This window comes from Streptomyces sp. WMMB 322, from assembly GCF_900090145.1.
In the GTDB taxonomy this organism is placed as follows: Bacteria; Actinomycetota; Actinomycetes; order Streptomycetales; family Streptomycetaceae; genus Streptomyces.
The window spans coordinates 110708-225700 of the sequence record NZ_FMHI01000004.1 but is presented as its reverse complement, the minus strand read 5'-3'; the positions used below and the strand labels follow the sequence as shown (position 1 = coordinate 225700).

Sequence of the window (114993 nt, the reverse complement as noted above, 5' to 3'; positions counted from 1 at the left end):
GGACGGGAATCCTGCGGTTACGGAGAGGGGGCGTCAACCCCGCGCTCGCGGTCCGCTCGGAACAAGGCTTCTCACCAGGTAAGTTCGGCCTTCCTTGCTGGCGGCCCCTGTGATTCGGCGCATACCTTCGAAGGGCTGGAGGTGGCGCCCGACGGCTCCACCGCGTCAGGAGGAAGCGGACATGGCGGTCATGGAGCGGAACACAGCACGCGGTGAGGACGGCACCCACACCCACAGGGACATCAACGGCGGCTGGCTGCGGCCGGCCGTCTTCGGCGCCATGGACGGACTCGTCTCCAACCTCGGAATCGTGGCGGGCGTCGCCGGCAGCTCCGCATCGAGCCGGTTCATCGCCATCTCCGGCCTCGTGGGCCTCGTGGCCGGTGCCTCCTCGATGGCCGCCGGCGAGTACACCTCCGTCGCCTCGCAGCGTGAGCTGGTCCAGGCGGAACTGGAGGTCGAGCGGCGCGAGCTGAAGCGGCACCCCGAGGACGAGCTGAAGGAACTGGCCGCCGTCTACGTCTCGCGCGGGGTGGAGACCGAGCTGGCCATGGAGGTGGCCCGCCAGCTCCACGAGGATCCGGAGCAGGCCCTGGAGACGCACGCACGCGAGGAGCTGGGGGTCGACCCCGGTGATCTGCCCTCGCCGAGGACGGCCGCGATCTCCTCGTTCCTGTCGTTCTGCGCCGGGGCCGCCGTGCCCGTCCTCCCGTATCTGCTGGGGGCGACCTCGCTGTGGTTCGCGGTGGTGCTGGCGCTGGCCGGACTCTTCGCATGCGGGGCGATGGTGGCCCGTGTCACGGCGCGGACGTGGTGGTTCAGCGGGCTGCGGCAGCTGGCGCTGGGCGCCGGGGCGGCGGCGGTGACGTACGGGCTGGGCGCCGCCTTCGGGGTGGCCCTGGGATGAGCGCCAGGCCGGTGAGGCGGCGTCCTCGGTACGATCTTCTTGTTACCCGGCGGTTTCAGGACGTCTGAACGGGGCAAGAGCCCGAAGGCCCGCGGGCAATGAAGCTCGCGAGGGGGCCGCACACCGTGCTGCTGCGCAGGGGCCATCCGCACCTCCGGCGCAGGTCCTGGGGGCCGAACCTCCCGGTATCGCCATGTGGTCGTCCTGTCCACAACCCGAGACGACACAGCTTTTTTCCGAGGTCTGGTCCACCATGTAACCTTCATGGAAATTTGTTCTGCAGAGGGCCAGCGTCGTCCCTCGGCACCCCCTCCGGTCACTCCGGGGGATCTGTAGCCCCCCAGGCGCCACCGCTTCCTGGCTCCTCCCCACGCTTCGCGGGGAGGTGTCCCCAGGAGGTGTCCCCGGGGGAGCCCGGCCACGACGACGACGGGAGAGCCGATGCGTGCATCGTTTCAGGCGGCCCACCCTGCCAAGCAGGGCATGTACGACCCCCGGTATGAGCACGACGCGTGCGGCGTCGGCTTCGTGGCGACCCTGACCGGTGAACCCAGCCACGACCTCGTGCAGCAGGGGCTGACCGTACTGCGCAACCTGGAGCACCGCGGCGCGACCGGCGCGGACCCGGAGACCGGCGACGGTGCGGGCCTGCTGGTCCAGGTTCCCGACGCCTTCCTCCGTGAGACGGTCGGCTTCTCCCTGCCGGCGGCCGGCAGCTACGCCGTCGGCATCGCCTTCCTGCCCGCCGACGAGACCGAGGCGGCCGAGGCCGTCTCACAAATCGAGACGCTGGCGTCCGAGGAGGGGCTGAGCGTCCTCGGCTGGCGCGAGGTGCCGGTGGCACCCGAACTGCTCGGCCCGGGCGCCCGCGCGACGATGCCGTCCTTCCGTCAGCTGTTCGTGAAGGACGCCACCGCGGACAAGGACACCGGCGCTCCCCGCTCGGGCATCGTGCTCGACCGGCTCGCCTTCGTGCTGCGCAAGCGCGCCGAGCGCGAGAGCGGGATCTACTTCCCCTCGCTCTCCTCCCGCACCCTCGTCTACAAGGGGATGCTCACCACCGGGCAGCTGGAGCCCTTCTTCCCGGACCTGTCCGACCGCCGCTTCGCCAGCGCCATCGCGCTCGTCCACTCCCGCTTCTCGACCAACACCTTCCCGAGCTGGCCGCTGGCGCACCCGTACCGCTTCGTCGCGCACAACGGCGAGATCAACACGGTGCAGGGCAACCGGAACTGGATGCGCGCCCGCGAGTCGCAGCTGTCCTCGGAGCTCTTCGGACGCGGCGCCGAGGAAGGCGAGCAGCGCAGGGCGATGGAGCGGATCTTCCCCGTCAACACCCCCGGGGCCTCCGACTCCGCCACCTTCGACGAGGTGCTCGAACTGCTGCACCTGGGCGGACGCTCGCTGCCGCACTCGGTGCTGATGATGGTGCCCGAGGCGTGGGAGAACCACGACTCGATGAGCCCCGCACGCAGGGCCTTCTACCAGTACCACTCCACGATGATGGAGCCCTGGGACGGACCCGCCTGCGTCACGTTCACCGACGGCACCCAGGTGGGCGCCGTCCTCGACCGCAACGGTCTGCGCCCGGGCCGCTACTGGGTCACCGACGACGGGCTCGTCGTCCTCGGCTCCGAGGTCGGCGTCCTCGACATCGACCCCTCCCGCGTCGTGCGCAAGGGTCGGCTCCAGCCCGGCCGCATGTTCCTCGTCGACACGGCCGAGCACCGCATCATCGAGGACGACGAGATCAAGGAGCAGCTCGCCTCCGAGCACCCGTACGAGGAGTGGCTGGACGCCGGGCTCATCGACCTGGCCGACCTGCCCGAGCGTGAGCACATCGTGCACACGCACGCCTCCGTCACCCGCCGCCAGCAGACCTTCGGCTACACCGAGGAGGAGCTGCGCGTCCTGCTCGCGCCGATGGCCAGGACCGCGGCGGAGCCCATCGGTTCCATGGGCACCGACTCGCCGATCGCCGCGCTCTCCGACCGTCCGCGGCTGATCTTCGACTACTTCACGCAGCTGTTCGCGCAGGTCACCAACCCGCCGCTGGACGCCATCCGCGAGGAGCTGGTCACCTCGCTGCACTCGTCGCTCGGACCGCAGGGCAACCTGCTGGAGCCGACCGCCGCGTCCTGCCGCAGCGTGACCCTGCCCTTCCCGGTGATCGACAACGACGAGCTGGCCAAGCTCATCCACATCAACGCCGACGGCGACCTGCCCGGCTTCAAGTCCACGACGCTCTCCGGCCTCTACCGCGTGCACACCGGCGGCAGGGGCCTGGCCGAGCGCCTCAAGGAGATCTGCGACGAGGCGGACGCCGCCATCGAGGCCGGTGCCCGGCTGATCGTCCTCTCCGACCGGCACTCCGACGCCGAGCAGGCACCCATCCCGTCGCTGCTGCTGACCTCCGCGGTGCACCACCACCTGATCCGCACCAAGCAGCGCACCCAGGTCGGCCTGCTCATCGAGGCCGGTGACGTGCGCGAGGTGCACCACGTCGCGCTGCTCATCGGCTACGGCGCGGCCGCGGTCAACCCGTACCTGGCGATGGAGTCCGTCGAGGACCTCGTGCGGGCCGGCACCTTCCTGCCCGCCGACACGGATGCCGAGCAGGCCATCCGCAACCTCATCAAGGCCCTCGGCAAGGGCGTGCTGAAGGTGATGTCGAAGATGGGCATCTCCACCGTCGCCTCCTACCGCGGTGCGCAGGTCTTCGAGGCCGTCGGCCTCGACGAGTCCTTCGTCGACACCTACTTCCACGGCACCACGACGAAGATCGGCGGCGCCGACCTGGACGTCATCGCCAAGGAGGTCGCCGCACGGCACGCCAAGGCCTACCCGGTGAGCGGCATCGCACCGGCGCACCGGGCCCTGGACATCGGCGGCGAGTACCAGTGGCGCCGCGAGGGCGAGCCGCACCTGTTCGACCCGGACACGGTCTTCCGCCTCCAGCACTCCACGCGGGCACGGCGCTACGACATCTTCAAGCAGTACACGCAGCGCGTCGACGAGCAGTCCGAGCGCCTGATGACCCTGCGCGGACTCTTCCAGCTCAAGGACGAGCGCCCCTCCGTCCCCATCGAGGAGGTCGAGCCCGTCAGCGAGATCGTCAAGCGCTTCTCGACGGGAGCGATGTCCTACGGCTCCATCTCCCAGGAGGCGCACGAGACTCTCGCCATCGCCATGAACCAGCTGGGCGGCAAGTCCAACACCGGTGAGGGCGGCGAGGACGCGGTGCGGCTGTACGACCCGGCGCGGCGCTCGGCGATCAAGCAGGTCGCCTCGGGCCGCTTCGGCGTCACCAGCGAATACCTCGTCAACTCCGACGACATCCAGATCAAGATGGCGCAGGGAGCCAAGCCCGGCGAGGGCGGTCAGCTGCCCGGCCCCAAGGTCTACCCGTGGATCGCCAAGACCCGGCACTCCACCCCGGGCGTCGGCCTGATCTCGCCGCCGCCGCACCACGACATCTACTCCATCGAGGACCTCGCCCAGCTCATCCACGACCTGAAGAACGCCAACCCCCGGGCCCGCATCCACGTCAAGCTCGTCTCCGAGGTCGGCGTCGGAACGGTGGCCGCCGGCGTCTCCAAGGCACACGCCGACGTGGTGCTCATCTCCGGGCACGACGGCGGCACCGGCGCCTCGCCGCTCACGTCGCTCAAGCACGCGGGCGGCCCCTGGGAGCTGGGCCTGGCCGAGACGCAGCAGACGCTGCTGCTCAACGGGCTGCGCGACCGCATCGTCGTGCAGACCGACGGGCAGCTGAAGACCGGCCGTGACGTGGTCGTCGCCGCGCTGCTCGGCGCCGAGGAGTTCGGCTTCGCCACGGCACCGCTGGTCGTCTCCGGCTGCGTCATGATGCGGGTGTGCCACCTGGACACCTGCCCGGTCGGCATCGCCACCCAGAACCCGGTGCTGCGCGAGCGCTACAACGGCAAGGCCGAATTCGTCGTGAACTACTTCCAGTTCATCGCCGAGGAGGTCCGCGAGCTCCTCGCCGAGCTGGGCTTCCGCAGCCTCGACGAAGCCATCGGGCACGCCGAACTCCTCGACGTCTCCCGCGCCGTGGACCACTGGAAGGCGCAGGGCCTGGACCTCGAGCCGCTGCTGCACGTCCCCGAACTGCCCGACGGCGCCGTGCGCCACCAGGTCGTCGAGCAGGACCACGGCCTCGCCAAGGCCCTGGACGTGGAGCTGATCAAGCTGTCCGCGGACGCGCTGTCCGCCGACTCCGCGCAGGAGGCGCAGCCCGTGCGCGGCCGCATCGCGATCCGCAACATCAACCGGACCGTCGGCACGATGCTCGGTCACGAGGTGACGAAGAAGTTCGGCGGCGCCGGACTGCCCGACGACACCATCGACATCACCTTCACCGGTTCCGCCGGACAGTCCTTCGGCGCGTTCCTTCCGCGCGGCGTCACGCTGCGCCTGGAGGGCGACGCCAACGACTACGTCGGCAAGGGGCTTTCGGGAGGCCGCGTCGTCGTCCGCCCGGAGCGCGACGCCGACCACCTCGCCGAGTTCTCCACGATCGCCGGCAACACCCTCGCCTACGGGGCGACGGGCGGCGAGATGTTCCTGCGCGGACGCGTGGGCGAGCGCTTCTGCGTCCGCAACTCCGGTGCGCTCGTCGTCTCCGAAGGCGTGGGCGACCACGGGTGCGAGTACATGACGGGCGGCGCGGCCGTCGTACTGGGGGAGACGGGACGCAACTTCGGCGCCGGCATGTCGGGCGGCGTCGCCTACGTCATCGACCTCGACCCGGCCAACGTCAACGCGGGCCTGCGGGACGCCGTCTTCGGCCACGAGGACTTCGACGACACCGACAGGCAGTGGCTGCACGACGCCGTGCGCCGCCACCACGAGGAGACCGGCTCGACCGTCGCCGAGGCCCTGCTGGCCGACTGGGACACGGCGCTCACGCGCTTCGGCAAGGTCATCCCCGCCACGTACCAGGCAGTGCTCGCCGCCAAGGACGCCGCCGAGCGAGCCGGACTCAGCGAGTCCGAGACCCACGAGAAGATGATGGAGGCGGCGAGCAATGGCTGACCCCAAGGGCTTCCTGCACACCGACCGTGAGGTCGCGCAGTCCCGTCCCGTCGAGGAGCGGGTCAAGGACTGGAACGAGGTGTACGTTCCGGGCTCGCTGCTGCCCATCGTCAGCAAGCAGGCCGGACGCTGCATGGACTGCGGCATCCCCTTCTGCCACCAGGGCTGTCCGCTGGGCAACCTGATCCCGGAGTGGAACGACTACGCCTACCGCGAGGACTGGAGCGCCGCGATCGAGCGGCTCCACGCGACGAACAACTTCCCCGAGTTCACCGGGCGGCTGTGTCCCGCGCCGTGCGAGTCGGCGTGCGTGCTGGGCATCAACCAGCCGCCGGTGACCATCAAGAACGTCGAGGTCACCATCATCGACAAGGCGTGGGACAACGGTCACGTCACGCCGCAGCCCCCGGAGCGGCTCTCGGGCAAGACCGTCGCCGTCATCGGCTCCGGCCCAGCCGGCCTGGCGGCGGCGCAGCAGCTGACGCGCGCCGGCCACACCGTCGTCGTCTACGAGCGTGCCGACCGGCTCGGCGGGCTGCTGCGCTACGGCATCCCCGAGTTCAAGATGGAGAAGCGGCACATCAACCGCCGCGTGGAGCAGATGCGCGCGGAGGGCACCAAGTTCCGCACGGAGGTGGAGGTCGGCCGCGACATCGACGCGAAGAAGCTGCGCAAGCGGCACGACGCGGTCGTCATCGCGGCGGGGGCCACCACTGCCCGCGACCTGCCGGTGCCCGGGCGTGAACTGGGCGGCATCCACCAGGCGATGGAGTACCTGCCGCTGTCCAACAAGGTGCAGGAGGGCGACCTGACGGTCTCCCCGATCAGCGCCGAGGGCAAGCACGTCGTCGTCATCGGCGGCGGTGACACCGGCGCCGACTGCGTCGGTACGGCCCACCGGCAGGGCGCGGCCTCCGTCACCCAGCTGGAGATCATGCCCAAGCCGGGGGAGGAGCGCGGCCCGGACCAGCCGTGGCCGACGTTCCCGATGCTCTACAAGGTCAGTTCCGCGCACGAGGAGGGCGGCGAGCGGGTCTACTCCGTCAGCACCACCCACTTCGAGGGCGACGAGGACGGCAACGTCCAGTGGCTGCACCTGGTCGAGGTGGAGATGAAGGACGGCAAGATGGAGCAGAAGGCCGGAACCGAGCGGAAGATCCCGGCCCAGCTGGTCACTCTCGCCATGGGGTTCACCGGAGTCGACCGCGAGAACGGGCTGGTCGAGCAGTTCGGCGTCGAGCTGGACGAGCGCGGCAACGTCGCGCGCGACAGCAACTACGCCACCAGCGTCGACGGTGTCTTCGTCGCGGGTGACGCGGGCCGCGGCCAGTCCCTCATCGTCTGGGCGATCGCCGAGGGCCGCTCGGCGGCCAAGGGGGTCGACCGCCACCTCATGGGCGCCAGCGCCCTTCCGTCGCCCATCGGCCCCAACGACCGCGCCATGGCGGTCTGACGGCCGGACCGGATCCGTCCGGCACGCGAGGCCGGACCGGATCCGTCCGGCACGCGACAGCACCCAGGCGGCCGCGGTGCCCGTCCCTCCCGACCGGGGCGGGCACCGCGGTGTGCGGGCACGGGGCGTCCGCCGCCTCACCGCGGTGTGGGGGCATGGGCCGCCGCGGCCGTCACCGCGGGCGGGAGACGCGGGGCACTCGCCTCACTCCCCGGCTCCCCGGATGCGGCGCCGCGGCACCGTTCCCAACTCCTCCAGGGGTTCGGCGACTTCATCGGCGTACTGCGGCATGCCCGCTCCTTCGTGAGCCGGGCGGCGGCAGCCGGCAACCGCCGCCTCCCGGTGCCGCGCCGCCTCCCGGTGCGCGCGGGCCGTCTCCGGCCGTCCCATCGCTGCGGCCACCCGGCCGAGATGCTGCTGCGTCCGGCCTTGGCCCTGCGTACCGCCTCGGCCCGCCGCATCGCCCAGGTCTCCGTGGAACTCCAGGGCCCGCTCGGTCGCCGGTTTCCGGGAAGCGGGACGACCGGGGGCCCTGCCCGGCCCGGAGAACTGATCGGAACGCGGCGGAACCTCTCACGCGCCTCGTCCGTCAGAGCGGTGAAGCAGGAGGTAGATCGAAGATGCGACACAGCACGATTGGTACCGCCCGACGCAAGGCCGCGCTCGTCCTGGCCCCGGCGATGGTCGCCGTGGCCCTCACGGCCACCGCGTGCGGCGGCAGCGGCCAGACCGTGAGCAGCGAGGCGCCGAAGAAGCAGACCCGCTTCGAGAAGCGCGCGGCCGAGATCGAGCAGAGCTGGCCGAAGGTCGACAAGACCAAGGGCAGGCACCGGGACATGCTGCCGATCGAGGCTGCTCAGCCGCCGGTCAAGGGCGAGAACGACTCGCTGACCGTGACCGTCGGACACGGGGGCTGCGAGACGAAGTACGGCGCACGCGTGCACGAGACGAGCAAGCTCGTGATCGTCTCGGGCTGGTCGAAGAAGGACGAGAAGGCCGACTTCTGCACCAAGCAGATCGTGACCGACAAGACGAAGGTCGAGCTGAAGAGCGCACTGGGCAAGCGCACCGTCGTCGACGCGGCGACGGGGAAGACACTGATGACCGGATGACACATCGGTCAGGGAGCCGCGGCGCGCGGAACGCGTTGCGCAGGCCCTGACGCCCCGACGCCGGTGCCTCCCGGCCGAGGTCCCGCACCACTTCCACGTGGTGCGGGGCTGCCGCGTGCGCGGACAGCTCTGATAGCTTCGTGCGACCTCGTCCTTTTCTTTCGTCACCATCACAACGACGCGGCAGCCAGGGCAAGTTGAGACGCATGCTCTTCCGTGGCCGGCCGCGGACAGGAGCCTGTGCGTGAGCGAGGCACTGCCGAGCGGCCAGAGTGCGCCCACGGTGCTGCGTATCATCCTCGGCAAGCGGCTGAAGGAACTGCGGGAGAGCAGGAACGCCCAGCTGGAGGAGGCGGCCAGAGCCCTGGGCGTCAGCCATCTGACCATCCGCCGCATCGAGAACGCTCAAGTGAGCCTGAAACTCCCCTATGTGCGGGAGCTGCTGCGCTTCTACGAGGTCTCCGACGAGGAGGCGCGCGACTTCACGGACATGGCCGAGCAGGCGAACGAGCCCGGCTGGTGGCACAACTACAAGACGGCGCTGCCCGACTGGTTCCGTGCGTACGTCTCCCTGGAGACCGCCGCCGAGGTCATCCGCGTATACGAACCGCACTACGTCACTGGTCTGTTGCAGACCCGCGACTATGCGCGTGCCGTGATCCGCGCAGGATTCCCGTACGAGGCGGCGGACGCCCTGGAACACCGTGTGGACCTGCGCCTGCGCAGGCAGGCGCTGTTGGGCCGGGAGGGTGCACCGACGCTGTGGGTGGTCCTGGAGGAGGCCGCGCTGCGGCGTGAGGTCGGCGGGCCCGATGTGATGCGTGCGCAGATCGAGCACGTGATGGAGGCGGCCGAGGACCCCCGCATCACCTTGCGCGTCCTTCCACTGGCCGCCGGTGCGCACTCCGGTGCGAGCGGCCACATCACCTATTTCCGTTTCCAGGAACGGGAGTTGCAGGACATCGTCTACACGGAGGTCGGCCTCACCAGCGCCGTGTACCTGGACCAGCGGCCGGACGTCGTGGCCCATCTGGAGGCCTACACCCGCGTCTCCCGCCTCGCCGCCGAACTGCTGCCGGACCCCCGGACGTATCTGGACCGGCTGCGCAACGAGTTCAAGCGGTGACCTCTTCCGGCGTTCCCGCGTTCCCGCGTTCCCGCGACGCCCGCACCGGCACCGGCGGTCCGTGAGCGGCCGACCGTAAGGCCGCTGCCCCGGGCGGCACGCTCCACGCCGGCCGCCGGGCGATGCCGCGCCGGTGGCTGTCAGGCGATGCCGAGCCGGTGGCCGTGAGAATCCGCCGGGAGCGCCGCCGGAACGCCGGCGTCAGGGCGGGCCGCTCCCCGTTCCTCCTTGTTCCGCGGGAGAACACCGCGGGCCCTGGTCCGCAGACGCTGAATTGACGGGAGCCCAGGCGGGGCACGCCCCGGCCCGCACGTGGGGCCGGGCGACGACGCCAGGCCCCACGTGCGGGCCGCCTCAGTCGATCCCCCGCCAGATGTTGGGTTCGAAGCTGGTCTCTTCCTCGTCCTCGACACCCGCCAGCAGCCACAGCGGCGCCTCCAGCCACACCCCCGGTGGCAGGGGCAGCTCGTTGCCCTCCGTCGTCATGCGGTCACTCAGCGACCGTGACGGCGCAACTGCGATCGTGGGCACTGTCGTGGTCATTTCTGCGTCAACTCCCCTGTACGACTCGGGCGCAGCGGTCATCGGGCACAGCCCGCTCAGGGATGCAACCACCAGGGATGCAACCGCCTCCGCAAGGCCCCGCTCACTCGATTCTGAACCCCGTGAGCGCACTCCGCAGCCCGACGGAACAGACCGGCACGGGGTGCCGACGCACGTCAGAGGCCCAGACGCGTGGTCACCCTCCGCATACGCCCTGGCAGGGCGCGGGGACGGCGGGCTCAGGGGGCAAGCCGCGCGGGGAAGCCTCCCGTCGCAATCGGCCCCCAGTGCCGCGGCGTCACACGGATCAGGGACTTGCCCTGCTTGAGCATCGCGGACCGGTACTCGTCCCAGTCGGGGTGCTCTCCCGAGATGTTGCGGAAGTACTCGACGAGCGGCTCCACCGAGTCGGGGGCGTCGATGACTTCGGCGTCGCCGTCGACCTGCACCCACGGGCCGTTCCACTCGTCGGAGAGCACCAGGACGCTCACGCGCGGATCGCGGCGCGCGTTGACGGTCTTGGCCCGCTCGGGATACGTGGAGACGATGATCCGGCCGGAGTCGTCCACGCCGCACGTCAGCGGCGACGCCTGGGGCGCGCCGTCGGAGCGGCGGGTGATGAGGACGGCGCGGTGGCGGGGGCGTACGAACTCGAGCAGTCCTGCCAGCTCGACGCGGGTGTTGGTGGCGATGGAAGGGCTCATACCGCGAACGTACGGCATCGGCCCCCGTCCGCGCGCCGGGCGGTCGGCAAGCGGTTGCCCCGGCCGGCTCCGCCACGGCGCCGGCACATGCTCAGGGCCGGGACGTCAACAGGCCCGTGCTCCACCGGAGTTGACACGCGTCGTCACGGCTGCCCAGCGCGTGAGGCGAGCGGCACCGGCTCTCACGTGTCGCAGTCGAGGACCGCGCGGCACAGCCCGCACCGCGCCCGCAGCTTCCCGCGCACGGGCACGCGGATGCGCTGCTGGCACGTCGGGCAGGGAAAGGAGACCCGCAGCGGCGAACGTTCCTCGAAGCAGTACGAGTAGGCGTCCGCGTCCGGCGGGTACGGGACGCTGCGCGGGTGGCCCAGCACGTACCGCCGGTCCCGGGTGTAGCGGCGCCGTCCCGCCCAGCCGGAGGCCGCCAGCGGCGGCCGCGTCTCGTCGGACCGGGCGAGGCCGCTGCCCTTGAGATAGGCCTCGTACGCCTGCGGGCTGGTGAACCACACCTCGGGACCCTCGCCGAAGACGGCGGCCCGCTTCGCCAGGACGTAACCGAACTCCTCCGGCGTGAGGTAACCCAGCTTCTGCGACGAGAGCTGGTCCTGGCGGAAGGCGTCCAGAAGCAGCCAGCCCGCGCCGAAATAGGTGGTGGCGGTGTCCGTGAGGATCTCGTTGTCCCGCGTGCCGTGGAAGGCGAGACCGAGGCGGTGCAGATACACGTGCATCACCTCGTGCGCGAGGGCTGCCCCGATGTCGCGGCGGTGATGCTTGAAGCGGGCGTTCAGTTCGATGAAGTACTCGGGGCCCGCGGCGAGTTCGACGTGCGCCGCGTGCTCCATCTCGCGGAAGCTGACGATCATGCGGGCGTCGGGCAGCCGGAACTGCTGCACCATGACGCGGGCCACGCGCTGCACCCCGGCGTAGAGGTCCTCGGAGTCGGAGAACGCCACGTCGGCGGGCGGCACACTCACGTCGAAGATCCGCAAGGTGTCCCACGAGAGGCGCTTGTAGAGCGCGGTGATGGAGGCGCGCACGGTCGCCAGGTGCGGGAAGCCCCGCTCGACGGGGTCCTCGGCAGGCCCCGTCGGCGCCCCCCGTGCCGTCATCGACACCACCCCCGGAGTTTTCTCGGTCACTGTCACTGTACGGGCGCGGACCCGTCCGCGAGGTCGGCATAGGGTCGTAGCAGGCCACCATCCCCGCGACCTGGAACGGCAGGCATGGCGAAGATCCACGGCGAGACCAGCGGCACCGGCACGGGCTCCGGCGGGAGTCCCGCGAGGGGCACGGGCTCATCGACCGGCTCCGGCGAGGACACCACCGCAGACGTCGACGAGTCGGTGCGCAACGAGCTGATCGAACTGCGCGACAGCATCGACAACATCGACGCGGCGGTGGTGCACATGCTCGCCGAGCGCTTCAAGTGCACACAGCGCGTCGGCCGCCTCAAGGCCGACCACGATCTGCCCCCCGCCGATCCGGCCCGCGAGGCCAGACAGATCGCGCGGCTCAGGGAGCTGGCCGTCTCCGCGAAGCTCGACCCGGCCTTCGCCGAGAAACTGCTCAACTTCGTCATCGCCGAGGTGATCCGCCACCACGAGACGATCGCCCGCGCCTGAAACCGGCCACGGGGCCGGACCCCCCGCGGGGCCGGAACTCTGCCGCGGGCGCCGGCTGCGCGCCGCCCGCCCGCGGCGGGCAAGAGCCCCGGCGCCCGTACCTGCCCGCGTTCAGCGGCGCGGAGCGTCGTCCTCGCCGATGTGGTGGACGCGGACGAGGTTCGTGGAGCCGGGAACGCCGGGCGGGGAGCCCGCGGTGATGACCACGAGGTCGCCCTTCTCGCAGCGCCCCAGCTTCAGCAGCTGCTCGTCGACCTGCCTGACCATCTCGTCCGTGGTCCGCGCCGTCGGGCCCGTGAACGCCTCGACGCCCCACGTCAGGCTGAGCTGTGCCGCCGTGGCGGGCTCCGGCGTGAACGCCAGGACCGGCACCGGCGAGCGGTAACGGGAGAGGCGCCGCACCGTGTCCCCGGACTGCGTGAAGGCAACCAGGTACCTCGCGCCGAGGAAGTCGCCCATCTCCGCCGCGGCCCGCGCGACCGCACCACCCTGGGTGCGCGGCTTGCCCTGCTGCGTGAGCGGCGGCAGCCCCTTGGCGAGTTCCTCCTCCTCGGCCGCCTCGACGATGCGTCCCATCGTCCTGACCGTCCCGGAGGGGTGCTTGCCGACGCTCGTCTCACCCGAGAGCATCACGGCGTCCGTCCCGTCCATCACGGCGTTCGCGACGTCGGAGACCTCCGCGCGCGTCGGCCGCGAGGAGTCGATCATCGAATCCAGCATCTGCGTGGCGACGATGACGGGTTTGGCGTTCCGCCTGCACAGTTTGATCGCGCGCTTCTGCACCAGCGGCACCGACTCCAGCGGCATCTCGACGCCGAGGTCGCCGCGGGCCACCATCACCCCGTCGAACGCGTCGACGACCGACTCCAGGTTCGTCACGCCCTGCGGCTTCTCCAGCTTCGCGATCACGGGGAGGTACCGGCCCTCCTCCGCCATGATCCGGTGGACCTCCTTCACGTCGTCGCCGCTGCGCACGAAGGACAGGGCGATGACGTCGGCACCCGTGCGCAGCGCCCAGCGCAGGTCCGCCACGTCCTTCTCCGACAGGGCCGGCACGGAGACCGCGACGCCGGGAAGGTTGAGGCCCTTGTGGTCGGAGACCATTCCGCCCTCGATGACGACGGTCCGCACGACGGGACCGTCGACCTCCGTCACCTCCAGCGTGACCCGGCCGTCGTCGACCAGGATGCGCTCGCCGCGGGAGACGTCCGCGGCCAGCCCGGAGTAGGTGGTGCCGCAGCGGGAGCGGTCGCCCTCGACCTCTTCGACGGTGATGGAGAACTCGTCGCCGCGTTCGAGCAGTACGGGCCCCTCACGGAAGCACCCGAGGCGAATCTTCGGACCTTGAAGATCAGCGAGAACCCCGACGGCGCGGCCCGCCTCCTCGGAGGCCTTGCGCACCCGGTGATAACGCTCCTCGTGCTCGGCGTGCGAGCCATGGCTCATGTTGAATCTGGCCACGTCCATGCCGGCGTCGACGAGCGCCTTGATCTGCTCGTACGAGTTGCCGGCGGGGCCAAGTGTGCAGACGATCCTTGCGCGGCGCATGCCACGAGCCTACGGCTTACCCACAGGTAGAGACCTGCTTGCGGCGGATTCGTCAACCCCTTTGACGGCAGCGGCCGTTGACAACTTCCAAAGTGAGAGGGTGACCGCTCCGATGAGCGGCATTCAGTTCTTCACGTGACCCGTGAGTGCGCGGCGCTCAGGACCTCACAGCGCGGGCCTGCTCATCACGAACCGGGCGTTGACCTGAGCCTGCACCCGCTGCCGCTGCGGTTCCAGGTCCAGGACGGGAACCGTCTCCTGCGGCGCGCCACGGTACCCGGCGGCGCGCGCCCCGGGCGGCGGAGGCGGGGACGCGGCACTGCTCTCCGCTCCCAGGTCGGCCAGCTCCAGCAATGCAACCAGTTCCGCATCCAGTGCCGCCGCGTACTCCCGCGCCCGCGTCACCGCCTCACGCACCGCCTGCTGCCGGGCCTCCCGGTGCGCGGGGGAGTCCTCACGCAGCGCCCACCACGGACCTTCCACCCGGGTCAGCTCCAGGTCGGCCAGGCGCGTGCTCATCTCGCCCAGAGCCGTGAAATCGCCGACGGTGACCGTGACCTGCACCCGGCCGTTGTAGGTGCGCACCTTCTCCCTGCGGCCCTTCTCCGTCAGTTCGGGCGTGACCGAGAAAGTGCCGGTGGCGAGCTTCTCCACGGCCTCCCCGTACTCCTTGACCAGCTCCAGCACCTCAGCGTTCCGGCGCGTGAGCGACGCCAGGGCCTCCTTGCGGTCGGTGCCGCGGGCGCTGACCGTCACCGTGACGCGGGCGACCTCGGGGTCGAACTCGAGGGTCGCCTCGCCCCGCACGGCGACCCTCGGTTCGTCCGGCGTGCCGTAGGGGAGGGGGCCGGAAGCAGCGGAGTGACCGGGTGTGTTCGTCATACGGTCACTCTCGCAGAACGGCACCGGCCCCCGCCGGGCATCATGGATCATTCCGGCCCGTCAGGCCGATGGCAGACGGCCTCCACGTTGTTGCCGTCGGGGTCGCGCACGAAGGCGCCGTAGTACGACCCGTGGTACTCGGGCCACAGCCGCGGCGCGTGCAGCACCTGCGCTCCGGCCTCGACCGCGGCCTCGTGAAAGGCGTCGACCGTGGCACGGTCCGCCGCAGCGAACGCGATGTGCATCTCCCGTGCCTCGCCGCCGGTCGTCGGGCCCAGCCAGAAGGCAGGCCCGGTGCTGCCGTAGCCGATGACCTCCCCGAAGTCGAGGACGCGGCCGGCGCCCAGGGGTGCCAGGACGGCGTCGTAGAAGGCGGCCGCGGCCGAAGGGTCCTGCGTCTGAATCGAAATGTGATCGAACATCCCGGCAGTCTTCCACCCCGGAGGTGCGCTGTCAGCGGCTCTCACGAATCGGCGTCACGACCCTGGAATCCCGGAACGGGTGACCTGTGACCCTGCCGAAGATCACTGCGCCAGGTGTCATGTCATGCGCAGCGGACGGAACTGCGCATGCTGCCGGTCCGCCCGCTCGGCCACACCGGGCGAGCCGTTGGCGAGCGCACCCTCCGGACGCAGCCCGAACGTCGTGAACGCCGTGCGCCGCGGGAGGCGGTAACGCTCCTCGCCCGTCAGCGAGTTGAGGATCACCGCGCTGCGGTGCGCAGCCAGACCCAGATCGGGCGCCCCCACGCCGTGCGTGTGCCGCTCCGCGTTCTGCACATACACCACGCCCGACACCGACGGGTCCGTCACCAGCCGGTACTGCTCGTCGACCCGGATGCGCTCCGAAGCGTCCCGCCGCAGCCACGGCTCCAGCGACGCCAGCACGCCCCCCAGCGGACGTTCGCGGTACCCCGTCGCCAGAACCACCGCATCCGTCGCCAGCCGGGTGCGGACCTCCTGCTCGGTGTGCTCCAGATGCAGCTCCACCCGCGTCGCACCGATCCGCCCCGCCGTGCGGACCGCCACCCCAGGCGTGAGCACCGCATCCGGCCAGCCCCCGCCCAGCGTGCGGCGGTACAGCTCGTCGTGGATCGCGGCCAGAGTGCCGTGATCCACGGCCTTGTGCAGCTGCCACTGCCGGGGGACCAGACCGTCCCGCACCGATTCGGGAAGGCCGTGGAAGTAACTCGTGTAGTCCGGCGTGAAGTGCTCCAGGCCCAACTTGCTGTACTCCATGGGCGCGAACGCCGCGCTGCGCGTGATCCAGTGCAGTCCCTCCCGGCCCGCGGGGCGCCGCCGCAGCAGATCGAGGAAGACCTCCGCCCCCGACTGGCCCGACCCGACCACCGTGACGTGCCCGGCCTCCAGCAGCCGCTCACGATGCTCGAGATACGCCGAGGAGTGGATGACCGGCGCGCCGGCACCCACCGACGACGCCAGCGAGCGCAGCGGCTCCGGCACATGCGGCGCCGTACCGACGCCCAGCACCAGATTGCGCGCATACGAACGGCCCTGCGCCACGGCGCCGTCGGCCTGCCGGCGGGTGAAGTCGACCTCGAACAGGCCCGCTTCGGGATGCCACCGCACGGCGTCCACGCGGTGGCCGAAGTGGAGGCCGTCCAGCCCTTCGCACACCCAGCGGCAGTACGCGTCGTACTCCGCGCGCTCGATGTGGAACCGCTCCGCGAAGTAGAACGGGAACAGCCGCTCCTGCGCCTTGAGGAAGCTGAGGAAGGACCACGGGCTCGCCGGGTCCGCGAGAGTGACCAGATCGGCCAGGAAGGGGACTTGGAGCGTGGCGCCCTCGATGAGCATGCCCGGATGCCAGTGGAAGCCCTCCCGCTGCTCGTAGAACGCGGTGCGCAGCCCCGGAACGCCGTGGGCGAGCGCGGCGAGGGAGAGGTTGAACGGGCCGACCCCGATGCCCACGAGATCGAGCGGCGGCGACACGGGCCCCTCGGCGGGCCCCTCCGCGTCGGGCCGCCGCTGCCCCGGCACCGCGGACGTCAGCTTGGCCGCAGCGGGAGGCCGGGCCGTGCGCGGTTCGTCGGCTGTCGTCATGAACGATGGCTCCTCGCGGTACTGGTGCTGGTGCTGCTGTCGACGGACGCGGGCCGACGCGGCGGCCACAGCGAAGCCGAACCGGCCGCCGTGGCAGGCGAAGCCGGACCGGCCTCGGCAAGGGCCGGAGCCACAACGGCCTCGGAGGGTGCGGAGGCCGGCACCGCCCCGGGTCCTGCGGGAGACCGGCCCGTCGGTCCTGCGGGAGACCGGCCCGTCGGTCCTGCGGAGGACCGGCCCGTCGCGGGGAGGGCGTCGCGCACCAGCTTCAGCAACGACTCCAGATCGCTGCTGCGCGCGTACGGATTGAGCAGCGTCGCCTTCAGCCACAGGCCCTCACGGCCGGTTCCGCCCCCGTCTCCGGACGAGCACGCGCCGATGCCGGCCCGGCCCAGCAGGGCGGTGCCCTCCGACATCAGGCGTCGCCTGACCGAAGCCACCGTCGCACCGTCCGCCCCCACCGGACGGAACAGCACCGTCGACAGTTCCGGCCTGGTGAACAGCTCCAGCCCCGGGTCGGCGTCGATGAGTTGCGCCAGCGAATCCGCCACTGCGCACGTCCGTTCCACGAGCTCTCCCAGCCCGCTGCGGCCGAGGGCGCGCAGCGTGACCGCCACCTTCAGCACATCGGCGCGGCGCGTCGTACGCAGCGAACGCCCCAGCAGATCCGGAAGCCCGGCGTCGCAGTCGTCGTCCGCGTTGAGATAGTCGGCGCGGTGGCCCAGAGGCGACAGGTCCCGCCCGTCCGGCACCACGAAAATCCCCGCCGCCACCGGCTGCCACCCCAGCTTGTGCAGATCGAGCGTGACACTGTCGGCCCGCTCCAGCCCCGCCAGAAGCGGACGCAGCCGCCGGCTGAAGAGCAGCATTCCGCCGTACGCCGCGTCCACATGCAGTCGCGCGCCGAACTCCCGGGCCGCTTCCGCCAGTTCCCCGAGAGGGTCGACGGCTCCCGCATCCGTCGTGCCGGCGGTGGCGACCACCAGGACGGGAGTATCCCGTCCCTGCGCGGCGAGCGTCGCACGCAGCGCACCAGGGTCGAGTGCCCCGCCCGGCGCCGGCACACGCACCGGCTCCGGCAGACCCAGCAGCCACGCCGCGCGGTGCACGCTGTGGTGCGCGTTCGCACCGCACAGGACCCGGACGTCCGGGCCGAGCCGCTCACGGGCCAGCAGCAGACCCAGCTGGTTCGACTCCGTGCCACCCGTCGTGACCAGCGCGTCCGGTCCCGCGTCCCGGCCGCCGGCTGCCCCGTCGCCGCACGGGCCGCCGTCGCCCCCGGACCCGTCGTGGTAGACGAGCCGCGCCAGCGCCCTGCACGTCCACGCCTCCAACTCCGAAGCCGCAGGCGCCTGATCCCACGAGTCCAGCGAGGGGTTCAGCGCACTCGCCCCGAGCTCCGCGGCCGCCGCGACCGCGAGCGGAGGACAGTGCAGATGCGCCGCGCACAGCGGATCGGCCGGATCGGCGGCCCCCTCCGCGAGCAGCCTCACGAGCGACCCCAGTGCCTCCCGCGCGCCGGTGCCCCGCTCCGGGATCACACCACTGCGCAGCACCTCGGCGACACCGGCGGCCACCCGCCGCGGACCTCCGCCCGGCAGCGGACCGCAACGCCGCAGCGCACCCTCCTCCAGGGCGTCGATCACCGCACCGGCCAGCGGACGCAGCGCGGCGGCTCCTTCGGTGCCGCCGGCGAGCGGCGGAGCGATGGCACCGTCGGTGGGCCCGGAGGAGGGCGGGAGCGGCATGAGCGGTAGTCCTTCGCCGACGCGGACCAGCAACTCCCGGCCCGGCGAGACACACAGGCGCGTGCCCGCCGACCGGGAGGAGTTGGTGAGGTGGCCCTAACTTACGTGCGCACGAAGCCCGTTGATCTCGATCCGGGCCCGGTTCGCCCGAAGGGGTGATCCTCACGGCGGAGGCTCCCCGGGACCCGCTCGCCCCGGGGAGCCTCCCGACTCGTCAGGCGGCCGACGCGGTCCCGCGCGGCTCGCCCGTCACGGATACGCCGTGACCGTGGCCACGTTGCTGTCGGCGTTCGCCGGCCCCCCGGTGCCGTTCACGACGTGCTCGATCGTGCCCGTCCCGCCGAGCGAGACCGACGTCATGTGATGCATCTTCACACCGTCCGCCCGCGGCACCTCGAAGGAACGCTCCGCGACGACCGACTCGTCGACGTTGAAGAAGCAGTAACTCCCCAGCCCGAAAGCCTGGTGGTCGGTGACCGACTCGCCGACCTTGTAGGCGGCGAAGCCCCGCGTGTCACCGTTCATCCACGCGTCCTGGTTCGGCGGGTCGTAGGGCATCTCGTTCTGGAAGAAGTAGGTGCGGCCGCGCTCGCCGTTCCAGATGACCTGGTACTTCTTGTAGTGCTCGGCGAACAGCCCGTACGCGCTCACGTCGTCGCCGTTGACGATCAGGCCCGTGTCGGCCGGATTGGTGTCCCAGCCGACGCCGTCGCCGTGGTCGGCGCGCCACAGCCACAGGTGGTCGGCCATCACGTGCGAGCTGTTGATGACGAGACTCGTCTCCGACTTCGCCGCGCCGATGCCGCCGATGCGGATGAACACGTCGTGCAGCGACGTCGGGTTGGAGGAGTGGTCCGCGTCGGCCCCCTTCGGACCGACCTCGACCAGCGTCGGAGAGTTCTCCTTCCCCGCATCGACGAGGAACCCGGCGAGCTTGACCCCGTCCACGTCCGCGACCCTCAGTACCGCGTTGCCGCTCGTCGGGATGAGCGTCGCCAGGCCCAGACCCAGCACCACCGTGTTCTTCTTCGTCACCGCCAGCGGCTCGTCCAGCTCGTACACGCCCGGCGTCAGCAGCAGATGCTTCCCGTCCGCCAGCGCCGAGTTGAGCTTGCCGGCCGATTCGCCGGGCTGCGCGATGTGGAAGTCGCCGACCGGCAGGGACTCGCCCTCCGGAGCACCGCCGGACCAGCTCGTGCCGGCGGAGTCCTCACGCAGCGCCGGCACGAACACCTGGTACCCGCCGTCCTCACCGACGTACAGGTAGGGCTTCTCACGCAACCTCGGCGTCGCCTCGACGGTGGTGTACGGGGGAGAGGGAAAGCCATCGCCGCTCGGGGCGTTCTTCGCACCCACGAAGACTATGTTCCAGTTCGAACCCGACCAGCTGCCCCACTCGGTGTTGCGTGAGAGCCACTGCTGCTGCGAACCGGAGCGCACCTGCCCGTCCACGACGGTGTCGGCCATCAGGCCGCCGCTGGACCAGCCGCCGTCGTCCAGCTCCAGGTCGCCCCTCACGTGCATGCGGCGGTACGGAGCCGCCTGGGAGACCGCCCAGCGGTCCTTCCCGCCCGACGGGGTAACCGAGAGGCCCTCGGCGCAACGCCAGAAGTTCTGCGTGGCGTTCCCGTCGAACCAGTCCGCCTCGGCGTGGACCGCGCCGGAGATCTTCACATCGTCGGGAGTCAGCCCCAGCCCCGCGACCTGCGTGAAGAAGCCGACGTTCACATCGGCCTCGTACGAGCCCGGCTTGAAGAGGAAGGCGTGGCGGCCCTCGCCGAACTGGGCCTCCTCCTGCTTCTTGAAGACCGAGTCGACCTTTGCCTGGATGTCCTCGGCGGAGGTGTCCGGGCCGAAGACGGAGACGTTCGGACCGAAGTCCGGCTCTGCGGCGGAGGTGCCCTGGCCGGAGAGGGCGCTGACGGCGGAGGCCGTCCTGGGAGCGGCGACTGCACCGAGGCCGCCGAGCCCTGCAGCGGCCAGCGTCGCCAGCACCGTACGGCGGCGGACGGCGGGGCGGGACGGTGAGGCCTGGGCGCCCGGCACTTCGCCGGGCCCCTCGATGCCGTGGGGCGAGTGGGGTGTGGGGGACATACGGGTCCAACTCCTCGACGGTGTCAGGATGGTGAGAGGACCGTAGGTCTGGACTAATATATGGTCAAGGCTAAAATTAAGACCTGAGAAAAGTGAAGCACACAACGACCGGACCCGGCAGGGCCCAGCCACAAGCCCCAACAGGGAGGCCCCCCACCACCGTTCCGCCGATCCCACCGCCCGGCCCGGCGACACTCGCGGCCCCAGGAACAGGCGACACCCGCCGCACCAGGAACAGTCGCCCCCGCGGCGGCACCGCAGCCCCGGCCCACCCCGTCACCGCAGCTCAGCGCACTCCCGCACCCGCAACGCCCGCCGCAGGTCATCCAGCTGATCGGCCAACTCCCGCCGCAGCGTCGGCGTCACATCCTCACCCGCCGCACAATCCGCCCCACGCCGCAGCACCCCCTCCTCGACGACCGTACGAGGAAACGCCAACCGCCCCACGATCGCCGCCACAGCAGCACCACGCCGCGCCGCCACCGGAACCGCATCCGCGAAATACCGCTCCGCGAACCCGCCTTCCTCCAGCAACTCCCGCTGCTCCGCCTGCCAGAAACCCTGCGCCGTCGCCCGCAGCAGATAGTTCGACAACTCGTCCGAGGCGAACATCGCCTCCCACGCCGCCTCCTTCTCCGCCGCGTCCGGCAACGCCGCCCGGCAACGCGCCGCGCCCTCCCGGCCCGTGGCACTCGGATCAGCCGCCAGCTCCGCGTCGATCTCCGCCCCACCCACCGCACCCAGCACCGACAGCCGCAGCAGCAGCCGCCACCGCAACTCCGCGTCCAGCACCGGCCCCCCGGGCACCGAACCCGCCTCCCACCAGCCGTACAACTCCCCGGCATCCACAGCACAGTCGATGAACTGACGCGCCGCCGTCAGACGCATCCCGGCCGCCGCCCCCTCACCGGACCCGCCCCCGTCCGTACGGGCCAGCACCTCCCGGCACACACCCGTCAGCAACTCCAGCGCCCCACCGCGCCGTTCCGCCGGCAGAAAGCGGTCCGCGACCGTGCCGCGCGCGAACGACAGCACGCTCTCCAGGACCGACACCTCCGGCTCCGACGGAGCGTGGTCCCGCACCGCCTCCAGGAACTCCCCCGGCGGCAGCTCCGCGTCCCGCACCATGTCCCGCGCCGCACTCCACGTCACCGCACGCGACAGAGCATCCGGAAGCCCCGACAGCGCCTCGCGCACCGTCCGCCACGAGACCTCGTCCAGCCGCACCTTCGCGTACGTCAGATCCCCGTCGTTCAACAGCAGCAGATCAGGACGCGGCCCCTCGGCGACCACCACCGACTCCGCCTCGTCCGCCGCCACTTCACGCTCGAGACGCTCCCGCAGCACCAGACGGCCCGGCTCCGCCGGAGCCACGTCGTACAGCCCCAGCCGCAGCAGATGCGGACGGCTCCCCTCACGGCGCAGCGCCACCGACCACCGCCCCCCGTCCTCACCGACCCGCGGCGAGAACGTGTCCACACCGGTCGTGCGCAGCCAGCGCTCCGCCCACCCCGGCACATCACGGCTCGACGCCCCGGCAAGCGAGTCGATGAAATCCGACAGCGTCGCATTCCCGAAACGATGCCGCGTCAAATGCGTGTTGACGCCCATCAGGAAGTCCTTCTCACCCAGCCACGCCACCAGCTGGCGCAGCGCCGACGCCCCCTTCGCATACGAGATGCCGTCGAAATTCAGCAACGCCGAAGCCGTGTCCGGCACCGCCCCCGGCTCCGGCGCCACCGGATGCGTCGACGGACGCTGATCCGCGTCATAACCCCAGCCCTTGCGCGCGACCGCGAAATCCGTCCACAAACCCGTGAATCGCGTCGCCTCGTGCACAATCTGATAACCCATGTACTCGGCGAACGACTCGTTCAGCCAGATGTCCTCCCACCAGCGCAGCGTCACCAGATCCCCGAACCACATGTGCGCCATCTCGTGCGCCACCGTCACAGCACGAGTGCACCGCTCCAGCTCCGTCACCGCCGACCGGAACACGTACTCGTCCCGCAGCGTCACCAGGCCGGGATTCTCCATCGCCCCCGCGTTGAACTCCGGCACGAACGCCTGGTCGTAGGAGTCGAAGGGATACGGCTCGTCGAAGACCTCGTGATACCGGTCGAAACACCGCCGCGTGATCTCCAGCAGTTCCCCGGCATCCGCATCCAGGAACTCCGCCAGCGAACGCCGCACATGAAGCCCGAACGGCAACCCCGCATGCTCCGTACGCACCGAGTGGTACGGCCCCGCCACCACCCCCACCAGATACGTACTCAGCCGCGGCGTCGGCGCACACTCCCAGCGGCCCTCGGAGACCCTGCGTGCGACACCGTTGCCCAGCACCGTCCAGTCCTCCGGCGCCGTCACCGCCACCTCGAAGACCGCCTTCAGATCCGGCTGGTCGAAACACGCGAACACCAGCGGCGCATCGTCCAGGAAGCACTGCGTGTACAGATACACGAGCCCGTCCGCCGGGTCCGTGAACCGGTGCATGCCCTCCCCGACCCGCGAATACGGCATCCGCGCCTCCACGCGCAGCTCGTGGGCCCCCTCCGCGAGACCCCGCAGCCACAGCCGGCCGTCCGCGAACGCACTCGCCGCATCCAGCGCCACTCCGTCCAGCTCCGCACGCAGCAGCTCGACGGGACGCACCTCCAGGAACGTGTCCGCCCCGCCCCGGCCCTCCTTCACCGAGAAGTGACCGGTCGTCGCCGACCCGAACACCTCCTCGCCGCACGTCAGATCGAGATCGACGGCATACCGCTCGACATCGAGGAGCCCGGCCCGCGTACGCGCCTCGTCGCGCGTCAGTGATGACATGCGGGCCATGCTGCCGCAGTGCGGGTGCGGACGCACCGCAGTAAACCGCCTCCGCCGATCAGTACTTGGGGCCGACGTGTGCGTCCATCAACGCGACGGAGGCGCGGCGTGCGACGGAGATGTTGAGCGGGTCGCCGCGCCGGGTCAGGACAGTCCACTCCACACCGAGCCGGTCCAGGGTGTCGGTGTAGATCTTCCTGATGCCGTCGGACTTGTTGGTGAAGAAGTAGCGAGGGTATTCGTAGCGCTTGCGTTTCCCCGCAGTTGTTCGCGTCGTCCAGTTCGTGATGCGGCAGCCGTCCGAGTGGATCAGCCCCCGTACGAGACTCCACGGGTGCGCCTCGACGATCTGCTGCTGCCACGGCTCGAGTTCGATGCACCGTTCGTGCTTCCTGCCCGGGCCGTGCTGAGGGAACAGGCATGGCCAGTGCGGGTTGTACGCCGTGACCGCGACGCAGCCCTGCCGCTGGACCCGGAAGACGTTGTTTCCAGGACGGACTGTCTTGACCGCCCGGGCACATTCGTCGATGAGTCCCGGCCAGGCGTCGGCGCATGCGATGCGCAACGAGTACGTCCTCGCGAGCCGGCTGACACATCCGTCACCGAGGTAAAGGCCGAGGAGATAGGCATAGCCGGGTCCGTCGGCGGGAGGAACGGGAGGGTTGGCGCACCGGCAGCACTGGGCCGCACCGGGACGCAGCGGCAGCAGCCGCCCCTGCCAAGTCCGAAGCGCCCACCGGGAGATGCCGGTCTGCTTGCTCACGGAGTTGAGGCTGCGCCCCTGCGCGACGAGAGCCAGGGCCTGCTTACGGATTGTGACGTCGTACATGCACGCGAGCATGTCGAGCTGATGTACGACGTGCAGGAATTCGAGGCCGGATGCCTTCGTGCGAAGGAAGATCAGCGATATCGCTTGCAGTCTTGGAATCGAAGGTGAAGTGCCCCGGGTCGGATTCGAACCGACACTGAATGGGTTTTGAATCCATCGCCTCTGCCGTTGGGCTACCGGGGCGAGCAGGAAATTGAAGGTTCATGCCCTCCTGCTGTGTGGCCACCTTACAGGACCCCGGTACCCTCGTACCTCCCACCTGTGCGGAAACGAGGAGCCCAGTGAGCACCGCGGACATCCCCGAGCCTGACAACTCCGTCGCCGACGCCTCCGCTGCCGGTGAACAGAGTGCCCATGTGCCGCCGCTGACCACGCGGGTGGTGATCGCCGAGGACGAGGCGCTGATCCGGATGGATCTGAAGGAGATGCTGGAGGAGGAGGGCTACTCCGTCGTCGGTGAGGCGGGTGACGGGCAGCGCGCGGTTGAGCTGGCGCGGGAGCACCGTCCGGATCTGTGCATCTTCGATGTGAAGATGCCGGTGCTGGACGGGATCTCGGCGGCGGAGCAGGTCGCGGAGGAGAGCATTGCGCCGGTGCTGATGCTGACGGCTTTCTCGCAGCGGGAGTTGGTGGAGCGTGCTCGTGACGCGGGTGCGATGGCGTACTTGGTGAAGCCGTTCAGCAAGAGCGATGTGGTGCCGGCGATCGAGATGGCGGTGTCGCGGTTCACGGAGTTGCGGACGCTGGAGAAGGAGGTCGCGGATCTCTCCCAGCGTCTGGAGACGCGGAAGCTGGTGGACCGGGCGAAGAGTGTGCTGCAGACGCAGTACGGGCTGACGGAGCCGGCCGCGTTCCGCTGGATACAGAAGACGTCGATGGACCGGCGGCTGTCGATGCAGCAGGTCGCCGAGGCTGTGATCGCGGACGGCGAGGAGCGCAAGCGGCGGGAGCGGTGAGCCCAGGAGCGGTGAGCCGGGTCTGAGCCCGGCCGGGTCCGGGCCGGGCCCGCCGTGCGGCAGGGTGCCGGTCTCACCACAAGGTCGAGCGGGCCGCCCCCGGAATCCGGGGGCGGCCCGCTCGCGTGTGCCTGTGCGGGGCCGGGGTTCAGTCCTCGCCGAGGTAGGCCTTGCGCACGGATTCGTCGTGCATGAGTTCCTCGCCGGTGCCGGAGAGGGCGATGGTGCCGATCTCCATGACGTGGCCGTGGTCGGCGAGGGACAGTGCGGCCTGGGCGTTCTGTTCGACGAGGAGGATCGTCGTGCCCTGTGCCTTGAGCTCGGTGATGGTCTCCATGATCTTCTGCATCATGATCGGGGAGAGGCCCATGGAGGGCTCGTCGAGCATGAGCAGCTTGGGCTGTGACATCAGGGCGCGGCCCATGGCGAGCATCTGCTGCTCGCCTCCTGAGAGGGTGCCGGCGGCTTGGCCGCGGCGTTCTCCGAGGATGGGGAAGAGGCTGTAGGCGCGTTCGATGTCCCGCTGGATTCCTGCCGTGTCCTTGCGCAGGAAGGCGCCGAGCTGGAGGTTCTCGGCGATGGTGAGGCGGGGGAAGATGCGGCGGCCTTCGGGGGAGTGTGCGAGTCCCTTGGCGACGATCTTGTGTGCGCCCATGTCGTTGATCACTTCACCGTCGAAGGTGATCTTTCCGGCGAGGGGCTTGAGGAGGCCGGAGAGGGTGCGCAGGGTCGTCGTCTTGCCGGCTCCGTTGGTGCCGATGAGGGTGACGACCTGGCCGGCTTCGACGCTGAAGGAGATGCCTTTGACGGCTTCGATCTTGCCGTAGGCGACGCGGAGGTCGTCGACTTCGAGGAGTGGCATCAGGACCGCTCTCCCTTCGGGTTCTCGTCGCTCCCGGCGGGGGTGGCCGTGGCCGTTCCGGTTGCGGCTGCGTCGCCGCCGCGGGTTTCCGCTTCGCGGACTTCCGCGGCTTCTGCTTCGCCGGGTTCCCCTTCGAAGGGTGTGCCGAGGTAGGCGGCGACGACTCGTTCGTCGGCCTGGACCGACTCGGGTGAGCCTTCGACGAGTTTCTCGCCCTGAACGAGGACGGCGACGCGGTCGCAGAGGTTGAAGATGAAGCGCATGTCGTGCTCGATGACGAGTACGGCGGTGCCGCCTTCCCGTACGGCGAGGACGAGGTCGCGTGTCGCGCTGGTCTCGCCTGCGGTCATGCCTGCGGTGGGCTCGTCGAGGAGGAGCAGGCCGGGTTCGCTGGCGAGGGCGCGGGCGATTTCGAGCTTGCGCTGTTCGCCGTAGGGGAGGTTGCGTGCGAGGTGATCGCGCTTGTCGGCGAGGCCGGTGAACTCGAGGAGCTCCATGGCTTTTTCCTCGGAGGTGCGTTCGGCCTTGCGGAAGCCGGGGCCGCGCAGCAGTGCGGAGAGCAGGCCTTCCTTGGTGCGTGTGTGGCGGCCGACGAGGACGTTCTCCAGGACCGTCATGTTGGCGAAGAGCCGGATGTTCTGGAAGGTGCGGGCGATGCCTGCCTTGGTGACCAGGTGGGAGCGGTGCGGCAGCACTTTCCCTTTGTAGGCGACCTGGCCTTCGGTCGGTATGTACAGGCCGGTGAGGCAGTTGAAGAAGGTGGTCTTGCCGGCGCCGTTGGGGCCGATGAGGCCGACGATCTCGCCGCTGTCGACGTTGAGGTCGACGTTGCGCACGGCGGTGAGGCCGCCGAAGCGCATGGTGACTCCGGTGGCCCGCAGCACGTCGGTGCGTCCTGCGGGCGCGGCGTCGTGTACGCCGGTTGTCGTGGTGGTGGTCATCGTGATGCCTCCGTCTTGCTGAGGCCGGGGCCGCCGGTCGGTACGTCGAGCTGGCCGGTCTCGTGGAATTCGAGCTTCTTGCGGCGGTCCGCGAGGAGGCCTTCGGGGCGGTAGCGCATCAGGAGTACCAGCGCCAGTCCGAAGAGGAGGAGTTGGTATTCGCCGATGAACTGGAGTTTGGCCGGGATCAGGTAGAGCAGTGAGGCGCCGACGAGGGGTCCGCTGACGGTTCCCATGCCGCCGAGGATGACGGCGGCGAGCAGGAACGCCGAGTTGGGCGGTACGACTTCGACGAACTGGTACTGCTCGGGCGTCACGGACGAGGTGACGTGTGCCTGCACGGTGCCGGCCATGCCGGCGAGGGTGGCGCCGAGCGCGAAGGCGATGAGCTTGACGCGGAAGCCGTTGATGCCCATGGCGCGTGCGGCGGTCTCGTCCTCGCGTACGGCTACCCATGCGCGGCCGATGCGGGAGCGGTCGGCGCGGCGGAAGATCGTCACGATGATGATCGTGAAGAGGAGCATGAGCAGGTAGTAGTTGGCGAACGGGCCGAGTTCGACGCCGAGGACCGTGTGGTCCTCGCCGAGGTCGAAGCCGAGGATCACCAGGTCGGGGATGTTGGCGATGCCGTTGGCGCCGTTGGTGACGGAGGGGCCGGAGGAGCCGTCGAGGTTCTCCATTCCGATGCGGAAGATCTCGCCGAAGCCGAGGGTGACGATGGCGAGGTAGTCGCCGTGCAGCCGCAGTGTCGGGGCGCCGATGACGACGCCGAAGACGAGTGAGGCTCCGGCGCCGGTGAGGACGGCGGCCCAGAAGGGGAATTCGACGCCCAGCACGGAGGTGTTCGATCCGGAGACGAGTGCTGCCGCGTAGGCGCCGACGCCGAGGAAGGCCACGTATCCGAGGTCGAGGAGCCCGGCGAGGCCGACGACGACGTTGAGGCCGAGTGCGACGGTGGCGAAGATCAGGATGTTGGCGGCGACGGAGGTGTACTGGTCGCTGCTCTGGGTGAAGGGGAAGCAGGCCGCGGCGACGAATGCGGCGGCGAAGGTGACGTTGCGGTGCTTGCCGGTGATCTTCGCCAGTCGCTGTGTGAGGCCTGTGCGTGCGAGTGCGGTGGCGGCGAAGCCGACGAGGATCAGGAAGCCGATGAACAGTTCGCCGTACGGGGTGTCGATGCCGTAGGTGAAGGCGAACAGGGCGATCCCGAACGTGACGGCGATGATGAGGAGTTCGGCCCAGGCGGGCAGTTCCCGTGCGGGTTGCGGCGCGGGTGCCTTGAGGGTGTGGCGGAAACGCTGCCAGGCGCCGGGGTCGCGGAGTGCGGGGTCCGCGGGGTCGAAGGGCTGGTCGGCTCGTAGGCCGAGGGCGCCGACGAGGGTGACGAGGCTGGCGAGTACGGCGACCCACATGCCTGGTTCGAAGTTGACGAGTCCGCCGAGTACGACGGCGATGGCGCCGGCGGTGAACCAGGCGACTCCGAGGGTTCCGGCGGCCAGCAGCACCACGGGTGCGGTCCTGCCGCCGGGTGTGAGCCAGCGCAGTCCGCGTACGCCGTTGCCGGCGAGCAGCACGGCGAGGGTGAGGACCGACCCGATGAGGGTGAGGGTCTGCAGGTCGACGGGTGAGCCGTAGTAGGTGAGGTCGCCGGGGAATTCGGCGGTCCAGGTCCAGGCGAGCATGGTGCTCGCGAGGGTTCCGAGGGCTCCGGCGGCGGTGATGATGCGGGCCGCCTTGGGGGGCAGCGGGAGGGTGCCGGGGGCGCCGGTGGGGTCGAGGGGTTCGGCCGGTGTGGTGGCGGGGTCGGTGGTGCCCGCTTCGGGGTTGGTGGTTGCCATCGCTATCACGCCCTGTCCGCGATGCGTTCGCCGAGCAGGCCCTGGGGGCGTACGAGGAGCACCAGGATCAGCAGGACGAATGCCCATACGTTCTTCCAGGCGCCGCCGCCGAAGAGTTCCATGCCGGGGATGAGTTCGATGTACGCGGTGGCCAGCGATTCGGCGAGGCCGAGGACGACGCCGCCGACCATGGCGCCGTAGATGTTGCCGATGCCGCCGAGCACGGCTGCGGTGAAGGCCTTCAGGCCGAGGATGAAGCCGATCTTGAAGTCGATCTGCCCGTACTTGAGGCCGTAGGCGATGGCCGCGACTCCGCCGAACGCGGCGCCGATGGCGAACGCGGTGACGATGATGCGGTCGGTGTTGATGCCCATCAGCTTCGCGGTGTCGGGGTCCTGCGAGGTGGCCTGCATGGCGCGGCCGGTGCGGGTCTTGGCGACGAAGAAGCCCAGGGCGATCATGCAGACGGGTGCGGCGATGAGCAGGAAGAGTTCGCCGCGCTGGACGTTGGCGCCGAGGAGTTCGACGCTGTCGCCGCTGAACTGCGGGAAGGTGCGGGCCTTCTTGGCGTTGGGATAGAAGCTCCAGATCAGCTGCTGGAGCATGATCGACAGGCCGATGGCGGTGATGAGCGGTGCGAGCCTGGGGGCGTTGCGCAGTGGCCGGTAGGCGAAGCGTTCTGCCCCGATGCCGACGAGTACGGATACTCCCACTGCCATGACCAGCATGATCGGCAGGGCGAGCATGAGGGCTGTGCCCTGGGGGAGGAGCAGCCATGCGGTGAGGCCGCCGAAGGCCCCGAACATGACGATCTCGCCGTGGGCGAAGTTGATGAGCTGAACTATGCCGTAGACCATCGTGTATCCGATCGCGATGAGCCCGTACATCGCGCCGAGGATGAGTCCACTGGCCAGTTGCTGCGGCAGGTCGTTCACCGCGGGGCCTCCGAGTGGTGTCTGGATACGGCCGCGCGGGGGCGCTGTTCGCGTCCCCGCGCGGCGTAGTGGTGTGGTTGGACGGGGTGGTCGCCCGGCTCAGTCCTCTTCGAACGTGCCGGTCTTGACGGGCTTGTGCTCTCCGTCCTTGACCTCGTACAGCGAGAGCTGCTTGTTGGTCGTGTCGCCGTACTTGTCGAAGCCGACCTTGCCGCTGACGCCGTCGAAGGTCACGTCCTGCATGGCTTCGGTGACCTGCTCGCGGGTGTCGTTCATGTCCTCGGGCAGCTTGCCGTCGTTCTTCTCGGCGACGGCCTTGACGGCCTGGATGATGGCCCAGGTGGCGTCGTAGGCGTAGCCGCCGTAGGCCTCGTGGGGCAGCTTGTAGCCGGCGGCCTCGTAGTTCTTGCGGAACTCCTTGGCGCTGTCGAGGGTCTCCAGCGGCGCGCCGACGGAGGAGGCGATGTCGCCTTCGGAGTTCTTCTTGGCCAGCTTCACGTACTCGGCGCTGAAGAGCGCGTCGCCACCGACGACGGGGCCGTCGAGGCCGGCCCTCTTGGCCTGGTCGGCGAGCGGGGCACCGGCGGGGTATTCGCCGCCGTAGTAGACGAAGTCGGGCTTGGCCTTGGCGACCTTGTTGGCCACCGCGGTGAAGTCCTTCTCCTTGGGGTCGACGTGGTCGGTGCCCACGACTTCGCCGCCGAGGTCCTCGAATTCGCTCTTGAAGGTGGCGGCGAGGCCCTTGCCGTAGGTCTTCTTGTCGTCGATGACGTAGACCTTCTTGAGCTTCTTCTCGTTGTACATGTACTGCGCCGCGTACGGGCCCTGGATGGCGTCCGTCGTGGAGGTGCGGAAGTACGTCTCGAAGGGTCGTTCCTTCTTGCCGCTGCGCCAGTCGACGCCCTGCGTCAGTTCGGGCGCGGTGTTGGCGGGAGAGACCTCGACCATGCCGGCCTTGTCGAAGACCTTCTGCATGGACTGGCCGACGTTGGAGTTGAGGGGGCCGACAGCGCCGACGACCTTGTCGTTCGCGACGAACTTGTTGGCGTTCTGCTGGCCGGCGGAGGGCTGGGCGGCGTCGTCGAGTGCCTGCAGCTTGAAGGTGACGCCGTCCACCTCCTTGTTCTTGTTGGCGGTCTTGACGGCGAGGTCGGCCGAGTTCTTGATGCCCTGGCCGAGCGCGGAGAGATCACCTGTGAGCGGGGCGTCGAGACCGATGGTCAAGGTGGTGTCCCCGCCACTCTTGCCGCCACTGTCCTCGCCGCGTGAGCCGCACGCGGACAGCGTGAGAGATCCCGCGGCGACCGCGGTGGTGATGATGAGCAATGAACGGTGGCGCACGATCAGTCCTTTCCCCTGGCGCGGCCTTCGGAGATGAAGGGCCGTGTCGCGCGCCGGGCACCCTGAGCGTGATGCGGGTCAGGGTTCGCACTGCACACCCGGCTGCGCGGTGACTGGCGGTGACTCTATGGCCGTCGGATCGCGGGTGGCAGAGGGCCAGGGCAAGGTGTGACGTTCTTGTTATTGAGACCCGACCGCTGCGTGTCCGTAGGGAAGCGTCCGGGAACTTCCGCTCTGTGACGTGCGTGCAGCGGACACATTTCGGGAGTGCGAATCAGCAGATCGCCTCAGGGTTCCGGCGGCGTCCCGGAGATGCCCCGCTCACACACCGTCCGGAATGCGTGCGTGAGCGCGGCCGCGTAGCGCTCGCCTGGGATGACGCTCAGCTCCTGGCGCGCACGGTCGTTGCGGAGCGTGACATTGAGGAACGGTGAGCGGGCACGGAGCGGAACGCGGTCACAGTTGGTGACTCTCGCTTCGAGGAGCAGAGTGCGCGGGCTGCCGGGGGAGACGGAGACGGCCTGCCCTCCGGCGAGGTTCAGCCGGAGTGCTTCGTAGCCCTGGCCGACGTCCAGGACCGTCAGCGGTGACGTGGCGGCCGCGTGCATCTCGACGGTGAAGGTGCGGCGCGCGCGGTCGGTGACGGCCAGGCGGTCGAAGGTGATGCGCGCGGTCTGCGCGGGGTAGGGCAGGCGCCGGGAGGTGGGCGAGGGCGGCGCGTCGTCCGGCTCCGGGCGGGGCTTGTCGTGCCCTTCCTGCTTGTGCTGTGGCTGCGGCGGTGCTGCGGGCGGCTGCGTGGCGATGGCGTAGCCGCCGCCGGCGAGCAGGAGGAGACCGAGCGCGCCGGCCGCGGCGCGGCGGGTGGCGGGGGAGAGGCGGTACCAGCGTTCGGCGATGCCGGCGCTGTCGCGTCCCGAGACCAGCACGTCCCGCTGAGGGGGCTCCGGCCGCGGCGGGTGAGCACCGCGGCTGCCCGTGGGGGCCGGGGGTCTTCGAGGGGGGTCCGGTCTTCCGCCCCCTCGTGGTCCGGTGCCTGCCATGTGCGGGAAGCTAGCGGCCTTCCGGCGGGGCGGCCAGAGAGTCCGCAGCGGGAGCGGCCTCGCGCAGCAGGCAGGTGAGGCGGGCGGTGCACACGCGCTTGCCGTCGTCGTCGGTGATGACGGTCTCGTACGTCGCGGTGGTGCGTCCCCGGTGCACGGGTGTGGCGGTGCCGGTGATCAGGCCGGAGCGGACGCCGCGGTGGTGCGTGCAGTTGAGGTCGACGCCGACGGCGATCCTGCCGGGGCCGCCGTGCAGCATCGCGCCGACCGAGCCGAGGGTCTCGGCCAGTACGGCGGAGGCGCCGCCGTGGAGCAGCCCGTAGGGCTGGGTGTTGCCCTCGACGGGGAGCGTGCCGGTGACCTTCTCGGGTGAGGCGTGCAGAATCTGCAGGTCCATGCGTGCGCCGAGATGTCCCGCGGAGAAGAGCGCCGGCAGGTCGACTCCGAGTCCTTCCCACTGGTCGAGGATCTCCTGCGGGAACGTGGTTCTGGCGTGCTCGCCCATGGGCAGCGGCTCCGATCAGCGTGTGGGGGCGGCCTGCCGGGTCCGGGCCCGTCGGGCGGTCGTGGGCTTCGGCGGGCCTGCGCGGTCAGTTGTCGGGCACTGTCATATCAGGTTGCTGAGCGTGCGCTCAGGTCCGGGTGACGGGGATCACCGGCGGCGTGCCCGCCGGGTGCCGCACACCCGTCGGCGGCGTTCAGCGATGCGGCGGTGTTCCGTCCCCGGCGCGGGCCGCGGCGCATGGCCTCCCCGGCCGCTCCGTGTGCGTCCGGACGGGGCTGTCGGTGGGGCGTGGGAGGATCGGGGACGTGACTGAGAAGGCATCGAAGAAGACCGCACCGCGCCTGCTCCTGATGGACGGGCACTCGCTCGCCTACCGCGCGTTCTACGCCCTGCCCGCGGAGAACTTCTCCACTTCCACGGGCCAGACGACGAACGCGATCTACGGCTTCACCTCGATGCTGTCCAACACTTTGCGCGACGAGCAGCCCACGCATTTCGCGGTCGCCTTCGACGTCTCCCGCAAGACCTGGCGCTCGGCGGAGTTCCCGGAGTACAAGGCGAACCGTTCGAAGGCCCCGGACGAGTTCAAGGGCCAGGTGGAGCTGATCGGGGAGCTGCTGGACGCGATGCGGGTGCGCCGTTTCGCCGTGGAGGGCTTCGAGGCGGACGACGTCATCGCGACGCTGACCGGGCAGGCGACGGCCGAGGGCTTCAAGGTCTCCATCGTCACCGGCGACCGGGACGCCCTGCAGCTCGTCAGCGACGACGTGACAGTGCTGTATCCGACGAAGGGCGTGTCGGAGCTGACGCGCTTCACCCCCGAGAAGGTCTTCGAGAAGTACGGGCTCACTCCCGAGCAGTACCCGGACTTCGCGGCGCTGCGCGGCGACCCGTCCGACAACCTCCCCGGCATCCCCGGCGTCGGCGAGAAGACGGCCACCAAGTGGATCAGCCAGTTCGGCTCGTTCGCGGAGCTGTCGCGCCGGGCGGACGAGGTGAAGGGCAAGGCGGGGGAGAACCTGCGGGCGCATCTGGAGTCGGTCACGCTCAACCGCCACCTCACGCAGCTCGTCGACGACGTCGAGCTGAGCTGCCGTCCGGAGGACCTGGAGCGCGTCGCCTACGACCGGGACACGCTGAACGTCGTGCTGGACGCCCTGGAGTTCCGTCATCTCAACTTCCGTGAGCGGCTGTTCGCGGTGGATCCGGGTGCGCAGGAGGAAGAGACCGCCCCGTCGGCGGAGGGCGTGGAGATCGACGGCAGCGTGCTGGGTCCCGGCGAGCTGGTGGCCTGGCTCGACGAGCACGCGGGCGGCACTCTCGGCCTGGCCACCGTCGACGTGTGGAAGCTGGGCGCCGGCAGCGTCAGCGAGATCGCTCTTGCCGCCGCCGCAGGGCCCGCGGCCTGGTTCGACCCGGCGCAGCTGGACGAGGCGGAGGAGAAGGCGTTCTCCTCGTGGATCGCCGATGCCGCCCGCCCGAAGGTCGTCCACGACGCGAAGGCGCTCATGCGGGTCTTCGCCGAGCACGGCTGGAGCGTCGGCGGAGTCACCATGGACACGGCCCTCGCCGCGTATCTCGACAAGCCGGGGCGCCGCTCCTTCGACATGGACGCGCTGTCGGTGGAGTACCTGGGGCGCGAGCTCGGTCCCGCCGACGCCGGCGGCGGGCAGCTGGCCTTCGGCGTGGACGAACAGGCCGAGGCGCAGGCGCTGATGGTCAAGGCCCGCACGATCCTCGACCTCGGCGACATCTTCGAGGACCGGCTCGCGCAGGTGGGCGCCGCCGAGCTGCTGCGCGACGTGGAGCTGCCGACCTCAGCCGTGCTGGCGCGGATGGAGCGCGCCGGCATCTGCGCGGACCGCGAGTGGCTCACGGGCCTGGAGCAGCAGTTCGCGGACGCCGCGCAGCAGGCGGTGAAAGACGCGCACGCCGCCGTCGGGCACGAGTTCAACCTCGGTTCGCCCAAGCAGCTCCAGGAGGTGCTCTTCGGAGAACTGGGCCTGCCGAAGACGAAGAAGACGAAGACGGGCTGGACGACGGACGCCGACGCGCTGACGTGGCTCGCATCGCAGACGGAGCACGAACTGCCGGTGCTGATGCTGCGCTACCGCGAACAGCAGAAGCTGCGCACCACCGTCGAGGGCCTGATCAAGACGATCGCACCCGACGGCCGTATCCACACCAGCTTCAGCCAGACCGTCGCCGCCACCGGCCGTCTCTCCTCCACCGACCCCAACTTGCAGAACGTGCCCATCCGTACGGACGAGGGCCGCGCCATCCGCCGCGGCTTCCGCGTCGGTGAGGGCTACGAGAGCCTGATGACGGCGGACTACAGCCAGATCGAACTGCGCGTCATGGCCCACATGTCGGAGGACGAGAAGCTGATCGAGGCGATCACTTCCGGCGAGGATCTGCACAGCACCGTCGCCTCGCAGGTCTTCGACGTCGCCGAGAACCAGGTCGACGCCGAGATGCGCCGCAAGATCAAGGCCATGTCCTACGGCCTGGCCTACGGTCTGTCGGCCTTCGGCCTCTCCCAGCAGCTGGGCATCACCCCGGACGAGGCGCGCAAGTTGATGGACGACTACTTCGAACGCTTCGGCGGAGTACGGGACTTCCTCCACCGGGCCGTCTCGGAGGCACGCGCGACCGGCTACACCGAGACGATCATGGGTCGCCGCCGCTACCTGCCCGACCTCAACAGCGACAACCGCCAACGCCGTGACATGGCGGAGCGGATGGCGCTCAACGCACCGATCCAGGGCACGGCGGCCGACATCGTCAAGCTGGCGATGCTGCGCGTGGACGCCGCGCTGCGCGAGGAGAAGCTCCGCTCACGGATGCTTCTTCAGGTGCACGACGAGATCCTGCTCGAAGTGGCCCCCGGCGAACGCGACGCGGTCGAGGAACTGGTGTGCAGGGAGATGGCCGGTGCGGTCCAGCTGCGTGCGCCGCTGGATGTGTCGGTCGGCGTCGGCAACGACTGGGAGTCGGCAGCGCACTGAGCCCGAGTCATGCTCCTGTCCTGAGCCTGAGCCTGAGCCTGAGCCTGAGCCTGAGCCTGAGCCTGAGCCTGAGCCTGAGCCCTGCTCCTGCCCTGAGCGGCGAATGCCCCCGACCTGCAGACGCGGCAAGGGAGTTGCCGTAGTGTCGCCGTGTTGGCGACCACAGCGGAGAGCAGGGGAGTCCGGCACATGGCCCTGAACGGCGGTATTCGCGGCGGCAGAAAGCTCCGCCGAGGGGTGACCGGTACGGCCATCGCCGCCGCGACGATGGCGGCGCTGACCGCATCGCAGGCCCCGGGCACGGAGATGGCCCACGGCGCGGAGACGGGCAAGGAGCGTGCGGACGACGTCCAGCCCGACCGCACGCCGGGCGACGACTCGTACCACACGGAACTGCCGCCCCTCGAATCGCCCGCCCCGCCGCGCAGTTCACCCGACAAGCCCTCGGACTCCGGCATACCGGCGACGCTGCTCGCCGCGTACAAGAACGCCGTCCGCTCCGTCAACGCCTCCGACCCGGCCTGCGGACTGCGCTGGGAACTGCTCGCGGCGATCGGCAAGGTCGAGTCCGGACAGGCCCGCGGGGGAGCGGTCGACAAGGACGGCACCACCCTCCGCCCGATCCTGGGCCCGGTGCTGAACGGATCGGGTTTCGCCCGTATCCACGACACCGACCGCGGCCGCTTCGACGGCGACCGGCGCTTCGACCGTGCGGTCGGGCCCATGCAGTTCATACCGTCGACGTGGGCGCGCTGGGGGACCGACGGCAACGGCGACGGCAGCCGCGACCCGGACAACATCCACGACGCGGCGCTGGCTGCCGCCGGATATCTCTGCGCGGGCGAACGGGACCTGACCTCCAAGGCGGGCCTGAACCGCTCGATCCTCAGCTACAACCACTCCCAGGACTACCTGCGCACAGTGCTGGCCTGGTACGAGTTCTACCGCAACGGCACGCACAAGGTCCCCGACGGGTCCGGGGTCCTGCCCACCTCACCCGGCGCCGGCGGCACGGCCGATGCCGGCAAGGGGAAGGGCAACGGCAAGGAGAACGGCGAGGGTTCGCACGACGGACCCGGGTCGCACAAGCCCGGCAAGCCCGGAAAGCCCGGCAACGACGACGGCGGAGGCGACTCACCCGCCCCCGACCCGGAAACGCCCACGGCCCTGAAGCCGGTCCTCGCAGGCGAACTGTCCGCCTACACCGGCGAGAACTTCGACGATCGAGCCCGCGTACGGGCCGTCAACTCGTCGGGCAAGGCTGTCGAAGGCGTCCGCATCGAGTACACGATCAAGGGCGATACCGGCGCTCGCTTCGCCGGCGGCTCACGCGAGGCCACGGCCACCACCGCCGCGGACGGCCTCTCCACCGCGCCCCTCATCGACGCCGGCGAGCGGGAAGGCAGCTTCACCGTCACCGCCAAGGCGGAGGGCCTGGGCCTGCGTGCCGCGAAGATGGAGGCCACCGTCGAGCCGAAGTACACCTTCGCCCGCACCCCCGGCGGCCCGCTCAAGGCCCCTGTGAACTCGAAGTTCACCGGCATCAAGATCGACCTCGCGCACGAGAAGGAAGCGGCCGGCGGCGTGCCCGTCACCGCCACCATGATCGGCAAGGACGGCGAGGAGAACACCGAGGGCCCCTTCTTCAAGGACCTCTTCGGCAACGAGGACCGTTCCGTCACCAAGTCGACGGGCATCCTCGGGGCGGCGGGAGTGCTCGAACTCCCCGCCGTCCACACCGACGGCAGTGCGGGCACCTTCACGCTCCGCCTCGCCACCGAGGACGGATCCACGTTCGACATCGAGCTGACGGTCACCAAGTAGCCCCGGACGCAGGGGCGCACGGCCCGCCCCCGGTCCAAGGACCGATACGACGCGGACCGCGGTTCCGGCACGAACGCGACCGCGCGTCCGCAACGGCGGCGGTGAGGGCGCGCGTCCGCTGCGTCATCGAACGCGGCCGCGCGGTGTGTTGAACGCCTGGCACGGCCGAAGGGGAGGGCCGAGAAGGTCGAGAAGCTTCCGCACCGGCCCGCCGCCGCATCCACCGCCCCGCAGAGCCGTCTCAGGGCCCCTCGTCGCGCTCGCACACGAAGATCGCCGTCCCGGGAATCAGCCGCCCGCGCAGCGGTGACCAGCCGCCCCACTCCTGCGTGTTCCACTCGGGCCACTCCGGCTCGACGAGGTCCAGCAGCCGGAAACCCGCTCCCACCAGGTCCCGCACCCGGTCGCCGACGGTGCGGTGATGCTCGACGTAGACCGCGCGGCCCGTTTCGTCCTGCTCGACGTAGGGCGTCCGGTCGAAGTAGGAGCTGATGACCGTCAGCCCGTCCGGACCCGGCTCGTCCTGCAGTGCCCAGCGCAGCGGATGCGTCACCGAGAACACCCACCGTCCGCCCGGCTTCAGCACCCGGTGCACCTCCTGCAGCACCCGCGCCGGGTCCGCGACGAAGGGCAGCGCACCGTAGGCGGAGCAGGCCGCGTCGAAGGAGCCGTCGGCGAAGGGCAACGCCCGGGCGTCCGCCTCCACGAGCGGGAAGCCGGCACCCGGTCCCTCCCCGCCGCCGATGCGCAGCGCGTGCTGGAGCTGACGGTGCGAGAGGTCCAGCGCTACGGGACGGGCGCCCTGTGCGGCGAGCCACCGCGAACACTGTGCGGCGCCGGCCCCTACCTCCAGTACACGCCGGCCCCGCAGGGCGCCGGCCGGCCCGAGCAGCCGGGCCTTCGCCTCGTCCAGGCCTTCGGGGCACCACACGAAGCGGGCGTCGCCGAGGAAGGCGCCGTGGTCGTCCTGGTATTCGTCGGCGTTGCGGTTCCACCACCCGCGGTTCGCGCGGCTGCTCTCCGTGTCTCCGGCCTGTCTGCGTACGGCTTCCGGTTCGGCGTACTGCGCTGTGCTTTTCCTGCCGCCGTCTTCTTGGATCATCGCGCCCCGCCGTCGTACTCTCACCGATATGACTTGTCGCCGCGGGGGCTGCGGTGACACCGCTCAGTGCCTCAAGGGGTGCACGCTGTGACGGGCGCGCCGGTTATGGGACGTTCCACCCCAGCTGTGCTCTTTCGCGCATTGACCATGCCCAGCGGCCCCCGTATGCTACAAGTTGCGCTGCGGGCCTGCGCGCCTCGGACGGAGCAGGCCGCGCTCGCATCGGTGGTGTATTCCCCTCGGGTTTGTGGCTCTCAAGGCTGTGTCCGGCTGGCTTGCATGCGCGGTGCGATAACGGGCTCTCGGCGTAGCAGGACCTACGACTTTCATGTCCGTACCCGGAGACCCTTTCACACATGACGAGCAGCACCGAGACCACCGCCACCACTCCGCAGGTTGCGGTAAACGACATCGGTTCCGAGGAAGCCTTCCTCGCCGCGATCGACGAGACGATCAAGTACTTCAACGACGGCGACATCGTCGACGGCGTCATCGTGAAGGTCGACCGGGACGAGGTCCTGCTCGACATCGGCTACAAGACCGAAGGCGTCATCCCGTCCCGCGAACTCTCGATCAAGCACGACGTCGACCCCAACGAGGTCGTCGCCGTCGGTGACGAGATCGAAGCCCTTGTCCTCCAGAAGGAAGACAAGGAGGGACGCCTGATCCTCTCGAAGAAGCGCGCTCAGTACGAGCGTGCCTGGGGCACGATCGAGAAGATCAAGGAAGAGGACGGCATCGTCACCGGCACCGTCATCGAGGTCGTCAAGGGCGGCCTCATCCTCGACATCGGTCTGCGGGGCTTCCTGCCCGCGTCCCTGGTCGAGATGCGCCGCGTCCGTGACCTGCAGCCCTACGTGGGCAAGGAGCTCGAAGCCAAGATCATCGAGCTCGACAAGAACCGGAACAACGTGGTCCTCTCCCGCCGTGCCTGGCTGGAGCAGACGCAGAGCGAGGTCCGCCAGACCTTCCTCACCACCCTCCAGAAGGGCCAGGTGCGCTCCGGCGTCGTCTCCTCCATCGTCAACTTCGGCGCCTTCGTCGACCTCGGCGGAGTCGACGGACTCGTCCACGTCTCCGAGCTGTCCTGGAAGCACATCGACCACCCCTCCGAGGTCGTCGAGGTCGGCCAGGAGGTCACCGTCGAGGTCCTGGACGTCGACATGGACCGCGAGCGCGTCTCCCTGTCGCTCAAGGCCACGCAGGAAGACCCGTGGCAGCAGTTCGCCCGCACGCACCAGATCGGGCAGGTCGTGCCCGGCAAGGTCACCAAGCTGGTGCCGTTCGGTGCGTTCGTCCGCGTGGACGAGGGCATCGAGGGCCTGGTCCACATCTCCGAGCTGGCCGAGCGCCACGTGGAGATCCCGGAGCAGGTCGTCCAGGTCAACGACGAGATCTTCGTCAAGGTCATCGACATCGACCTGGAGCGCCGCCGCATCAGCCTCTCGCTGAAGCAGGCCAACGAGTCCTTCGGTGCGGACCCGACCACGGTCGACTTCGACCCGACGCTCTACGGCATGGCCGCGTCGTACGACGACCAGGGCAACTACATCTACCCCGAGGGCTTCGACCCCGAGGCCAACGACTGGCTGGAGGGGTACGAGAAGCAGCGCGAGGAGTGGGAGCGCCAGTACGCCGAGGCGCAGCAGCGCTTCGAGCAGCACCAGGCGCAGGTCATCAAGTCCCGCGAGGCCGACGAGCAGGCGGCGGCCGAGGGCGCCGGCGCAGGCGGCGGCAGCCCGCAGCCCCAGCAGGGCGGCAACAGTGGCGGTGGCCAGGCCGGCGGTTCCGGCGGTTCGTACTCCTCGGAGTCGAACGAGGACTCCGGCGCACTCGCCTCGGACGAGGCGCTGGCGGCGCTGCGCGAGAAGCTCGCCGGCGGCCAGAGCTGAGGCGCTGAAGCCGAAGGTCCACCGCTGAACGGCGGCATCGGCCGACAGTACGGAAAGTGGGGCCTGCTCCTTCGGGGGGCGGGCCCCACTTCGCTGTCCGCGTGCCGCCGCAGGAATGCTTGCCGCCCGCGCACCGTTGTCACGTGGGAACACGACTAGTTAGGGGCGCCAGCAGTGCTTGAACCGCACAGTGGGCAAAGCGTGTACATGTGGGACGAGAGCGGCCTCGAGGCCGTCGACGCGGTCATCGCGGAGTCCGACAGCGCCGGTCTGGTGATGCTGTATCACTTCGAGGGATACATGGACGCCGGCGAGGCCGGAGAGCAGATCGTCGAGCGTCTGAAGGACACTCAGCCCAGCACCGTCGTCGCGCGTTTCGACGCCGACCGCCTTGTCGACTACCGGGCGCGCCGCCCCACGATGACGTTCCGCCGCGACCGCTGGGTCTCGTACGAGACGCCCCGGCTCGACCTGAGGCTGGTACGGGACGCGACGGGTGCACCGTTCCTGCTGCTGTCCGGGCCCGAACCGGATGTGCAGTGGGAGGCGTTCACCGCTGCGGTCCGCGAGATCACCGAACGTCTGGCCGTACGGATGTCGGTCAATTTCCACGGCATTCCGATGGGCGTCCCCCACACCCGTCCCGTGGGACTCACCCCGCACGGCACGCGTACGGATCTTGTGCCGGGCCACCGGCCCCTCTTCGAGGAGGCCGAGGTCCCCGGCAGCGCGGCCGGGCTGATCGAGCTGCGGCTCGCGGAGGCCGGGCACGACGTGCTCGGCGTCGTCGCGCACGTACCTCACTATGTGGCGCGGTCGCCCTACCCGGACGCTTCCCTCGTCATCGTCGAGGTCATCACCTCGGCGACAGGCCTCGTGCTGCCGGACGTCGCGCACGCCCTGCGCAACGAGGCGCTGAAGACACAGAGCGAGATCGAGCGGCAGCTCGCCGAGGGGGACGAGGACCTTGTCGCCGTCGTCCGGGGCCTCGAGCAGCAGTACGACGCACTCGCCGGGGCGGAGTCCCGTGGCAGCCTCGTGGCCGAGCCCGGCGAGCTGCCTTCGGCCGACGAGCTCGGAGCCGTCTTCGAGCGCTTCCTTGCCGAACGTGAGGGCGAGGGCGACGGGAAAGATCCAGGTCGCGGGCGTGGCGGCTCCGAGGGCGGCGGTGACAGCGCGAGCTGAGGGACAGGGGCGGGCCGCCCGGCCTGCGCGCTGCCCGCTCCCGCGCACCGTATAGCGTGGCCGCCATGCTGAAGGTCGGACTGACGGGTGGTATCGGCGCCGGGAAGAGCGAGGTCTCGCGGCTGCTCGACGGGTACGGCGCGGTGATCGTCGACGCCGACAAGATCGCCAGGGAGGTCGTGGCGCCGGGCACGCCGGGGCTCGCGGCCGTCGTCGAGGAGTTCGGGGAGGAGATCCTCGCGCCCGACGGCAGCCTGGACCGGCCCAGGCTCGGTTCCGTCGTCTTCGCCGACACCGAGAAGCTGGCGGCGCTCAACGCGATCATTCACCCGCTCGTGGGGGAGCGGTCCGCCGAGCTGGAGCGTCAGGCAGAGGAGGCGGAGCAGACGGGGACGGCAGGAGCTTCCGGGATGTCCGGGGCGGGAGATGCGCGCGAGGGTGGCGGTGGGGCCGTACTCGTCCACGATGTGCCGCTCCTCGCCGAGAACGGCCTCGCCCCGCTCTACGACCTGGTTCTCGTCGTCGACGCATCGCCCGCAACGCAGCTCGACCGGCTCGTGCAGCAGCGCGGAATGGAGGAGGACGAAGCCACCGCCCGCATGGCGGCGCAGGCCACTCGGGAAGAGAGGCTGGCGCTGGCCGACATCGTGATCCGCAACGACGGCTCGCGGCGGGAGCTGGAGGCGCGGGTGCGCGAGGTGTGGGAGGAGCTGCGCCGGCGGGCGTAGGGGCGCCCGGCCGCCCAGGCGGCTCGGACAGGTCCCTCCTCCGGTTGCCGGTGGGCGGTGCCCCGGCGGGCTCTCGCCCTCTGGGCCTGGTCGGTCCCGAGGAGGACGATCCCGTTGTCAGACACCCCTAGCCCGCTTCAGTGGGAGCGGAGTGCCGGTGGTTGCGAGTGGGAATAGCTACAGGGGATGAGGCGTTCCGCGCCTGTGCACCGACATTTTTTGTCACGCCGGCCCCGGTGAGGAGGCAGCCACCGTGTCCGAGGCCACTCCCGAAACCCTGGTCATCGAGTTCCGCGCTGCCGAGCAGCTGATCAACGCGCGGGACCCGCGCGGCGCTCTGAAACTGCTCGACACGGTCATCGCAGCACACCCGGAGAACACGGCGGCGCGGCTGCTGCGCGCTCGTGCGTTCTTTCTCGGAGCGCAACTACGCCCGGCGGAGATGGAGTTCCAGACCGTACTGGAACGGGAGCCGGACAACGCGTTCGCGCATTTCGCTCTCGCCCGGACCCTGCAGCGCGCCGACCGAAAGGACGAGGCGCGGCGCCACTTCCGGCTGGCAGCGGCGCTGGACCCGCGTCCGGACTTCGTCGAGGCCGCGGACTTCGACCCTCCACGCTCGTCCTGACCCCGCCCCTGCCGGGGTGTCCTGCCCGAGGTGGGGCCGATTCGGCGGGACTCACGTGAGAACAGCCTCAGTTGAGGCCTGAGGCCTGAGGCCTGAGGCCTGAGGCCTTGGACCCGAGACCTGAGACCTGGGCCACAGGAGGGACATCAGGCCCGTGTCGGCCCTCGGGCCCTGCGCGCAGTGATCTGACGTCCTCGCCGAGAGGCGATGATCGCGGCGTGGCCCGTCACTCCTGCCCGCCGTCCCGCCCCCGGATCATTCCGCCGCGGGCGCCGTGACCTGCTGTGCGTCCGAAGCGCCGTACCAGCGCCACGACGTGCGGCGGGGACGGCCCGGGAGAGCGGTGCGGCCGGTGGCCCACAGCAGAGCCTGCCAGGGCTGGGCATCGAGGCCCTGTACGTCGGGGAAGAGCCGGGCGAGCGTGCGGCGGCACAGGTCCTGCGGCGGGCTCCACGCGAGGCCGAGGCCCTCGGCGACGTCGTAGCCGTGCACCAGGGTCTCCACCACGCCCATCGCGGCGAAGCCGCCGGCGTCCGCGACCCCGTACACATGCCACGCGCGCAGATCCGGCGGGGCCGTGCGCACCGTCGCGGTCAGCAGCGCGCCGCAGGACTCCAGGACCCGCAGCAGTCCCGCAGGGCCGGCGTCGCGGTTCGCGCTGATCGCGGTGGCGGGGCCGTTCGGGGTCCGGGGGGTGGCGCCGAAGGGGACGTTGCCGGTCAACGGAGGGTTGTCCGGGGTGAGTTGAGTGGCGTACACGAACAGGGCGTTGCACAGGTGCTCGACGGTCGTCCAGCAGTCCCACTCCAGCGACCCTGCCGCGCCGCTCCAGTCCGCCCCGCTCCCCTCGCGGAGGGCCGCGGCCGCCAGCCGCACGGCGTCACGCACGTCGTCGGCGGTCACTTCGGCATCGGCCCCTGTCAGATCGCTGTCCGTCATGGCGTGAACGTAGCAACACAGAGTGTGCGGCCGCGCGCCGATTTCCCTGCGGACCGTGCCGGACGGGCGGCCAAGGGGCGTTGTCAGTGGTGCGCCATAGACTCGTGTGCGTCCGAGTGGGGGCCGTGCGTCACCGGGGAGCGCACGGTCCCCGCAGCACGAGAAGCGGAAGAAGTGGTGGCCCGGATGGAGGTGCTGCCGAGGGAGGGGCTCGCGCGGTGCGCCGCGGTCTTCCTGCCGGGGGAGCCGTCGCGGACGGGCCGGGTCGCCTTCTGGCGTCCGGACGGCGGGGAGCTGCCGCCGCCCGGCGAGTGCGAAGTTTCCGGCGCGGAGCTGACGGAGCTGACCGTCGCGCGGCGGCACGGCAGGGGTGCCCGCGCCCGTACGGTCGGTGCCCTGAGCGTGAGCGTCGGCGACGCGCTGCCGTCGCTGGTGAACGCACGCCGGCAGCAGGGAGCGCACCCGGCGGCCGCCTGCTGGGGCGCCGCCGCGCTGCACGCCCTGCATCTGGTCGCGCGGGGTCGTCTGCTGCCCGGCCTCGGCGGCGGGGACTGCGACGAATGGCGGGCCGGTCCGCTGGAGGCCCGCGACGTCGGGCATCTGCGGGCGATCGCCGCCGCGATGCCGGCCGAGGCGCACGCCGTGGCCGTGCCCGGCAACGGCGGACCGCTGCGGGTGCCCTCCGCGGAGCCCCTGCTGCGGTCCTTTCTCGACGCCGTCGCGGACACCCTCCCGCGCACCCCGGCGGCGCCGTACGCCGCGGGTGCGCCCTTCGCCGCGTGGGCGCCGCAACGGCTGCCGGGAGCGCGTGAATGGGCCGCGGAGGTCGCGGCAGGGACGGACGTGGGCGTGCGGATCTCTCTGCGTCTCGACCTCGCGGCCGGCGATCTGTTCGACACGGGCCCCGATGACGAGGCCGCCGCCGGTGAGAACGGTGGCGACCGGGTTCGGCGGGGTTCGGCGGCCGTGGTGCAGGTGCACAGTCTCGCCGATCCCGCGCTCGTCGCCGACGCCGCTCAACTCTGGGCGGGAGCCGAACACTTCGGCCCGCGAGCCCGCATCGACACCCTCCTCGGGCTGCGCCGGGCTTCCCGCGTGTGGCCGCCGCTGGGGCGATTGCTGGAGCGTCCCGTCCCGGACGTGCTGCCGCTGTCGGAGGAGGAGCTGAGCGATCTGCTCGGCAGGGCCGCCACCGCGCTCGCGTCCGCCGGCGTCGCCGTGCACTGGCCACGCGAAGTCGCCCGTGAACTGACCGCGACCGCCGTGATCCGTCCCGCTCCGGGCAGTGCCTCGGACGGGTTCGGCTTCTTCGAGGCCGACGAACTGCTCGAGTTCCGCTGGCAGTTGGCGCTCGGCGGCGAACAGCTCACCGAGGCCGAGATGGACGCGCTGGCCGAGGCCCACCTTCCGGTGGTACAGCTGCGCGGCCAGTGGGTCCTGGTCGATCCCGGGCTCGTACGCAAGGCCCGCAAACGCAACCTGGGCATGCTGGAGCCGGCCGACGCGCTGTCCGCCGCGCTCACCGGCGCAGCGGAGGTCGACGGGGAGACCGTCGAGGCCGTCCCCGTCGGCGCACTGGAGAAGCTGCGCGCACGCCTGCGCTCCGAACCGCCCCCGCTCGCCCAGCCGGAGGGGCTCCAAGCCACCCTCCGCGACTACCAGTTGCAGGGTCTGGCCTGGCTCGACCTGATGACGTCCCTCGGCCTGGGCGGCTGCCTCGCCGACGACATGGGGCTCGGCAAGACCGTCACCCTCATCGCGCTCCATCTGCACCGTGCGCGGTCGGGTTCGCGGGAGCCCACCCTCGTCGTCTGTCCCGCCTCGCTCCTGGGCAACTGGCAGCGGGAGATCGAACGCTTCGCCCCGGGCGTGCCGGTGCGCCGGTTCCACGGCTCCGACCGCAGCCTGCCCGGCGCCGTCCCGGACGACTCCGCCGGCGGCTTCGTCCTGACCACATACGGCACGATGCGCTCCAGCGCCCCCGAACTGGCCGCGCAGCGCTGGGGGCTGGTCGTCGCCGACGAGGCGCAGCACGTGAAGAACCCGCACTCGGCCACGGCCAAGGCCCTGCGTACCGTCCCCGCACCCGCGCGCGTTGCCCTCACCGGCACACCCGTCGAGAACAACCTCTCCGAACTGTGGGCCGTTCTCGACTGGACGACACCGGGTCTGCTCGGCCCGCTGAAGTCCTTCCGTGCACGCCACGCCCGCGCCGTCGAGGGCGGTGAGGACGAGGAGGCGACCCAGCGGCTGGCGCGTCTGGTGGCTCCGTTCCTGCTGCGTCGCAGGAAGTCGGATCCGGGCATTGCCCCCGAGCTGCCGCCGAAGACCGTCACGGACCATCCCGTCGGGCTCGTACGTGAACAGGCCGGGCTCTACGGGGCCGTCGTCCGCGAGACCATGGCCGGGATCGAGGCGGCGGAGGGCATGGCGCGCCGCGGCCTGGTGATGAAGCTGCTCACTGCCCTCAAGCAGATCTGCAACCACCCGGCGCAGTATCTGAAGGAGGCCGTCGCCGCACCGGGAGGGGAGGCCGGCGCCGTGCTCGCCGGGCGCTCGGGGAAGCTGGAGCTGCTCGACGAGCTGCTGGAGGTCATCCTCGCCGAGGACGCAGCGGTGCTGGTCTTCACGCAGTACGTGGAGATGGCCCGGCTCCTCGGGCACCATCTTCATCAGCGGGGCGTGCAGGCGCAGTTGCTGCACGGCGGTACACCCGTCGCGCGGCGCGAGGAGATGGTCCGCCGCTTCCAGAGCGGCGAAGTCCCGGTGTTCCTGCTCTCGTTGAAGGCCGCGGGCACCGGTCTCAACCTCACGCGCGCCGCGCACGTAGTGCACTACGACCGCTGGTGGAATCCCGCCGTGGAGGAGCAGGCCACCGACCGCGCCTACCGCATCGGGCAGACGCAGCCCGTGCAGGTGCACCGCATCGTCACCGAGGGGACGGTCGAGGAGCGGATCGCTCTGCTGCTCGACGCCAAACGGGAGTTGGCCGACGCGGTGCTCGACGGCGGTGAGGCGGCGGCCCTGTCCGAGCTGAGCGACGAGGAGCTCGCCGATCTCGTCGCTCTGCGGAGGACGGCATGAGCCGGTCCGGTGCGCGGGGCGCATTCGGTGAGGTCCCTGGCCGCGGCGCCCGTCCCGCTGCTGCACGGACGCGAAGCCTCCCGCCCGTGCCTCCGACGCCGGGCGCGCGGAAGTCCTTCGCGACGTCGTGGTGGGGCGACGCGTGGGTGCGGGCCCTGGAGGAGACCTCGCTGGACGCGGGGCGGCTCTCGCGGGGCCGTACGTACGCGCGCGGCGGACACGTCGGCACGATCACGGTCACGCCCGGCCGGATCGCTGCGCCGGTCACCGGCAGCCGGTCCCGTCCGTACCGCACGGTGATCCGTTCGCGGGTGCTGACCGGGCCGCAATGGGACGGCTTCCTGGACGCCGTCTGCGCGCAACCCGCGTTCATCGCCGCCCTGTTGGACAAGGACATGCCGCACGCGCTGGTGGACGCGGCCACCGCTTCAGGGGTGCGGCTCCTGCCGGGGCCCGGAGACCTGGAGCCGGACTGCTCGTGCCCCGACGACGGGTACCCGTGCAAGCACGCGGCCGCGCTGTGCTATCAGACGGCGCGTTTCCTGGACTCCGACCCGTTCGTGCTGCTGCTTCTGCGCGGCCGGGACGAGGAGGAGCTGCTGGGCGAACTCGCCCGGCGCAACGCGAGATCGAGCGCGCGCGACGCCCGTGAGGCCCGCCGCGCCCGTGAGGCGCGCAGCGTTCATGAGGCGCGCGGCGTCCATGATCCGGAGGCCGGGCAGGACCGGCCCGGGGAAGCGGCCGCAGGCGAGGGGGCGGCTTCCGGCGTGCCTGCCCGTGAGGTGCCTGCCCGCGAGGTGCTGGCCACGTCCGTACGTCCGCCCCTGCCGGCACCCCTCGAACCGCCGTCCGCAGCAGGGGAACCGCCCCCGCTGCCCGAACTCCCCGGCGCACCCGACCCGTCGGACCTCGCCTTCCTCGCCGCCCACGCGGCGCAGCGGGCACATACGGCCCTGACGGCCGATCGCGCCGACCACGCCGATCGCGCCGACCACGCCGGGCTCGCACCGCTCCCACCGCGGCACGACGCGATCAGGCTGGCGGCCACCCACCCCGAACTCACGGGGCGTGGCACTCTCTCCGCCCGCTTCGCCCGTCTCGCCCGCGAGAGCGGCCAGACGGCGCCGGGCCTCGCACGGGCGGCGGCGGCCTGGCGGCAGGGCAGTGAAGGAGTGGCCGTACTGGAGTCCGCCTGGGATCCGCCTGCGGGCAACTTCGACCGGGCACGCGGCGCGCTCGCCGCCGCCGGGCTGCCGCGGATGTCGATACACCGCAACCGCCTCACAGACCCCACCGGGACCTTCCAGATCCGCTTCGGCCGGGACAGCCGCTGGTACCCGTACCGCAGCGAGGCCTCCAGGGGTGCGGAGGGGGAAGAATGGTGGCCGGAGGGCCCCTCGGCCGGTGACCCGGTGGCCGCGCTCACTGCGCTGCTGGCGGGATGACGTTCCGCCCGGCCGCCCCTCCCCGTCGGCGTGCGGTCCGCCGCTACCATCAAAAGCCGTGCGCGGATGCGGACTTCGGAGGGGGACCGGCATGGACACTGCTTCAGCGGGAGCGATCGCCGCGGCCGTCGGCGCGGCCGCCGCCTCGGCCGGTACGGAGGCTGGCCGGCACGCGTGGGAGTCGCTGCTCGACCTGTGCCGCCGCATCGGCAGGGGGCGGCCGGGAGACGAGATCGCGCTGCCCGACGACGCCGGTGACGAGGAGCAGGTCCGTCTGCTGACCACCGCCGTGATCGAGGCGAGCGAGGAGGACGAAACCTTCGCCGACGACCTGGAGACATGGGCCGGGCGGCACGGATTCACCCTCCGGATCGCCCCCGGCAGCGTCCACAACACCGTTTCCGGCGACACCCGCATCAGCGGCTCCCTCATTCAGGGCCGCGACTTCTCGGGGCCGATCAGCTTCGGCGGTTAGGTCCTGTCGTTCGGATTCGTGCAGGCATGCCCGCACCGGCCCGGCCCGGCTCGCCGAGGCGACGGAAGCACATCGAGCGCCCGGTTCCGCACGAGACGCCCGGCCCGTGGAAGTCCCCTACTCAGGACGTGGGAACGCCGGCTTCGGCGAACAGCCGGCGGTAGAAGGGGACGAGACCGCCGGGGACCGTGAGGGAGCGGAATGCCTGCCGGGCCGGCAGCAGACGGCGGTGGGACATCTCGAACTGCGGCTCCCACGGCTCCAGTTGCACCTCTGCACGCCACATCGACCGGACGAGCACCAGACCCTCCTGGGAGCCCCGGACGCAGACACCGCGGCTGAAGCCGAGGAGCCGGCAGCCCGTGACCGCCGCGCAGGCCTCCTCACGTACTTCGCGGCGCATCGTCCCCGCCCACTGCTCATGCTGCTCGGGGCGGCCCGCGGGCAGACCCCAGTGCCGGCCGTCGCCGCTGACCACGACGACGCGGTCGTCTGCGAGGCACAGCGCCTCCGCACCGTGCGGAGTGCCCGGCGGCGGCTCAGGGGGCGGATGCCACGCGACGTGCCATGTCTGGCCGTTGATGACGGCGGCGACGGCGGCACCGTCCCGGGCGGACTCTCGTTGCTCGTTCATGCTCTTCTCCAGCGCCTCGGGGGGCGGGCCCGTGCGGGGTGCTGTGCGTCCGCTTCCGCAAGCTGTGCGTCAGCCTCCGGGAACGGTCGGCTCACTGCCACGTCATCCGCATCGCTGTCGTGACCTCCAGCGGCGAGCCGCCCGCCTGAGCGGCGAGGACGCCCGCTCCTTCGGGGGAGCGCGTGTAGAGCGGCGCGCCCGTGCTGACGTAGGTGTTCCAGGCGGCGGCGAAGACGTCCGCGAGACGGCGGTTCTCCGCGAGCGGCGCGGGCACCGCGTGGTGGACGACCGCGTTGACGCGTGGCCTGCGGCACAGGGCGCGGAAGGCGGAGCCCGCCGTGGGAGGCGGCAGGAGATGGCGCGGCACGACGTAACGGGGCGAGGTCAGGGGGGAGACGGCCTCGTCGAAGGCCGAGGCGAAGAGAGCGGAGGCCTCCTGGGGCACCCCGTCCAGCTCCACGCGGTAGGCACCCGTCTCGTCGGGCTCGACGCAGACGCCCTCCGGACCGCGCGGGACCAGCCCCGCCTTGTGCAGGGCCTGCGCCGTGGCCCACGCGATGTGCACGAGCACGGGATCCTCCGCCACGTTCTTCAGGTGCCGCCGCATCTCCTCCGTATGAACCGTGGTGTAGGCGGCGCAGGCCGCGAGGCCGCCCGCTGCCGCGGCGAGCATCCCCGGCAGCGCGGCGGCCGCGGAAGCCACCGTTCCGAGAGCGCCGGCGAACGCGGCACCGGGCACGGCCGTACGGGAGAGCCCGGAGCCGCCGGCGGAACGGGCCGGACGGACCCCGCGCGCTGCGGGGACCGCCGCGGGCGCACTCCCCGGTCGCACCACGGGGACGGGGGCGGCGGCCCTTTCGCGGGGGACGGTCACCCGGACCGTGTGGACCAGTTCGTCCTCGTACGGCTCGCCCAGGCGCCATCGCTCCCGCACCTCGTCCCGGGCGGCGGAGCGCTGGAGCATCGTGACGTTCAGACGGTCGAACTCCGTTGCCGGCGGCGGCGCGTAAGGGGACAGCTCGGGGTGGACGTGGGGGACGCCGACCATGACCTCACCCGCGTCCGTCAGCCCGAGATAGCCGTCGTGCTTGCGGACGAAGCGGCTCCAGTCGCGGTCGCCGCGCGGATGCGCCTCCGCGACGCACACCACCGACCAGGTGTTGGCGACCTTGCCGGGATGGTCCGGGTCGAGCCGCAGCGCGCGGCCCCGCGTCTGGACGACCGCGGTGGGCGTCGTCGCCTCCGTGAGGTCGACCAGTGTGTTGACCCGGCGGGCGTCCCAGCCCTCGCCCAGCATGCCGCGGGTGCCGATGAGCACGCGGGTGCCGCCGCGCTCGAAGAAGCGGGTCACCAGCTCGACCCAGCGTCGGCTGTTCCAGGCCGACGGGCCGACGACGCGGACGAGCGGACCCGAACCGGCCGCGACGCCGGCCGCGCCCGTGCCCGGGAAACCCGGGTCACCGTCGCCGTGGCCGCTGCCGTCGCCGCCGTCGGCGGATTCGCCGCGCGCGTCCAGCGGCTCGGCGCTCAGCTCCATGCCGGGAGCGAGTGCCGCACGGCAGTACGCCATCAGCCGCTCCGCGGTCTCCCGTTGTGCGGCCACCGTACGGCCCGTCACCAGCACCGGTTCGAGCGCTGCCGTGCGCGGATCGGACGCCAGCTCCTCCAGCACCAGCACGGCCGAACCGGCCTGAGCCTCCAGCACTCCGGTCAGCCGGGCCGGGAGGGTCGCCGTGGCACGCTCGTGGTCGCAGACGACGACCGCGCGCAGCCCGTCGCCGAGCGCCGCGTCCTCCGCCGCGAGGATCTCCTTCACTGCCTGCGGCTTGGCGGCGCTGCGTGCCAGCACCCGGTCGACGGGCGAGCGGCCGCCGCGGATTCCGCGCGCCGTCAACTGGTGCCCCACGGACGGGAGTGCCTTCCGCAGCGCCTCCAGGACCTCGGCGTCCCGCGGCGAGCCGCTGCGTCGCAGGCAGTGCCGCACCCAGTCGTCCAGCAGCCGCACCCAGTCGTCCGCGCCGGGGGCGCGGCGGTGCTCCTCGTGCGGCCGTGCTCCCTCGGGCAGCGAGAGAAGCCCCGCGTGGTGGAACCGCAGTGCGGCAGCGGTGAGTTCGGGACGGTCGCGCGCCAGCCGCGCCCACGGCACGCGTGCTCCGTCCGGGCCCCGGCGGACGACGAACCGCTCGTCCAGCCAGGTCAGGAATGGCAGGGAGGCGAAGTCCGGGTCGAGGAGGCCGGTCGTCAGCTCGGTGAAGCGCTCGGCCTCGGCGGCGAGCCAGTCCGTCTCGACGGGCGTGGGCGCGGTCAGCCAGCACAGCTCGGCGTACGGGGTGAGGTTGCCCTCCCGTACGGCGGCGGGGATCGAGGGACCCTGTACCGCAGGGCCGAACAGCTCGGTCACCAGCTCGGCCTGTGCGGGAGAGAGCCGGTCGGGGGGTGTGGCGGTGAGGCCGATGACCGTGGCGTCGGGAAGCTCACGCAGCAGCTCGGCCAGCAACTCGCCCCAGGTGTCGAGGAGATGGTGGCACTCGTCGAGCAGGAGGGTGAAGGTTCCCGTGCGTCGCAGTGCCTCGACGAGTTCGAGCCCCTGAGGACGGAGCCTGTGCAGGTGCCGCACCGTCCGGGCTGCTGCCGCGCGCGGAGCGGTTGAGCTGCGAGCTCTGCGTTCGCTGCCGTCCTCGTCGACCTCGGCGTCGGGGTCGAAGGAGGCCAGCGACTGGTAAGTGAGCACGGTGACCGGGCAGTCGAGGCCGCGGTCCGTGCCGGCCGGCACGGACGGTGCGGTCAGCGCGGTCGGCGCGGGGCTCTCGGCACCGGTTGCGGTGTCCGCCGGCGCGCCGTCGCCGTCGCCGTCCCCGCAGCCGGAGCCGGAGCCGGGGACGAACGCCTCCCACTCCCGCAGCCACTGGCCCTGGATCGCGGTGTTCGGGGTGAGGACGACGACGGGGGCGCCGAGCCTGCGCGCGGCCTCCAGCCCGGTCAGCGTCTTGCCCATGCCGGGCGGCAACACGACCCAGGCACGGGCCTGTTGAGGCGAGCCGCCGGAGCCGCCCGCGCCACCGGACCCCCCGTCGTCCCGGCCCGGCTTCGCGCCCCGGGCGTCTCGCCCGGTCACCCGCATCAGCCGCGCCAGCGCGTCCTCCTGGTGCTTGCGCAGCGCGTACGGAGGGCGCAGACGGCTCATTGCCTCAGCGACGGAGTTCACGCCCGTACCGTAGGACGGCCCGTGAGCGCTCCGGACGGCGGGGCGTGTGCCACCGCGCCCGGAGCGCTCATGCGTGCTCACGGACCGGCCGGCCGGCGGGCCGCCTGCCCGCCGGCTCGGCCTTGTCAGTTGCGGTTTCCGAGCAGGCGGTGCAGCTCGGCGCCGCTGTCGGCGGTGCTGTCGGAGCCGTACGGTGCCGGCACGGCGGACTTGGCCTCCTCCGGGCTCAGCGGCTCCGGATCGGGCAGTGCCTCGCAGGTGGCGTCGGCCTCGCCGCCGCCCTTGCCCTCGGGGACCTTGCCGGTCTCGAGGTAGTCGGCCAGGTAGCCGTCCAGGCATTCGCTGCCGCCGAGCGTGATGCCGTGGTTGCCGCCGCCCTCCTCGACCACCAGGCTCGAACCGCGCAGCTTGCGGTGCATGCTGACGCCGCCCTCGTACGGGGTGGCCGCGTCGTCGGTGGCCTGGAAGAGCAGCACGGGCGGAAGCTTCTTGTTCGAAACGTCCACCGGCTTCTGGGACTTCGTCGGCCAGAAGGCACAAGGAGCGTTGTACCAGGCGTTGTTCCAGGTCATGAAGGGTGCCTTCTCGTGCACCTTCGCCATGTCGCGGTGCCAGGTGCCCCAGTCGCGCGGCCAGGGCGCGTCACGGCACTCGACCGCGGTGTAGATGGAGTAGCCGTTGTCGCCCGAGGCGTCGACGGACGCCATCGCCTCGTACGCGTCGACGAGCGGAGCGGAGTCCTTGTCGTTGACGAACGTCGCGAAGGCGGCGGCCAGATCGGGCCAGTAGCCGTTGTAGTAGCCGCCCGGGAGGTAGGTGTCCTCGAGTTCGGAAGGACCGACCTTGTCACCTGCCGGCTTCTTCCGCAGCGCGTCGCGCATCCCGTACCAGGCCTTCTCGACCGCGGCCGGGTCCTTGCCGAGCTTGTAGTCCGCGTCGTGCTTGGCGACCCACGCGGCGAAGGCCTTGTGGCGCTCGTCGAATGCGTAGTCCTGGGAGATGTTGGTCTCGTACCAGACGCCGTCCGGGTCGACGATGCTGTCGAGCACCGCGCGGCGGACGCGGTCCGGGAACAGCTTGGAGTAGACGGCGCCGAGGTAGGTGCCGTACGAGTAGCCGAAGTAGTTGATCTTCTTGGCGCCGAGGGCGGTGCGGATGCTGTCCATGTCCTTCACCGCGTTGACGGTGTTGATGTGGTTCAGCAGCTTGCCGTGCATCTTGCCGCACGCCTCGGCGAAGCCCTTCGCACGCTTGATGTTGGCCAGTTCGTCCTTCGCGCTGCGCGGCACGCTGTCGGGACGCACCGGGTCGAAGTAGCCGGGCTTGCAGTCGAGTGCGGGCTCACTCTTTCCGACTCCGCGAGGGTCGAAACCGATCACGTCGTACTGCGACGCGACCTTCTTCGGCAGCGACTTGGCGACGAAGCCCGCGAGAGTCAGCCCGCTGCCGCCCGGGCCGCCGGGGTTGACCAGCAGCGGGCCCTGGGACTTGTCGGCGGTGTGCTGAACGCGCGAGAGCGCGATGGTGATCTTCTTGCCGCCCGGCTTGTCGTGGTCCAGCGGCACACGGACCTTGGAGCACTCCAGGTCCGGGTAGTTCTCGGTGGCGCAGTCCGTCCACTTGAGAGTGCTGCCGGCGCTGCCCGACGGGCCGGCGGCGTCGGTGGACCCGGCGTTCGCCGCCACCGGTACGGCTGTGATCAGTCCTGCCAGTACGACCGCTGCGCCGCCGTACACGGCCATGACGCGTCTTTTCATCCGAGCTCCAGTGGGAGAGTCAAGGCCGCATCCCGCGGCCATACCGCATCGTGCAGCACTCCGCAGCCACTCGGGATGCTTCCGGCGGAAATAGGTCCCCTGCTGTGACCTGGAATGTGCCGCGCATCTTCGCCGGGTGCCGCGCCCGGCTGCGTGCACGTGGCGCAACAGCTCCCGTCCGCGCGTGTGTTGGCGTCGTCCCCGGCACCTCCTGGGCGGCATGGCGGCGATGTTCACTGCTCGCGCAGGTTCCGGGCGGAGGGCCGGAGCGGGAGCCGCCCGTCAGGGCTCGAGCCGCGGGCCGGCCCGCGTATCCGTGCCGCCCGGCCCGTCGGAGACGGCCGCCTGCTCCGGGCCCGCACGCGCCGCCTCACGCGCCGCCTCCTGCGCCGTCGTCACCAGCGACTCCAGCCTGTCGCTGTGAGCGCCGCGCCAGAAGAGGCGTGAGCAGGAGCGGCAGCGCATGAACGTCTCGTACGTACGCCGGGTGCCCGGCCGGAGCAGCGCGGCGATCTCGGCCTTCGCGACCGGCGCCAGCGTGCCGTTGCAGGCCATGCAGCGCGTCCACGGCTCCAGAGCGGGCGCGAACCGGTCCAGGACGTCGAGGAGTTGGTCGTCGGGCCGGGCGCCCCGCACATACGCGCCGAGCCACAGAGCCCTGCGGAGCAGCAGTCCGCGGTCCTGTGTGAGCAGCACCCGCCGCTCGGCGTTGGCCTGGGCGAGCAGCGCGTCGTCGGAACTGTCGTTGCCGTAGGCGGTGTCCAGCCCGACGAGCCGCAGGCGCCTTGCCAGCGCGCCCAGATGCACATCGAGGACGAAGCGCGGCGGAGTCGGTGCGGGAACCGGCTGCGGCCGCGCAGCAGCTGCGACGTCGGCGACCTCTTCGTCGCGCGGGCGGTAGGAGGGGGAGACCCGGCGGGCGGCGGCATCACCCGGTCCGCGCACCGTCAGCTCTCCCACCTCCGTCAGCGGAACGCCCAGCGACTGGACGACGTGGCCGAGCGTCGACGTCCCGTCGTGGGACAGGCTCGCCGCACCGGATCCGCGGTGGCGCGCGGCGAGGAAGAAGCGCAGGCCGTCGTCGAAGCGGAGCCGGATGTGCGCCGGTGTCACGGGCCGCCGGAGGGCGTGTCGGTGGGAGCGGACCCGGCCGGCGGCGTCGGACGGACCTCGAAGGCGGTCAGCCCCTGCGGCTCCTCCTCGAATTCCTCGGCCTTCTCCACACGGGCGGTCGGCGGGCCCTCCCGCGCCCAGTCCACGAGTTGCTCCACGACACCCGTCTCGCCTTCGAAGGCGGCCTCGACCCTGCCGTCGGGGAGGTTGCGGACCCAGCCGAAGACGCCCTGGGCCTCGGCCGTCGCGCGGCAGGAGTCGCGGAAGAAGACGCCCTGCACGTCGCCTGAGACGATCACGCGCTTGCGGTACATCGGCCGGACACCTCCGGAGGGTCATGGCGTCGACGCCGGTGGATCACTCACCCAGGATAGGGACAAGGCGGGCGGGTGCTCCAGCGGAGAACCGGCGCGGGCGGGCCCGCCCGCGCCGTCGGACACCGCAGCCCGGCGCGTCCCCGCCCCGCTTCTCCCGGCGGCGCCCGCAGCAGCCCGGCCCGGCCCGCTCCCCGGCCTCCCGCTCCCCCTCCGCCCCGGCCCCCGTCGCGGTCCCGCTCCGCGTCGCCGCCCCCGTGTCCCGTCTCCTGCGGTGCGCGTGCCTTCGTGGATGCGCGCCCAGCGCCGCGCGCGTCAGGATGAGGACGTGCGACTCGAAGCGATCACCTGGGAGCGGCTCACGCAGCAGCTCGCCGACCACCTCGCCGACCACCTCGCCGACCACCTCGCCGGTCGTTCCGCGCAGCGTGGCGCCGGTTCGCAGGACGCTTCGGAGGGCGTCCCGGGGGCGCGGGACGGCAGCGCGTGGCGTCGCGTCGCCGTCGACGGCGCCCCGCCCGCGCGGCCCGGCGCGCTCGCCGGCCGGCTCGCCGAGGCCTTGCGTCTGCGTGGCCTGCCGGCGCTCGTCATCGACGCCGACAGCTTCCTGCGGGCGGACTCCCTGCGCTTCGAGTTCGGCAAGCAGGACCCGGACGCGTACTACGACCTGTGGCACGACACCGGGGCCCTGTGGCGTGAGGTCTTCGGCCCCCTCGACCCCGGCGGTGACGGCCGCGTCCTGCCCGACCTCCGGGCCCCGTCGGCCGACCGGCCCACCCGCAGTCCCCGTGTCCAACTGCCCCCGGGCGGCGTGATGCTGCTGCACGGGCCGTTTCTCCTCGGGAGGTGGTTCCCCTTCGACCTGTCGGTGCATCTGGGACTCTCCGGGGCGGCCCTGGAGCGGCAGACACCGGCCGGTGAGCGCTGGAGACTGCCGGCCTTCGCCCGCTACGAGGAGGAGGTGGCACCGGCGGACACCGCGGACGTCTTCGTACGCGCCGACAAGCCGGAGCATCCCGCGTGGAGCGGTCCGCCGCGCAACAGCGGTGAACCGCCCGGCTGACGTTCCCGGTCCCGCGGCTCAGCCGTCGCTCACGACAGCGGCGAAGCGGCGCGTGAGCGTGTGCCAGACCGTCCTGGCCGCGGGCTCGTCCCGTTCGGCCGCGAGGACCAACTCCTCACGGTCGAAGCCCTGTTCGCGAAGTGCCTCCGCGTCCCAGCCGCGGATGTGGTGCGGCGTCGCCTCGGGATGGAACTGCAGGCCCCACGCGCGGTCCCCGACGCGGAAGGCCTGCACGGGACAGCGCTCGCTGCTCGCGAGCAGCTGGGCGTCCCGCGGGAGCGCGGTGATCGCGTCGACACGGTGCTCGACGGCCTTCAGGCGCGGCGGCAGCCCGTGGAAGAGCGCATCGTCCGACGCCTCGGGCAGCAGCGTCAGTTCGGTGCTCCCCGACTCCGGCAGTCCGTGCCGCGCCCGTACCGTGCCGCCGGCGACGTGCGCGAGCAGCTGCGCGCCCAGGCAGATGCCGAGCACCGGAACGTCCTTCTTGAGTGCCTGCCGGGCCAGCCCGCGGACGGCGGCGAGCCAGGGGGCACTGCCGTCCGCGTCGGGCATGTAACCGCCGCCGAGCACGAGAAGGCCGTGATGACCCGAGAGGTCCCGCGGCAACTGCCCGCCGTCGTAGGCGTGCACGACGTCCAGTGCCAGTCCTTCTTCGCCGAGCCAGTCGCCGATCCGCCCCGGCCCTCCGGCCGGAGTGTTCTGCACCACGAGAACTCTCCTCATCCCGCCCCGCCTTCCCTCGTCGTGCCCCGTTCCTGGACGGAGATAGGTTCCCGGCATGAGCCATTCAAACAACGACGTCCGCGAGACCGCACCCGGTGCGCCCGCTGCATCCGACGCCCCGGGCAGGAGCGGCCCCACGGCGACCGAAGAGGTGGAGCCCGCGGAGACCGGGGCCGTACGCACCGCTTACCACCCGGACCCCGACGGTGATCCGGACCCCGGCGAGATCGTCTGGACGTGGGTGCCCTACGAGGAGGACGACGGCAGGGGCAAGGACCGTCCCGTGTTGATCGTGGCCCGGGAGCCTCAAGGCACGCTGCTCGGCGTCCAGTTGACCTCGCGGGAGCAGCACGGGCGTCCCGGCTGGCTCCCGCTCGGCGCCGGCCCGTGGGACCGCAGCGGACGCGACTCGTGGGTGAGTACGGAGCGGGTGCTGCGGGTGCACCCGGACGGGATGCGGCGCGAGGCGTGTGCGCTGGACCGGGCGAGGTTCAACCGTGTCGTGCACCGTCTGCAGCAGATATACGGGTGGCGCTGAGCGGGCCCCTCGCCGTCGGCCGGGAGCAGCCATCCGGACTCCGCATCCGCCGCGGTGCAGGGGCGGCGCGGTGCGCCCGTCCAACGGCCGTGACGGGCTTGCCGGAATGGGACGCGCGCGTGAGCGCAGGAACATAACATGAGCCCCCCGTACATGTGTTCATCATGTGACGGCCTTGTGGCGATCGACTCACGCTTCCTTCCTGATGGGGATGACGGGCGATGTTCCGAACCGCTGCCGCGCAGCCGGAGGTTCTCACCTACGGACCGGTCACGCCGTTACTGGCGTACGGCATGGCCTGCGTCGGCAGCGCGGTCGGACTCAGATGCGCCCTGCGGGCCCCCATGGCCGATTGCCGAAGGGGAGCAGGGTGGTTGGCCCTCGGATCCGTGGCCATCGGAATCGGCATCTTCACCATGCACGTCGTGGCGATGATCGGCTTCAGCGTGGGCGAGGCCGAGATCGGCTACGACACGCTGACGACGTACACGAGTCTCCTCGTCGCCGTCGGGATCTCGGCCGTTGCGCTCTTCCTGGTCTCCTTGCGCCGGTACGCCTGGCTCGCGGTGCTCGGCGGCGGCCTGGCCCTCGGGCTGGGCGTCGCCTCCTCGCACTACGTGGGCATGATGGGGATGCGCGTCGCCGGTGCGGTCCGCTACGACCAGAGGCTCATGCTGATCTCGGCAGCCGTCGCCGTCGTCGTGAGCGCCGCGGCCCTGCTGTGCGCCAGGCGGGTGCGGCACATGGGCGCCTCGCTCGCGGCAGCGCTCATCATGGGGCTGGGCTTCGTCGCGATGCACTACACCGGCATGGCGGGAATGACGGTGAGCCTCTACAGCGACGCCGGCGCGGTGGGCAGCTCCTCGCTGGGGACCCTCACGCCCTTGCTCATCGGCCCCGTACTTCTGCTGCTGCTCATCGCGCTGTTCGTCAGCCTCGATCCGATGATGGAACGGGACGGCAGGCGCAAGTGGGGAACACGTCCCGGGGAGGGAACGGGCGAGAAGCTGGAATGGATCCCCTTCGAACGCCGCTGAAGACACCGGCGGCAGGGACGGCCCTCACAGCCGGGCAGGGAGACAGGTGGACGCGGTGGCCTCGGACAGCGGAGAGCAGCTGGCGGCGATGCCCGGCGACTGGGAGCGCGCCCTCGCGGTCGTCGCACACCCCGACGACATGGAGTACGGGGCGGCCGCGGCCGTCGCCGAGTGGACCGCGGAGGGCAAGCAGGTCGCCTATCTGATGGTCACGCGGGGCGAAGCCGGCATCGACGGTCTGGAACCCGCCGAGAGCGCACGGGTGCGCGAGGCCGAACAGCTCGCGAGTGCAGGCAAAGTAGGCGTCGCCTCCGTCGAGTTCCTCGACCACAGGGACGGCGTCATCGAAGAAGGCGTGCCACTGCGGCGGGACATCGCGGCCGCAGTGCGCAAGTGGCGGCCGGAGCTCCTCCTCACGATCAACCACCGGGAGACCTGGGGCGGCACCGCCTGGAACACCCCCGATCACCGCGCCGTGGGCCGCGCCGTCCTGGATGCGGCCGGCGACGCCGGAAACCGCTGGATCTTTCCCGAGCAGCTGGAGTCCGGAGGAGTGGGGCCCTGGAGCGGAGTGCGGTGGGTGGCGGTGGGCGGGTCGCCGGAGCCGACGCACGCCGTCGCCGTGGGAGACGTGGCCGTGGAGCGCGCAGTGGCTTCACTGGCCGAGCATCGCGCGTACATCGCGGCGCTCAGCGACGAACCCGTCGAGAGCTACGCGCGTTCCTTCACCGAGTGGATCGCCGGGCTGGCCGCGGAGCGGTTCGGCGGGCGCCGGTGCGTCACTTTCGAGCTGTATCCGCGCTGACGTCCGCGGCGTCGGGCGCCCTTCCGCCCGTGGTCTCGCGGCGTGCCAGACCCGCCAGCGTCATGAACAGGACCGGCACCAGCAGCACCGCCGCGAACGTGTTGAGCCATCCGTAGCCGGCCGTCGAGACGACGAGCCCCGCCAGGGCGCCGCCGGCCCCCGCGGCCGCGTTCATGATCAGGTCGGACAGGCCCTGGACGGCGGCGCGAGCCCGCTGCGGCACCGAATCGGTCAGCAGCGCCGACCCGGAGACGAGCCCCGCGGACCAGCCCAGACCCAGCAGGAACAGGCCCAGGCCCGACTGGGTGTGGTGGCCGTCCGCGGTGCCCGCGAGCGACGCCGCGCAGGTGAGCAACGCGACGGAGAGCACGATGACCGGCAGCCGGCCGAAGCGGTCCGCCAGCCAGCCCATCAGCGGCGAGAACGCGTACATGCCGACGATGTGGGCGCTGATGACGAGACCGATCAGCTCGACGTCCGCACCGTGCCGGCCGAGGTCGACCGGTGTCATCACCATGATCGAGACCATCGCCGTGTGCGCCGCCGCGATGGTCACCAGCGCCAGCTTCGCGTTCGCGGAGCCGGCCACTGCGGCGAGGGCGGCGCGCAGCGAACGGCGACCGCCTCCGGCAGTGCCCCTGCGGGCAGCGGGCGGATGAACGCCGGTGCCCCCCTCGGGACCGGTGGCCGCCTCGCCGGAGGAGGCGTCCCGTGACGCGGCGTCCGCCTCGGCGTCGGCGAGAGCCCGGGCGGTGAGCAGCGGGTCGGGACGCAGCAGCAGATGGATCAGGACGGCCGTGACGAGGAAGACCGCCGAGCCCCAGACGAACGCCCCGGCGGTCGCCGGTATGCCCGCACCTGTGACGCTGTCCCCGGCTGGCCCGGCGATGTTGGGGCCGAGGACCGCTCCGACCGTGGTCGCCCATACGACGAAGGAGATGGCGCGGGCACGCTGATCCGGCGCGGCGAGGTCGGCGGCCGCGTAGCGGGCCTGGAGATTGGCACAGCTCGACGCGCCGAAGGCCGTCATGCCCAGGAGCAGGAGCGGGAAGTTGCCGAGCACCGCTCCGGTGACGACCACGGCGCCGCCCGCCGCGCCGATGAGGTACGCCAGGCACAGGCCTGCCCGGCGGCCCCGCGCCGCCATGAGGGAGGCGAGCGGCAGCGACAGCAGTGCGGTCCCGATGACGGCCGACGTCGAGGCCAGCCCGGAGAGCGCCTCCGAGCCGCTGATCTCCTTGGCCAGCACCGCGGCCAGCGTGACGGCGGTCGCCACGCCCAGGCCGCCGAGCATCTGGCTGACCACCAGCACGGCCGCGGTGCGGCGGCGCAGCCGCGCCAGCTGGGCGCCATCGGGGAGCTGGGGGGTGCCGGCGCGGGCGGCGGAGCTGTCAGGTGTGTCCGCGGTGTCGTTGATGTCGGTCACGTCGGGAAGTCTCTCAGCCGGTCGCCCGGGGGCCCAGGGAGTTTCGGGCCCTGCCGGGACGGCCTGACGCAGGCAGCTGCCCTCTTGTGCGCCCGCATCAGAACAGCGGCTCCGGAAGCAGCCCCTCCAGCGCCAGCAGAGTGCGTTTGGTCTCCAGGCCCCCGCCGAAACCGCCCAGGCCGCCGCCCCTTTCCACGACCCGGTGGCACGGCACCACGACCGGCAGCGGGTTCGACCCCATGGCCGTCCCGACGGCGCGGGCCGCACCCGGCTCGCCGACGCGGTCGGCAAGATCCTGATAGCCGGCGGTGGCCCCGTACGGGACGGACGAGAGCAGTTCCCGCAGCACCTTCTGGTTGAAGCCGCCGGAGAGCGACCAGTCCAGCGGCACGGTGAACTCGCGCAGTTCACCGTGGAAGTAGGAGTCCAGCTCCTCGGCGGCGCTCTCCAGGACGCGCCCGCGGGCGGAACCTTGCGCAGCGGCCGCGTCCGACGGTGTCTCCACGTGGACCGGCGGCGCCCCGAGCCTGCCGGTGAGCCGGCCGAGGGCCCGGTCCGCGGTGGCGCCGTCGGCATGGAAGACGACACCGACCAGGCCCTCGTCGGTGGCGGCGAGCAGCAGGGGACCCACAGGGCTGTTCCGCACCGTCCAGATGCAGGCGCGGGTTGCCGCACTCGCCGTTGTCTCAGTCATGAGGGAACCCTAGAGGGCGCCTCTGACACGGCCCGCCTCGCGGGACGGGCGGCGGCAGGAGGTGCTGTGGGGGGTTGAGGGTTCACCGCGGGTGGGGGGCAGGGGGGAAGTACGGCGGAAAGGGAGCGGTGATGCGGGGAGGGGGCAGATGCCCGGCCGCGGGATCGGCGATGAGGGCGCTGTGGGGGGTGGAGGGTGCAAAGACGCCGGCGCGGCCCTCGGACCGGCGGATCAGGTCAGCCGCCCGTCGCTTCCCGCACGACGTCGGGGAAGTTGGTGATGATGCCGTCCACTCCGGCCTTGTCGACGGTGCGCGCGGTCGACGCGTCGTTCACGGTCCAGGTGAAGACCTCCATCCGCTTCCCCAGCGGGCCCTTGCGCGCGTGCACCTCGTCGACGTAGTCCTTCGTCGCCGCCGAGTGCGTCGGGTTGATCTGGTCGGTGAACTTCGCGTACGAGTCCAGCTCCGAGACCTTCGGGTTGCCCAGGAAACCGGTCTTGACTCGGCTGTTGAGGACGTGGGTCGTCCTGACCGAGTTGGCGTTGAAGCTCTGGATGACGAGCCTGCTCTTCGTGTGGGAGCGGTCGAGCCAGCCCTCACTGCGCAGCTCTCTCAGCGTCTGCATCTCGATGCCCGGGTAGAGCTCGGGTGCCTTCAGCTCCAGCAGCAGCTTCTGGCCGCCCTTGGTGACCTGCTTCAGGTACTGCTCCAGCGTGGGTACCTTTTCACCCTTGTAGTCGTCGCTGAACCAGCTTCCCGCGTCCAGGCGGGCGATCTCCTTGGCAGTGAAGTCGGAGACGTTCCACGGCGAGCGGTCCGGGTAGAGCTGCTCGGCGTTCGTGGTGCGGGCCAGCGTGGTGTCGTGCATGACGACGAGTTCGCCGTCCTTGGTGCGCTGTACATCGTTCTCGACCCAGTCGATGCCGAGCTTGTCGGCTTTCCTGACTGCGGCGAGCGTGTTTTCCGGTGCGTAACCGGAAGCTCCGCGGTGGGCGACTGTGGTCGGCGCCCGGTCGCTCGTGCTGTCCTGCCGCGGGGCCGCATGGGCCGGGGACGCGGTGAGGGTGAGGGCGGACATGCCCAGGAGCACGCCGGTGGCGGCGGCTACTGCACGGCGCATCGACATTCGGGAACTCCTCGCGTTCGTGCGAACACTGTCAGCCAGATACTTCCCGTTGTGCGATACACGGAAGCAGAACCGGAGTGGCGCGCGTGTGAACGTGGCGCGACGATCACGATCCGCTGAGTGACGCCGTTGTCAGAGGTGGGTCGTACCGTTGTCTGCATGCGGCCGCAAACCCAGATCGAACGTACGGTGGCGCCCTTCGAGGTCGTCAGCCCCTATCAGCCCAGCGGTGACCAGCCCACCGCCATCGACGAGCTGGCGCGACGCGTCGGCGGTGGCGAGAAGGACGTGGTGCTGCTCGGGGCGACCGGCACCGGAAAGTCGGCCACCACGGCCTGGATGATCGAGAAGCTCCAGCGGCCGACGCTTGTGATGGCACCGAACAAGACCCTCGCCGCCCAGCTGGCGAACGAGTTCCGCGAACTCCTCCCGAACAACGCGGTGGAGTACTTCGTCTCCTATTACGACTACTACCAGCCGGAGGCGTACGTCCCGCAGACGGACACCTACATCGAGAAGGACTCCTCCATCAACGAGGAGGTCGAGCGGCTGCGGCACAGCTCGACCAACTCGCTCCTGACGCGGCGCGACGTGGTCGTCGTCGCCTCCGTCTCGTGCATCTACGGCCTGGGCACCCCCCAGGAGTACGTCGACCGGATGGTGCCGCTCAAGGTCGGGCAGGAAACCGACAGGGACGAACTGCTGCGCCGCTTCGTCGAGGTGCAGTACACACGCAACGACATGTCGTTCACCCGCGGAACCTTCCGTGTCCGTGGCGACACCATCGAGATCTTCCCTGTCTACGAGGAACTGGCCGTCCGCATCGAGATGTTCGGCGACGAGATCGAGGCGCTCTCCACGCTCCACCCCCTCACGGGTGAGGTCATCTCCGACGACGAGCAGCTGTACGTCTTCCCCGCCTCCCACTACGTGGCCGGGCCGGAGCGCATGGAGCGGGCCATCACCGGCATCGAGGCGGAACTGGCGGAGCAGCTGGAGTCGCTGGAGAAGCAGGGGAAGCTGCTGGAGGCGCAGCGCCTGCGGATGCGCACCACGTACGACATCGAGATGATGCGCCAGATCGGCACCTGCTCGGGCATCGAGAACTACTCACGCCACATCGACGGCCGTGACCCGGGAACCGCCCCGCACACGCTGCTGGACTTCTTCCCCGACGACTTCCTCCTCGTCATCGACGAGTCCCACCAGACCGTTCCCCAGATCGGAGCGATGTACGAGGGTGACGCCGCCCGGAAGCGCACCCTGGTGGACCACGGCTTCCGGCTGCCCTCCGCTATCGACAACCGGCCGCTGAAGTGGGAGGAGTTCCTGGAGCGCATCGGCCAGACCGTCTACCTCTCGGCGACTCCGGGCCCGTACGAGCTCTCCCGCGGCGACGGCTACGTCGAGCAGGTGATCCGCCCGACCGGTCTCGTCGACCCGGAGGTCGTGGTCAAGCCGACCGAGGGCCAGATCGACGACCTGGTGCACGAGATCCGCACGCGTGCGGAGAAGAACGAGAGGGTGCTGGTCACCACCCTCACGAAGAAGATGGCGGAGGATCTGACCGAGTACTTCCTCGAGTTGGGCATCCAGGTCCGTTATCTCCACAGCGACGTCGACACGTTGCGCCGTGTCGAGCTGCTGAGGGAGCTGCGCTCCGGGGAGTTCGACGTGCTGGTCGGCATCAACCTGCTGCGTGAGGGCCTGGACCTGCCGGAGGTGTCTCTCGTCGCGATTCTCGACGCGGACAAGGAGGGGTTCCTCCGCTCCGGCACGTCCCTGATCCAGACGATCGGCCGTGCCGCGCGCAACGTCTCCGGCCAGGTGCACATGTACGCGGACAAGGCGACTCCCGCCATGGAGAAGGCCATCGACGAGACGAACCGCCGCCGCGAGAAGCAGATCGCGTACAACAAGGAGCGCGGCATCGACCCCGAGCCGCTGCGCAAGAAGATCGGTGACATCGTCGCGGACATCGCCCGCGAGGACATCGACACCGAGCAGCTGCTCGGCTCCGGATACCGCCAGGAGCAGAAGCAGGGCGACCGCACGGGCAAGGGCAAGGCGCCCGTTCCGGCGAAGTCTGCGAGCCGGAGGGAGCGCGGCGCGGAAGTCCTCACCGACCGTCCCGCGAGCGAACTGGCGGAGACGATCGAGGAGATGACGGAGCGGATGAGGGCCGCGGCGGCGGAGCTCCAGTTCGAGATCGCGGCCCGGCTCCGGGACGAGGTCTCGGAACTGAAGAAGGAACTGCGGCAGATGAGGGAGGCCGGGCTCAAGTAGCGGCGGCCGGCGCCCGGCGCCCGGCACCGGAGAGGCGGGGCCGGAACTGCCGCGTCGCACGTGCATGTTGCAAGAGCGACACAAAGGCGCACGTCCTGACCGGGTGCTTCGCGTGCATGCGTAGGGTCGGAGCGTGACCGCCATCGCGAGCGGGATGGCAGCGGAAAGTCGAGAGGGGTAAGCACGTGTCGGTGAACTTGTCCAAGGGACAGGCCATCAGTCTGCAGAAGAACGACGGAGGCAGCCTGTCGGCAGTGCGGATGGGTCTCGGCTGGAAGGCAGCCCCGCGCCGCGGCCTGTTCGGCAAGCGCAGCAAGGAGATCGACCTCGACGCCTCAGCTGTGCTCTTCGCGGGCACGGAACCCAAGGACGTGGTCTTCTTCCGGCACCTGGTGAGCGACGACGGGTCCGTCAGGCACACCGGCGACAACCTCGTGGGCGGTGCCGGCCAGGGCGGCGACGACGAGGCGATCACGGTCGACCTGCAGCGCGTCCCGGTCCACATCGACCAGATCGTCTTCACGGTCAACTCCTTCACGGGGCAGACCTTCGAAGAGGTGGAGAACGCCTTCTGCCGCCTGGTCGACGAGACCAACGGCGAGGAACTGGCGCGGTACACGCTGACCGGCGGCGGCCAGTACACGGCGCAGATCATGGCCAAGGTGCACCGGCAGGGGAACGGCTGGCAGATGACGGCCCTCGGCGCACCGGCCAACGGGCGTACCTTCCAGGACCTGATGCCCGCGCTGGTGCCCCACCTCTGAGCCCGCAGGGCAGGCAGGAGGCGGCAAGGGAGCGCGGCCGCAGCCGCGGAGGCGGCCGCCCCCGGACGGGAAGACTTGGGGGAGAGCGGATGCCGGCCGAGCTGGTACGGGGACAGAACCATCCCCTGCCCGGAGTCCGCCTGGAGATCCGGGTGTCGGTGGAGCGGCCCGTCATCGCCGGAGCGACGCTGAACGACGAGCACGGCAGGATGCGGGAAGAGACGTGGACGGCTCACCCCGCCCGGCCGCAGCTGCCCGGACTCGAGGTGTCCCGGCAGGCCGCGGCCGAACACCGGCTCGCCGTCGATCTCGGAGCCCTGCCCGACGAAGTGCACCGCGTCAACGTGCTGCTCGCTCTGCCCACGGGGACGGAGGGGCCGTCCCGGTTCGGGGAGTTCGCGCCCCCGTCCGTGACCGTGACCGAACCCGGCGGGCACGGGATCGCGAACTGCACGCTCACCGGGCTCGACGCCGAGTCCGCCGTCCTCGCACTGGAGCTCTACCGCCGCCGGGGCAGCTGGAAGGTGCGCGCCGTCGGGCAGGGCTACTCCGGCGGGCTCTCCGCGATGCTCGCCGACCAAGGATTCGCCCGCGCCCAGGAGTTGGCGGCGACGATCAACGAGGCGGTCGCGACGGGCCGCGCACGGTCCGTCCCTGCGCCTCCGCCCCGGACGGGTGAGGAGCACTCCCGCGAAGCCACCGTCGGCGGTGCGAGGGGAGTCACCGGGCCGGGCGCGGCAGGGGCCGCGCCCGGCGGCCGCATCAGCTACTGGCATCCCGGCCGCGCGGCACCGCCGCCCTCCTCACCGCCGCGCCCCGCCGGGGAATCCTCCCCGGTGTCCACGCCCACCGCCGCCGGCGCCGGCGACGGCCCGTATGCCCCGGTCGCCGGCGACGCCAACGGCTGGAGCATGGACGAGCGGCTCTACAACCAGGTCTGGGACATGTTCGAGGACTTGGCCCGCACGGTCGCCGCCTACCGCTCAGCCGTCGACTTCGCCGAGTCGCGCATGGAGCAGGAACTGGACGAGGTGCTCTCGGACCCGCGGACCCGCGTGGGCCCCGCCGCCGATGCGGCGCGCGACGAGGCACGCTCCAGACAGGCCGGGCTCGTCCAGCAGGCCCGTGCGGTGCTCGACCGCGATCTGCGGCAGCTGTGCGCCGAGGCCGAAGTCGTCGAGCCGGCGCTTCCGCCCGCGTACGCGCGTTGGGACAACCCGGTCTGGCACGACTACCGTCCGCCCGGGCAGACGCCGATGGCGATGCGCCTGGGTGACCTGTGCCTTCCCGAGAGCGCCGGCTTGCGGATCCCGATGCTGGTGCGCCTTCCGCTGGAGCGGGGCCTGTGGATCGACAGTGGCCGAAGCGGACAGGCCGGCTCCTCCGCGGCCGGTCCGGCGGCGGCCTCCCTCCTCGGCCCGGACGAGTTGCGCCGGCTCGCCGCCGAGACCGCCACTGCCATCGCCGCACGCTTCGCGGCGGCCCACCCAGCGGGCCACGTCACGCTCAACGTCATCGACCCGGCCGGCTCGGCATCGGCCGCGCTCGCGCCGCTCGTGGAGAGCGGGGTACTGCAGGGGCGGCCGGCAGCCGGTGCTGCGGGAGTGAGCACGGTGCTGGATGAGCTCACCAGGCGCGTGGACCTGGTGCAGATGGCGGTCCGCAGCCGTGCCGCCGACGCCCTGCCCGCCGAGATCGACATCGCCGAACAGCTCCTCCTCGTCCACGACTTCCCGCACGGGTTCGACGATCGCGCCGTCACGCAGCTGCGCTACCTCGCAGACGAAGGCCCCTCCGCCGGAGTGCATCTGCTGATGGTCGCCGACCCCGAAGACGCCCGCGCCTACGGCCCGGTGCTCTCGCCGCTGTGGAAGGCGCTGCTGCGCATCACACCCGTACCGGACGACCACCTGGCCGACCCGTGGGTCGGTCATCACTGGACGTACGAGCCTCCGCTGGTGCCGCACGGAAGCCAGGTGCTTTCGCAGGTGCTGAGCCGGGTCGCAGCAGCCGCGGGTCGCGCTCGTGAAACGGGCGGCTGACACGGGGTCAGGCTCCTGAAGCCCCCTCCCGACCAGCAAATCTTTACGTTTCTTTGGTGTTGCTTTACTGTTCTTTGCGCGGAGGGGAGTACTCCCAGCAACCAGCGGCGTACCCGTCAATACGGGCCGGACGTGACCGGTCCCGGGGCGCCGGCCGGCCGGCACATCCGGTGCCCGTCAGGTGGAGGAGACCTCCGGCCGATGTGTGCACGCGAGCCGGAGGATGAGCACGTGGATGTCTCCCTGACTGTCTGGGCACTGACGATCGTGGGCCTCTGCGCCCTCATCGCGGTCGACTTCTTCATAGGCGGCCGCAAGCCGCACGAGGTCTCCCTCAAGGAGGCCGGGGCCTGGACGACGGTCTGGATCGTCCTGGCCTGCATCTTCGGGGTGGGGCTGTGGCTCTTCGGGACGGGCGAGGCCTCCGGTGAGTTCTTCGCCGGATTCCTCACCGAGAAGTCGCTCAGCGTCGACAACCTCTTCGTCTTCGTCCTCATCATGACGAAGTTCGCCGTGCCTTCGATCTACCAGCAGCGCGTGCTGATGGTGGGCGTCCTGATCGCGCTGGTGCTCCGGGCGGTCTTCATCGCCGCCGGCGCCGCGATGATCTCGGCCTTCTCCTGGATCTTCTTCGTCTTCGGCGCGTTCCTCATCTGGACGGCCTGGAAGCTCATCCAGGAGGCCCGGCAGGACAACGAGGAGGAGTACGAGGAGAACCGCTTCCTGAAGATGGTGGAGCGGCGCTTCCCCTCGACCGACCAGTACCACGGCACCAAGCTCTTCATTGTCGAGAACGGCAAGCGGCTGATGACGCCGATGCTGATAGTGATGCTGGCCATCGGCTCGACGGACGTCCTCTTCGCGCTCGACTCCATCCCCGCGATCTTCGGCCTGACCCAGGACCCGTACATCGTCTTCACCGCCAACGCCTTCGCGCTCATGGGTCTGCGTCAGCTGTACTTCCTCATCGGCGGCCTGCTGCAGAAGCTGGTGCACCTGTCGTACGGGCTGTCGGTCATCCTCGGGTTCATCGGCGTCAAGCTCGTGCTCCATGCGCTGCACGAGTCCGGTGTGCATGTGCCGGAGATCAGCATTCCCGTCTCGCTGGGCGTCATCGGCGGAGTCCTTGTCGTCACGACCATCACGAGTCTCGCCGCGACGCGCGGCAAGAAGGACGTCGAGGTCTGAGCCGTGCCCGGCTCAAAGGCGCACCGGGCAGTACCCGGTGCGCCTCCCGGTCGGGCCGGTCGTCCCGGGGTCAGCGGGTGATCCTCACCTGCCTCTCCGTCCGCTCGCCGGCCACCTCGACGACGAGTGTGACGAGGCCGGGTCGGTGAGCGGTGAGCGTGCCGGTCCGCGGGTCGTACGAAGCGGAGCAGCGGACCTTCACGTCGTCCGCGGCGCTACGTCCGCCGGCGATGCAGAGGTTGCCGGAGCCGGACCAGTCCGCGCTCATCGGCCAGGCCACCGGCACCTTCCGTGCCGACTCGCCCTCTCCCTGTGTGACCGTGGCAGCGGCGCGGGCCGACTCACCGAGCGGCAGCCGCTCCGGCGCCTCCATCGTGAGGCCGTCCACGTGCGCGACGGTTTGTGCGGCGAGCCAGTCCCCGGCGTGCCGCGGTGCGTCCCGGTCCGCGCCCAGCAGTGACCAGCCCGTGAAGCCGCCGCGGGAGGCCGCAGTGGCGGGTGACTTACCGGAGTTGCCGTTGACCAGGTACGGAACGCCGTCGACCCGCGAGGCGTCGAAGGCGCCCGCGTGCGCTCCGACGAACGCCGCCCCCTTGCCGGTGCCGGTGCGGAAGTCGCCCAGCCAGTCCTCCAGCAGGTCGGCCTCCATTCGGTCGGTCAGCCGGCTCGCCTGCTGCCCTGTCGGGTCCCGGGGCGGCACGTGCTGCACGACGACCACGGACGAGACGGAAGGGTCGTGCTCCGCGTCGTCCAACTGCCGCCGCAATTCCTGGAGTTGTCCGTATCCGCCGCCGCGCACCGTCAGGGACGAGGTGTCGAGCGTGATGAACCGGGTGCCCTTGTGGTCGAACGTGCGCTGCGCCGGGCCGAATTCGGCGGTGAAGTTCGCGATGCTGCCGCCCATCACCTCGTGATTCCCCGGCACGTAGTACCAGTCGACGGCATTCCCCAGCTCCTCCTCCAGCACACGACGGGCGAAGCTCAGGTCCTCCTCCGACCCCTCGTCGACCAGATCACCGTTGACGATGACGAAGTCCGGTGCCGCCGCGCGGATCTCCCGGAGTGTGCGGCGTGCCTGCCGTACGGCGGCGCTGTCGGGATCGCGGGCCACGAACTGCGCGTCGGACATCACCGCGAAGCGCCAGTCGCGGCCCGCGACATCGGCAGCCGTCGAGATCAGCGGGTCGTGCGGGCGCTCGGTCTCCGGCAGGTCCACGTCGGGCGGAATCCGGGCCATCAGCTCGTCCAGGACGACCTCCCCGGTGTACTGCTCGGCGGGCCTGGTCTCGGCGAGGTAGAAACGGTGCAGCCGCAGCGGGTAGTTGACGCTCACGGGGACCTCGAAGGTGACCTGCTGCCAGCCCTCCTCGGTGAGGTGTGCACCCCGCAGCACCTGGTCGGTCCCGTTCGCGTCCTTCAGATGCAGCGAGGGCCACGCGCCCTTGCCGTCGCTCTTGATCCACATGGTGAAGCTCTGCGGCTGCCCGGGTACGGGCACCGCGTCCGGGGGAGTCGCGTACGCGGCGCGGGTGGCGGTGGAGCGGCTGAAGTCGTACGTCATTCTCAGCCCTGTGCCGTCCTTGCCGTCCGGGACGGCCGAGAGTGATCCCTCGGCACGGGCCGCGCTGAACTTCCACTCCGCGGCGTCGTCGAAGCCGGCGGTCCGCTCGTCGTGCAGACCGACCGTGACGGCGAGTTGCGTGGTGCGGCCCTTGACGTCGACGGTGACGATGCCGGACGCCGACTCCTGTCCGGGCCTCGCCTTCACGGTGAAGCCGCCGCGGGCCTCGTCCGGTGCGATGGAGAACAGCGAACGGTCGTACCGCAGGCGGGCGTCGGCCGGCTCCACGGGGGCGCTGGTGCCCTCGGCGTCGAAGCCGACGATGCCGAACGAGCCCTCGGCGCCGCCGTCGGCGAGCCCGACGCGTTCGCTGGTGGGGCGGATGCGGTCCAGTTCGCCGACGACGGACAGCTGAGCCGATCCCCGCGCGTGGCCCCGGTGTGCGGTGACCCGTGTCGTGCCCGTGCCGCGGGCGTGGAAGACACCCCGCTCGTCCACCCGTCCGACGCCGGGCCTGGCGGCCGACCAGTGAGGGGTGCCCTCGGCCGGGCCGTAGGACTCGTCGTAACCGGCGGCCGTCAACTTCCGTGTCAGGCCCTGGAAGACGCGGTCGGGGTGGCCGACGGGCATGTTGTCGGCCGTGGGCGCGGAGGCCGGGTCGGCGGCCGTCTCCACCCAGAAGTGCTTGAGCGCTCCGCTGCCCGCCGGGGAGGTCAGTGCCACGCCGTTGGGCACCTCACGCTCTTCTCCGTCGGACGGCGCGTTCTCCAACTGCAGTCCATCGGCGCCCGGTTCGCGCGCGAGGAGGGTGGAAGAGCCGCCACCGTCGAGGTTGAGGGCGTTGTGGGCGCCCAAGTCCTTCATCATCAGGGCGAGTTCGGTGAGGGTCACCCCGCCGGACGCCGCCTGGCGTCCGTCCACCGACATCACGTGCATCGTCGAGCCGTCCTTGGAGAAGCCGACGGCCGTGCGCGGTGCCGTCGCATTGTTCGGACGCCCCTCCCAGTTCTGGGGCTCTCCGTCCACGACGAGCAGGCCACGCCCGCCGGTCGCCGTGCGGGGGACGGGGCTGCCGTCGTCCGTCCGCACGTGGTACTCGAGCGAGACCCGGTCGCCCACCTTCAGTCCGTCGAGTGTCTTCGCACCGGTGTCCCGGCCGACCAGAGCTGTGGTGCCCTCGGCGATCGGGCCACTGCCGGGCTCGTCGAGGACGCGGCTGACCCGGCCGTGCCGCACGAGCACCTCGGCGGATTCGGGGTCGCTGTCGGTGGTGAGGGCCCGGTCGGCCTTGCCCCAGCGGGAGTTGTACGCGCCGATGCCGTCCTCGGGGACGTTGGCGGCGTTGTAGGCGGCCAGCGGCTGCTTGCCGCCGGGAAGGGTGAGGGTCCCCTCGAAGTAGAGCGAGAGGATCCGGCCCGCCGCGTCCGGGCCGAGGCCGAGGGCATCGCTGTTGCCGGCGGCGGGGGAGTGGGTGGCCCTGCCGTTGCGCACGCCGGGGCCGAGCGGCGCCCCGGTCTCGTCGATGTCGAAGAAGTCGGCGTTGAAGGCCGCGACGGTACGGCGGCCCTTTCCCGGGTCGTGGTTCTCGGCCTGTTCGCTGAGCGGTTGACGGGTGGAGACCTCGCCGCTGGAGAGGTAGTCCGCGCGGGTGCCGCCGTCGCTGCCGCCTCCGAGATCCACGCTGAGGGCGTCCGCCCGCAGCCACTTGTCCGACTCCAGCCGCTGGAAGGACGTGAGCCGGGCACCGGGTGCGACCGGCCGGCTGGTGCGGGAGAGCTCCATGCCGTCGCCGTCGGGAATGCCCGCCGGAGCGGCAGTTGTCGCTGCGGTCCGTGCTGCCGCCGCCTGGGCCGGGCCGGGACCTGCGGTCACGGACGGAGCGGGAGCGGAGGCGGGGGCCGCGTTCGCCGCAGCCGGCTGAACGGCCGTCAGAAACGAAAGAGCGGTCACTGCGGGAAGCAGTGACCGCGCGAGGACCCTTCTGCGTACGTTTACTCGTATCACAACATCCCCTGTAAACACGGGTGTTCCATGCGCTTCTGCGCACAGCGCCGCAAAGCGTCCCAGCGGCGGACGGGCCGCACCAGACGCCGGCAGGAAATTCGAACAACTGGTGTAAACCACCAACTCGCGTTCTTTCAGGTTCAGTTGAGAGAAGAACAAGACCGCGGCGTCCGGTCCGCGGTGCTCCGCCGGGGGCTTCCCCGGCCCTGCCGCACGGTGCGAAGCCGTACGGGACGACGGGCGGCGGCTGGGGTGCAGCGCGGTGAGCGAGGTGGACAGGCCCGCGCCGCTGCCGAGCGCGACGACCTTCGCTGCGCCGAGCGGCGCCGCGCGGCTCACCGAACGGTGCGGACCGATCCCGGCTCGACACATGCCGATATGGGCATATGATGGATCCATGGCACGAGCAGCGACGACGTCGGACGTCTTCAACGCGATCGCCGAGCCGCAGCGCCGGGAGATCCTGGTGCTGCTGCGGGCGGGTGAGCGGCCGGTGACCGAGCTGGCGCGGGAGCTGAGGATGACCCAGCCGCGGGCGTCCAAACACCTGCGGGTACTCCGAGAGGTCGGGTTGGTGCGGGACCGCAGGGCCGGCAAGCAGCGGCTCTACGGCCTCGACGCCCGCGGGCTGCGGCCGGTCCACGAGTGGACCGGCGGGTTCGAGCGGTTCTGGAACGAGAGCTTCGACCGGCTGGAGGAGTACGTGCAGGACCTGAAGCAGGCAAGGCAGGAGGAGTAGCTGATGAGCGAGGCGGGAAGAGGGGCGCCGGAGTCCACGACGGCCGGCCGCGAGATCGTCATCTCCCGGGTGATCGACGCCCCGAGGGAGCTGGTGTTCGAGGCGTTCACCGAGGTGCGGCACCTGTCGCGGTGGTGGGGGCCGGCGGGGTTCACCACCACCACGCGGGCGTTCGAGTTCCGCGTCGGCGGGGAGTGGGACTTCGTGATGCACGGGCCGGACGGGACCGACTACACCGAATGGATTTCCTGGACCGAGATCACCCCGCCGGAGCGGATCGCGCTGCTCCACGGCGAGCGGCGGGGCGACCCGAAAGCCTTCGAGTCGGTCCTGACGTTCGCACTCGACGGTGCGGCGACCCGGATCGAGATGCGCACGGTCTTCCCCACCGAGGAGCAGCGGGACGAGGCGGTCGAGAAGTACCACGCGGTCGAGGGCGGCCGGCAGACCCTGAGCAGCCTGGCCGGCTACGTCACCGAGATCGCCCGGAAGGGAGCGCAGGACTGATGGCCGGGAAGGTGTTCTTCAGCGTCTCGATGTCCCTGGACGGATTCATCGCGCCCGAGTCCCCGGAGGAGCTGATGGGACGGCAGTGGATGGAACTGCAGCAGTGGCTCTTCCCGCTGCGGTTCGTCCGGGAGAACCTGAAGCTCGGCGAGGGCGGCGAGGAGGGGCGCGACAACGACATCGTGCGGGAGACGTTCGAGCGCACCGGCGCGAGCGTGATGGGCAAGCGCATGTTCGACGCCGGTGAGCAGGCATGGCCGGAGGAGGCACCGTTCCGCACGCCCGTCTTCGTCGTGACCCACGAGCAGCGCGAACCCTGGGAGCGGCCGGGCGGAACCACCTTCCACTTCGTCAACGACGGCATCGAGTCCGCGCTCGACCAGGCCCGCGAGGCCGCCGGCGACCGCGATGTCCGCATCGCGGGCGGCGGCGCGACGATCCTGGAGTACCTGAACGCCGGCCTGATCGACGAGTTCTCCATCGCGCTGTCGCCCGTGCTGTTCGGTTCCGGAATCCCATTGTTCGAGGGCGTGGACGCGGGCCGCGTGGCCCTCGAGCCGGTCCGCGCAGAGCCCTCCCCGAGGGTGACGCACCTGACCTACGCCGTCCGGCAGCGTTAGGCGGACGGCGGGCGAGACGGCGCCGCGCGAACTTCAGGTGTGACGCCTGCGTCGCGCGGGTGCGGCGTCCTACCGCTTCTTCTTCGGCGCCCGCTTCCGCGCGCCGGTGCCGCTGCTGCCCCCGGAGGCGGACTTGTGCGTCGCCGCCGGCGATGCGTCGCTCACCCGCTCACCCAGCACGTCCCGCAGGAACTTCCCCGTGTGGCTCGCAGGAACCGCCGCCACCTGTTCCGGGGAGCCCTCGGCGACCACCAGGCCACCGCCGTACCCGCCCTCGGGGCCCATGTCCACGACCCAGTCCGCGGTCTTGATGACGTCCAGGTTGTGCTCGATGACGATGACCGTGTTGCCCTTGTCGACCAGCCCGTCCAGTACGGAGATGAGCTTGCGGATGTCCTCGAAGTGCAGGCCCGTCGTGGGCTCGTCGAGCACGTACACGGTGCGACCCGTGGAGCGCTTCTGCAGCTCGCTGGCCAGCTTCACGCGCTGCGCCTCGCCGCCGGAGAGCGTCGGGGCGGGCTGCCCGAGCCGTACGTAACCCAGCCCCACGTCGTTGAGCGTCCGCAGATGGCGGGCGATGGCGGGCACCGCCGCGAAGAACTCGGTCGCCTGCTCGATGGGCATCTCCAGCACCTCGGAGATGTTCTTGCCCTTGTAGTGGACCTCCAGCGTCTCGCGGTTGTAGCGCGCGCCGTGGCAGACCTCGCACGGGACGAACACGTCCGGAAGGAAGTTCATCTCGATCTTGATCGTGCCGTCGCCGGAGCAGTTCTCGCACCGCCCGCCCTTGACGTTGAAGGAGAAGCGCCCCGGCTGGTAGCCGCGTACCTTCGCCTCCGTGGTCTCCGCGAAGAGCCGGCGCACATGGTCGAAGACCCCTGTGTACGTCGCCGGGTTGGAGCGCGGGGTGCGGCCGATGGGCGACTGGTCGACGTGCACGACCTTGTCCACCAGGTCGTCGCCGTCGACGCGGGTGTGCCGGCCGGGCACCGACTTGGCGTTGTTCAGCTCCCGGGCAAGGTGGGTGTAGAGGATGTCGTTGACGAGGGTCGACTTGCCCGAGCCCGAGACGCCGGTCACCGCCGTGAGCACGCCGAGCGGGAAGGCCACGTCGATGTCGCGGAGGTTGTTCTCACGTGCGCCGCGCACCGTCAGCTGCCGCCCGGGATCGGCCGGCCTGCGCGTCTGCGGCAGTGGAATGCTCTTCCTCCCGGCAAGGTAGTCGCCGGTGACGGAGTCGGACGTCTCCAGCAGCTCCTTCATCGGACCGCTGTGCACGACCTTGCCGCCGTGCTCGCCCGCGCCGGGGCCGATGTCCACGACCCAGTCGGAGGCCTTGATGGTGTCCTCGTCGTGCTCGACGACGATCAGCGTGTTGCCCAGGTCCCGCAGCCGCACCAGCGTCTCGATCAGCCGGTGGTTGTCGCGCTGGTGCAGCCCGATCGACGGTTCGTCCAGCACGTACAGCACACCCACCAGACCCGAACCGATCTGCGTGGCAAGGCGGATGCGCTGTGCCTCGCCGCCGGAGAGCGTCCCGGCGGCGCGGTTGAGGGTGAGGTAGTCGAGGCCGACGTCGACGAGGAAGCGCAGTCGCTCGTTGACCTCCTTCAGGACCCGCTCGGCGATCTTCTTGTCCCTGTCGCTGAGGGTCATCTCCCGCAGGAAGTCGGCGCATTCGCTGATCGACATCGCCGAGATCTCGGCGATCGACTTCCCCTGCATCGTCACCGCGAGCACGATCGGCTTGAGCCGCGTGCCCTCACAGGTGGGGCAGGGCACCTCGCGCATGTACCCCTCGAAGCGCTCCCGGCTGCTGTCGGTCTCCGCCTCCTGGTGCCGCCGCTTGACGAAGGGCACGACGCCCTCGAACGCCGTGGTGTAGGCCCGCTCCCGCCCGTACCGGTTGCGGTAGCGCACCTCGATCTGCGTCTTGTGTCCGTGCAGGAGCGCCTTCTTGGCCCGCTGCGGCAGCCCGGCCCACGGGATGTCCGTGCGGAAGCCGAGGGCGTCCGCGAGCGCACCGGTGAGGCGGCCGAAGTAGTCCCGCGTGTGCCCGTGCGACCAGGGGTGCAGGGCACCCTCGTCGAGCGACTTCTCCTCGTCCGGGACGATCAGCTCGGGGTCGACCTCCATGCGCGTGCCGATGCCGGTGCAGTCCGGGCAGGCGCCGAAGGGGGAGTTGAAGGAGAAGGTGCGCGGCTCGAGCTCCTCGAACGACAGGTCGTCGTACGGGCAGTAGAGGTGCTCGGAGAACATCCGCTCGCGCTGCGGGTCGTCCTCGTCCAGGTCGACGAAGTCGAGGATGACCATCCCTCCGGAGAGGCCGAGCGCCGTCTCGACGGAGTCCGTCAGCCGGCGCTTCGCGCTCTCCTTCACGGTGAGGCGGTCGACGACGACCTCGATCGTGTGCTTCTCCTGCTTCTTCAGCTTCGGCGGTTCGGAGAGCTGGACCGTCTGTCCGTCGACGCGTGCCCTGCTGTAGCCCTTGGTCTGAAGCTCGTTGAAGAGATCGACGTACTCGCCCTTGCGCTCGCGCACCAGCGGAGAGAGCACCTGGAAGCGGCTGCCCGGCTCCAGGCCAAGCACCCGGTCGACGATGGCCTGCGGTGACTGGCGTGCGATGGGCCGGCCGCACTCCGGGCAGTGCGGCTTGCCGATGCGGGCGAAGAGCAGCCGGAGGTAGTCGTAGACCTCGGTGATCGTGCCGACCGTCGAGCGCGGGTTGCGCGAGGTCGACTTCTGGTCGATGGAGACCGCGGGGGAGAGACCTTCGATGAAGTCCACATCCGGCTTGTCCATCTGGCCGAGGAACTGCCGGGCGTATGCGGACAGCGACTCGACGTAGCGGCGCTGGCCCTCGGCGAAGATCGTGTCGAAGGCGAGGGAGGACTTGCCCGACCCCGACAGACCGGTGAAGACGATGAGCGAGTCGCGCGGAAGGTCGACCGAGACATTCCGGAGATTGTGCTCGCGAGCGCCACGGACAAGAAGACGGTCAGAGGCCACGCCGGTTGGCACCTTTCGTGTGAGAAGCAGGGTGCCCCGACTGCGCAGGAGCCCCCCGCTCAAGACTAGAGGCGGTGCCGCCCGAGTGTGTCCGGACAGGGCAGGTACCGCCCTCAGAGCTTATAGTACGTGCATTCGATTCTGGTCCTCCCCTGTGGGCATTTCCGCAGTCCGCGCCGTCTTCCACCCGAAGGAGTGGCACGGCTAGCTTGGGGATCATGACCCAGCCAGCGAACCCCGCCGCATCCGTTCCCGACCCCGCCGCCGACGCCGCCGCCCTGCGCGCCGCCACCAGCCGGCTGCTCGCGGCCGTCGAGCAGCTCGACGATGCCACCGCGTCCAAGCCCTCGCTGCTTCCCGGCTGGACCCGCGGCCATGTGCTGGCCCATGTCGCCCGCAACGCGGACGCTCTGCTCAACACGCTGGCCGCGCGGCCCATGTACGCGAGCGCAGAGAGCCGCGACGCCGACATCGAGCGGGACGCCCACCGGAGCGTCGCCGAACACCTCGTCGACCTGCGCGAGAGCGCGGCCCGTCTCGACGGCGCCTTCGGCGCACAGCGCGACTCCGACTGGGAACGGACCGTGGCGCTGCGTAACGGTGTGACGGACCACGCGTATTCCCTGCCCTTCCGCCGCTGGATCGAGGTGGAGCTCCACCACGTCGACCTCGGCGTCGGTTACGCCGTGGACGATCTGCCCGCGACGTTCATCGAGCGTGAACTGGCCACCATGGCGCGGCGCTTCGCCGGACACCCCGGGATCGCCGAACCGGTCGAACTCCGCACGGAGGACGGCGTCGTCTGGCACACGGGCGCACCCGGCGGCGACTCCGCCAAGCCGCTGGTCGTCGCCGGCAGCCCGACCGACCTCGTCGCCTGGCTCACCGGCCGCAGCACCGGCTCCGGGCTCTCCGCGAGCGCCCCGCTGCCCGCGCTGCCGGCTCTCTAGCGCGCCGGGGCGGGGCCGGGGCGGCCCTGCCCCGCTCTGCGCCGCACACCCCATGTCCCCGTATCCGCCACGCCTCCGCTCTGGCGCCCGCCCGCGGGGCACGGCCTAGGGTGTCCCCATGGCTTACACCGGAGAGGTGCAGGTCGGGGGACCTGCCGACGTGCACGAGCTGACCGACTTGATGATCTCCAAGGTCGCGGTCGGCCCCATGAACAACAACGCCTACCTGCTGCGCTGCCGCAGAACCGGGGAACAGCTGCTGATCGACGCGGCCAACGAGCCGGAGACACTGCTCGAACTCATCGGTTCCGACGGCATCGCCTCCGTCGTCACCACCCACCGGCACGGCGACCACTGGCAGGCCCTCGCCCCCGTCGTCGAGGGAACGGGCGCCCGCACCTACGCGGGCCGCCACGACGCCGATGGGATTCCTGTCGGCACCGACGTGCTCGTCGAGGACGGAGACACGGTGCGCGTCGGCGAGGTCGGGCTGACGGCCCGTCACCTGGTCGGCCACACGCCCGGCTCCATCGCCCTCGTCTACGACGACCCGCACGGGCATCCGCATCTGTTCACCGGCGACTGCCTCTTCCCGGGCGGCGTCGGCAACACCCATGACGACCCGGAGGCGTTCGCGAGTCTGCTGAACGACGTCGAGACCAAGCTCTTCGCCCAACTCCCGGACGAGACCTGGGTCTACCCCGGTCACGGAGGCGACACGACGCTCGGTGCCGAGCGCCCCCACCTCGGCGAATGGCGCGAGCGCGGCTGGTGACGGGGCGGGCCCGGCCTTGACGCGGCGGCAGAAGCGCCGGAACGCGGTCGGAAGGGGCCGCCCTCCCCGGAATCCGGGAGGGCGGCCCCTTCCGGCGTTCCCGGGCCGGCTCCCGGGCCGGCTCCCGGGCCGGCTCCCGGGCCCGGTCTCCGGGCCCGGTCTCCGGGCCCGGTCTCCGGGCCCGGTCTCCGGGCCCGGTCTCCGGGCCCGGTCTCCGGGCCCGGGCGTGAGGGGCCCGCGGCCGGAGGTGAGGCGAGGCGCTGTCACCGTACGGACGTAGGCTGTGCTGCATGGCAGACCCCTCCAGCTACCGCCCCGAACCGGGCGAGATCCCGGACTCACCGGGGGTCTACCGGTTCCGGGACGAGCACGGCCGCGTGATCTACGTAGGGAAGGCCAAGAGCCTGCGCCAGCGGCTCGCGAACTACTTCCAGGACCTCGCCGGTCTGCACGTGCGCACCCGCACCATGGTCACCACGGCCGCGTCGGTGGAGTGGACGGTGGTCTCCACCGAGGTCGAGGCGCTCCAGCTGGAGTACTCCTGGATCAAGGAGTTCGCCCCGCGGTTCAACGTCAAGTACCGCGACGACAAGAGCTATCCGTCCCTCGCCGTCACCCTCAACGAGGAGTATCCGCGGGTCCAGGTGATGCGCGGTCCGAAGAAGAAGGGCGTTCGCTACTTCGGTCCGTACGCACACGCCTGGGCGATCCGCGAGACCGTCGACCTGATGCTGCGTGCGTTTCCCGTACGCACCTGCTCCGCCGGTGTCTTCAAGCGCTCCGCCCAGATCGGCCGCCCCTGCCTTCTCGGGTACATCGGCAAGTGCGCAGCGCCCTGCGTCGGACGGGTCAGCGCCGAGGAGCACCGCCAACTCGCCGAGGAGTTCTGCGACTTCGTCGCCGGGCACACCGGCTCCTACCTGCGCCGCCTGGAACGGGAGATGACGCAGGCGTCCGAGGAGATGGAGTACGAGAGGGCCGCGCGGCTGCGTGACGACATGGACGCCCTGAAGCGCGCCATGGAGAAGAGCGCCGTCGTCCTCACCGACGCCACCGACGCCGACCTCATCGCCGTCGCCGAGGACGAACTGGAGGCGGCGGTCCAGATCTTCCACGTGCGCGGCGGACGCGTGCGGGGCCAGCGCGGCTGGGTCACGGACAAGGTCGAGGAGATCGGCACACCCGAACTGGTCGAGCACGCGCTCCAGCAGCTCTACGGGGAGGAGAGCGGCGAGGGCGTCCCCAAGGAAGTGCTGGTTCCCGCGCTGCCCGACCCGCCGGAACCGGCCGCCCAGTGGCTCGGCGGGCGTCGCGGCAGCGCAGTCAGCCTGCGCGTACCGCAGCGCGGCGACAAGCGCGCCCTGATGGAGACAGTCGCACGCAACGCCCAGCAGGCCCTCGCCCTGCACAAGACCAAACGCGCCTCGGACCTCACGACGCGCTCGCGGGCGCTGGAGGAGATCGCCGAGAACCTCGGCCTCGACTCGGCGCCGCTGCGCATCGAGTGCTTCGACATCTCCCACTTCCAGGGCGACGACGTGGTCGCGTCCATGGTCGTCTTCGAGGACGGCCTCGCCCGCAAGAGCGAGTACCGCCGCTTCCAGATCAGGTCCGTCGCCGGCCAGGACGACGTCCGCTCGATGCACGAAGTGGTCAGCCGCCGCTTCCGCCGCTACCTCCAGGAGAAGCGGCGCACGGGGGAGTGGGGCGGCGACGGCGACGGCTCCGCGGAGGGCGAGGGCCCCGAGCCCGCCGAGGGGCAGGCGTCCCCGGAGCCCGGGGAGCGGGGAGCGGAGGCCGCCGGCACCGCGGGGCGCGACGAGGACGGCAGGCCGAAGAAGTTCGCCTACCCTCCCCAGCTCATCGTCGTGGACGGCGGCCGCCCGCAGGTCGCCGCCGCGCGCAGCGCCATGGACGAGCTGGGCATCGACGACGTCGCCGTCTGCGGGCTGGCCAAGCGGCTCGAAGAGGTCTGGCTGCCGGGCGAGGAGGACCCCGTCGTGCTGCCACGTACGAGTGAGGGCCTCTATCTCCTGCAGCGGGTCCGCGACGAGGCGCACCGTTTCGCGATCAGATATCAGCGCAGCAAACGCTCGAAGACGATGAAGGCCAGCCCGCTCGACGCGGTTCCCGGCCTCGGGGCGTCCCGCAAGCAGGCACTGCTGAAGCACTTCGGCTCCCTGAAGCGGCTCCGGGCGGCGCGCGTGGAGGAGATCTGCGAGGTGCCGGGGGTGGGCCGCAAGACGGCGGAGGCGGTGGCCGCGGCGCTCGCCACGAAGTCGTCCGGGGCGGCGGCCGTGAACACGGCGACCGGTGAGATCGTTGAAGAAGAGTGAGCCACGAGGCCGGGGGGCGAACAGCATGAACGGTCAGCAGGAACAGGAACACGGCAGAGACGCCCGTCAGGAGGCGGAGCCGGCACGGCCGAGTCCGGCCGCGGACACGGATGCGGCTGCCCCGGCGGGACCGCAGAGCGCGACGGCGCCGGGCACGGCCGGGGACGCAGAGGCGGGCATGGAGACGGTGACGGGCACCGACGCGGCGGTCGAAGCCGTGATCCCCGAACTTGTGATCATCTCCGGGATGTCGGGCGCGGGCCGCAGCACCGCGGCCAAGTGCCTGGAGGATCTCGGCTGGTTCGTCGTCGACAACCTGCCGCCCGAGCTGATCCCCACGATGGTCGACCTGGGCGCACGCTCGCAGGGCAACGTCGCGCGCATCGCCGTCGTCGTCGACGTGCGTGGCCGGCGCTTCTTCGACAACCTCAGGCAGTCCCTGGCGGACCTGGCGAAGCGGCAGGTCAAGCGCCGCATCGTCTATCTGGAGGCGAGCGACGAGGCGCTGGTGCGGCGTTTCGAGTCGGTGCGCCGCCCCCATCCGCTCCAGGGCGACGGCAGGATCGTCGACGGCATCGCCGCCGAGCGCGACCTGCTGCGGGAGCTGCGCGGCGACGCCGACCTGGTCATCGACACCTCCGGCCTCAACGTCCACGAGCTGAGGGCCAAGCTCGACGCCCGTTTCGCTGGCGAGGAGGAGCCCGAACTCCGCGCCACGGTGATGTCTTTCGGGTACAAGTACGGGCTCCCGGTTGACGCCGATCTCGTCGCCGACTGCCGCTTCCTCCCCAACCCCCACTGGGTTCCGGAGCTGCGCCCCTACAACGGCACCAGCCCTCAGGTCTCGGAGTACGTCTTCGACCAGCCGGGCGCAAAGGAGTTCCTCGACCGGTACGCCGAACTGCTCCAGCTCATCGCCGCGGGCTACCGCAGGGAGGGCAAGCGTTACGTCACCGTCGCGATCGGCTGCACCGGCGGCAAACACCGCAGCGTCGCCGTCTCGGAGCAGCTGGCGCGCCGGCTCTCCGGCGCCGGCGTGGAGACCGTGGTGGTACACCGCGACATGGGACGTGAATGAGGACGTGAGAAGCGCGAATGCCTCGTAGGACCATCCGGCTGCGGCGTCCGGTGGGCACGCGCGCGGCACAGCGCGGCACCCAGCCGAAGGTCGTCGCGCTCGGCGGCGGCGCGGGCCTGTCCGCCTCGCTCACCGCGCTGCGCCGCATCACAGGGGACCTCACCGCCGTCGTCACCGTCGCCGACGACGGCGGCTCCAGCGGCCGGCTCCGTGACGAGCTCGGAGTGCTGCCCCCCGGCGACCTGCGCAAGGCGCTCGCGGCGCTGTGCGGCGACGACGAGTGGGGCCGTACCTGGGCGGAGGTCATCCAGCACCGCTTCGTCAGCCGCGGCGACATGCACGACCACGCCGTGGGCAACCTCTTGATCGTCGCCCTCTGGGAGCAGCTCGGCGACCATGTCCAGGCCCTCGACCTGGTGGGCAAGCTGCTCGGGGCGCACGGGCGCGTGCTGCCGATGTCCGCCGTCCCGCTGGAACTCCAGGCGCTGGTGCGCGGCCACGACCCCGAGCGCCCCGACGAGGTCTCGACCGTGTGCGGGCAGGCCAACGTCGCGCTCACCCGTGGCGAGGTGCAGCAGGTGCATCTCGTCCCGCACGACCCGCCCGCCGTGTCCGAGGCCGTCAAGGCCGTGCTGGACGCCGACTGGGTCGTCCTCGGCCCCGGCTCCTGGTTCTCGTCGGTCATTCCGCATCTGCTCGTTCCGGAACTGCTCGACGCGCTGACGCAGACCAAGGCCCGCAAGGTCCTTTCGTTGAACCTCGCTCCGCAGCCCGGAGAAACGGAAGGCTTCTCCCCGCAGCGTCATTTGGACGTTTTGGCCCGACACGCCCCTAAACTCGCCTTCGACGTGGTGCTGGCCGACGAGAACGCTGTTCCCGACCGGGACTCCTTGTGTCAGGCCGCCGAGCGGCTCGGAGCGACGGCTCAGCTGTCACCGGTCGCGGCGGCAGGAGGCGCCTCCCCGGGCGAAGGCCCCGCGGGAGGCGCAGCCAGGCACGATCCGGAGCTGCTGGCCGCCGCGTACGACCGTATTTTTCGGATGCATGGAAGGATCGGCCCATGGCGATGACGGCTGCGGTGAAGGACGAGATCTCCCGGCTTCCCGTCACCCGGACCTGCTGCCGGAAGTCCGAGGTCTCGTCGATCCTGCGGTTTGCGGGCGGCCTGCACCTGGTGAGCGGGCGGATCGTGATCGAAGCGGAACTCGATACGGGCATCGCTGCCCGCCGCCTGCGCAAGGACGTTCTGGAGATTTTCGGGCACAGCTCCGACCTGGTGGTGATGGCGCCGGGCGGGCTCCGGCGCGGGAGCCGCTACGTCGTACGCGTCGTGGCCGGGGGTGACCAGCTCGCGCGGCAGACGGGACTCGTGGACAGCCGCGGCCGCCCGATCCGCGGTCTTCCGCCGCAGGTGGTCTCGGGGGCCACCTGCGACGCGGAGGCCGCCTGGCGCGGCGCGTTCCTCGCACACGGATCGCTGACCGAGCCGGGCCGCAGCTCCTCGCTGGAGGTGACCTGCCCCGGGCCCGAGGCCGCGCTGGCCCTGGTCGGCGCCGCACGCAGGCTCCAGATCGCGGCGAAGGCGCGGGAGGTGCGCGGCGTGGACCGCGTCGTCGTCCGCGACGGTGACGCCATCGGCGCGCTGCTGACCCGGCTGGGCGCCCACGAGTCGGTGCTGGCCTGGGAGGAGCGGCGCATGCGCCGCGAGGTCCGCGCCACCGCGAACCGCCTCGCCAACTTCGACGACGCCAACCTGCGCCGCTCCGCGCGTGCGGCCGTCGCCGCGGGAGCGCGCGTGCAGCGTGCGCTGGAGATCCTCGCCGACGACGTGCCCGAGCACCTGGCCGCCGCCGGCCGGCTGCGCATGGACCACAAGCAGGCGTCGCTGGAGGAGCTGGGCGCGCTGGCCGATCCGCCGCTGACGAAGGACGCCGTGGCGGGCCGTATCCGCCGGCTGCTGGCGATGGCCGACAAGCGGGCCCAGGACCTGGGCATTCCGGGGACGGAGACGAGCCTCACGGAGGAGATGGTCGGCTGACCTCCCCCGCGGCCCTCCGGGCCCGGGGAGGGGACCCCATCCCGGGCCTGCCCGTGCCCGGGGCCTCCCCGTTCGGGACCCGTTCGGGATCCGTTCAGGACCCGGTTCCATCCGTCCCCCGGGCCGCGGGCTCCGGGGGACGGTCGTGGCTCCGGGCCCCGGGTGGCCGATGTCACCATGAAGTCCGGGGCGCGGTAGGGTCGGGAACCGGTCGGGGACATCCCATACACCTTTGCCGGTGTCCGTACCGGCGTACCAACGAGGAGATCGGTTCGTGACGATCCGCGTAGGCATCAACGGCTTCGGCCGCATCGGTCGCAACTACTTCCGCGCGCTGCTCGAGCAGGGGGCGGACATCGAGATCGTCGGTGTCAACGACCTGACCGACAACGCGACCCTGGTGCACCTGCTGAAGTACGACAGCATTCTGGGGCGCCTCAAGCAGCAGGTCAGCCACACCGACGACACCATCACGGTGGGCAGCCAGACCTTCAAGACGATGGCGGAGCGTGACCCGGCCCAGCTGCCCTGGGGCGAGCTGGGTGCCGACATCGTCATCGAGTCCACCGGCATCTTCACCAAGCGCGACGACGCGGCCAAGCACCTGGCCGCCGGCGCGAAGAAGGTCCTCATCTCGGCTCCGGCCAAGGAAGAGGACATCACCGTGGTCATGGGCGTCAACGAGGACAACTACGACCCCGCGAAGCACCACGTCATCTCCAACGCCTCCTGCACCACGAACTGCGTGGCGCCGATGGCGAAGGTCGCCGACGAGAACTTCGGCATCGTCAAGGGCATGATGACGACGGTCCACGCCTACACCAACGACCAGCGCATCCTGGACTTCCCGCACAAGGACCTGCGCCGCGCCCGCGCCGCCGCCGAGAACATCATCCCGACCTCGACCGGCGCCGCGAAGGCCACTGCCCTCGTCCTTCCGCACCTCAAGGGCAAGCTGGACGGCATCGCCATGCGCGTTCCGGTGCCCACGGGCTCCGTCACCGACCTCGTCCTGGAGCTGGACCGCGAGGCCAGCAAGGACGAGATCAACGCCGCCTTCCAGAAGGCCGGCGAAGGCCAGCTGAAGGGCATCCTGGAGTACACCGAGGACCCGATCGTCTCCTCCGACATCGTCAACTGGCCCGCGTCCTGCACGTTCGACGCGTCGCTGACGATGGTCCAGGGCAAGCAGGCCAAGATCGTCGGCTGGTACGACAACGAGTGGGGCTACTCCAACCGTCTCGTCGACCTGACCACCTTCGTCGGCGACAAGCTCTGAGCGTTCCCTCCGGGGAAGCCGATCAGCGCCGGGGAAGTGGCAGACCGTGGCAGGGCTCGCAGGGCGCGATGACGCGCCCTGCGAGCCCTGACCCATGCGGCCGCCCGGCGGGACACCGAGGGCCTGAACTCCAAGGAGAACACCAGCAAGCATGAAGACGATCGACGAACTCATCGCCGGGGGAGTGGCCGGCAAGCGGGTCTTCGTCCGCGCAGACCTGAACGTCCCGCTGGACGGGGCCGCCTCTGTCGAAGAGCGGGCCATCACCGACGACGGCCGTATCAGGGCCGCCGTCCCCACCATCCGCAAGCTGGCCGACGCGGGCGCCCGCGTCGTCGTCGCCTCGCACCTGGGCCGGCCCAAGGGGGCGCCCGACCCGCAGTTCTCACTCGCGCCGGTGGCGAAGAGGCTGGGTGAACTGCTGAGCACCGACGTCGCGTTCGCGTCCGACACCGTCGGCGACAGCGCCAGGGCCGCGGTGGGGTCGAGCGCCGACGGAGACGTGACGCTCCTGGAGAACCTCCGCTTCAACCCGGGAGAGACCAGCAAGGACGACGCCGAGCGTGCCGCCTTCGCCGGTGAACTCGCCGCACTCGCGGACCTCTACGTCGGCGACGGCTTCGGCGCCGTGCACCGCAGGCACGCCTCCGTCTACGACCTTCCGGCACGCCTTCCGCACGCGGCGGGCGGCCTCATCGCCACCGAGGTCGGTGTGCTGAAGAAGCTCACCGACGACGTGAAGCGGCCGTACGCGGTCGTCCTCGGCGGGGCGAAGGTCTCCGACAAGCTCGGCGTCATCGAACACCTGCTGCAGAAGGCCGACCGCATCCTCATCGGAGGCGGCATGGCCTACACGTTCCTCAAGGCCCAGGGGCACGAGGTCGGCAGCTCGCTGCTCCAGGAGGACCAGATCCCCGCGGTCAAGGGCTATCTGGAGCAGGCGGAGAAGCTGGGTGTGGAGTTCGTGCTGCCGGTGGACGTGCTGGCCGCCGAGAGCTTCCCCGACCTCAAGACGAAGGCGGCGGCCTCGCCGTCCACGGTCCCCGTCAGCGCCATCCCGGCCGGTCTGATGGGCCTGGACATCGGTCCGGAGACCGGTGAGCTCTACGCCGCGAAGCTCGCCGACGCCGCGACCGTCTTCTGGAACGGTCCGATGGGCGTCTTCGAGCACCCCGACTACGCCGAGGGCACCAGGGCCGTCGCACAGGCGCTGCTGGACAGCGGGTCCTTCAACGTCGTCGGCGGTGGCGACAGCGCTGCCGCCGTCCGGCTGCTCGGCTTCGACGAGGACGCATTCGGCCACATCTCGACCGGCGGCGGTGCCAGCCTGGAGTACCTCGAGGGCAAGACGCTGCCCGGTCTCGCCGCGCTGGAGAACTCGTGAACGACGCGCGTGCCGCTCAGCCGCGGGCGGCACTGTCGACACCTCTGGGCCGCTCGGCCGGCCGTGACAAGAGCCGCTGCCGCGGCGGAGTGAACAATGGAGGACTGACCCCGTGACCACCCGCACCCCGCTGATGGCGGGCAATTGGAAGATGAACCTCAACCACCTCGAGGCCATCGCCCACGTCCAGAAGCTCGCCTTCGCGCTGAACGACAAGGACCACGCGGCCGTCGAGGTCGCCGTCCTGCCGCCCTACACCGATCTGCGCTCCGTGCAGACTCTGGTCGACGGAGACAAGCTGAAGATCAAGTACGGTGCGCAGGACCTCTCGGCCCACGCCTCCGGGGCGTACACCGGCGAGATCTCCGGCGCGATGCTCGCCAAGCTGAAGTGCTCGTTCGTCACGGTCGGCCACTCCGAGCGCCGCCAGTACCACGGCGAGGACGAGCCCCTGGTCAACGCCAAGGTGAAGGCCGCCTTCGAGAACGACCTGACGCCGATCCTGTGCGTCGGCGAGGAACTCGCCGTGCGCGAGGCGGGCAACCATGTCTCGCACACGCTGGCCCAGGTCGACGGCGCGCTCAAGGACGTCCCCGCCGACCAGGCCGCCACGCTCGTGATCGCCTACGAGCCGGTCTGGGCCATCGGCACCGGCAAGACCTGCGGCGCCGAGGACGCGCAGGAGGTCTGCGGCGCCATCCGCACCCGCGTCGCCGAACTGTACGGGCAGGAAGTCGCCGACGCGGTCCGTATCCAGTACGGCGGTTCCGTGAAGTCCGGCAACGTCGCCCAGATCATGGCGCAGCCCGACATCGACGGCGCGCTGGTGGGCGGTGCCTCGCTGGACGCGGACGAGTTCGTCAAGATCGTGCGCTTCCGCGACCAGTGACGGTGACACGGCCCCGCAGGGCGGTGGCGCGTAGCCCGAAAGGGCAGGCGTATGACGGCGGGCCGTGACCCGTCGTACGCTGTGCGGGAGCCGGGCCCGTGTCCGGCTCCCGCACATGTGAAGTCTTTCCCGCGAAGTCCGAGAGAGTTGGTCCAGCCGTGATCATGGGGTTCTCCATCGCCCTCATCGTCTTCAGTTTCCTGTTGGCGCTGCTGGTTCTGATGCACAAGGGGAAGGGCGGCGGCCTCTCCGACATGTTCGGCGGCGGCATGCAGTCGTCCGTCGGCGGATCGTCGGTCGCCGAGCGCAACCTGGACCGGCTGACCGTCGTGGTCGGGCTGGTCTGGTTCGCGATCATCGTCGTGCTCGGTCTGCTGATGAAGCTGCAGAGCTGACACTCCCGGCCGAGCCGCGGGTGCGCCGTCGTTGCGCTGTCATCTGCCGCCCTCGGGGCCCGGCGTGCGGCCGGGCCCCGAGGGCGTCCCGGGCTTTGCAAGAGCAGCCGCAAGTCGCCGAACCCGGCCTATCATGAGGCTCGCGTCCGGAGCCGACGCAGTAACTCCGGTGACTGGACGTGCGTTGGGCCCTACGTACACTAGGGCGCCCGCAACGGAGTCATCGTCGATGTTCCGCGGCACCGCGAGGCAGGGAGTTGGACCGTGGCAAGTGGCAACGCGATCCGGGGAAGCCGGGTGGGGGCGGGGCCGATGGGAGAGGCCGAGCGAGGCGATTCCGCCCCCCGGCTCCGCATCTCCTTCTGGTGTTCCAACGGACACGAGACGCAGCCCAGCTTCGCCAGCGACGCGCAGATCCCCGAGACCTGGGACTGCCCCCGTTGCGGCTTCCCCGCCGGCAAGGACGAGGAGAACCCCCCGGACCCGCCGCGCACCGAACCGTACAAGACCCACCTCGCGTACGTGCGTGAGCGGCGCAGCGACGAGGACGGCGAGGCGATTCTCGCCGAGGCCCTCGCCAAGCTCCGCGGCGAGATCTGACGGTCACCACGCGGGGCCGTGCCGTGCCTCGGGCCGCGTCCTGACCGGCGGTCCGGCTGCCCTACGCGGAACGTTCCGGCCGTCCTTCGCGAAGCGGTCCGAACGACGGCTCGTGCGCCCTTCGACGGGCATCCGCTGCTCCGCCGCGCTCTCGTCCCGCCCATCCCGTCCTGCCTGTTGCCCGGGTCTTTCACGTGTCGCCACCGGGCCGCACCCTGCGGTGCACACGGCCGGGTTGCGCGTCAATTAGGTTGGGGCGCGGCCTATTCAGGACGAGGAAAAGGTGACGACCGCCGATGAACGCAGCACGCCGCACCCGGCTCGATCAGCTGCCCGAGTGGCACGCGCTGGCCAAGCACCGTGAGGAGTTCGGCGACACACATCTGCGCACGCTCTTCGCCGACGACCCCGGCCGGGCCGAACGGTTCGGCGTGCAGGTCGGCGATCTCCACCTCGACTACTCCAAGCACCTCGTGACGGACCAGACGCTGCGGCTGCTGCGGGAACTGGCCGCCGCGTCGGGGGTGGCGGAGCTGCGCGAGGCGATGTTCAGCGGCGAGCGGATCAACGTCACCGAGGACCGCGCCGTCCTCCACACCGCGCTGCGCACCCCCGCCGCCGCCCGCGTCCGGCTCGACGGCGAGGACGTCGTGCAGAAGGTGCACGCGGTGCTGGCGAAGATGGCCCTCTTCGCCAACAAGGTCCGCAGCGGCCACTGGACGGGGCACACCGGCAAGCGCATCAGGACCGTCGTCAACATCGGCATCGGCGGCTCCGACCTGGGCCCGAAGATGGCCTACGAGGCGCTGCGCCCGTACACCCGGCGTGACCTGGACTTCCGCTTCGTCTCGAACGTGGACGGCGCCGACCTGCACGAGGCCGTGCACGACCTGGACCCGGCGGAGACCCTGTTCGTGGTCGCCTCGAAGACCTTCACCACCATCGAGACCATCACCAACGCGACCGCTGCACGCCGCTGGCTGCTCGCCGGGCTGGGCGCGGAAGAGGACGCCGTCGCAAAGCACTTCGTCGCGGTCTCGACGAACGCCGGAACGGTCTCCGAGTTCGGAATCGACACGGAGAACATGTTCGAATTCTGGGACTGGGTCGGCGGGCGCTACTCGTTCGACTCGGCCATCGGGCTCTCTCTCATGGTCGCCATCGGGCCCGACCACTTCAACGAGATGCTGGCCGGCTTCCACTGCGTCGACGAACACTTCCGCGAGGCGCCCCCGGAGGCCAACGGGCCCTTGCTGATGGGCCTGTTGGGCATCTGGTACAACAACTTCTTCGATGCGCAGTCGCACGCGGTGCTGCCCTACAGCCACTACTTCTCGCAGTTCACCGCCTATCTCCAGCAGCTGGACATGGAGTCCGACGGCAAGTCCACCGACCGTCAGGGCCGCCCCGTCAACTGGCAGACGGGCCCTGTCGTCTGGGGCACTCCCGGCACCAACGGCCAGCACGCCTACTACCAACTGCTGCACCAGGGCACCAAGATGGTTCCCGCCGACCTCATCGGCATCGCGCGCCCCGCCCCCGGCCTCGGCGAACTCGCAGGTCAGCACGACTTGTTGATGGCGAACCTGTTCGCGCAGGGGCAGGCTCTGGCCTTCGGCAAGAGCGAGGAGGAGGTGCGGGCGGAGGGTGTTGTGGAGGAGCAGGTGCCGCACCGCACGTTCCCCGGCAACCGTCCGACGACCACGATCCTCGCCGAGGAGTTGTCGCCGTCCGTTCTGGGGCAGCTCGTCGCGCTGTACGAGCACAAGGTGTTCGTCCAGGGTGCGGTGTGGGACATCGACAGCTTCGACCAGTGGGGTGTGGAGCTGGGCAAGGTCCTCGCCAAGCGGCTGGAGCCGGCGCTGACGGACGGCGCGGACGTCGCGGGCCTGGACGCCTCGACCTCGTCCCTCGTGGAGCGCTACCGCCGCCTGCGCGGCCGCTGATCGCTCTTGGACCCGGGACCATGCCGCGAGGAGCAGGGGCCCGGGTCCAGGCGAACCGGGGCCTGGTCCGGGTGACCGGCAGTCGAGCCGGAGATCGCGTAACCGACCTCATTCCAGGGACGGTTCAACTCGACAGACGCAGCTGCTGTGGGCGGCAGCAGACGTCAGCCGGCTCTCGCGCGGCACAGGTCGCATGAGGGCAAGGTCGACCAGGCAATCTGCACGCCCTGCAAGGGAACGGACACGCGGAGGTCGGATCGTTGGCGGCAGCGAAGAAGCCCTCAACTCCCAAGCCCGGGCCGCCGCGCAAGGAGCGCTGGTTCCAGCCCCGCCGCTCGGCTTATTCGTGGGAGCAGGACGGCCTCGACCACATCCGGCAATTGATGCCGAAGACCGAGCCGTACAGGGCCTGCGCGAGTTTCTCCTTCACCGCTGCTTCCGGAGGACCAACGAGTGCGACCTGTTCATCGCAGTCCCAGGAGGCCTGTATCTCCTGGAGCTCAAGGGACACCCGGGCCGGGTCGTCAACCACGGTGACACCTGGCAGTTCCACGACGACCGCATCCGGACGCTGAAGAACCCCCTTCGCCTCACCGACCTGAAGTGCAAGGAGCTCAAGGACCAACTGCAGCGTGCCGCACGGGACATGGGTGAGGACCCACGGCGCGTCCCGTTCATCAGGCCCGCTGTCTTCCTGCACGCTCCGGGGCTGGTCAGCGGACTTGACGAGTTTCAGCGGATCAACGTCTTCGGACGCAACTTGAAGTCACATACAGCGTGACTCGACGCCGCCGCTCTGCCTCCTTCTCAACTCAGAAGAGACAGAGCCACCAAGCAGGCAACACAGGATACGACCATCCCTGCAGTTCCAGCATTCACCAGCTTCCGACGCTTGCGCCTCCAGCCGAGCACCACGACAGCGAGTCCCGAATATGTACACCCGAGACTCAGCAGCGTGACCCAGAGATGATGACCTGTCGCAATTGACAGATACACAAGCAGCAGCGGCGCAAGGCTACCCAGAACGAGCAGGATGAGGTGAACTGGCCCGCCTCGCGTACGGCCAGATCTCGTGTCGGGTTGGACAGCCCCAGGTCAGGGAGTTCGGAATTCATTCTGTCTACTCACCGTCAGAAAACTAGATCATGCTCGCGATACCGCCGATTCTGAACGTGCGCATTGCGTCCGTCGGCGAAGACGTCCCCCGGAAGCAGTCGATGCTTGAGCCAGTGGGACAGGTGGGGCTCCCAGACCCGGAACATGAAGAGATAGTGCGGTCCCGGCTGTCCACGTCGGACCTGGGGCCGTAGCGTGCTCGAGTCGGTCTTAGCCGCAGTCGCGGCCGGGCTCGCACTGCCAGCCGGAGAAGCCACCTTCGCGGGGGTTCTCGATGGCGTGGTCGAACTGGAGAAAGCCCCAGGCCACCCAGATGATGAAGGCGACGCAGAGGGCCAGTCCCGCATACAGGGCGATCTTCTTCGGAAGACTGCCGCGAGGCGCCTCGTCTTCGGCGAGGTCGCGCTCCGCCGCGCTGTCCTCGTCCTGCGCACCTTGTCCGGCCGCAGGCTCCGGCTGCTTCTCCGGCCTTCCGGAGGCCGTGTGCCGACCTTTCATGATCGAGTCGTCATCTGGTCGGACGAGCCGGATACGTCGAAGTCCCGGGCCATTCCGGAGCTGTGCAGATGTGCGATGTCGGCCTGCTCCAGGTCCATACCGAACGGTCCGGGGCCACCGCCGGAGACCGTGGCACGGTGCTCGCTCGGGATGCCCCAGTCGTATCGCTTCTGGACCTCGACGTCATAGTTGATCTCGCTGCCCTCCTTCTCCCCGACGAGACGGTACTGGAAGTGGTTGAGCGCGTAGTACCACTCCATGCTGCTGTCACCGTCCGCCGGATTGGGAGCGGTGGACGACCATTCCGTGGTGAACAGCCCGTCTCCGCGCTTGCGCACATCGTCTTCCATCGTGCTGTCGACGTCCTTCTGGAAGGCAGGGATCTGTTCCATCATCTGCTGCGGCTCGACCTCGACCGGTTTGCCGCTGCCGTCCAGGTAGTGCTCGACCAGACCAGCGGCCGTCGGCCATCCCTTGACGCCGGCGAAGTAGGCGGCGACGTTGTTGAGCTGATTGTGGACTTGGCGGTCCTTCGCGGTGGGGTCGACGATGTCGAACTTTCGGTTCTCGGACTCGAAATTGCCGACCGTACCGAAGATCACTTTGAGGCTCTTCGCGAGCCAGTCATCGTCCTCAGCAGCGTCATCGAGCAGCTTCCGCACGCGCTTCTCCAGCGCCTCAGCGGTCTGCCTGCGCTCATCGACGATGCTCGGAGCGCTGGGACTGTCAGGGTCGTACATCACCGACCACTCGACCTTCCCCGAGTCGGTGATGGTCATCCCCTCCTCTAGGGCCTCCCGCTGCAGTTTCTCTGCGCGCAGTTTGAGTCCCGCGAGGCCCTTCACACCGCCTCGGCCAGTGGCGCCGTCGGCCTCCGTGTCCAAGAACTTCCGAAGCGCTCTGACCTCCTTGTCCAGCGCGTCGATGTCCAGCTGGATGCGGTCGCAGTAGTCCTGGGCGGCTCGGCCGCTCTTGCCGCGCCAATTGTCCTCGTGGAGAGGTTTCACCACGTCGTCATGGAACCCCGTTCGGGACTCCTTCAACTTCCGGTGGACCGTTGCCCACTCGTCGGCGAACTTCTCCAGTCCTGCCACGTCAAGCTGTAGCAATGCGGCGAAATCAGGCATGTCCTGGCCACCCCCCCCGGGCCGGTCTGGTCGGTAATCGTCAGAGGAACGCAGACGCGATGCTTGTTTCGTTCGCGTCGTACGCGTCCGCGCTGAGACGGAAGTTCTCCGCTGCCTGGTCAAGTCGCCGCACGACGACCTTGTTCAACGCCTCCCAGCGTTCTTCGAGCTCGTCCAGGCTGCCGGCGAACCTCCAGCCGTCAGCGGCGCGGGCAAGGCCCGTGCGCGCGTCTTCGGCCACTCCCCGCGTCTTACGGATGATCTCCGAAGCCGTCTCGCAGTCGTCGGCCCGCCTGCGCAGGAACGACGAAGTGACACCGACGTCCGGATCCGAACCCCAGGGCGCCGGCGCTGTAGGGCTCGGGTTGGGCGAGGGCGATGGCTCCGGGCTGGGACGGTTTCCGCCCGATTCGGGCGGGGCGCTCGGAGTGGGGCCTGGTGAAGGCCCTGGCGAGGGCTCCGAGGTCGTCGCGTTCGCGACCCGAGGGTCGACAGACTGGCCCATGCTTCCTCCCCCTGGCCGTCAGTGAGCACTTCCCCCATGGAGCACGACGACGGCCACCGGCAATGTACCCGACAACGAAGGGGCGCGATCAAACGGCTTCCGCCCGGACATCCCCCGCCGCCCTGTGGCCGAACCTTCGACGGCGGGATCAGCGGCCTCGCGGTCCTTCACAGCCCTTCCGGAACCATTCAACTCCACCTATCGCGCTCAAGGTTGAGACCAAGGAGCACGTTTCACAGGGGGCACTCGACGACAACATCGCCACCGTCGCCAGGGGAGGGCCGCGTTCCACGCCGTCCGCGGTGAATACGGCTCCGGCAAGACGTTCTTCGCCTGCTGGCTCGCGGAACGCGCCAAACGGTCCGGGACGGCGGGCTGGGAGGGAAGGTGGGCGTCGCGCCGCGGGTTCTCCTTCGCAAACTGGTCGCGGACGTGCTGGACGAGTAGACGAGTTCGAGGAGTTCGACCCGCGCACTCACTTCAGCCTCACCGTTTCCGGCGACGAACTGAACGATGTCGAACGGAACGCGGCCCCCGCGCGGACGCCGGCGATGCAGAACTGGACCTGCCGTGAACGCCCTCGATTCCCTCGATCCCGTCCTCACCCACCACATCGTCAACTCGCATGGCTGGCGCAGCCTCCGCCCACTCCAGGAAGAAGCCGTCGGGCCGCTGACGGCGGGGCAGGACGCAATCCTTCTCGCTCCCACCGCGGGCGGGAAGACCGAGGCTGCCGTCCTTCCGCCCTGCTGTCACGGATGACCACCGGCAGGTGGCAGGCCACATCGATCCTCTATGTGTGCCCGCTGAAAGCTCTGCTCGACAACCTGCTGCCACGCCGGGAGACGTACACAGGCTGGATGGGCCGCACGGCCGCCCTGTGGCACGGTGCGTCATCGCGGGCAAGCGCAAGAAGATCCTGGCGAACCGTACCGACGTACTGCTCACCACCCCGGAATCGCTCGAAGCGATGCTCGTCAGTGCGAAGGTCGACCACAGAGCCTTCTTCTCTGGCCTGCGCAGCATCGTGGTGGACGAGGTCCATGCCTTCGCTGGTGAGTTGCTGCTCGCCGGGCGCAGTTGGACTGTCACCTACATCGACTGGACCCGCAAACGCTGCTCTGTGGAACCGGCCGACGGCGGCGGCAGAGCAAAGTGGAGCAGCTTCGGATTCGTGCAAGCGACATCGTTCGAATTCACTCGGGCGGCACGAGAGGTACACCTCGGCACCGATCCGGCTGCGGGTCTTACGAGGCGCGCTGCGATCTGTCTCAGCCAGGCAAGGGAACACTTCATGGACGCCGTGCACCCGGGGGAACCCTCATCACGCGCGGGAGCGGTGGTCACACACGGTGGTGGACCTGGGCTGGACACGGGGCGAACGCCACGCTCGCCGCATCGCTCAGAGCGGTCACCGTGCCCGGACAGCGCATCAACGACTGCTGGATCCGGTTGCGGGAGGACATCGACCCTGGCCTGTGGAAACAGGCCGTCGCGGACGCGTCAGCACAGCTGAGACTGCCCGATGTCGATGCGCGGGCGGTGAAGGGGCTGAAATTCGCCGAGGCGCTGCCGCCCGGTCTCGCCGAGGAGACGCTGGCGGTCCGGTTCTCCGATGTCACAGGAGCACGGGCGGTATTGGAGGAACGGACACGGCTCGTGACGGGTCTCGCCGGTTCCTGACCTATTCCCTCTCGCTTTTTCTGAGCCTCATCGGGTGGAGCAGGGTGAGGGTCGGCCCCTCAACTTGTTGATGGCGAACCTGTTCGCGCAGGGGCAGGCTCTGGCCTTCGGCAAGAGCGAGGAGGAGGTGCGGGCGGAGGGTGTTGTGGAGGAGCAGGTGCCGCACCGCACGTTCCCCGGCAACCGTCCGACGACCACGATCCTCGCCGAGGAGTTGTCGCCGTCCGTTCTGGGGCAGCTCGTCGCGCTGTACGAGCACAAGGTGTTCGTCCAGGGTGCGGTGTGGGACATCGACAGCTTCGACCAGTGGGGTGTGGAGCTGGGCAAGGTCCTCGCCAAGCGGCTGGAGCCGGCGCTGACGGACGGCGCGGACGTCGCGGGCCTGGACGCCTCGACCTCGTCCCTCGTGGAGCGCTACCGCCGCCTGCGGGGCCGCTGATCGCTCTTGGACCCGGGATGGGTGAAGGGCCCTGCCGGGACGGCGCCGTCCAGCAGGGCCCTTCACCCATCCCGGGGGTGCGTCAGGAGCCGTCGGAGAATGGGGCGGGACCACGGACTGCGTGGTTCCGCCCGCCCGGGCGACCGCGCTGAGCTGCCTTTTCTTTTCTGTTCGAATTGACGGACGGACAGCGGAAATCCGGCCCCCAAGAGACCGCTTGACAAGGGGCGAAGCGTGACCTCACAGTAGGCGCTACGCACAACGCAACCGGATACGTTCTCTGCGTAATCCCCGATTTAACTTTATTGCGCCGTCCGAGGGCCCGCCACAAGTGTGCCCTGCGGCGTAATTCTTCCTGCCCGTACGGTCGTCGATTGCATGCGAGCGCGCGCAGCGGCTCGAATCAGCGGAATCATTTCTCTTCAGTTCCCGGGGCGGTAACCCCTGCCCTGATAACCGGATTCCGGTCCGTAATGGCCCGTACGTGTGAGTAGTTTCCTATCAGTGACTGGAAAGGGTGAGTGCCAAGTGACACACACAGCTGTCGAGACGCCGCTGCAGGTTCTTGAGCATGAACCCTATCTGCAGGTCACATGGCGCGACTCCAAGACCTCCGCTCGCGGCTTCGTCGTGATCGACCAGCTGGTCACGGGCATCGCCACCGGCGGTCTGCGCATGCGGCCCGGCTGCACGATGAACGAGGTCGCTGAACTCGCACGGGAAATGACCCTGAAGATGGGCGCCTTCGGAATTCACGTGGGCGGCGCCAAGGGCGGAATCGACTTCGACCCTTCGGACCCACGGGCCGAGGAAGTGCGGGAGCGGTTCCTTGAAGGCGTTCGGCCGCTGCTCGAGCGCTTCTGGGTGACCGCCGGCGACCTCGGCACGGGGCAGGAGCAGCTCAACCGGGCCTTCGCCCGTGTCGGGATCGGCGAGACCTCGTTCCACGCGGCGGTGGTCCGGGCAGCTGACGAGGCCGAGGTGCGTGAGCGCATCCACCAGGCTTTCACGGCGGAGACCGAGGGCCTGAAGCTGTCGGAGCTGATCGGCGGCTACGGCGTGGCCGAGGCCGCGCTGGCGGCGCTGGAGCACCGGGACATCCCCGCCACGACGGCCCGTGCGGTCGTGCAGGGCTTCGGGGCGATGGGCGGCTCCACGGCGCTCTACCTCGAGCACGCCGGCGTGAAGATCGTGGGTGTCACGGACGCCCAGGGCATGATCCTCAACGAGTCGCGGGGCCTCGATGTGGAGCTTCTGCTGGCGGCGCGGACGACGGGCGGCGTCATCGACCGCTCCGTGCTGCGCGAGGACGACGTGGAACGCCTGGGCGACGAGTGGCTGGGTCTCGACGTGGACGTGCTGGTGCCGGCCGCCGTCGGCCACACCATCACGGCGGACAACTGCGACCGCATCCGCGGCAAGTTCGTGGTGGAGGCGGCGAACGTGCCCACCACCCCCGAGGCCGAGCAGCTTCTGCTGGAGCGCGGGATCACGGTGATCCCCGACTTCATCGCCAACACCGGCGCCGCCGCCGGGGCCTGGTGGGTCATCCTCGGTGAGGTGGTCAGCCCCGCCGGTGCGTGCATGCGGCTGTCCGAGCAGATCCGTCCGCTGGTCCGTGACCTCATGAGCCGGGCCGACGGGTCCGCCTTGTCGGTGCGGACGGAGGGAATCCTGTTCGCGAAGGAGAACTCGCAGCGGATGATCGACGAGTACGGCGGCGCGGTGGCGTTCCGCGACCTCTTCCCCGACATGGGGGCGGAGCACCCGTTCGCCGGAACGGGCACGGAGCCGGCAGCCGAGCCGGCGACCGTCACGGAGCTCACGGAGCCCGTCGTCCATCAGCCGAACGGAGCTGCTTACCCGGCATCGGCCGATCCGGCCGAGTCCTCCCTGGACACCGGCCGGCAGCCCGCCGCGGCGTTCCCGGCGTACTGGCCCGGGCCCGCCGACGAGTCCGCCGACGGCCAGGCCTGAGCCGCCACACGCACGACATGACGGTGCCCTGCGACCGGAACTCCGGTCGCAGGGCACCGTCACGTCGCCGAGGGCCGCCGGCCGGGCGGGGCATCGGTCGGCTCGCGGCGGCGGAGCGGCCCGTCCGGCCGCTCCGCATCCCGAACGTCACGACGGCGGCAGGAGATCCCCCGGCAGTCCCGCGGCGGCCGCCTCGTCGAGCAGCCAGAGCGTTCCGTCGCGTCCCCGCGCACCCGCGGCCGGTACCTGCGACTCGTGCGCGTCCGTGTCCGCCTTCGCCAGAGCACGAGCCACCGCGTCCGCCTTGTCCTCGCCCGCGGCCAGCAGCCACACCTCTCGTGCCGCCCGGATCGCGGGCAGCGTCAGCGAGATGCGCAGGGGCGGCGGCTTCGGCGAGTCGTGCACGCCGACGACGGTGCGCTCCGTCTCGCGGACACCCTGGTGACCCGGGAAGAGCGAGGCCACATGGGTGTCGGGACCGACACCCAGCAGCAGCACGTCGAAGGAGGGAACACCGGCTGCGGCCTCGGGACCCTCGGGCCGTGCGGCCGCGGCCAGTTCGGACTCGTACGCGGCGGCCGCGGCTTCCACGTCGCTGCCGTACGCTCCGTCGGACGCGGCCATCGGGTGGACGCGGGCCGGGTCGAGCGGCACGGAGTCCAGCAGGGCCTCCCGTGCCTGAGTGACGTTGCGTTCCGGGTGGCCCTCCGGGAGGAACCGCTCGTCGCCCCACCACACATCCAGCCGGGAGAAGTCGACGGAGTCACGGCCGGGCGCGGCGGCCAGCGCCGCGAGCAGTCCGTTGCCGTTGCGGCCGCCCGTCAGCACCACAGAGGCGCTTCCGCGTGCCGACTGCGCCCCGGCCACCCGGGCGACGAGCCGTTCGGCGGCTGCCCGCGCCATCTCGTCCTTGTCGCGGTGCACGTGGACGCGGGCTGCGGGGCTCACTTCTTCGCCGCCCTCTTCGCGGCGGACCTGGCGGCCTTCTTCGCAGCGGCGGGCTGCTTGGCCGAATCCTCCTCCGCCTGCGGACGAGCCTGTGTCTGCGTCTGCCCGCGGCGCCCACCGCCGCCCCCGCTTGCGTCCGTCCGTGTGCCGGGGCTCTTGCCGGGCTCCTTCGCGCCGGCCTGCACGGCCGACGCGTACGCCTCGTCCGGGTCCAGACGGCGCAGCTCCTCCGCGATCAGCTCGGACATGCCGCGACGGTGCAGCGCCACATGCCGGTCCGGCTGGCCCGGCACGGCCAGTTCGGCGAGCGAGCCGTCCGCGCGGCTCAGGCAGATCGCGCCGTCGGCGGTCTCCATCCGGACCGCCGTGATGCCGGGGCCCTCGGTGACCTTCCGTTCGACGGGCACGCGCAGACGTTCGGCCAGCCACATCCCGAGCAGTTCCGCCGACGGGTTGTGCGCCTCGCTCTCGACCACGGCGGAACGCACCTTCAGCGACTGCTGGTCCAGGCCCGCCGCGAGCATGCTGCGCCAGGGCGTCAGCCGCGTCCACGACAGGTCGGTGTCGCCGGGGGCGTACGTCTCGCCGCGCAGCTTCAGCTCGGCGAGCGGGTCCTCCGCGGCGGCGGCGTCGGTGATGCGCCGCTGCGCGAGCGTGCCGAGCTTGTCCTCGGACGGGTGCTCGGGTGCGTCGTCCGGCCACCAGACCACGACGGGCGCGTCCGGCAGCAGCAGCGGCAGCACGACGCTGTAGGCGTGCGAGGCCAACTCGCCGTGCAGGCGCAGCAGTACGGTCTCGCCCGTACCGGAGTCGCTGCCCACCCGCACCTCGGCGTCGAGCCTGGCCATCGCGCGGTCGCGGGGCGAGCGCCCGGGGCGGCGGATGACCACCAGGATGCGCGAGGGGTGTTCCTTCGACGCCTCGCTCGCAGCCTTCAGCGCGTCGTAGTGGTTGCCCTCGTCGGTGACGATCACCAGGGTGAGGACCATGCCCACGGCGGGGGAGCCGATCGAACGCCTCGCCTGGACGAGAGTGGCGTTGATCTGGCTCGAATTGGTGTCCGTGAGGTCGATGTTCATGGCCGGCGCCAGCTCCGTCCGTCGCGTGCGAGCATCTTGTCGGCTCCCTCCGGGCCCCAGGTGCCGGCCTGGTACTGCTCGGGCCTGCCGTGCTTGTCCCAGTAGCGCTCGACGGGGTCGAGGATCTCCCAGGACCGCTCGACCTCCTGGTGCCTCGGGAAGAGATTCGCGTCGCCCAGCAGCACATCGAGCAGCAGGCGCTCGTACGCCTCGGGGCTGGACTCGGTGAAGGACTCGCCGTAGGCGAAGTCCATCGTCACGTCGCGGATCTCCATCTGCGTGCCGGGGACCTTCGAACCGAACCTGATGGTGACGCCCTCGTCCGGTTGCACGCGGATCACCAGGGCGTTCTGGCCGAGTTCCTGGGTGTCGGTCGCGTCGAAGGGCGAGTGCGGCGCGCGCTGGAAGACGACCGCGATCTCGGTGACGCGCCGGCCCAGGCGCTTGCCCGTACGCAGGTAGAACGGCACTCCGGCCCAGCGGCGGTTGTCGATCTCCAGGCGCATGGCCGCGAAGGTGTCGGTCTTCGACTTGGGGTCGATGCCCTCTTCCTCCAGGTAGCCGCGTACCTTCAGGCCGCCCTGCCAGCCGGAGGTGTACTGGCCGCGCACCGTGTGCTTGCCGAGGTCGTTCGGCAGGCGCACCGCGTTGAGCACCTTGAGCTTCTCGGTGAGCAGCGCCTTGGCGCCGAAGGAGGCGGGCTCCTCCATGGCCGTGAGAGCCAGCAGCTGAAGCAGATGGTTCTGGATCACGTCGCGGGCCGAACCGATGCCGTCGTAGTAGCCGGCGCGGCCGCCGATGCCGATGTCCTCGGCCATCGTGATCTGCACATGGTCGACGTAGCTGCGGTTCCACAACGGCTCGAACATCGTGTTGGCGAAGCGCAGCGCCAGGATGTTCTGGACGGTCTCCTTGCCCAGGTAGTGGTCGATGCGGAAGACCTGGTCGGGGTGGAAGACGTCGTGCACGATCGCGTTCAGCTCCTGGGCGCTGGGCAGATCGCGCCCGAAGGGCTTCTCGATGACGGCGCGCCGCCACGAGCCGTCGCCGCCCTCGGAGAGGCCGTGCTTCTTCAGCTGCGAGACGACGGTGGGGAAGAACTTCGGCGGCACCGACAGGTAGAAGGCGAAGTTGCCGCCCGTGCCACGGGACTTGTCCAGTTCCTCGATCGTCGACTTGAGGGTGCGGAACGCCTCGTCGTCGTCGAAGACGCCCGGCACGAAACGCATCCCCTGGGACAGCTGCTCCCAGACCTCCTCGCGGAAGGGGGTGCGCGCGTGCTCCTTGACGGCCTCGTGCACGACCTGCGCGAAGTCCTCGTGCTCCCAGTCGCGGCGGGCGAAGCCGACGAGTGAGAAGCCCGGCGGGAGCAGGCCGCGGTTCGCCAGGTCGTAGACGGCAGGCATCAGCTTTTTACGTGACAAATCACCCGTGACGCCGAAAATGACCAGCCCGGACGGCCCCGCGATGCGCGGGAGCCGCCGGTCCAGTGCGTCACGCAGCGGATTGGCTGCGTCGGTCAACTTCCTTACGCCTCCTTCGGCGTGAGGCGCTTGAGTTCCGCCTCGGTGGAAGACAGCAGTTCGTTCCAGGACGCCTCGAACTTCTCCACGCCCTCGTCCTCCAGCACCTGCACGACGTCGTCGTAGGAGATGCCCAGGGAGGCGACGGCGTCGAGGACGGCCTGGGCGTCCGCGTAGCTTCCGCGCACGGTGTCGCCCGTGATCTCGCCGTGTTCGTCGGTGGCCTTCAGCGTCGCCTCAGGCATCGTGTTGACCGTGTTGGGGGCGACGAGTTCCGTGACGTACAGCGTGTCGGGGAGCGACGGGTCCTTCACACCGGTCGAAGCCCACAGCGGACGCTGGCTGTTGGCGCCCGCGCGCTCCAGGGCCTTCCAGCGCTCGGGCGGCTCGGAGGAACCGTCGGCCGCGCCGAAGACCTGCTCGTAGGCCTGGTAGGCGAGACGGGCGTTGGCGACCGCGGCCTTGCCCTTCAGCTCCTTGGCCTCCTCGGTGCCGATCCCGTCCAGCCGCTTGTCGATCTCCGTATCCACGCGGGAGACGAAGAAGGACGCGACGGAGTGGATCGTCGAGAGGTCCATGCCCAGGGCCTTGGCCTTCTCCAGGCCCGCCTGGAAGGCGTCCATGACCTCGCGGTACCGCTCCAGGGAGAAGATCAGCGTGACGTTGACGCTGATGCCCCTGCCAAGGGTCTCGGTGATGGCGGGCAGGCCGGCCTTCGTCGCCGGGATCTTGATGAAGGTGTTGGGGCGGTCCACCAGCCAGGCCAGCTGCCGCGCCTCGGCGACGGTCGGCTTGGTCCTGTGGGCCAGCCGCGGATCGACCTCGATGGAGACGCGCCCGTCCTTGCCGCCGGTGGCGTCGAAGACGGGACGCAGCACGTCCGCGGCGTCCCGCACGTCGGAGGTGGTGATCATGCGCAGCGCCTCCTCCACGGTGACGCCGCGGGAGGCCAGGTCGGAGACCTGCTGGTCGTACTTGTCGTCGGACGAGATGGCCTTCTGGAAGATCGTCGGGTTCGTGGTGACGCCCACCACGTGCTGCTCGTCGATGAGTTCGCCCAGGTTGCCCGACGTGATCCGGTGACGGGACAGGTCATCCAGCCAGATCGCGACGCCTTCGTCGGAGAGGCGCTTGAGAGCGTCTGTCATGGGAATTGCATCTCCTGCTTGTCGTAGCTTCTGTACGTGCCGGGGCGGGGCGTCAGCGGGACGCGGCCTCTAGCGACTCCCGTGCGGCCGTGACGACCGCCTCGGAAGTGAGACCGAACTCCCGGTAGAGCGTCTTGTAGTCGGCAGAGGCGCCGTAGTGCTCCAGCGAGACGATCCGCCCCGCGTCACCGACGTACCGGTGCCAGGTCAGACCGACGGCTGCCTCGACCGCCACCCGCGCCCGCACGGTCGGCAGCAGCACGGTGTCCTTGTACGCCTGGTCCTGCTCCTCGAACCACTCCACGGACGGCATGGACACCACTCGCGTACGCACACCCTCCGCCTGGAGGACATCGCGCGCCTCGACGGCCAGCTGCACCTCGGAGCCGGTGCCGATGAGGATCACCTGCGGCTCGCCGCCGTCCGCCTCGAACATCACGTAACCGCCCTTGGCGGCATCAGGGTTGGGCTCGTAGGTGGGCACGTTCTGCCGGGTCAGGGCCAGGCCGTGCGGCGCGGGCTTGTCCGCGTGCCGGCGCAGCACCTCGGCCCAGGCGACCGCAGTCTCGTTCGCGTCGGCCGGGCGGACGATGTTCAGGCCCGGGATGGCGCGGAGCGCGGGCAGCTGCTCGACGGGCTGGTGTGTCGGGCCGTCCTCGCCCAGGCCGATCGAGTCGTGCGTCCACACGTACGTCACGGGCGCCTTCATCAGTGCGGCGAGGCGCACCGCAGGACGCATGTAGTCGGAGAAGGTCAGGAAGGTCCCGCCGTACACGCGCGTGTTGCCGTGCAGCGCGATGCCGTTCATGGTCGCGCCCATCGAGTGCTCGCGGATGCCGAAGTGCACCGTGCGGCCGTAACGGTCGGCGCCCGGCAGCGGGTTGCCCTCCGGCAGGAACGAACTCTCGTCGAACGAAGTGTTGTTGGAGCCCGCGAGGTCGGCCGAACCGCCCCACAGCTCCGGGATCTTCGGGCCGAGAGCCTTGAGTACCGCGCCCGACGCCTTGCGCGTGGCCACGTCCTTGCCCGCCTCGAAGGACGGCAGCGCCTTCTCCCAGCCGTCGGGCAGCTCGCCCGCGCGGATGCGGTCGAACTCGGCCGCACGCTCGGGGTTCGCCGACCGCCACCCGGCGAACTGCTTCTCCCAGGCGCTGCGCGCCTCGCGGCCGCGGTCCCAGGCGCCGCGTGTGTGCTCCAGCACGTCCGTGCCGACCTCGAAGTGCTGCTCGGGGTCGAAGCCGAGGACCTTCTTGGTCCTGGCGACCTCCTCCTCGCCGAGCGCCGCACCGTGAGCTGCACCGGTGTTCTGCGCGTCGGGCGCGGGCCAGGCGATGATGGAGCGCACGGCGATGAAGGACGGACGCGAGGTCTCGGCCTGCGCCGCCTTGAACGCCTCGTACAGGGCCTCGGGGTCGAGGTCGCCGTTGGGCAGCTGGTCGACGCGCTGCACGTGCCAGCCGTAGGCCTCGTACCGCTTGACGACGTCCTCGGAGAAGGCCGTCTCCGTGTCGCCCTCGATGGAGATGTGGTTGTCGTCCCACATCACGACGAGATTGCCCAGCTTCTGGTGTCCCGCGAGGGACGACGCCTCGGCCGAGACCCCTTCCTGGAGGTCGCCGTCGCTGGCGAACGTCCAGATGGTGTGGTCGAAGGGCGATTCGCCCTCGGGTGCGTCCGGGTCGTAGAGGCCTCGCTCGTAGCGGGCCGCCATCGCCATGCCCACGGCGTTGGCGACGCCCTGGCCCAGCGGGCCTGTCGTCGTCTCGACGCCGACCGTGTGGCCGTGCTCCGGGTGGCCCGGCGTCTTGCTCTCCCAGGTGCGGAAGCTCTTCAGGTCGTCCAGCTCGAGGCCGTAGCCGGCGAGGTAGAGCTGGATGTAGAGCGTCAGGCTGGAGTGGCCGACGGAGAGTACGAACCGGTCACGGCCCGACCAGTCGGGGTCGGAAGGGTCGTGACGCATCAGCTTCTGGAAGACCATGTATGCGGCCGGTGCGAGTGCCATGGCCGTGCCGGGGTGGCCGTTGCCGACCTTCTGCACTGAATCCATGGCCAGAACCCGGACGGTGTCGACAGCCCGCTGGTCCAGGTCGGTCCATTCGAGGTCTGCGGTGGTCGGCTTCGTGCTCACCCTGAGTCAGGGCTCCTCTCCACAATTGAGTGTCCGGTGCCGTTGCGCTCACCGGCGGTGTCGAGCGTACCCCTGTGCTAAGCGCATCTCTTCCGGGTGCTCACCAACGGCACACCGACACTTGCCGGAACAAGGAGAAGGTCCGCCGTGATTCCTTGCGTACGGTGCCGAATCCGGTGCCGTACGCGGTGCCGTATGCGGTGCGAACCCGGTGGCGGGCTTCCCGCCGCGGACGGGCGGGCCGTGCACGGGCGCCTTGCGCGGGGTGCGGCGCGGCGCCGCGAGACCCCCCGCGCAAGGCGCACGGCGGCGCCGTCTAAAGTGGCGTGGTACGCGCGAGCCTTACGGAACGTGCACCGTTCCCGCTCGCATCTCATGTAGTGATCAGGGGTGTTCGTGACGGCCGTCGGATCCCGTCCTGCGGGGGTGCTCGAGACCAGCACCGTGGACCGGTCGTTCCCCGCCCGGCTCAAGGCGTATGTCGCGCTGACCAAGCCCCGCATCATCGAACTGCTTCTCATCACCACGATCCCGGTGATGTTCCTCGCCGCGCAGGGCGTGCCCGACCTTCTGCTGGTGCTGACCACCTGCATCGGCGGCTACCTCTCCGCGGGCGGCGCCAACGCGCTGAACATGTACGTCGACCGGGACATCGACGCGCTGATGCACCGCACCGAGAAGCGTCCTCTCGTGACGGGAGCCGTCACCCCGCGCGCGGGACTGATCTTCGGGCTGAGCCTGGCGGTCGTCTCCACGCTGTGGTTCGGACTGCTCGTCAACTGGCTCTCGGCCGCGCTCTCCCTGGGGGCGCTGCTCTTCTACGTCCTCGTCTACACGATGGTGCTCAAGCGGCGCACTTCGCAGAACATCGTCTGGGGCGGCATCGCCGGCTGCATGCCCGTCCTGATCGGCTGGTCGTCGGTGACGAACGAGGTCAGCTGGGCCGCCGTCATCCTCTTCCTCGTCATGTTCTTCTGGACGCCGCCGCACTACTGGCCGCTGTCGATGAAGGTGCGCGAGGACTACGCGCGCGTCGGTGTGCCGATGCTCCCCGTCGTCGCGACGAACTCGGCGGTCGCGCGCCAGATCGTGCTCTACAGCTGGGTGATGGTCGCGGTCTCGCTGATGCTGTGGCCGCTGGGCTACGTCGGGTGGTTCTACACCGGGGTCGCCCTGGCCTCGGGCGGCTGGTGGCTCTGGGAGGCGCACGCGCTGCTGGCGCGGGCCAAGTCCGGGGCCAAGGGCGCGAAGCTGAAAGAGATGCGCCTCTTCCACTGGTCGATCACTTACGTCTCGCTGCTCTTCGTGGCCGTCGCGGTCGACCCCTTCCTGCGCTGAGGCCCGGGCCGGTTTCCCCGCGGCGGGGCGGACTTTCGCGGGCACGTGTGCCCGCCGGGCCCGGCAGTCCGGCACCCTTGTGCATGCGTGAGGGCCCGGACCAGTGACGGTGGTCCGGGCCCTCACCGTTCCCCGGCGGAACGTCTGGGGTGAGTGCGCCGCGTCAGGCGCGGGCGGGGGTGCCGCCTTCGAGCTGGATGCCCGCCATGCGGTTCCACTCGTAGGGACCCGTCTTCATCTTCTCGGCCATCTCGCCGGCGAAGGACTCGTGCACGGTGATGCCCGCCTGCTCCGTGGCCTGCCGGGCCGTCTCGACCGAGGGCGCCATCAGGTCGCCCCAGCCGCCGTCGGCGCCGACGAGGGCGATACGGGCGCCGGACTGTCCCACGTAGGCGATCTGTCCTTCGGCGCTGCCGCCGTGCCGCTGCGCGAACGCGGTGATCTCCTTGGCGAGCCTGGCCGCCCGCTTGCTGCTGTCTGCCATGCCCTGATGCTACCGGCGGGTAGTCGGTGCGGCCACAGCGTCCACGGGCGCGAGACCCACGCCACACGGTCCGCGATTCCCCGCGGCCCCGCCGGGCCTGCCATTGCACTGACATCTTTCCCGGGGCCCGGGCCTGGGCCCGGGCAGGCGGTTTCCGCTGGTCAGGCCCCGGCGTCCCCGCAAGCCGCGGGGACGCACCGGCGTACACGGGGTCCACAGCGGTCCTGCGTCGGGTGCGAGGAGCAGCACGGCGACCGCGATGAGCCGCAGCCGTTGTGACCCTTGTGTGCCATGACCTGCCCTCCTCTCCCGTTCACGGTCGGTTCGTGCAAGAGTTGCCTGCCGGATGGAGACGGCTGACAGCGAAGTCCCAGAAGACCTCCTCCGGCTTCCTGTCCTCCTCACGGGCCCTTTGCGCAACTCGTCGGCAAGAGACAGGCACACCAAGGACGGTGACCCATGGCGGACATCGCCATGACCGCGACGTTCCTCGCCGTGACCGGCGGGGCGTCGCTGCTGGCCGTCACCGCCCGCCGCCTGCGTCCCACCGACCGGCTGCCGTCCTTGGAAGGCTGGGCGCTGGCCGACAGAAGCCTCGGCCCCGTGTGGACCTGGATGCTGCTCGGCGGCACGATCTTCACCGCCTACACCTTCACCGCCGTACCGGGACTGGCGTACGGAAACGGGGCCCCCGCCTTCTTCGCAGTGCCCTACACGGTGTTCGTCTGCCCGCTCGCCTTCGTCCTGCTGGCCCGCCTGTGGGCGGTCGCCCGCCGCCACGGCTACGTCACCGTCGCCGACTTCGTGCGCGGCAGGTACGCATCGCCGCCGCTCGCCCTGGCGGTGGCTCTGACCGGGATTCTCGCGACGATGCCGTATCTGGCGCTTCAACTGCTCGGCATCCGCGCGGTGCTCACCGCCGGGGGCGTCCATGCGCGGGGCGTCGGCGGGGATCTGGTGATGGTGGCGCTCTTCGCGGGCCTCGCGATGGCGACGTACCGGCACGGGCTGCGTGCGCCGACGGTCATCTCGGCGTTCAAGGCGGTGGCGGTCTTCGTCTCGCTCACCGCCGTGTGCTGGCTGGTCCTCGCGCGCCTCGGCGGACCCCGCGCCGTCTTCGACGGTGCGGCGCGACGGCTCGGCGGGACCGGCGTGGCGGATTCCGCCCTGTTCCTCTCGCCCGAGCACCAGCCCGCCTACGCCACGCTCGCACTGGGTTCGGCTCTGGCACTGCTGATGTATCCGCATGTGCTCACTGCCGGGTTCGCCGCCGACGGCCCGCGCACCCTTCGCAAGGTCTCAGTGGCACTGCCCGCCTGGACCGGGCTGCTCGCCCTCTTCGGCTTCCTGGGCATAGCCGCACTCGCCATGGGCGTACGAACTCCCCAGGGAGGCGCCGAGGCTGCCGTACCGATGCTGGTCGACAGGCTGATGCCGGGAGCGCTGGCCGGGCTGGTGTTCGGGGCGATCACCGTGGGCGCTCTGGTTCCGGCGGCCGTGATGTCGATAGCGGCCGCGACCTCCTTCGTACGAAACGTGTACGTCGAGTACGTCCATCCGACCGCCACGCCGAAACGTCAGGTGCGCACAGCCAAGGCCGTCTCGCTGACCGCGAAGGCGGGGGCTGTGGCGTTCGTTTTCGGGCTGCGCGACCAGGACGCCATCAACCTCCAACTGCTCGGCGGCGTATGGGTGCTTCAGACCTTCCCGGCCGTGGCCGTCGGCCTTTTCACGCGCTGGCTGCATCCCCGGGCGCTGCTGGCCGGATGGGCGGCGGGCATGGCGGCCGGCACGTTCCTGGTGGTGCGCAAGGGGTTCTCTTCGGTCGTGTCCCTCGGGAGCGCCGGGGCGTCGCTGGAGATCTACGCCGGTCTGGCCGCCCTCCTGCTCAACCTGGTCGTCGCGGTGGCCGGCACCGTGGCCCTCGAACGGTTCGGGGTCCCGCGCGGTGGCGACCTCACCGACCTGCCCTCCCGCCTCACCGGCAGGCGGAGTCCCGAGACGGGAGCGAACAACCCGTGAGACGCAGACAGCACCCACCGGGGACCGTGGCGGAGGCCGACCCGGCAGTCGTCCCCGGGGCACGCACCCCACGGGCCACCACCGGCGGCGACACGCCCGGCTCCCCGCCGGCCGACGGCCAGGTGCTTCCCCCCTCGGCGAACGATCCGGCCGATATCGAGCGGGAGGCCGCCCTGGCCCGGCTCTTCGAGCTGCACTACGCCTCGATGCTGCGCTTGGCCGTCCTGCTGGGCGCGGACGACCCGGAGAACGTGGTGGCCGAGGCGTACTACCAGATCTACCGGAAGTGGCGGCGACTGCGGGACGCGCAGGCGGCCGAGGCGTATCTGCGCTCCACCGTGTGCAATCTGGTCCGCATGCGTATCCGCCACCTCCAGGTCGTGCGCAAGCACGAGGAGAGCCCGCCGGGCGAGATCGTCGCCTCGGCCGAGAGCACCGCGCTCCTCCGTGACGACCAGCGCGTACTGATCGACGCCTTGCAGCAACTGCCCGCCCGGCAGCGCGAGGCGCTGGTCCTGCGACACTGGCTCGGCCTGAAGGAGAGCGAAATAGCGGCCGCGATGGGGATCTCCTGCGGATCGGTCAAGACTCACACCGCACGCGGCATCGCCGCCCTGACCAGGACGATGGAGGCCCGGCGATGAACGAGATGTCACCGGACCGGACCGAACAGCCGGAACCGGCAGAGCTGACAGAGCCGGAGCAGTCGGAGCCGGCGGCGCTGACGGAACTGACGGAACTGACGGAACTGACGGAACTGACGGAGGAGCACCGCACGGAGCAGGCGCTGCGCGAAGCGCTGGGCCTGCTGGCCGGAGGGGTACGCGCCGACCCCGACGCGTACCGCACGGCGCGGAGCGACTGGCTGCGCCGCGAACGCCGTCGCCGCCTCGTACTCGCGGTACTGATCGCGGTCGTCTTCACCCTCACCACGCTGATCGGCCTCTGGGTCCTCAACCAGGCCCCGTCCGACCCGGACCTCATCTTCTCGGACGGTCACCACGGGGGTGGCCACGCGAACGCGGCCGGGTGAGGCCGGGCCGGAGACGCGGGAGAACCCCGGCGGGGACCGGGGGACCGGGGGACCGGAGATCGGGGACCGGCAGGCACTCCGGAATCTCCCGGAATCTCCCGGAATCTCCCGGAATCTCCCGGGAACTCAGGAAGAGGAAGGCCCGAGCCGGTCGGCCAGCGTGGCAAGCGCCTCCCTGCCCACCAGATCTCCCGGCAGCAGCGGCACGTCGAGCAGCGGTACGTCCGGGACCTGCTGCCGCAGCCGGGCCAGGTGCTGGTCCTCCTGCCTCCGGCGCCGGGCGAGCAGTTCACCGGCGTCCGCCGGTGAACGCCGGTTGGCGACGAGTGCCGCCACGTCGACGCCGAGACCGGTGAGCTTCTCGTACATCTCCATGGTCTCGGCGATCGGGAGCAGCTCGGCGGTCAGCACGACCACGAACCCGGTCCGCGCCGAGTCCGTCACCACCTCGCGCAGCCTGGAGAAGCGGTTGCGGCGACGCAGCAGGATCCGGCGCAGCTCGGCGTCGCGGTCGGTCTCCTCGCTGCCGCCGAGACCGCGCACAGCGGCGCCGAACCGCTCGGACCGGTCACGGTTGGCGAGCAGGGTCTCGGTCCAGGCGGTGAGTTGCTCGGGCAGCGCGAGCAGCCGCAGCGTGTGGCCGGACGGGGCGGTGTCGAAGACGACCAGGTCGTACGCCTCCTCCGCGAGCTCCACCGCCTCGGCGATCCGCTCCAGCACCGCCGACTCGTGGGTGCCGGGCGCCTGCCGAGCCAGCTCCAGGTGCCGGGCGGCCGGTGCGTGCATCCGCTCGGGGAGCAGCCGCCGCATGGTCCCGGCGACCGCAGACAGGTGCTGCTCGACCGTGCGCTCCGGGTCGATCTCCAGCCCGTCGACGTGACCCGCTGTCCCCGGCACGGCCCCCGCCCCGGGCTCGGGGACTGCGGGACCGGCGAGACGCACGGGCTCGTCGCCCACTGGGCGGTCCCAGAGGTGGCCGAGGTTGTGGGCGGGATCGGTGGAGACGAGCAGCACACGGGCGCCCGCCCCGGCACGGCCGAGGGCGAGCGCCGCGGCGATGGACGTCTTGCCGACCCCGCCCTTGCCGCCGACGAACACGACCCTGCGCGAGGTGATGACGTCTAGCAGCATCCGACATGCTCCAGCGGGGAGCGGTCCATGCCCATCCGGCGGTGCCATGCGTGGAAGTCCTCGTAGAGGGCGGGCATCAGCTCGGCGGTGTAGTACGCCGCCGGGTCGGGCACGCCCAGTGCCTCCGCGAGGACGACCATCCGGAAGAGGTCGTCCTCCTCGCGCCGGGCGCGGGCGAAGGTACGCCGGTAGGGCCCGGCGTAGAACTCCTCCAGCCCGGCCCGGAGCGAGGCCCAGCGGAACTTCATCCCTTCAGCTCGGCCTTCTCGGTCACATCGGCGTCAAGGGCCTCCTGCGGCTCCTGGGACGCCCGCCGCATCGCGACGACCGCCTCGAAGGCGACCCACAGGGCGGCGACGATGATGACGACGTCGATGGTCAGCAGCAGCCAGTCCCGCGCGTCGTAGAGATCGCCGAGCTGCACGAGCGCGGCCCAGAACGCCATCGCGAACACGACTGCGAGCGGCACCAGCGCAGGTGCCGGGTTGCGCCGCTTGCGTATCAGCATGACCGCGACGACGGCCAGCGTCAGGGAGGCCAGAAGCTGGTTGCTGGTGCCGAACAGCGGCCAGATACGCAGTCCGCCGGCGCCCTCTGCGCCCTGGCTGAAGGTGAGTCCCAAACCGGCCGCGAGCGCGATGAGGGTGCCCGCGCCATTGTTGATCTTCACCTTTGCGGCCTCGCCGGCCTCCTGGACGACGAAGCGCAGCAGACGCAGGCCGGTGTCCATGGTGGTGGCGGCGAACAGGATCGCCATGGTGGCCAGCACCGTCGAGCTCAGCGAGGCCGGCAGGCCCAGGCCGCTCTGGACGATCGCTCCGCCGCCGTCGACGAACGGCGCGACGCCGGCCTCGCCGAAGGCGCCGTAGACGGCCTTCCAGTCGGCCAGGGTGCGGTAGCCCGCGACGGCGGCGGTGATCGCGCCGAGCGCGAGCATGCCCTCGCCGACCGCGCCGAAGTAACCGACGAAGCGGGCGTCGGTCTCCTTGTCCAGCTGCTTCGAGCTGGTGCCCGAGGAGACCATCCCGTGGAACCCGGAGATCGCGCCGCACGCGATGGTGACGAAGAGCAGCGGCACGAGATCCGGGGTGCCCGCGGGCACGGCGTCGTTGACGGCCGGCGCGACGATCGTCGGGGCGCTCAGCAGCACCCCGGCGAACAGGATGCCGAGCCCGACGAAGAGCTGGACGCCGTTGATGTAGTCACGCGGCTGGAGCAGCACCCACACGGGCAACAGGGAGGCTATGCCGGCGTAGACGAAGAGGGCCACGATCCAGAAAGTCGCGGGGGACATGCCCAGGATCGGATCGGGCAGCTCCACCGGGACGGCGTCACCGAGGAGGATCAGGCCGTAGAGCGCCGCGACGCCGACCACGGTGACCAGGCCGAGGCTCATCTTGTAGCGGTAGACCGCCTGGCCGACCAGCAGCGCCACCGCGACCGCTCCCCAGGCGGGGATCACCGCCGAGGGATTGGAGAGCAGCAGGTCCTTGATGACCACCGCGAAGGCCGCGACCACCATCAGGAGCAGCAGGAAGATCACGACGAGGAAGAGGTGCGCGCCCCGGCGGCCGATGTAGCGGCCGGAGAGCGCGCCCACCGAGCGGCCCTTGTTGCGCGCCGAGGCCCACAGGGCGCCCAGGTCGTGCATGCCCGCGAAGAAGACCGTGCCGAGGGTGACCCACAGGAACGCGGGCAGCCAGCCCCAGATCACGGCGATGGCGGGGCCGACGATCGGCGCCGCGCCTGCGACCGAGGTGAAGTGGTGGCCCCACAGCACGAACTTGTTGGTCGGGACGTAGTCCACTCCGTCCTGCAGCTCATGCGCGGGCGTCTTGTAGGACGCGTCAAGCTTGTAGACCCGGTTGCCCAGGTATTTCGAGTAGAGGAGATATCCGCCCGCGAACATCGCAAGGCCGATCAACAGCAGTGGAAGTGCATTCATACGAGACGCCCCTTGAGTTCTGGGAGATGGAGCCGCTGCCCTGCACGAGATGTGCACCTGACAGGCGGACAGCGGGGAGGGTGCGGCGTGGCCCTCCCCGGCCGGGGGAGGCCGGCGGCCGGAACGGAACACCGGGCGCCTGCGTCTGTCCTGTACGGCTCGGCGGCGTACCCGGACACGGTGTGCTGCGTCAGGGCGGACCTGCCGTGGCAGCGGCAGAGCTTGCCCGCCACGGCCGCACGGGCCACGGCCGCACGGGCCACGGCCACACGCACCCCGCCGGAGTCGTCGGCCGACGTCCGGCTCGGCGTGAGTCCGTACCCGCTGTCTGCCACTGGTGCCCCCTGCCTCTTGCACGGATGCCGCGAGCCGGCTCCCGGCGGTTCGCTACAGAGTTGCCGAGGGGCCCGATTCGGTTGACAGGAGATTCCGGCGAGTGCCGGGCGGCGGGCCATGACGTGTGTCATCGCCCACGGAAGCGGGCGGCAGAGGAGGGGGCGGCTCCGAGATCGGCGCGCGCCCGGCGGACAGGCCCTAAGGCTGTGGGGTGGCCGCGGAGGCGGACCGGTCCCGCTCTTCGTCCGCCCTGGCCGGACCGGGAAGCCGGTCCTCACCGGTGCGAGCGGGGTCGTCGCCGGGCTGCTGCGCGGTGCCCTCTGCTGCATGCGGGACGTCGGGGACGCCCGGGGGAAGTCCCCGCTCGCGCAGCGACAGCAGCAGCCGCAGCACCGCGATCCACACCAGGGCCGACCCCAGCAGATGCAGCCCGACCAGCACCTCGGGCAGGTCGGTGAAGTACTGCACGT

General features: G+C 70.5%; 90 protein-coding genes, 1 tRNA gene and 3 pseudogenes (1 of these 94 running past the window's edge). 48 read left to right on the top strand and 46 right to left on the bottom strand.

Going from position 1 to position 114993, the window contains the following annotated elements; translation table 11 throughout:
- Window positions 1–181: 181 nt before the first annotated feature.
- The 3 genes from H180DRAFT_RS08985 to H180DRAFT_RS08975 all read left to right on the top strand — a co-directional run bounded on the left by H180DRAFT_RS08985 (window position 182) and on the right by H180DRAFT_RS08975 (window position 7418).
- Complete coding sequence (locus H180DRAFT_RS08985) at window positions 182–907, top strand: VIT1/CCC1 transporter family protein (protein ID WP_055485453.1); 726 nt, start codon at window positions 182–184, stop codon at window positions 905–907.
- A 441-nt stretch (window positions 908–1348) separates the two neighbouring features.
- A complete protein-coding gene (gene gltB, locus H180DRAFT_RS08980) occupies window positions 1349–5965 on the top strand; it encodes a glutamate synthase large subunit (RefSeq protein ID WP_055485452.1) in 4617 nt (1538 codons plus the stop codon).
- Window positions 5958–7418 carry a glutamate synthase subunit beta gene (locus H180DRAFT_RS08975; RefSeq protein ID WP_055485451.1) on the top strand — a complete coding sequence of 487 codons (1461 nt, stop codon included), beginning with the start codon at window positions 5958–5960 and terminating at the stop codon, window positions 7416–7418. The genes gltB and H180DRAFT_RS08975 overlap by 8 nt, the downstream gene beginning before the upstream one ends.
- A gap of 204 nt (window positions 7419–7622) precedes the next feature.
- Here the strand turns inward: H180DRAFT_RS08975 and H180DRAFT_RS29495 are convergent, their stop codons facing one another.
- The gene (locus tag H180DRAFT_RS29495) at window positions 7623–7808 is read right to left on the bottom strand and encodes a hypothetical protein (protein WP_159033567.1); all 186 of its coding nucleotides are present in this window, start codon (window positions 7806–7808) and stop codon (window positions 7623–7625) included.
- A 230-nt stretch (window positions 7809–8038) separates the two neighbouring features.
- On the opposite strand from H180DRAFT_RS29495, the gene H180DRAFT_RS08970 reads away from it, so the two are divergent.
- Window positions 8039–8530 carry a hypothetical protein gene (locus H180DRAFT_RS08970; RefSeq protein ID WP_055485450.1) on the top strand — a complete coding sequence of 164 codons (492 nt, stop codon included), beginning with the start codon at window positions 8039–8041 and terminating at the stop codon, window positions 8528–8530.
- Window positions 8531–8774: 244 nt separating this feature from the next.
- Window positions 8775–9656 (top strand): helix-turn-helix domain-containing protein, encoded by an 882-nt coding sequence (locus tag H180DRAFT_RS08965; protein WP_055485449.1) that lies wholly within the window; start codon window positions 8775–8777, stop codon window positions 9654–9656.
- A 354-nt stretch (window positions 9657–10010) separates the two neighbouring features.
- On the opposite strand, the gene H180DRAFT_RS29490 is transcribed toward H180DRAFT_RS08965, so the two are convergent.
- The 3 genes from H180DRAFT_RS29490 to H180DRAFT_RS08955 all read right to left on the bottom strand — a co-directional run bounded on the left by H180DRAFT_RS29490 (window position 10011) and on the right by H180DRAFT_RS08955 (window position 12012).
- On the bottom strand, window positions 10011–10199 hold the full coding sequence (locus H180DRAFT_RS29490; RefSeq protein ID WP_139151370.1) for a hypothetical protein: 189 nt from the start codon (window positions 10197–10199) through the stop codon (window positions 10011–10013).
- Window positions 10200–10438: 239 nt separating this feature from the next.
- On the bottom strand, window positions 10439–10903 hold the full coding sequence (locus tag H180DRAFT_RS08960) for a PPOX class F420-dependent oxidoreductase (RefSeq protein WP_055485448.1): 465 nt from the start codon (window positions 10901–10903) through the stop codon (window positions 10439–10441).
- Between the two features lie 182 nt (window positions 10904–11085).
- Window positions 11086–12012, bottom strand: a complete 927-nt coding sequence (locus tag H180DRAFT_RS08955; protein WP_055485630.1) for a hypothetical protein — start codon at window positions 12010–12012, stop codon at window positions 11086–11088.
- A 234-nt stretch (window positions 12013–12246) separates the two neighbouring features.
- On the opposite strand from H180DRAFT_RS08955, the gene H180DRAFT_RS08950 reads away from it, so the two are divergent.
- On the top strand, window positions 12247–12525 hold the full coding sequence (locus H180DRAFT_RS08950; RefSeq protein WP_055485629.1) for a chorismate mutase: 279 nt from the start codon (window positions 12247–12249) through the stop codon (window positions 12523–12525).
- Between the two features lie 111 nt (window positions 12526–12636).
- On the opposite strand, the gene pyk is transcribed toward H180DRAFT_RS08950, so the two are convergent.
- The 9 genes from pyk to H180DRAFT_RS08905 form a co-directional block, all read right to left on the bottom strand.
- A complete protein-coding gene (gene pyk / locus H180DRAFT_RS08945; protein WP_055485447.1) occupies window positions 12637–14073 on the bottom strand; it encodes a pyruvate kinase in 1437 nt (478 codons plus the stop codon).
- A 165-nt stretch (window positions 14074–14238) separates the two neighbouring features.
- Complete coding sequence (locus tag H180DRAFT_RS08940) at window positions 14239–14955, bottom strand: SIMPL domain-containing protein (protein WP_055485446.1); 717 nt, start codon at window positions 14953–14955, stop codon at window positions 14239–14241.
- 47 nt (window positions 14956–15002) lie between these two features.
- Window positions 15003–15377 (bottom strand): VOC family protein, encoded by a 375-nt coding sequence (locus H180DRAFT_RS08935; protein WP_055485445.1) that lies wholly within the window; start codon window positions 15375–15377, stop codon window positions 15003–15005.
- A gap of 117 nt (window positions 15378–15494) precedes the next feature.
- A complete protein-coding gene (locus H180DRAFT_RS08930; RefSeq protein ID WP_079099954.1) occupies window positions 15495–17018 on the bottom strand; it encodes a lysine N(6)-hydroxylase/L-ornithine N(5)-oxygenase family protein in 1524 nt (507 codons plus the stop codon).
- A complete protein-coding gene (locus H180DRAFT_RS08925; RefSeq protein WP_074466702.1) occupies window positions 17015–18766 on the bottom strand; it encodes a pyridoxal phosphate-dependent decarboxylase family protein in 1752 nt (583 codons plus the stop codon). Before H180DRAFT_RS08925 ends, H180DRAFT_RS08930 begins: the two co-directional genes overlap by 4 nt.
- Before the next feature lie 249 nt (window positions 18767–19015).
- Window positions 19016–20860 (bottom strand): coagulation factor 5/8 type domain-containing protein, encoded by a 1845-nt coding sequence (locus tag H180DRAFT_RS08920; protein WP_254665937.1) that lies wholly within the window; start codon window positions 20858–20860, stop codon window positions 19016–19018.
- Between the two features lie 276 nt (window positions 20861–21136).
- On the bottom strand, window positions 21137–23680 hold the full coding sequence (gene pepN / locus H180DRAFT_RS08915) for an aminopeptidase N (RefSeq protein ID WP_055485627.1): 2544 nt from the start codon (window positions 23678–23680) through the stop codon (window positions 21137–21139).
- A 58-nt stretch (window positions 23681–23738) separates the two neighbouring features.
- Window positions 23739–24509: a hypothetical protein gene (locus tag H180DRAFT_RS08910; protein ID WP_055485626.1), complete on the bottom strand. Its 771-nt coding sequence runs from the start codon at window positions 24507–24509 to the stop codon at window positions 23739–23741.
- Window positions 24510–24619: 110 nt separating this feature from the next.
- Window positions 24620–24692, bottom strand: a tRNA-Leu gene (locus tag H180DRAFT_RS08905).
- Between the two features lie 113 nt (window positions 24693–24805).
- Here H180DRAFT_RS08905 and H180DRAFT_RS08900 point away from each other — a divergent pair.
- On the top strand, window positions 24806–25465 hold the full coding sequence (locus H180DRAFT_RS08900) for an ANTAR domain-containing response regulator (protein WP_055485625.1): 660 nt from the start codon (window positions 24806–24808) through the stop codon (window positions 25463–25465).
- Window positions 25466–25613: 148 nt separating this feature from the next.
- Here H180DRAFT_RS08900 and H180DRAFT_RS08895 read toward each other — a convergent pair whose 3' ends face one another.
- The 7 genes from H180DRAFT_RS08895 to H180DRAFT_RS08865 form a co-directional block, all read right to left on the bottom strand.
- A complete protein-coding gene (locus H180DRAFT_RS08895; protein WP_107097604.1) occupies window positions 25614–26330 on the bottom strand; it encodes an ABC transporter ATP-binding protein in 717 nt (238 codons plus the stop codon).
- Entirely contained in the window at window positions 26327–27268 is a 942-nt protein-coding gene (locus tag H180DRAFT_RS08890) for an ABC transporter ATP-binding protein (protein WP_055485443.1), read from the bottom strand. The genes H180DRAFT_RS08895 and H180DRAFT_RS08890 overlap by 4 nt, the downstream gene beginning before the upstream one ends.
- Window positions 27265–29106: a branched-chain amino acid ABC transporter permease gene (locus H180DRAFT_RS08885; protein WP_254665936.1), complete on the bottom strand. Its 1842-nt coding sequence runs from the start codon at window positions 29104–29106 to the stop codon at window positions 27265–27267. Before H180DRAFT_RS08885 ends, H180DRAFT_RS08890 begins: the two co-directional genes overlap by 4 nt.
- A gap of 5 nt (window positions 29107–29111) precedes the next feature.
- A complete protein-coding gene (locus H180DRAFT_RS08880) occupies window positions 29112–30041 on the bottom strand; it encodes a branched-chain amino acid ABC transporter permease (RefSeq protein WP_055485442.1) in 930 nt (309 codons plus the stop codon).
- 99 nt (window positions 30042–30140) lie between these two features.
- The gene (locus tag H180DRAFT_RS08875; RefSeq protein WP_055485441.1) at window positions 30141–31382 is read right to left on the bottom strand and encodes a branched-chain amino acid ABC transporter substrate-binding protein; all 1242 of its coding nucleotides are present in this window, start codon (window positions 31380–31382) and stop codon (window positions 30141–30143) included.
- A 287-nt stretch (window positions 31383–31669) separates the two neighbouring features.
- Window positions 31670–32308: a hypothetical protein gene (locus H180DRAFT_RS08870; RefSeq protein WP_055485440.1), complete on the bottom strand. Its 639-nt coding sequence runs from the start codon at window positions 32306–32308 to the stop codon at window positions 31670–31672.
- A gap of 124 nt (window positions 32309–32432) precedes the next feature.
- On the bottom strand, window positions 32433–32927 hold the full coding sequence (locus tag H180DRAFT_RS08865) for a PaaI family thioesterase (RefSeq protein WP_055485439.1): 495 nt from the start codon (window positions 32925–32927) through the stop codon (window positions 32433–32435).
- Window positions 32928–33277: 350 nt separating this feature from the next.
- Here H180DRAFT_RS08865 and polA point away from each other — a divergent pair, with 350 nt between their 5' ends.
- Both polA and H180DRAFT_RS08850 read left to right on the top strand, forming a co-directional pair.
- Complete coding sequence (polA, locus tag H180DRAFT_RS08860; protein ID WP_079099980.1) at window positions 33278–35935, top strand: DNA polymerase I; 2658 nt, start codon at window positions 33278–33280, stop codon at window positions 35933–35935.
- Window positions 35936–36088: 153 nt separating this feature from the next.
- Entirely contained in the window at window positions 36089–37759 is a 1671-nt protein-coding gene (locus H180DRAFT_RS08850; protein WP_368073116.1) for a lytic murein transglycosylase, read from the top strand.
- Between the two features lie 241 nt (window positions 37760–38000).
- On the opposite strand, the gene H180DRAFT_RS08845 is transcribed toward H180DRAFT_RS08850, so the two are convergent.
- Window positions 38001–38861 carry a class I SAM-dependent methyltransferase gene (locus H180DRAFT_RS08845; protein ID WP_055485437.1) on the bottom strand — a complete coding sequence of 287 codons (861 nt, stop codon included), beginning with the start codon at window positions 38859–38861 and terminating at the stop codon, window positions 38001–38003.
- A gap of 356 nt (window positions 38862–39217) precedes the next feature.
- On the opposite strand from H180DRAFT_RS08845, the gene rpsA reads away from it, so the two are divergent.
- The 4 genes from rpsA (at window position 39218) to H180DRAFT_RS08825 (ending at window position 43294) form a co-directional block, all read left to right on the top strand.
- Window positions 39218–40753 carry a 30S ribosomal protein S1 gene (rpsA, locus tag H180DRAFT_RS08840; RefSeq protein ID WP_055485436.1) on the top strand — a complete coding sequence of 512 codons (1536 nt, stop codon included), beginning with the start codon at window positions 39218–39220 and terminating at the stop codon, window positions 40751–40753.
- A 207-nt stretch (window positions 40754–40960) separates the two neighbouring features.
- Window positions 40961–41938 (top strand): proteasome assembly chaperone family protein, encoded by a 978-nt coding sequence (locus H180DRAFT_RS08835; RefSeq protein ID WP_175437750.1) that lies wholly within the window; start codon window positions 40961–40963, stop codon window positions 41936–41938.
- A 65-nt stretch (window positions 41939–42003) separates the two neighbouring features.
- Window positions 42004–42666, top strand: coding sequence for a dephospho-CoA kinase (gene coaE, locus H180DRAFT_RS08830; RefSeq protein WP_055485622.1), 663 nt, complete (start codon window positions 42004–42006; stop codon window positions 42664–42666).
- Window positions 42667–42919: 253 nt separating this feature from the next.
- Window positions 42920–43294, top strand: coding sequence for a tetratricopeptide repeat protein (locus tag H180DRAFT_RS08825; protein ID WP_028435629.1), 375 nt, complete (start codon window positions 42920–42922; stop codon window positions 43292–43294).
- Between the two features lie 255 nt (window positions 43295–43549).
- On the opposite strand, the gene H180DRAFT_RS08820 is transcribed toward H180DRAFT_RS08825, so the two are convergent.
- On the bottom strand, window positions 43550–44233 hold the full coding sequence (locus tag H180DRAFT_RS08820) for a maleylpyruvate isomerase N-terminal domain-containing protein (RefSeq protein ID WP_055485434.1): 684 nt from the start codon (window positions 44231–44233) through the stop codon (window positions 43550–43552).
- Between the two features lie 186 nt (window positions 44234–44419).
- On the opposite strand from H180DRAFT_RS08820, the gene H180DRAFT_RS08815 reads away from it, so the two are divergent.
- From H180DRAFT_RS08815 to H180DRAFT_RS08805, 3 genes are all read left to right on the top strand, one after another.
- A complete protein-coding gene (locus tag H180DRAFT_RS08815) occupies window positions 44420–47317 on the top strand; it encodes a DEAD/DEAH box helicase (RefSeq protein WP_055485621.1) in 2898 nt (965 codons plus the stop codon).
- Between the two features lie 86 nt (window positions 47318–47403).
- Complete coding sequence (locus H180DRAFT_RS08810) at window positions 47404–48762, top strand: SWIM zinc finger family protein (RefSeq protein WP_055485433.1); 1359 nt, start codon at window positions 47404–47406, stop codon at window positions 48760–48762.
- Between the two features lie 91 nt (window positions 48763–48853).
- Complete coding sequence (locus tag H180DRAFT_RS08805) at window positions 48854–49237, top strand: hypothetical protein (RefSeq protein ID WP_055485432.1); 384 nt, start codon at window positions 48854–48856, stop codon at window positions 49235–49237.
- 121 nt (window positions 49238–49358) lie between these two features.
- Here the strand turns inward: H180DRAFT_RS08805 and H180DRAFT_RS08800 are convergent, their stop codons facing one another.
- The 5 genes from H180DRAFT_RS08800 to H180DRAFT_RS29020 form a co-directional block, all read right to left on the bottom strand.
- Window positions 49359–49871 (bottom strand): NUDIX hydrolase, encoded by a 513-nt coding sequence (locus tag H180DRAFT_RS08800; protein WP_055485431.1) that lies wholly within the window; start codon window positions 49869–49871, stop codon window positions 49359–49361.
- A 91-nt stretch (window positions 49872–49962) separates the two neighbouring features.
- Window positions 49963–53076 carry a DEAD/DEAH box helicase family protein gene (locus tag H180DRAFT_RS30060; RefSeq protein WP_199822477.1) on the bottom strand — a complete coding sequence of 1038 codons (3114 nt, stop codon included), beginning with the start codon at window positions 53074–53076 and terminating at the stop codon, window positions 49963–49965.
- A 125-nt stretch (window positions 53077–53201) separates the two neighbouring features.
- Complete coding sequence (locus tag H180DRAFT_RS08790; protein ID WP_055485429.1) at window positions 53202–54833, bottom strand: alpha/beta hydrolase; 1632 nt, start codon at window positions 54831–54833, stop codon at window positions 53202–53204.
- 282 nt (window positions 54834–55115) lie between these two features.
- Window positions 55116–55946, bottom strand: coding sequence for a Mut7-C RNAse domain-containing protein (locus tag H180DRAFT_RS08785; protein WP_055485428.1), 831 nt, complete (start codon window positions 55944–55946; stop codon window positions 55116–55118).
- Window positions 55943–56260 carry an acylphosphatase gene (locus H180DRAFT_RS29020; RefSeq protein ID WP_175437742.1) on the bottom strand — a complete coding sequence of 106 codons (318 nt, stop codon included), beginning with the start codon at window positions 56258–56260 and terminating at the stop codon, window positions 55943–55945. Before H180DRAFT_RS29020 ends, H180DRAFT_RS08785 begins: the two co-directional genes overlap by 4 nt.
- Before the next feature lie 328 nt (window positions 56261–56588).
- Here H180DRAFT_RS29020 and H180DRAFT_RS08775 point away from each other — a divergent pair, with 328 nt between their 5' ends.
- Entirely contained in the window at window positions 56589–57323 is a 735-nt protein-coding gene (locus tag H180DRAFT_RS08775; protein ID WP_055485427.1) for a nucleoside/nucleotide kinase family protein, read from the top strand.
- Between the two features lie 18 nt (window positions 57324–57341).
- On the opposite strand, the gene H180DRAFT_RS08770 is transcribed toward H180DRAFT_RS08775, so the two are convergent.
- The gene (locus H180DRAFT_RS08770; RefSeq protein ID WP_055485426.1) at window positions 57342–58046 is read right to left on the bottom strand and encodes a type 1 glutamine amidotransferase; all 705 of its coding nucleotides are present in this window, start codon (window positions 58044–58046) and stop codon (window positions 57342–57344) included.
- 55 nt (window positions 58047–58101) lie between these two features.
- Between H180DRAFT_RS08770 and H180DRAFT_RS08765 the strand changes: the two genes are divergently transcribed.
- The 3 genes from H180DRAFT_RS08765 to H180DRAFT_RS08755 all read left to right on the top strand — a co-directional run bounded on the left by H180DRAFT_RS08765 (window position 58102) and on the right by H180DRAFT_RS08755 (window position 60426).
- Entirely contained in the window at window positions 58102–58584 is a 483-nt protein-coding gene (locus H180DRAFT_RS08765) for a type II toxin-antitoxin system PemK/MazF family toxin (RefSeq protein WP_055485425.1), read from the top strand.
- 374 nt (window positions 58585–58958) lie between these two features.
- Window positions 58959–59621 (top strand): MHYT domain-containing protein, encoded by a 663-nt coding sequence (locus H180DRAFT_RS08760; RefSeq protein ID WP_254665935.1) that lies wholly within the window; start codon window positions 58959–58961, stop codon window positions 59619–59621.
- Between the two features lie 88 nt (window positions 59622–59709).
- A complete protein-coding gene (locus tag H180DRAFT_RS08755) occupies window positions 59710–60426 on the top strand; it encodes a PIG-L deacetylase family protein (protein ID WP_055485619.1) in 717 nt (238 codons plus the stop codon).
- On the opposite strand, the gene H180DRAFT_RS08750 is transcribed toward H180DRAFT_RS08755, so the two are convergent.
- The 3 genes from H180DRAFT_RS08750 to H180DRAFT_RS08740 all read right to left on the bottom strand — a co-directional run bounded on the left by H180DRAFT_RS08750 (window position 60401) and on the right by H180DRAFT_RS08740 (window position 63673).
- The gene (locus tag H180DRAFT_RS08750) at window positions 60401–61768 is read right to left on the bottom strand and encodes an MFS transporter (RefSeq protein ID WP_055485618.1); all 1368 of its coding nucleotides are present in this window, start codon (window positions 61766–61768) and stop codon (window positions 60401–60403) included. The genes H180DRAFT_RS08755 and H180DRAFT_RS08750 overlap by 26 nt on opposite strands.
- A 181-nt stretch (window positions 61769–61949) precedes the next feature.
- Entirely contained in the window at window positions 61950–62546 is a 597-nt protein-coding gene (locus H180DRAFT_RS08745; protein WP_055485423.1) for a methylated-DNA--[protein]-cysteine S-methyltransferase, read from the bottom strand.
- Between the two features lie 236 nt (window positions 62547–62782).
- Window positions 62783–63673, bottom strand: a complete 891-nt coding sequence (locus H180DRAFT_RS08740) for a glycerophosphodiester phosphodiesterase (RefSeq protein WP_055485422.1) — start codon at window positions 63671–63673, stop codon at window positions 62783–62785.
- 159 nt (window positions 63674–63832) lie between these two features.
- On the opposite strand from H180DRAFT_RS08740, the gene uvrB reads away from it, so the two are divergent.
- The 4 genes from uvrB to H180DRAFT_RS08720 all read left to right on the top strand — a co-directional run bounded on the left by uvrB (window position 63833) and on the right by H180DRAFT_RS08720 (window position 69953).
- Window positions 63833–65959, top strand: a complete 2127-nt coding sequence (uvrB, locus tag H180DRAFT_RS08735; RefSeq protein WP_055485421.1) for an excinuclease ABC subunit UvrB — start codon at window positions 63833–63835, stop codon at window positions 65957–65959.
- A gap of 185 nt (window positions 65960–66144) precedes the next feature.
- On the top strand, window positions 66145–66723 hold the full coding sequence (locus H180DRAFT_RS08730; RefSeq protein ID WP_055485420.1) for a TerD family protein: 579 nt from the start codon (window positions 66145–66147) through the stop codon (window positions 66721–66723).
- Window positions 66724–66812: 89 nt separating this feature from the next.
- On the top strand, window positions 66813–68765 hold the full coding sequence (locus H180DRAFT_RS08725) for a TerD family protein (protein ID WP_055485419.1): 1953 nt from the start codon (window positions 66813–66815) through the stop codon (window positions 68763–68765).
- Window positions 68766–68996: 231 nt separating this feature from the next.
- Window positions 68997–69953, top strand: a complete 957-nt coding sequence (locus tag H180DRAFT_RS08720; protein WP_055485617.1) for a TerC family protein — start codon at window positions 68997–68999, stop codon at window positions 69951–69953.
- A gap of 70 nt (window positions 69954–70023) precedes the next feature.
- Here the strand turns inward: H180DRAFT_RS08720 and H180DRAFT_RS08715 are convergent, their stop codons facing one another.
- Entirely contained in the window at window positions 70024–73296 is a 3273-nt protein-coding gene (locus H180DRAFT_RS08715) for a phosphodiester glycosidase family protein (protein ID WP_254665951.1), read from the bottom strand.
- Between the two features lie 619 nt (window positions 73297–73915).
- Here H180DRAFT_RS08715 and H180DRAFT_RS08710 point away from each other — a divergent pair.
- The 3 genes from H180DRAFT_RS08710 to H180DRAFT_RS08700 are packed head-to-tail and all read left to right on the top strand — an operon-like array spanning window position 73916 to window position 75384.
- Window positions 73916–74257: an ArsR/SmtB family transcription factor gene (locus H180DRAFT_RS08710; RefSeq protein ID WP_055485418.1), complete on the top strand. Its 342-nt coding sequence runs from the start codon at window positions 73916–73918 to the stop codon at window positions 74255–74257.
- 3 nt (window positions 74258–74260) lie between these two features.
- The gene (locus H180DRAFT_RS08705; RefSeq protein ID WP_055485417.1) at window positions 74261–74764 is read left to right on the top strand and encodes an SRPBCC family protein; all 504 of its coding nucleotides are present in this window, start codon (window positions 74261–74263) and stop codon (window positions 74762–74764) included.
- A complete protein-coding gene (locus H180DRAFT_RS08700; RefSeq protein WP_055485416.1) occupies window positions 74764–75384 on the top strand; it encodes a dihydrofolate reductase family protein in 621 nt (206 codons plus the stop codon). Before H180DRAFT_RS08705 ends, H180DRAFT_RS08700 begins: the two co-directional genes overlap by 1 nt.
- 69 nt (window positions 75385–75453) lie before the next feature.
- On the opposite strand, the gene uvrA is transcribed toward H180DRAFT_RS08700, so the two are convergent.
- Window positions 75454–78393 (bottom strand): excinuclease ABC subunit UvrA, encoded by a 2940-nt coding sequence (gene uvrA / locus H180DRAFT_RS08695; RefSeq protein WP_055485415.1) that lies wholly within the window; start codon window positions 78391–78393, stop codon window positions 75454–75456.
- A 218-nt stretch (window positions 78394–78611) separates the two neighbouring features.
- Between uvrA and H180DRAFT_RS08690 the strand changes: the two genes are divergently transcribed.
- From H180DRAFT_RS08690 to H180DRAFT_RS08630, 13 genes are all read left to right on the top strand, one after another.
- Window positions 78612–79343 (top strand): maleylpyruvate isomerase family mycothiol-dependent enzyme, encoded by a 732-nt coding sequence (locus H180DRAFT_RS08690; RefSeq protein WP_055485414.1) that lies wholly within the window; start codon window positions 78612–78614, stop codon window positions 79341–79343.
- 118 nt (window positions 79344–79461) lie between these two features.
- The gene (locus H180DRAFT_RS08685; protein ID WP_055485413.1) at window positions 79462–80118 is read left to right on the top strand and encodes an MBL fold metallo-hydrolase; all 657 of its coding nucleotides are present in this window, start codon (window positions 79462–79464) and stop codon (window positions 80116–80118) included.
- Between the two features lie 290 nt (window positions 80119–80408).
- Window positions 80409–82454 carry an excinuclease ABC subunit UvrC gene (gene uvrC / locus H180DRAFT_RS08680; RefSeq protein ID WP_055485412.1) on the top strand — a complete coding sequence of 682 codons (2046 nt, stop codon included), beginning with the start codon at window positions 80409–80411 and terminating at the stop codon, window positions 82452–82454.
- A 178-nt stretch (window positions 82455–82632) separates the two neighbouring features.
- The gene (gene rapZ / locus H180DRAFT_RS08675; RefSeq protein ID WP_055485615.1) at window positions 82633–83532 is read left to right on the top strand and encodes an RNase adapter RapZ; all 900 of its coding nucleotides are present in this window, start codon (window positions 82633–82635) and stop codon (window positions 83530–83532) included.
- A 17-nt stretch (window positions 83533–83549) separates the two neighbouring features.
- A complete protein-coding gene (yvcK, locus tag H180DRAFT_RS08670; RefSeq protein WP_055485411.1) occupies window positions 83550–84602 on the top strand; it encodes a gluconeogenesis factor YvcK family protein in 1053 nt (350 codons plus the stop codon).
- Window positions 84593–85570 (top strand): DNA-binding protein WhiA, encoded by a 978-nt coding sequence (gene whiA / locus H180DRAFT_RS08665; protein ID WP_045864271.1) that lies wholly within the window; start codon window positions 84593–84595, stop codon window positions 85568–85570. Before yvcK ends, whiA begins: the two co-directional genes overlap by 10 nt.
- A 274-nt stretch (window positions 85571–85844) precedes the next feature.
- Window positions 85845–86849 (top strand): type I glyceraldehyde-3-phosphate dehydrogenase, encoded by a 1005-nt coding sequence (gene gap / locus H180DRAFT_RS08660; protein WP_055485410.1) that lies wholly within the window; start codon window positions 85845–85847, stop codon window positions 86847–86849.
- A 151-nt stretch (window positions 86850–87000) separates the two neighbouring features.
- Window positions 87001–88233 carry a phosphoglycerate kinase gene (gene pgk, locus H180DRAFT_RS08655; protein WP_055485409.1) on the top strand — a complete coding sequence of 411 codons (1233 nt, stop codon included), beginning with the start codon at window positions 87001–87003 and terminating at the stop codon, window positions 88231–88233.
- Between the two features lie 112 nt (window positions 88234–88345).
- Window positions 88346–89122, top strand: a complete 777-nt coding sequence (tpiA, locus tag H180DRAFT_RS08650) for a triose-phosphate isomerase (RefSeq protein ID WP_055485408.1) — start codon at window positions 88346–88348, stop codon at window positions 89120–89122.
- 164 nt (window positions 89123–89286) lie between these two features.
- On the top strand, window positions 89287–89517 hold the full coding sequence (gene secG / locus H180DRAFT_RS08645; RefSeq protein ID WP_055485614.1) for a preprotein translocase subunit SecG: 231 nt from the start codon (window positions 89287–89289) through the stop codon (window positions 89515–89517).
- Between the two features lie 264 nt (window positions 89518–89781).
- Window positions 89782–90117 carry an RNA polymerase-binding protein RbpA gene (locus H180DRAFT_RS08640; protein WP_074466699.1) on the top strand — a complete coding sequence of 112 codons (336 nt, stop codon included), beginning with the start codon at window positions 89782–89784 and terminating at the stop codon, window positions 90115–90117.
- Window positions 90118–90413: 296 nt separating this feature from the next.
- The gene (gene pgi, locus H180DRAFT_RS08635; protein ID WP_055485406.1) at window positions 90414–92063 is read left to right on the top strand and encodes a glucose-6-phosphate isomerase; all 1650 of its coding nucleotides are present in this window, start codon (window positions 90414–90416) and stop codon (window positions 92061–92063) included.
- Window positions 92064–92409: 346 nt separating this feature from the next.
- On the top strand, window positions 92410–92844 hold the full coding sequence (locus tag H180DRAFT_RS08630; RefSeq protein ID WP_055485405.1) for a nuclease-related domain-containing protein: 435 nt from the start codon (window positions 92410–92412) through the stop codon (window positions 92842–92844).
- Between the two features lie 545 nt (window positions 92845–93389).
- On the opposite strand, the gene H180DRAFT_RS08625 is transcribed toward H180DRAFT_RS08630, so the two are convergent.
- From H180DRAFT_RS08625 to H180DRAFT_RS29760, 3 genes are read right to left on the bottom strand one after another with little or no spacing between them, the layout of a single operon-like run.
- The gene (locus H180DRAFT_RS08625) at window positions 93390–93677 is read right to left on the bottom strand and encodes a hypothetical protein (RefSeq protein ID WP_055485404.1); all 288 of its coding nucleotides are present in this window, start codon (window positions 93675–93677) and stop codon (window positions 93390–93392) included.
- Window positions 93674–94804, bottom strand: a complete 1131-nt coding sequence (locus H180DRAFT_RS08620) for a hypothetical protein (RefSeq protein ID WP_139151368.1) — start codon at window positions 94802–94804, stop codon at window positions 93674–93676. Before H180DRAFT_RS08620 ends, H180DRAFT_RS08625 begins: the two co-directional genes overlap by 4 nt.
- A gap of 40 nt (window positions 94805–94844) precedes the next feature.
- Window positions 94845–95045 carry a hypothetical protein gene (locus H180DRAFT_RS29760; protein WP_055485402.1) on the bottom strand — a complete coding sequence of 67 codons (201 nt, stop codon included), beginning with the start codon at window positions 95043–95045 and terminating at the stop codon, window positions 94845–94847.
- A gap of 633 nt (window positions 95046–95678) precedes the next feature.
- Between H180DRAFT_RS29760 and H180DRAFT_RS08605 the strand changes: the two are divergent.
- The 4 genes and pseudogenes from H180DRAFT_RS08605 to H180DRAFT_RS08590 all read left to right on the top strand — a co-directional run.
- Window positions 95679–95883: pseudogene (locus tag H180DRAFT_RS08605) on the top strand (BREX system ATP-binding domain-containing protein); the annotation flags it as partial.
- Window positions 95880–96992, top strand: a pseudogene (locus H180DRAFT_RS28510) (DEAD/DEAH box helicase). The pseudogenes H180DRAFT_RS08605 and H180DRAFT_RS28510, both read left to right, overlap by 4 nt.
- Window positions 96973–97431: pseudogene (locus tag H180DRAFT_RS08595) on the top strand (glucose-6-phosphate isomerase); the annotation flags it as partial. The pseudogenes H180DRAFT_RS28510 and H180DRAFT_RS08595, both read left to right, overlap by 20 nt.
- Window positions 97432–97959: 528 nt before the next feature.
- Window positions 97960–99408: a Glu/Leu/Phe/Val family dehydrogenase gene (locus H180DRAFT_RS08590; protein ID WP_055485399.1), complete on the top strand. Its 1449-nt coding sequence runs from the start codon at window positions 97960–97962 to the stop codon at window positions 99406–99408.
- Window positions 99409–99555: 147 nt separating this feature from the next.
- Here the strand turns inward: H180DRAFT_RS08590 and pgl are convergent, their stop codons facing one another.
- The 5 genes from pgl to tkt are packed head-to-tail and all read right to left on the bottom strand — an operon-like array spanning window position 99556 to window position 106234.
- Complete coding sequence (gene pgl / locus H180DRAFT_RS08585; protein WP_074466698.1) at window positions 99556–100356, bottom strand: 6-phosphogluconolactonase; 801 nt, start codon at window positions 100354–100356, stop codon at window positions 99556–99558.
- Window positions 100353–101435 (bottom strand): glucose-6-phosphate dehydrogenase assembly protein OpcA, encoded by a 1083-nt coding sequence (gene opcA / locus H180DRAFT_RS08580; protein WP_055485398.1) that lies wholly within the window; start codon window positions 101433–101435, stop codon window positions 100353–100355. The genes pgl and opcA overlap by 4 nt, the downstream gene beginning before the upstream one ends.
- A complete protein-coding gene (zwf, locus tag H180DRAFT_RS08575; protein WP_055485397.1) occupies window positions 101432–102958 on the bottom strand; it encodes a glucose-6-phosphate dehydrogenase in 1527 nt (508 codons plus the stop codon). The genes opcA and zwf overlap by 4 nt, the downstream gene beginning before the upstream one ends.
- A 5-nt stretch (window positions 102959–102963) precedes the next feature.
- Window positions 102964–104106 (bottom strand): transaldolase, encoded by a 1143-nt coding sequence (tal, locus tag H180DRAFT_RS08570; protein ID WP_055485396.1) that lies wholly within the window; start codon window positions 104104–104106, stop codon window positions 102964–102966.
- 52 nt (window positions 104107–104158) lie between these two features.
- A complete protein-coding gene (gene tkt / locus H180DRAFT_RS08565; protein ID WP_055485395.1) occupies window positions 104159–106234 on the bottom strand; it encodes a transketolase in 2076 nt (691 codons plus the stop codon).
- Between the two features lie 396 nt (window positions 106235–106630).
- Here tkt and H180DRAFT_RS08560 point away from each other — a divergent pair, with 396 nt between their 5' ends.
- Window positions 106631–107572 carry a heme o synthase gene (locus tag H180DRAFT_RS08560; RefSeq protein WP_055485612.1) on the top strand — a complete coding sequence of 314 codons (942 nt, stop codon included), beginning with the start codon at window positions 106631–106633 and terminating at the stop codon, window positions 107570–107572.
- Window positions 107573–107735: 163 nt separating this feature from the next.
- On the opposite strand, the gene H180DRAFT_RS08555 is transcribed toward H180DRAFT_RS08560, so the two are convergent.
- The gene (locus H180DRAFT_RS08555; protein WP_055485394.1) at window positions 107736–108056 is read right to left on the bottom strand and encodes a hypothetical protein; all 321 of its coding nucleotides are present in this window, start codon (window positions 108054–108056) and stop codon (window positions 107736–107738) included.
- 459 nt (window positions 108057–108515) lie between these two features.
- Between H180DRAFT_RS08555 and H180DRAFT_RS08550 the strand changes: the two genes are divergently transcribed.
- From H180DRAFT_RS08550 to H180DRAFT_RS08540, 3 genes are all read left to right on the top strand, one after another.
- Window positions 108516–110078: a sodium:solute symporter family protein gene (locus H180DRAFT_RS08550; RefSeq protein ID WP_055485393.1), complete on the top strand. Its 1563-nt coding sequence runs from the start codon at window positions 108516–108518 to the stop codon at window positions 110076–110078.
- A gap of 122 nt (window positions 110079–110200) precedes the next feature.
- Complete coding sequence (locus H180DRAFT_RS08545) at window positions 110201–110722, top strand: sigma-70 family RNA polymerase sigma factor (RefSeq protein ID WP_055485611.1); 522 nt, start codon at window positions 110201–110203, stop codon at window positions 110720–110722.
- Window positions 110723–110835: 113 nt separating this feature from the next.
- Window positions 110836–111111, top strand: coding sequence for a hypothetical protein (locus H180DRAFT_RS08540; protein ID WP_175437749.1), 276 nt, complete (start codon window positions 110836–110838; stop codon window positions 111109–111111).
- 126 nt (window positions 111112–111237) lie between these two features.
- Here the strand turns inward: H180DRAFT_RS08540 and H180DRAFT_RS08535 are convergent, their stop codons facing one another.
- The 4 genes from H180DRAFT_RS08535 to H180DRAFT_RS08520 all read right to left on the bottom strand — a co-directional run.
- Window positions 111238–112242 (bottom strand): ArsA family ATPase, encoded by a 1005-nt coding sequence (locus tag H180DRAFT_RS08535; RefSeq protein WP_055485392.1) that lies wholly within the window; start codon window positions 112240–112242, stop codon window positions 111238–111240.
- Window positions 112233–112490: a cory-CC-star protein gene (locus tag H180DRAFT_RS08530; RefSeq protein ID WP_055485391.1), complete on the bottom strand. Its 258-nt coding sequence runs from the start codon at window positions 112488–112490 to the stop codon at window positions 112233–112235. The genes H180DRAFT_RS08535 and H180DRAFT_RS08530 overlap by 10 nt, the downstream gene beginning before the upstream one ends.
- Window positions 112487–114187, bottom strand: a complete 1701-nt coding sequence (locus H180DRAFT_RS08525; RefSeq protein ID WP_055485390.1) for a carbon starvation CstA family protein — start codon at window positions 114185–114187, stop codon at window positions 112487–112489. The genes H180DRAFT_RS08530 and H180DRAFT_RS08525 overlap by 4 nt, the downstream gene beginning before the upstream one ends.
- 534 nt (window positions 114188–114721) lie before the next feature.
- Window positions 114722–114993, bottom strand: partial view of a COX15/CtaA family protein gene (locus H180DRAFT_RS08520; protein ID WP_079099947.1) — the 3' end only. The gene runs 832 nt beyond the window's last position; only the last 272 of its 1104 coding nucleotides appear in the window; its start codon lies off the right edge, out of view; the stop codon is at window positions 114722–114724.

Excerpts from the sequence above, each read along its gene's own strand:
- H180DRAFT_RS08985 (WP_055485453.1), top strand. The coding sequence starts at position 182 with ATGGCGGTCATGGAGCGGAACACAGCACGCGGTGAGGACGGCACCCAC.
- gltB (WP_055485452.1), top strand. The coding sequence starts at position 1,349 with ATGCGTGCATCGTTTCAGGCGGCCCACCCTGCCAAGCAGGGCATGTAC.
- H180DRAFT_RS08975 (WP_055485451.1), top strand. The coding sequence starts at position 5,958 with ATGGCTGACCCCAAGGGCTTCCTGCACACCGACCGTGAGGTCGCGCAG.
- H180DRAFT_RS29495 (WP_159033567.1), bottom strand. The coding sequence starts at position 7,808 with ATGGGACGGCCGGAGACGGCCCGCGCGCACCGGGAGGCGGCGCGGCAC.
- H180DRAFT_RS08970 (WP_055485450.1), top strand. The coding sequence starts at position 8,039 with ATGCGACACAGCACGATTGGTACCGCCCGACGCAAGGCCGCGCTCGTC.
- H180DRAFT_RS29490 (WP_139151370.1), bottom strand. The coding sequence starts at position 10,199 with ATGACCACGACAGTGCCCACGATCGCAGTTGCGCCGTCACGGTCGCTG.
- H180DRAFT_RS08960 (WP_055485448.1), bottom strand. The coding sequence starts at position 10,903 with ATGAGCCCTTCCATCGCCACCAACACCCGCGTCGAGCTGGCAGGACTG.
- H180DRAFT_RS08955 (WP_055485630.1), bottom strand. The coding sequence starts at position 12,012 with ATGACGGCACGGGGGGCGCCGACGGGGCCTGCCGAGGACCCCGTCGAG.
- pyk (WP_055485447.1), bottom strand. The coding sequence starts at position 14,073 with ATGCGCCGCGCAAGGATCGTCTGCACACTTGGCCCCGCCGGCAACTCG.
- H180DRAFT_RS08940 (WP_055485446.1), bottom strand. The coding sequence starts at position 14,955 with ATGACGAACACACCCGGTCACTCCGCTGCTTCCGGCCCCCTCCCCTAC.
- H180DRAFT_RS08935 (WP_055485445.1), bottom strand. The coding sequence starts at position 15,377 with ATGTTCGATCACATTTCGATTCAGACGCAGGACCCTTCGGCCGCGGCC.
- H180DRAFT_RS08930 (WP_079099954.1), bottom strand. The coding sequence starts at position 17,018 with ATGACGACAGCCGACGAACCGCGCACGGCCCGGCCTCCCGCTGCGGCC.
- H180DRAFT_RS08925 (WP_074466702.1), bottom strand. The coding sequence starts at position 18,766 with ATGCCGCTCCCGCCCTCCTCCGGGCCCACCGACGGTGCCATCGCTCCG.
- H180DRAFT_RS08920 (WP_254665937.1), bottom strand. The coding sequence starts at position 20,860 with ATGTCCCCCACACCCCACTCGCCCCACGGCATCGAGGGGCCCGGCGAA.
- pepN (WP_055485627.1), bottom strand. The coding sequence starts at position 23,680 with ATGTCATCACTGACGCGCGACGAGGCGCGTACGCGGGCCGGGCTCCTC.
- H180DRAFT_RS08910 (WP_055485626.1), bottom strand. The coding sequence starts at position 24,509 with ATGTACGACGTCACAATCCGTAAGCAGGCCCTGGCTCTCGTCGCGCAG.
- H180DRAFT_RS08890 (WP_055485443.1), bottom strand. The coding sequence starts at position 27,268 with ATGACCACCACCACGACAACCGGCGTACACGACGCCGCGCCCGCAGGA.
- H180DRAFT_RS08885 (WP_254665936.1), bottom strand. The coding sequence starts at position 29,106 with ATGGCAACCACCAACCCCGAAGCGGGCACCACCGACCCCGCCACCACA.
- H180DRAFT_RS08865 (WP_055485439.1), bottom strand. The coding sequence starts at position 32,927 with ATGGGCGAGCACGCCAGAACCACGTTCCCGCAGGAGATCCTCGACCAG.
- polA (WP_079099980.1), top strand. The coding sequence starts at position 33,278 with ATGGACGGGCACTCGCTCGCCTACCGCGCGTTCTACGCCCTGCCCGCG.
- H180DRAFT_RS08845 (WP_055485437.1), bottom strand. The coding sequence starts at position 38,861 with ATGATCCAAGAAGACGGCGGCAGGAAAAGCACAGCGCAGTACGCCGAA.
- rpsA (WP_055485436.1), top strand. The coding sequence starts at position 39,218 with ATGACGAGCAGCACCGAGACCACCGCCACCACTCCGCAGGTTGCGGTA.
- H180DRAFT_RS08835 (WP_175437750.1), top strand. The coding sequence starts at position 40,961 with ATGTGGGACGAGAGCGGCCTCGAGGCCGTCGACGCGGTCATCGCGGAG.
- coaE (WP_055485622.1), top strand. The coding sequence starts at position 42,004 with ATGCTGAAGGTCGGACTGACGGGTGGTATCGGCGCCGGGAAGAGCGAG.
- H180DRAFT_RS08820 (WP_055485434.1), bottom strand. The coding sequence starts at position 44,233 with ATGACGGACAGCGATCTGACAGGGGCCGATGCCGAAGTGACCGCCGAC.
- H180DRAFT_RS08815 (WP_055485621.1), top strand. The coding sequence starts at position 44,420 with ATGGAGGTGCTGCCGAGGGAGGGGCTCGCGCGGTGCGCCGCGGTCTTC.
- H180DRAFT_RS08805 (WP_055485432.1), top strand. The coding sequence starts at position 48,854 with ATGGACACTGCTTCAGCGGGAGCGATCGCCGCGGCCGTCGGCGCGGCC.
- H180DRAFT_RS08800 (WP_055485431.1), bottom strand. The coding sequence starts at position 49,871 with ATGAACGAGCAACGAGAGTCCGCCCGGGACGGTGCCGCCGTCGCCGCC.
- H180DRAFT_RS08790 (WP_055485429.1), bottom strand. The coding sequence starts at position 54,833 with ATGAAAAGACGCGTCATGGCCGTGTACGGCGGCGCAGCGGTCGTACTG.
- H180DRAFT_RS29020 (WP_175437742.1), bottom strand. The coding sequence starts at position 56,260 with ATGTACCGCAAGCGCGTGATCGTCTCAGGCGACGTGCAGGGCGTCTTC.
- H180DRAFT_RS08770 (WP_055485426.1), bottom strand. The coding sequence starts at position 58,046 with ATGAGGAGAGTTCTCGTGGTGCAGAACACTCCGGCCGGAGGGCCGGGG.
- H180DRAFT_RS08765 (WP_055485425.1), top strand. The coding sequence starts at position 58,102 with ATGAGCCATTCAAACAACGACGTCCGCGAGACCGCACCCGGTGCGCCC.
- H180DRAFT_RS08755 (WP_055485619.1), top strand. The coding sequence starts at position 59,710 with ATGCCCGGCGACTGGGAGCGCGCCCTCGCGGTCGTCGCACACCCCGAC.
- H180DRAFT_RS08745 (WP_055485423.1), bottom strand. The coding sequence starts at position 62,546 with ATGACTGAGACAACGGCGAGTGCGGCAACCCGCGCCTGCATCTGGACG.
- H180DRAFT_RS08740 (WP_055485422.1), bottom strand. The coding sequence starts at position 63,673 with ATGTCGATGCGCCGTGCAGTAGCCGCCGCCACCGGCGTGCTCCTGGGC.
- uvrB (WP_055485421.1), top strand. The coding sequence starts at position 63,833 with ATGCGGCCGCAAACCCAGATCGAACGTACGGTGGCGCCCTTCGAGGTC.
- H180DRAFT_RS08725 (WP_055485419.1), top strand. The coding sequence starts at position 66,813 with ATGCCGGCCGAGCTGGTACGGGGACAGAACCATCCCCTGCCCGGAGTC.
- H180DRAFT_RS08715 (WP_254665951.1), bottom strand. The coding sequence starts at position 73,296 with ATGGAGCTCTCCCGCACCAGCCGGCCGGTCGCACCCGGTGCCCGGCTC.
- H180DRAFT_RS08710 (WP_055485418.1), top strand. The coding sequence starts at position 73,916 with ATGGCACGAGCAGCGACGACGTCGGACGTCTTCAACGCGATCGCCGAG.
- H180DRAFT_RS08705 (WP_055485417.1), top strand. The coding sequence starts at position 74,261 with ATGAGCGAGGCGGGAAGAGGGGCGCCGGAGTCCACGACGGCCGGCCGC.
- H180DRAFT_RS08700 (WP_055485416.1), top strand. The coding sequence starts at position 74,764 with ATGGCCGGGAAGGTGTTCTTCAGCGTCTCGATGTCCCTGGACGGATTC.
- H180DRAFT_RS08690 (WP_055485414.1), top strand. The coding sequence starts at position 78,612 with ATGACCCAGCCAGCGAACCCCGCCGCATCCGTTCCCGACCCCGCCGCC.
- H180DRAFT_RS08685 (WP_055485413.1), top strand. The coding sequence starts at position 79,462 with ATGGCTTACACCGGAGAGGTGCAGGTCGGGGGACCTGCCGACGTGCAC.
- uvrC (WP_055485412.1), top strand. The coding sequence starts at position 80,409 with ATGGCAGACCCCTCCAGCTACCGCCCCGAACCGGGCGAGATCCCGGAC.
- rapZ (WP_055485615.1), top strand. The coding sequence starts at position 82,633 with ATGGAGACGGTGACGGGCACCGACGCGGCGGTCGAAGCCGTGATCCCC.
- yvcK (WP_055485411.1), top strand. The coding sequence starts at position 83,550 with ATGCCTCGTAGGACCATCCGGCTGCGGCGTCCGGTGGGCACGCGCGCG.
- whiA (WP_045864271.1), top strand. The coding sequence starts at position 84,593 with ATGGCGATGACGGCTGCGGTGAAGGACGAGATCTCCCGGCTTCCCGTC.
- pgk (WP_055485409.1), top strand. The coding sequence starts at position 87,001 with ATGAAGACGATCGACGAACTCATCGCCGGGGGAGTGGCCGGCAAGCGG.
- secG (WP_055485614.1), top strand. The coding sequence starts at position 89,287 with ATGGGGTTCTCCATCGCCCTCATCGTCTTCAGTTTCCTGTTGGCGCTG.
- pgi (WP_055485406.1), top strand. The coding sequence starts at position 90,414 with ATGAACGCAGCACGCCGCACCCGGCTCGATCAGCTGCCCGAGTGGCAC.
- H180DRAFT_RS08625 (WP_055485404.1), bottom strand. The coding sequence starts at position 93,677 with ATGAAAGGTCGGCACACGGCCTCCGGAAGGCCGGAGAAGCAGCCGGAG.
- H180DRAFT_RS08620 (WP_139151368.1), bottom strand. The coding sequence starts at position 94,804 with ATGCCTGATTTCGCCGCATTGCTACAGCTTGACGTGGCAGGACTGGAG.
- opcA (WP_055485398.1), bottom strand. The coding sequence starts at position 101,435 with ATGAACATCGACCTCACGGACACCAATTCGAGCCAGATCAACGCCACT.
- tal (WP_055485396.1), bottom strand. The coding sequence starts at position 104,106 with ATGACAGACGCTCTCAAGCGCCTCTCCGACGAAGGCGTCGCGATCTGG.
- H180DRAFT_RS08555 (WP_055485394.1), bottom strand. The coding sequence starts at position 108,056 with ATGGCAGACAGCAGCAAGCGGGCGGCCAGGCTCGCCAAGGAGATCACC.
- H180DRAFT_RS08550 (WP_055485393.1), top strand. The coding sequence starts at position 108,516 with ATGGCGGACATCGCCATGACCGCGACGTTCCTCGCCGTGACCGGCGGG.
- H180DRAFT_RS08535 (WP_055485392.1), bottom strand. The coding sequence starts at position 112,242 with ATGCTGCTAGACGTCATCACCTCGCGCAGGGTCGTGTTCGTCGGCGGC.
- H180DRAFT_RS08530 (WP_055485391.1), bottom strand. The coding sequence starts at position 112,490 with ATGAAGTTCCGCTGGGCCTCGCTCCGGGCCGGGCTGGAGGAGTTCTAC.
- H180DRAFT_RS08525 (WP_055485390.1), bottom strand. The coding sequence starts at position 114,187 with ATGAATGCACTTCCACTGCTGTTGATCGGCCTTGCGATGTTCGCGGGC.